106 protein-coding genes and 2 pseudogenes (1 of these 108 running past the window's edge) are annotated in these 111,575 nt (G+C 71.0%); 38 read left to right on the forward strand and 70 right to left on the reverse strand.

All coding sequences use genetic code 11. From position 1 onward, the window contains the following. Positions 1-689 precede the first annotated feature (689 nt). Entirely contained in the window at positions 690-1,709 is a 1,020-nt protein-coding gene (gene trpS, locus ACGFWI_RS29710; protein WP_393909130.1) for a tryptophan--tRNA ligase, read from the forward strand. Between the two features lie 146 nt (positions 1,710-1,855). On the opposite strand, the gene proC is transcribed toward trpS, so the two are convergent. The 3 genes from proC to ACGFWI_RS29725 all read right to left on the reverse strand — a co-directional run bounded on the left by proC (position 1,856) and on the right by ACGFWI_RS29725 (position 4,355). Continuing rightward, the gene (proC, locus tag ACGFWI_RS29715) at positions 1,856-2,665 is read right to left on the reverse strand and encodes a pyrroline-5-carboxylate reductase (protein WP_393909131.1); all 810 of its coding nucleotides are present in this window, start codon (positions 2,663-2,665) and stop codon (positions 1,856-1,858) included. A 101-nt stretch (positions 2,666-2,766) separates the two neighbouring features. Then, positions 2,767-3,555, reverse strand: coding sequence for an ABC transporter permease (locus ACGFWI_RS29720; protein ID WP_393909132.1), 789 nt, complete (start codon positions 3,553-3,555; stop codon positions 2,767-2,769). Further along, entirely contained in the window at positions 3,552-4,355 is an 804-nt protein-coding gene (locus ACGFWI_RS29725) for an ABC transporter ATP-binding protein (protein ID WP_393909133.1), read from the reverse strand. Before ACGFWI_RS29725 ends, ACGFWI_RS29720 begins: the two co-directional genes overlap by 4 nt. A gap of 342 nt (positions 4,356-4,697) precedes the next feature. Between ACGFWI_RS29725 and ACGFWI_RS29730 the strand changes: the two genes are divergently transcribed. The 3 genes from ACGFWI_RS29730 to ACGFWI_RS29740 all read left to right on the forward strand — a co-directional run bounded on the left by ACGFWI_RS29730 (position 4,698) and on the right by ACGFWI_RS29740 (position 8,430). Further along, complete coding sequence (locus ACGFWI_RS29730) at positions 4,698-5,099, forward strand: hypothetical protein (protein ID WP_393909134.1); 402 nt, start codon at positions 4,698-4,700, stop codon at positions 5,097-5,099. 232 nt (positions 5,100-5,331) lie between these two features. Next, complete coding sequence (locus ACGFWI_RS29735; RefSeq protein ID WP_393909135.1) at positions 5,332-6,939, forward strand: SulP family inorganic anion transporter; 1,608 nt, start codon at positions 5,332-5,334, stop codon at positions 6,937-6,939. A gap of 54 nt (positions 6,940-6,993) precedes the next feature. Continuing rightward, entirely contained in the window at positions 6,994-8,430 is a 1,437-nt protein-coding gene (locus ACGFWI_RS29740) for a M1 family metallopeptidase (RefSeq protein ID WP_393909136.1), read from the forward strand. A gap of 59 nt (positions 8,431-8,489) precedes the next feature. On the opposite strand, the gene ACGFWI_RS29745 is transcribed toward ACGFWI_RS29740, so the two are convergent. From ACGFWI_RS29745 to ACGFWI_RS29765, 5 genes are all read right to left on the reverse strand, one after another. Next, positions 8,490-9,626: an NAD(P)/FAD-dependent oxidoreductase gene (locus ACGFWI_RS29745; protein ID WP_393909137.1), complete on the reverse strand. Its 1,137-nt coding sequence runs from the start codon at positions 9,624-9,626 to the stop codon at positions 8,490-8,492. 126 nt (positions 9,627-9,752) lie between these two features. Continuing rightward, positions 9,753-10,754: an RNA polymerase sigma factor SigJ gene (gene sigJ, locus ACGFWI_RS29750; protein ID WP_393909138.1), complete on the reverse strand. Its 1,002-nt coding sequence runs from the start codon at positions 10,752-10,754 to the stop codon at positions 9,753-9,755. A 176-nt stretch (positions 10,755-10,930) separates the two neighbouring features. Continuing rightward, entirely contained in the window at positions 10,931-11,770 is an 840-nt protein-coding gene (locus ACGFWI_RS29755; protein ID WP_393909139.1) for a class I SAM-dependent methyltransferase, read from the reverse strand. Between the two features lie 252 nt (positions 11,771-12,022). Further along, positions 12,023-12,592: a hypothetical protein gene (locus ACGFWI_RS29760; RefSeq protein WP_393909140.1), complete on the reverse strand. Its 570-nt coding sequence runs from the start codon at positions 12,590-12,592 to the stop codon at positions 12,023-12,025. Between the two features lie 197 nt (positions 12,593-12,789). Next, positions 12,790-13,110: a peptidase gene (locus tag ACGFWI_RS29765; protein ID WP_393909141.1), complete on the reverse strand. Its 321-nt coding sequence runs from the start codon at positions 13,108-13,110 to the stop codon at positions 12,790-12,792. A gap of 217 nt (positions 13,111-13,327) precedes the next feature. On the opposite strand from ACGFWI_RS29765, the gene ACGFWI_RS29770 reads away from it, so the two are divergent. Then, on the forward strand, positions 13,328-15,661 hold the full coding sequence (locus tag ACGFWI_RS29770) for a PQQ-binding-like beta-propeller repeat protein (RefSeq protein WP_393909142.1): 2,334 nt from the start codon (positions 13,328-13,330) through the stop codon (positions 15,659-15,661). 154 nt (positions 15,662-15,815) lie between these two features. Here ACGFWI_RS29770 and ACGFWI_RS29775 read toward each other — a convergent pair whose 3' ends face one another. Beyond that, positions 15,816-16,040 carry a hypothetical protein gene (locus ACGFWI_RS29775; protein ID WP_393909143.1) on the reverse strand — a complete coding sequence of 75 codons (225 nt, stop codon included), beginning with the start codon at positions 16,038-16,040 and terminating at the stop codon, positions 15,816-15,818. A 169-nt stretch (positions 16,041-16,209) separates the two neighbouring features. On the opposite strand from ACGFWI_RS29775, the gene ACGFWI_RS29780 reads away from it, so the two are divergent. The 3 genes from ACGFWI_RS29780 (at position 16,210) to ACGFWI_RS29790 (ending at position 18,202) form a co-directional block, all read left to right on the forward strand. Beyond that, on the forward strand, positions 16,210-17,052 hold the full coding sequence (locus ACGFWI_RS29780) for a helix-turn-helix domain-containing protein (RefSeq protein ID WP_393909144.1): 843 nt from the start codon (positions 16,210-16,212) through the stop codon (positions 17,050-17,052). Beyond that, positions 17,034-17,324 carry a DUF397 domain-containing protein gene (locus tag ACGFWI_RS29785; protein WP_393909145.1) on the forward strand — a complete coding sequence of 97 codons (291 nt, stop codon included), beginning with the start codon at positions 17,034-17,036 and terminating at the stop codon, positions 17,322-17,324. The genes ACGFWI_RS29780 and ACGFWI_RS29785 overlap by 19 nt, the downstream gene beginning before the upstream one ends. A 173-nt stretch (positions 17,325-17,497) precedes the next feature. Then, positions 17,498-18,202 carry a helix-turn-helix transcriptional regulator gene (locus ACGFWI_RS29790; protein WP_393909146.1) on the forward strand — a complete coding sequence of 235 codons (705 nt, stop codon included), beginning with the start codon at positions 17,498-17,500 and terminating at the stop codon, positions 18,200-18,202. 67 nt (positions 18,203-18,269) lie between these two features. Here the strand turns inward: ACGFWI_RS29790 and ACGFWI_RS29795 are convergent, their stop codons facing one another. The 5 genes from ACGFWI_RS29795 to ACGFWI_RS29815 all read right to left on the reverse strand — a co-directional run bounded on the left by ACGFWI_RS29795 (position 18,270) and on the right by ACGFWI_RS29815 (position 23,731). Then, positions 18,270-18,653, reverse strand: coding sequence for a VOC family protein (locus ACGFWI_RS29795; protein ID WP_393909147.1), 384 nt, complete (start codon positions 18,651-18,653; stop codon positions 18,270-18,272). Between the two features lie 285 nt (positions 18,654-18,938). Next, entirely contained in the window at positions 18,939-20,789 is a 1,851-nt protein-coding gene (gene ilvD / locus ACGFWI_RS29800; protein WP_393909148.1) for a dihydroxy-acid dehydratase, read from the reverse strand. 234 nt (positions 20,790-21,023) lie between these two features. Continuing rightward, the gene (locus ACGFWI_RS29805; protein WP_393909149.1) at positions 21,024-21,683 is read right to left on the reverse strand and encodes a TetR family transcriptional regulator; all 660 of its coding nucleotides are present in this window, start codon (positions 21,681-21,683) and stop codon (positions 21,024-21,026) included. Further along, positions 21,680-22,504 (reverse strand): sugar phosphate isomerase/epimerase family protein, encoded by an 825-nt coding sequence (locus tag ACGFWI_RS29810; protein WP_393909150.1) that lies wholly within the window; start codon positions 22,502-22,504, stop codon positions 21,680-21,682. Before ACGFWI_RS29810 ends, ACGFWI_RS29805 begins: the two co-directional genes overlap by 4 nt. 300 nt (positions 22,505-22,804) lie before the next feature. Next, positions 22,805-23,731, reverse strand: coding sequence for a Ppx/GppA family phosphatase (locus ACGFWI_RS29815; protein WP_393909151.1), 927 nt, complete (start codon positions 23,729-23,731; stop codon positions 22,805-22,807). Between the two features lie 75 nt (positions 23,732-23,806). On the opposite strand from ACGFWI_RS29815, the gene ACGFWI_RS29820 reads away from it, so the two are divergent. Then, positions 23,807-24,688: a hypothetical protein gene (locus ACGFWI_RS29820; protein WP_393909152.1), complete on the forward strand. Its 882-nt coding sequence runs from the start codon at positions 23,807-23,809 to the stop codon at positions 24,686-24,688. A gap of 42 nt (positions 24,689-24,730) precedes the next feature. On the opposite strand, the gene ACGFWI_RS29825 is transcribed toward ACGFWI_RS29820, so the two are convergent. Then, positions 24,731-26,509, reverse strand: coding sequence for a sigma-70 family RNA polymerase sigma factor (locus ACGFWI_RS29825; RefSeq protein WP_393909153.1), 1,779 nt, complete (start codon positions 26,507-26,509; stop codon positions 24,731-24,733). 258 nt (positions 26,510-26,767) lie between these two features. On the opposite strand from ACGFWI_RS29825, the gene radA reads away from it, so the two are divergent. Then, positions 26,768-28,180, forward strand: coding sequence for a DNA repair protein RadA (radA, locus tag ACGFWI_RS29830; RefSeq protein ID WP_393909154.1), 1,413 nt, complete (start codon positions 26,768-26,770; stop codon positions 28,178-28,180). Between the two features lie 124 nt (positions 28,181-28,304). Beyond that, on the forward strand, positions 28,305-29,429 hold the full coding sequence (gene disA / locus ACGFWI_RS29835; RefSeq protein ID WP_393909155.1) for a DNA integrity scanning diadenylate cyclase DisA: 1,125 nt from the start codon (positions 28,305-28,307) through the stop codon (positions 29,427-29,429). Between the two features lie 243 nt (positions 29,430-29,672). Here disA and ACGFWI_RS29840 read toward each other — a convergent pair. From ACGFWI_RS29840 to ACGFWI_RS29850, 3 genes and pseudogenes are all read right to left on the reverse strand, one after another. Further along, positions 29,673-29,837, reverse strand: a pseudogene (locus ACGFWI_RS29840) (reductase); the annotation flags it as partial. A 15-nt stretch (positions 29,838-29,852) separates the two neighbouring features. Beyond that, complete coding sequence (locus tag ACGFWI_RS29845; RefSeq protein WP_393909156.1) at positions 29,853-30,674, reverse strand: hypothetical protein; 822 nt, start codon at positions 30,672-30,674, stop codon at positions 29,853-29,855. Between the two features lie 240 nt (positions 30,675-30,914). Beyond that, positions 30,915-31,667: a hypothetical protein gene (locus ACGFWI_RS29850; protein WP_393909157.1), complete on the reverse strand. Its 753-nt coding sequence runs from the start codon at positions 31,665-31,667 to the stop codon at positions 30,915-30,917. 485 nt (positions 31,668-32,152) lie between these two features. Between ACGFWI_RS29850 and ACGFWI_RS29855 the strand changes: the two genes are divergently transcribed. From ACGFWI_RS29855 to cseC, 5 genes are all read left to right on the forward strand, one after another. Further along, on the forward strand, positions 32,153-33,112 hold the full coding sequence (locus tag ACGFWI_RS29855; RefSeq protein ID WP_393909158.1) for an A/G-specific adenine glycosylase: 960 nt from the start codon (positions 32,153-32,155) through the stop codon (positions 33,110-33,112). A gap of 397 nt (positions 33,113-33,509) precedes the next feature. Further along, positions 33,510-34,115 (forward strand): SigE family RNA polymerase sigma factor, encoded by a 606-nt coding sequence (locus ACGFWI_RS29860; RefSeq protein WP_392378565.1) that lies wholly within the window; start codon positions 33,510-33,512, stop codon positions 34,113-34,115. 309 nt (positions 34,116-34,424) lie between these two features. Then, positions 34,425-34,985, forward strand: a complete 561-nt coding sequence (locus ACGFWI_RS29865) for a hypothetical protein (RefSeq protein ID WP_393909159.1) — start codon at positions 34,425-34,427, stop codon at positions 34,983-34,985. 9 nt (positions 34,986-34,994) lie between these two features. Next, the gene (gene cseB, locus ACGFWI_RS29870; RefSeq protein WP_393909160.1) at positions 34,995-35,705 is read left to right on the forward strand and encodes a two-component system response regulator CseB; all 711 of its coding nucleotides are present in this window, start codon (positions 34,995-34,997) and stop codon (positions 35,703-35,705) included. A gap of 8 nt (positions 35,706-35,713) precedes the next feature. After that, positions 35,714-37,018: a two-component system sensor histidine kinase CseC gene (gene cseC, locus ACGFWI_RS29875; protein WP_393909161.1), complete on the forward strand. Its 1,305-nt coding sequence runs from the start codon at positions 35,714-35,716 to the stop codon at positions 37,016-37,018. A 543-nt stretch (positions 37,019-37,561) separates the two neighbouring features. On the opposite strand, the gene ACGFWI_RS29880 is transcribed toward cseC, so the two are convergent. After that, a complete protein-coding gene (locus ACGFWI_RS29880; RefSeq protein WP_393909162.1) occupies positions 37,562-39,199 on the reverse strand; it encodes an MDR family MFS transporter in 1,638 nt (545 codons plus the stop codon). A gap of 140 nt (positions 39,200-39,339) precedes the next feature. Between ACGFWI_RS29880 and ACGFWI_RS29885 the strand changes: the two genes are divergently transcribed. After that, positions 39,340-39,951 (forward strand): TetR/AcrR family transcriptional regulator, encoded by a 612-nt coding sequence (locus tag ACGFWI_RS29885; RefSeq protein ID WP_393909163.1) that lies wholly within the window; start codon positions 39,340-39,342, stop codon positions 39,949-39,951. Here the strand turns inward: ACGFWI_RS29885 and ACGFWI_RS29890 are convergent. Then, on the reverse strand, positions 39,933-40,604 hold the full coding sequence (locus ACGFWI_RS29890; RefSeq protein ID WP_393909164.1) for a M23 family metallopeptidase: 672 nt from the start codon (positions 40,602-40,604) through the stop codon (positions 39,933-39,935). The genes ACGFWI_RS29885 and ACGFWI_RS29890 overlap by 19 nt on opposite strands. A gap of 728 nt (positions 40,605-41,332) precedes the next feature. Here ACGFWI_RS29890 and ACGFWI_RS29895 point away from each other — a divergent pair. Then, positions 41,333-41,605, forward strand: coding sequence for a hypothetical protein (locus tag ACGFWI_RS29895; RefSeq protein WP_393909165.1), 273 nt, complete (start codon positions 41,333-41,335; stop codon positions 41,603-41,605). A 140-nt stretch (positions 41,606-41,745) separates the two neighbouring features. Next, positions 41,746-44,364, forward strand: a complete 2,619-nt coding sequence (locus tag ACGFWI_RS29900) for an NACHT domain-containing protein (protein ID WP_393909166.1) — start codon at positions 41,746-41,748, stop codon at positions 44,362-44,364. Between the two features lie 147 nt (positions 44,365-44,511). On the opposite strand, the gene ACGFWI_RS29905 is transcribed toward ACGFWI_RS29900, so the two are convergent. Further along, positions 44,512-47,037, reverse strand: a complete 2,526-nt coding sequence (locus ACGFWI_RS29905; RefSeq protein ID WP_393909167.1) for an ATP-dependent Clp protease ATP-binding subunit — start codon at positions 47,035-47,037, stop codon at positions 44,512-44,514. Between the two features lie 499 nt (positions 47,038-47,536). Between ACGFWI_RS29905 and ACGFWI_RS29910 the strand changes: the two genes are divergently transcribed. After that, positions 47,537-48,217, forward strand: a complete 681-nt coding sequence (locus ACGFWI_RS29910) for an SCO3374 family protein (RefSeq protein WP_393909168.1) — start codon at positions 47,537-47,539, stop codon at positions 48,215-48,217. Here ACGFWI_RS29910 and ACGFWI_RS29915 read toward each other — a convergent pair. The 10 genes from ACGFWI_RS29915 to ACGFWI_RS29960 form a co-directional block, all read right to left on the reverse strand. After that, positions 48,148-48,486: an Lsr2 family protein gene (locus ACGFWI_RS29915; RefSeq protein ID WP_393909246.1), complete on the reverse strand. Its 339-nt coding sequence runs from the start codon at positions 48,484-48,486 to the stop codon at positions 48,148-48,150. The two genes, ACGFWI_RS29910 and ACGFWI_RS29915, sit on opposite strands and share 70 nt — an antisense overlap. Before the next feature lie 156 nt (positions 48,487-48,642). Further along, entirely contained in the window at positions 48,643-49,161 is a 519-nt protein-coding gene (locus ACGFWI_RS29920) for an amino-acid N-acetyltransferase (protein ID WP_393909169.1), read from the reverse strand. Positions 49,162-49,170: 9 nt separating this feature from the next. Next, positions 49,171-49,650, reverse strand: coding sequence for a BlaI/MecI/CopY family transcriptional regulator (locus ACGFWI_RS29925; RefSeq protein ID WP_393909247.1), 480 nt, complete (start codon positions 49,648-49,650; stop codon positions 49,171-49,173). 172 nt (positions 49,651-49,822) lie between these two features. Continuing rightward, entirely contained in the window at positions 49,823-50,002 is a 180-nt protein-coding gene (locus ACGFWI_RS29930) for a hypothetical protein (protein ID WP_393909170.1), read from the reverse strand. A gap of 46 nt (positions 50,003-50,048) precedes the next feature. Next, positions 50,049-50,669, reverse strand: a complete 621-nt coding sequence (locus ACGFWI_RS29935) for a hypothetical protein (RefSeq protein ID WP_393909248.1) — start codon at positions 50,667-50,669, stop codon at positions 50,049-50,051. 187 nt (positions 50,670-50,856) lie between these two features. Next, entirely contained in the window at positions 50,857-51,657 is an 801-nt protein-coding gene (locus ACGFWI_RS29940; protein ID WP_393909171.1) for a type III pantothenate kinase, read from the reverse strand. Positions 51,658-51,662: 5 nt separating this feature from the next. After that, complete coding sequence (nadC, locus tag ACGFWI_RS29945) at positions 51,663-52,685, reverse strand: carboxylating nicotinate-nucleotide diphosphorylase (RefSeq protein ID WP_393909172.1); 1,023 nt, start codon at positions 52,683-52,685, stop codon at positions 51,663-51,665. A 139-nt stretch (positions 52,686-52,824) separates the two neighbouring features. After that, positions 52,825-54,696, reverse strand: coding sequence for an L-aspartate oxidase (locus ACGFWI_RS29950; RefSeq protein ID WP_393909173.1), 1,872 nt, complete (start codon positions 54,694-54,696; stop codon positions 52,825-52,827). Continuing rightward, complete coding sequence (gene panC / locus ACGFWI_RS29955) at positions 54,693-55,985, reverse strand: pantoate--beta-alanine ligase (RefSeq protein ID WP_393909174.1); 1,293 nt, start codon at positions 55,983-55,985, stop codon at positions 54,693-54,695. Before panC ends, ACGFWI_RS29950 begins: the two co-directional genes overlap by 4 nt. Beyond that, on the reverse strand, positions 55,982-57,031 hold the full coding sequence (locus ACGFWI_RS29960) for a Rossmann-like and DUF2520 domain-containing protein (RefSeq protein WP_393909175.1): 1,050 nt from the start codon (positions 57,029-57,031) through the stop codon (positions 55,982-55,984). Before ACGFWI_RS29960 ends, panC begins: the two co-directional genes overlap by 4 nt. Before the next feature lie 409 nt (positions 57,032-57,440). Here ACGFWI_RS29960 and ACGFWI_RS29965 point away from each other — a divergent pair, with 409 nt between their 5' ends. Further along, positions 57,441-58,568 (forward strand): threonine aldolase family protein, encoded by a 1,128-nt coding sequence (locus ACGFWI_RS29965; RefSeq protein WP_393909249.1) that lies wholly within the window; start codon positions 57,441-57,443, stop codon positions 58,566-58,568. Positions 58,569-59,226: 658 nt separating this feature from the next. After that, entirely contained in the window at positions 59,227-60,336 is a 1,110-nt protein-coding gene (locus tag ACGFWI_RS29970; protein ID WP_393909176.1) for a DUF5937 family protein, read from the forward strand. A gap of 118 nt (positions 60,337-60,454) precedes the next feature. Here ACGFWI_RS29970 and ACGFWI_RS29975 read toward each other — a convergent pair whose 3' ends face one another. Both ACGFWI_RS29975 and ACGFWI_RS29980 read right to left on the reverse strand, forming a co-directional pair. Next, positions 60,455-61,138, reverse strand: coding sequence for a response regulator (locus ACGFWI_RS29975; protein ID WP_393909177.1), 684 nt, complete (start codon positions 61,136-61,138; stop codon positions 60,455-60,457). 121 nt (positions 61,139-61,259) lie between these two features. Then, a complete protein-coding gene (locus ACGFWI_RS29980) occupies positions 61,260-62,465 on the reverse strand; it encodes a sensor histidine kinase (protein WP_393909178.1) in 1,206 nt (401 codons plus the stop codon). Positions 62,466-62,638: 173 nt separating this feature from the next. On the opposite strand from ACGFWI_RS29980, the gene ACGFWI_RS29985 reads away from it, so the two are divergent. Together ACGFWI_RS29985 and ACGFWI_RS29990 are read left to right on the forward strand one after the other, a co-directional pair. Beyond that, entirely contained in the window at positions 62,639-63,703 is a 1,065-nt protein-coding gene (locus tag ACGFWI_RS29985) for an SAM-dependent methyltransferase (protein WP_393909179.1), read from the forward strand. 44 nt (positions 63,704-63,747) lie between these two features. After that, entirely contained in the window at positions 63,748-64,890 is a 1,143-nt protein-coding gene (locus ACGFWI_RS29990; protein ID WP_393909180.1) for an NADH-quinone oxidoreductase subunit D, read from the forward strand. Positions 64,891-64,906: 16 nt separating this feature from the next. On the opposite strand, the gene ACGFWI_RS29995 is transcribed toward ACGFWI_RS29990, so the two are convergent. Further along, positions 64,907-65,527, reverse strand: a complete 621-nt coding sequence (locus ACGFWI_RS29995; protein WP_393909181.1) for a TetR/AcrR family transcriptional regulator — start codon at positions 65,525-65,527, stop codon at positions 64,907-64,909. Positions 65,528-65,675: 148 nt separating this feature from the next. On the opposite strand from ACGFWI_RS29995, the gene ACGFWI_RS30000 reads away from it, so the two are divergent. After that, entirely contained in the window at positions 65,676-66,281 is a 606-nt protein-coding gene (locus tag ACGFWI_RS30000; protein WP_393909182.1) for a DUF1453 domain-containing protein, read from the forward strand. 101 nt (positions 66,282-66,382) lie between these two features. On the opposite strand, the gene ACGFWI_RS30005 is transcribed toward ACGFWI_RS30000, so the two are convergent. The 4 genes from ACGFWI_RS30005 to ACGFWI_RS30020 form a co-directional block, all read right to left on the reverse strand. Next, positions 66,383-67,612, reverse strand: a complete 1,230-nt coding sequence (locus tag ACGFWI_RS30005; RefSeq protein WP_393909183.1) for a hypothetical protein — start codon at positions 67,610-67,612, stop codon at positions 66,383-66,385. A 64-nt stretch (positions 67,613-67,676) separates the two neighbouring features. Next, on the reverse strand, positions 67,677-68,645 hold the full coding sequence (locus tag ACGFWI_RS30010) for an ABC transporter substrate-binding protein (RefSeq protein ID WP_393909184.1): 969 nt from the start codon (positions 68,643-68,645) through the stop codon (positions 67,677-67,679). Between the two features lie 195 nt (positions 68,646-68,840). Beyond that, on the reverse strand, positions 68,841-69,605 hold the full coding sequence (locus tag ACGFWI_RS30015) for an ABC transporter permease (RefSeq protein ID WP_393909185.1): 765 nt from the start codon (positions 69,603-69,605) through the stop codon (positions 68,841-68,843). 2 nt (positions 69,606-69,607) lie between these two features. After that, positions 69,608-70,342, reverse strand: a complete 735-nt coding sequence (locus tag ACGFWI_RS30020) for an ABC transporter permease (protein ID WP_393909186.1) — start codon at positions 70,340-70,342, stop codon at positions 69,608-69,610. Between the two features lie 177 nt (positions 70,343-70,519). On the opposite strand from ACGFWI_RS30020, the gene ACGFWI_RS30025 reads away from it, so the two are divergent. After that, on the forward strand, positions 70,520-71,797 hold the full coding sequence (locus ACGFWI_RS30025; protein ID WP_393909187.1) for an ABC transporter ATP-binding protein: 1,278 nt from the start codon (positions 70,520-70,522) through the stop codon (positions 71,795-71,797). A gap of 76 nt (positions 71,798-71,873) precedes the next feature. Here ACGFWI_RS30025 and ACGFWI_RS30030 read toward each other — a convergent pair whose 3' ends face one another. The 6 genes from ACGFWI_RS30030 to ACGFWI_RS30055 all read right to left on the reverse strand — a co-directional run bounded on the left by ACGFWI_RS30030 (position 71,874) and on the right by ACGFWI_RS30055 (position 77,301). Continuing rightward, on the reverse strand, positions 71,874-72,365 hold the full coding sequence (locus ACGFWI_RS30030; RefSeq protein ID WP_393909188.1) for a DUF3180 domain-containing protein: 492 nt from the start codon (positions 72,363-72,365) through the stop codon (positions 71,874-71,876). Positions 72,366-72,488: 123 nt separating this feature from the next. Continuing rightward, positions 72,489-73,136 (reverse strand): 2-amino-4-hydroxy-6-hydroxymethyldihydropteridine diphosphokinase, encoded by a 648-nt coding sequence (gene folK / locus ACGFWI_RS30035; protein ID WP_393909189.1) that lies wholly within the window; start codon positions 73,134-73,136, stop codon positions 72,489-72,491. Continuing rightward, positions 73,133-73,492 (reverse strand): dihydroneopterin aldolase, encoded by a 360-nt coding sequence (gene folB, locus ACGFWI_RS30040; protein WP_030077148.1) that lies wholly within the window; start codon positions 73,490-73,492, stop codon positions 73,133-73,135. Before folB ends, folK begins: the two co-directional genes overlap by 4 nt. Positions 73,493-73,915: 423 nt before the next feature. After that, positions 73,916-74,395, reverse strand: coding sequence for a nuclear transport factor 2 family protein (locus ACGFWI_RS30045; RefSeq protein ID WP_393909190.1), 480 nt, complete (start codon positions 74,393-74,395; stop codon positions 73,916-73,918). 5 nt (positions 74,396-74,400) lie between these two features. Next, positions 74,401-75,327, reverse strand: coding sequence for a dihydropteroate synthase (gene folP / locus ACGFWI_RS30050; RefSeq protein ID WP_393909191.1), 927 nt, complete (start codon positions 75,325-75,327; stop codon positions 74,401-74,403). A 126-nt stretch (positions 75,328-75,453) separates the two neighbouring features. Next, the gene (locus ACGFWI_RS30055) at positions 75,454-77,301 is read right to left on the reverse strand and encodes a phosphatidylglycerol lysyltransferase domain-containing protein (protein ID WP_393909192.1); all 1,848 of its coding nucleotides are present in this window, start codon (positions 77,299-77,301) and stop codon (positions 75,454-75,456) included. Between the two features lie 141 nt (positions 77,302-77,442). On the opposite strand from ACGFWI_RS30055, the gene ACGFWI_RS30060 reads away from it, so the two are divergent. After that, entirely contained in the window at positions 77,443-78,558 is a 1,116-nt protein-coding gene (locus ACGFWI_RS30060) for an alpha/beta hydrolase (protein WP_393909193.1), read from the forward strand. Positions 78,559-78,651: 93 nt separating this feature from the next. Here ACGFWI_RS30060 and folE read toward each other — a convergent pair whose 3' ends face one another. The 6 genes from folE to dacB all read right to left on the reverse strand — a co-directional run bounded on the left by folE (position 78,652) and on the right by dacB (position 86,414). After that, positions 78,652-79,257 (reverse strand): GTP cyclohydrolase I FolE, encoded by a 606-nt coding sequence (gene folE, locus ACGFWI_RS30065; RefSeq protein ID WP_393909194.1) that lies wholly within the window; start codon positions 79,255-79,257, stop codon positions 78,652-78,654. A 117-nt stretch (positions 79,258-79,374) separates the two neighbouring features. After that, complete coding sequence (gene ftsH / locus ACGFWI_RS30070; RefSeq protein WP_393909195.1) at positions 79,375-81,387, reverse strand: ATP-dependent zinc metalloprotease FtsH; 2,013 nt, start codon at positions 81,385-81,387, stop codon at positions 79,375-79,377. 283 nt (positions 81,388-81,670) lie between these two features. Continuing rightward, positions 81,671-82,210, reverse strand: a complete 540-nt coding sequence (hpt, locus tag ACGFWI_RS30075; protein ID WP_393909250.1) for a hypoxanthine phosphoribosyltransferase — start codon at positions 82,208-82,210, stop codon at positions 81,671-81,673. An 86-nt stretch (positions 82,211-82,296) separates the two neighbouring features. Next, positions 82,297-83,355: a tRNA lysidine(34) synthetase TilS gene (gene tilS, locus ACGFWI_RS30080; RefSeq protein ID WP_393909196.1), complete on the reverse strand. Its 1,059-nt coding sequence runs from the start codon at positions 83,353-83,355 to the stop codon at positions 82,297-82,299. Positions 83,356-83,547: 192 nt separating this feature from the next. After that, positions 83,548-84,696 (reverse strand): zinc-dependent metalloprotease, encoded by a 1,149-nt coding sequence (locus tag ACGFWI_RS30085; protein ID WP_393909197.1) that lies wholly within the window; start codon positions 84,694-84,696, stop codon positions 83,548-83,550. 143 nt (positions 84,697-84,839) lie between these two features. Next, positions 84,840-86,414, reverse strand: a complete 1,575-nt coding sequence (dacB, locus tag ACGFWI_RS30090; protein WP_393909198.1) for a D-alanyl-D-alanine carboxypeptidase/D-alanyl-D-alanine-endopeptidase — start codon at positions 86,412-86,414, stop codon at positions 84,840-84,842. An 86-nt stretch (positions 86,415-86,500) separates the two neighbouring features. On the opposite strand from dacB, the gene ACGFWI_RS30095 reads away from it, so the two are divergent. Beyond that, positions 86,501-86,995, forward strand: coding sequence for an inorganic diphosphatase (locus ACGFWI_RS30095; RefSeq protein WP_030077125.1), 495 nt, complete (start codon positions 86,501-86,503; stop codon positions 86,993-86,995). Between the two features lie 172 nt (positions 86,996-87,167). Here ACGFWI_RS30095 and ACGFWI_RS30100 read toward each other — a convergent pair whose 3' ends face one another. Together ACGFWI_RS30100 and ACGFWI_RS30105 are read right to left on the reverse strand one after the other, a co-directional pair. Next, a complete protein-coding gene (locus tag ACGFWI_RS30100) occupies positions 87,168-88,910 on the reverse strand; it encodes a threonine/serine exporter ThrE family protein (RefSeq protein ID WP_393909199.1) in 1,743 nt (580 codons plus the stop codon). 218 nt (positions 88,911-89,128) lie between these two features. After that, positions 89,129-89,833, reverse strand: a complete 705-nt coding sequence (locus ACGFWI_RS30105; RefSeq protein WP_393909200.1) for a DedA family protein — start codon at positions 89,831-89,833, stop codon at positions 89,129-89,131. 207 nt (positions 89,834-90,040) lie between these two features. On the opposite strand from ACGFWI_RS30105, the gene ACGFWI_RS30110 reads away from it, so the two are divergent. Beyond that, positions 90,041-90,409, forward strand: a complete 369-nt coding sequence (locus tag ACGFWI_RS30110) for a YbjQ family protein (RefSeq protein WP_088799183.1) — start codon at positions 90,041-90,043, stop codon at positions 90,407-90,409. Between the two features lie 89 nt (positions 90,410-90,498). Here the strand turns inward: ACGFWI_RS30110 and ACGFWI_RS30115 are convergent, their stop codons facing one another. Beyond that, positions 90,499-91,257: a MerR family transcriptional regulator gene (locus ACGFWI_RS30115; RefSeq protein WP_393909201.1), complete on the reverse strand. Its 759-nt coding sequence runs from the start codon at positions 91,255-91,257 to the stop codon at positions 90,499-90,501. A 115-nt stretch (positions 91,258-91,372) separates the two neighbouring features. Between ACGFWI_RS30115 and leuE the strand changes: the two genes are divergently transcribed. The 3 genes from leuE to ACGFWI_RS30130 all read left to right on the forward strand — a co-directional run bounded on the left by leuE (position 91,373) and on the right by ACGFWI_RS30130 (position 94,253). Next, the gene (leuE, locus tag ACGFWI_RS30120) at positions 91,373-92,038 is read left to right on the forward strand and encodes a leucine efflux protein LeuE (RefSeq protein WP_393909202.1); all 666 of its coding nucleotides are present in this window, start codon (positions 91,373-91,375) and stop codon (positions 92,036-92,038) included. 159 nt (positions 92,039-92,197) lie between these two features. After that, positions 92,198-92,821, forward strand: coding sequence for an NAD(P)H:quinone oxidoreductase (wrbA, locus tag ACGFWI_RS30125; protein ID WP_393909203.1), 624 nt, complete (start codon positions 92,198-92,200; stop codon positions 92,819-92,821). 16 nt (positions 92,822-92,837) lie between these two features. Then, complete coding sequence (locus ACGFWI_RS30130; protein ID WP_393909204.1) at positions 92,838-94,253, forward strand: glutamate decarboxylase; 1,416 nt, start codon at positions 92,838-92,840, stop codon at positions 94,251-94,253. A gap of 206 nt (positions 94,254-94,459) precedes the next feature. Here ACGFWI_RS30130 and ACGFWI_RS30135 read toward each other — a convergent pair. From ACGFWI_RS30135 to ACGFWI_RS30150, 4 genes and pseudogenes are all read right to left on the reverse strand, one after another. Next, positions 94,460-95,071, reverse strand: a pseudogene (locus ACGFWI_RS30135) (PadR family transcriptional regulator); the annotation flags it as partial. Positions 95,072-95,133: 62 nt separating this feature from the next. Beyond that, positions 95,134-95,682 (reverse strand): DinB family protein, encoded by a 549-nt coding sequence (locus ACGFWI_RS30140; protein ID WP_393909205.1) that lies wholly within the window; start codon positions 95,680-95,682, stop codon positions 95,134-95,136. A gap of 134 nt (positions 95,683-95,816) precedes the next feature. Next, positions 95,817-97,274, reverse strand: coding sequence for an aldehyde dehydrogenase family protein (locus ACGFWI_RS30145; protein WP_393909206.1), 1,458 nt, complete (start codon positions 97,272-97,274; stop codon positions 95,817-95,819). 84 nt (positions 97,275-97,358) lie between these two features. Next, positions 97,359-98,222, reverse strand: a complete 864-nt coding sequence (locus tag ACGFWI_RS30150) for a helix-turn-helix domain-containing protein (protein ID WP_393909207.1) — start codon at positions 98,220-98,222, stop codon at positions 97,359-97,361. A 313-nt stretch (positions 98,223-98,535) separates the two neighbouring features. On the opposite strand from ACGFWI_RS30150, the gene ACGFWI_RS30155 reads away from it, so the two are divergent. Then, positions 98,536-99,018, forward strand: coding sequence for an ATP-binding protein (locus ACGFWI_RS30155; protein WP_393909208.1), 483 nt, complete (start codon positions 98,536-98,538; stop codon positions 99,016-99,018). 114 nt (positions 99,019-99,132) lie between these two features. Here the strand turns inward: ACGFWI_RS30155 and ACGFWI_RS30160 are convergent, their stop codons facing one another. The 4 genes from ACGFWI_RS30160 to rpmG form a co-directional block, all read right to left on the reverse strand. Beyond that, positions 99,133-99,372: a DUF397 domain-containing protein gene (locus ACGFWI_RS30160; RefSeq protein WP_393909209.1), complete on the reverse strand. Its 240-nt coding sequence runs from the start codon at positions 99,370-99,372 to the stop codon at positions 99,133-99,135. Positions 99,373-99,933: 561 nt separating this feature from the next. Continuing rightward, positions 99,934-101,082, reverse strand: a complete 1,149-nt coding sequence (locus tag ACGFWI_RS30165) for a CobW family GTP-binding protein (protein ID WP_393909210.1) — start codon at positions 101,080-101,082, stop codon at positions 99,934-99,936. Continuing rightward, entirely contained in the window at positions 101,082-101,336 is a 255-nt protein-coding gene (locus tag ACGFWI_RS30170) for a type B 50S ribosomal protein L31 (RefSeq protein WP_393909211.1), read from the reverse strand. The genes ACGFWI_RS30165 and ACGFWI_RS30170 overlap by 1 nt, the downstream gene beginning before the upstream one ends. 5 nt (positions 101,337-101,341) lie before the next feature. Continuing rightward, positions 101,342-101,506 carry a 50S ribosomal protein L33 gene (rpmG, locus tag ACGFWI_RS30175; RefSeq protein ID WP_393909212.1) on the reverse strand — a complete coding sequence of 55 codons (165 nt, stop codon included), beginning with the start codon at positions 101,504-101,506 and terminating at the stop codon, positions 101,342-101,344. A 73-nt stretch (positions 101,507-101,579) separates the two neighbouring features. Between rpmG and rpmB the strand changes: the two genes are divergently transcribed. From rpmB to tatA, 3 genes are read left to right on the forward strand one after another with little or no spacing between them, the layout of a single operon-like run. Further along, positions 101,580-101,816, forward strand: coding sequence for a 50S ribosomal protein L28 (rpmB, locus tag ACGFWI_RS30180; protein ID WP_393909213.1), 237 nt, complete (start codon positions 101,580-101,582; stop codon positions 101,814-101,816). Further along, on the forward strand, positions 101,816-102,121 hold the full coding sequence (rpsN, locus tag ACGFWI_RS30185) for a 30S ribosomal protein S14 (RefSeq protein WP_393909214.1): 306 nt from the start codon (positions 101,816-101,818) through the stop codon (positions 102,119-102,121). The genes rpmB and rpsN overlap by 1 nt, the downstream gene beginning before the upstream one ends. Positions 102,122-102,167: 46 nt before the next feature. After that, a complete protein-coding gene (gene tatA / locus ACGFWI_RS30190) occupies positions 102,168-102,365 on the forward strand; it encodes a Sec-independent protein translocase subunit TatA (RefSeq protein WP_393909215.1) in 198 nt (65 codons plus the stop codon). 18 nt (positions 102,366-102,383) lie between these two features. Here the strand turns inward: tatA and ACGFWI_RS30195 are convergent, their stop codons facing one another. The 8 genes from ACGFWI_RS30195 to ACGFWI_RS30230 all read right to left on the reverse strand — a co-directional run bounded on the left by ACGFWI_RS30195 (position 102,384) and on the right by ACGFWI_RS30230 (position 108,007). Next, positions 102,384-103,229, reverse strand: a complete 846-nt coding sequence (locus ACGFWI_RS30195; RefSeq protein WP_393909216.1) for a nitrilase-related carbon-nitrogen hydrolase — start codon at positions 103,227-103,229, stop codon at positions 102,384-102,386. A 393-nt stretch (positions 103,230-103,622) separates the two neighbouring features. Then, entirely contained in the window at positions 103,623-104,228 is a 606-nt protein-coding gene (locus ACGFWI_RS30200) for a chaplin (protein ID WP_393909217.1), read from the reverse strand. Positions 104,229-104,371: 143 nt separating this feature from the next. Next, complete coding sequence (locus ACGFWI_RS30205) at positions 104,372-104,767, reverse strand: rodlin (protein ID WP_393909251.1); 396 nt, start codon at positions 104,765-104,767, stop codon at positions 104,372-104,374. A 461-nt stretch (positions 104,768-105,228) separates the two neighbouring features. Continuing rightward, positions 105,229-105,627: a rodlin gene (locus ACGFWI_RS30210; RefSeq protein WP_393909218.1), complete on the reverse strand. Its 399-nt coding sequence runs from the start codon at positions 105,625-105,627 to the stop codon at positions 105,229-105,231. A 329-nt stretch (positions 105,628-105,956) separates the two neighbouring features. Further along, entirely contained in the window at positions 105,957-106,244 is a 288-nt protein-coding gene (locus ACGFWI_RS30215) for a hypothetical protein (protein ID WP_393909219.1), read from the reverse strand. 271 nt (positions 106,245-106,515) lie between these two features. After that, positions 106,516-106,749 (reverse strand): chaplin, encoded by a 234-nt coding sequence (locus tag ACGFWI_RS30220; protein ID WP_393909252.1) that lies wholly within the window; start codon positions 106,747-106,749, stop codon positions 106,516-106,518. Positions 106,750-107,113: 364 nt separating this feature from the next. Continuing rightward, on the reverse strand, positions 107,114-107,515 hold the full coding sequence (locus ACGFWI_RS30225; protein WP_393909220.1) for a rodlin: 402 nt from the start codon (positions 107,513-107,515) through the stop codon (positions 107,114-107,116). 246 nt (positions 107,516-107,761) lie between these two features. Further along, entirely contained in the window at positions 107,762-108,007 is a 246-nt protein-coding gene (locus ACGFWI_RS30230) for a chaplin (RefSeq protein WP_393909221.1), read from the reverse strand. Positions 108,008-108,583: 576 nt separating this feature from the next. Between ACGFWI_RS30230 and ACGFWI_RS30235 the strand changes: the two genes are divergently transcribed. Beyond that, positions 108,584-110,266 carry a bifunctional 3'-5' exonuclease/DNA polymerase gene (locus tag ACGFWI_RS30235; RefSeq protein WP_393909222.1) on the forward strand — a complete coding sequence of 561 codons (1,683 nt, stop codon included), beginning with the start codon at positions 108,584-108,586 and terminating at the stop codon, positions 110,264-110,266. Between the two features lie 96 nt (positions 110,267-110,362). Then, positions 110,363-111,397, forward strand: coding sequence for an alpha/beta hydrolase (locus tag ACGFWI_RS30240; protein WP_393909223.1), 1,035 nt, complete (start codon positions 110,363-110,365; stop codon positions 111,395-111,397). 6 nt (positions 111,398-111,403) lie between these two features. On the opposite strand, the gene ACGFWI_RS30245 is transcribed toward ACGFWI_RS30240, so the two are convergent. Continuing rightward, positions 111,404-111,575, reverse strand: partial view of a TetR/AcrR family transcriptional regulator gene (locus tag ACGFWI_RS30245; RefSeq protein WP_393909224.1) — the 3' end only. Its footprint extends 500 nt past the window's final position; only the last 172 of its 672 coding nucleotides appear in the window; its start codon lies beyond the right edge, outside the window; the stop codon is at positions 111,404-111,406.

Consider the following 111,575-nt stretch of genomic DNA (forward strand, 5'->3'; position numbering starts at 1 on the left):
TGCGTTTCCGACTCTATCAGATCCTTGCGGGCCCGATTTTCGCCGGTGCGTTTCCGCCTTTCGGCTTCTTCGCGTTTCCGACTCTACCAGATCCGTTTCCGTGTCTGGCCCCTGTCGGAGCGGGGTCGGCCGTTCGGCTTTCGCTTTCCGGCCTTTCCGACTCTATCAGATCCTATTTCGTTCCGTTGCCGGTCCGAATTCGTTTCCGATTCCCCGTCGGAGGGGGTCCGCCGTGGTGCGGCTATTTGATCTGCCGCGCCTTTCGGCGTGATCACTACTTTAGCGGAATTCCTCGTTGACGCATAATCACGTCACGGTCCGAATTCCGGCATACCGAAATCAGTCCCGGTGAGGGGCCGTGCAGTAGTGGTGTGCCGCGAAGCGGCGGATGGCTGCCCGGTTCCTGTCGGCTCCGTGGCAACCCGGAGGACACTACACGAGGGGTTGGGGTTGTTCAAACCCGTGCCCGGCATGGGCCGACGGGGTACTTTGAGCGCATGACTACGCATGCGCTCGTACAGCAGTGGTGGCTCGCCTGACGGCGGCCGACCAGCAGCGCATGCATGACCACGGCCGCCGCTTCGGCGGCCGTTCGCGTATCTCCCTCTCGCAGCCGGCCGGCGAGGCCGGCGGTCTCGGCACGCACTCAGCGGAGTGCAGGAGCTCGGGAGAGAAGAAGAATGAACGAGATGGCGACGGCGGTCGGGGCGCGTACGCGGATCTTCAGTGGGGTGCAGCCGACGGGGCATCTGACGCTGGGGAACTACCTCGGGGCGATGCGGCGGTGGGTCGTGACGGATCAGCATCGTGCGGATGCGCTGTTCTGTGTGGTGGATCTGCATGCGCTGACCGTGGAGCACGATCCGGCGCGGGTGCGGCGGCTCAGTCGGCAGGCCGCGACGTTGCTGCTGGCCGCGGGGCTGGATCCGGAGCTCTGCACGGTTTTCGTGCAGAGCCAGGTCGATGAGCATCTGCGGCTGTCGTATCTGATGGAGTGCACCGCCTCCGACGGGGAGATGCGGCGCATGGTCCAGTACAAGGAGAAGGCCGCGGCCGTGCAGGCGCGCGGCGGGAGTGTGCGGCTGTCGTTGCTGACGTATCCGGCGCTGATGGCGGCGGACATCCTGGCGTACGGCACGCATGAGGTGCCGGTCGGGGGCGATCAGGCGCAGCATCTGGAGCTGGCGCGGGATCTGGCGGTGCGGTTCAACCAGCGGTACGGGGCGACGTTCGTGGTGCCCCGGGCCACGCTTCCGGCGGTGGCGGCGCGGGTGATGGATCTGCAGGAGCCGACGTCGAAGATGGGGAAGTCGCATGCCCGGACCGCGGGGACCGTCTATGTGCTGGACGAGCCCGACGCCGTGCGGAAGAAGGTGTTGCGGGCGGTGACGGATTCGGGGCGGGATGTCGCGTACGAGCCGGAGCAGCGTCCGGGGGTGGCGAATTTGCTGGAGGTGCTGGCCGCGTGTGCGGGCGGTGATCCGCAGCGGCTGGCCGGGGAGTACGACTCGTGCGGCGCGTTGAAGAAGGATGTGGCGGAGGCCGTGGTGGAGATGTTCCGGCCGGTGCGGGCACGGCATGCGGAGCTGGCGGCGGACCCCGGGTATGTCGATGCCGTCCTGCTGGCGGGGGCCGAGCGGGCCCGGGGGCTGGCCAAGCCGCGGGTGGACGCGGCGTTCGAGGCGGTGGGGTTGCGGCCCATGAAGTGAGGGGCGGTGGGGCCCCTCTTCCGGTCCCCCGGTCTTGAGGGGAAGGGGCCCGCCGCGAGGGCGGGCCCCTTCTCGCGTCGGCGGTGTCGGCTTCTCGCGTCGGCGTCCTCGGCGTCTCGCGCCGGCCGTGCCTCGCGTCGGGGGTGTCAGCCCTTGCCCGAGGCCAGTTCGCGGCTGCGGTCGCGGGCGGCCTCCAGGGCGGCGATCAGGGCGGCGCGTACGCCGTGGTTTTCGAGTTCGCGGATGGCGTTGATGGTGGTGCCGGCCGGGGAGGTGACGTTCTCGCGGAGCTTGACGGGGTGTTCGCCGCTGTCGCGGAGCATCACCGCGGCGCCGATGGCGGCCTGGACGATGAGGTCGTGGGCCTTGTCGCGGGGCAGGCCGAGGAGGATGCCGGCGTCGGTCATGGCCTCGACGAGGAAGTAGAAGTACGCCGGGCCCGAGCCGGAGAGCGCGGTGCAGGCGTCCTGCTGGGACTCCGGGACGCGGAGGGTCTTGCCGACGCCGGAGAAGATCTCCTCGGCGCGGGTGAGGTGGGCGCCGGTGGCGTGGGTGCCGGCGGAGATGACGGACATCGCCTCGTCGACGAGGGCGGGGGTGTTCGTCATGACCCGTACGACCGGGGTGCCGGCGGCCAGGCGCTCCTCGAAGTAGGAGGTGGGGATGCCGGCGGCGCCGCTGATGACCAGGCGGTCGGTGGGGACGTGCGGGGCCAGCTCGACCAGGAGGGTGCCCATGTCCTGGGGCTTGACGGTGAGGATGAGGGTGTCGGCGGACTTGGCGGCCTCGGCGTTGCTGACCACTTCGACGCCGTAGCGGGCGTGCAGCTGCTCGGCACGTTCCCGGCGGCGGGCGGTGACCAGGAGGTCGGAGGGCGCCCAGCCGCCTCGGATCATTCCGCTGAGCAGGGCTTCGCCGATTTTGCCGGTGCCGAGTACGGCGACCTTCTGGGTCATGCTGCGGTTCACCTCGCCGTGGTGCGTGCCTGGTCGGTTGTCCCGTCATCCTCGCACCTGGGGGCGCGAGGTGCCGGGGCGTATCGAGGGCCGGGACGGTGTCAGGTCGTACGGCGGCGGAGGGTGGCGGCGCCGACGGCGAGGACGAGGAGGGCGCAGCCGCTGACGATGACCGCGTCGCGGATGAAGTCGCCGGTGATGTCGGGGTGTTTGAGGACCTCGTTCATACCGTCGACGGCGTAGGACATCGGGAGGACGTCGGAGATCGCCTCAAGGGCCGGCTGCATGGTGTCGCGTGGGGTGAACAGGCCGCAGAGCAGCAGCTGGGGCATCAGGACGGCGGGCATGAACTGGACGGCCTGGAATTCGGAGGCGGCGAAGGCCGAGACGAACAGGCCGAGCGCGGTGCCGAGGAGGGCGTCCAGGACGGCGACGAGCAGCAGCAGCCAGGGGGAGCCGATGATGTCGAGGCCGAGGACCCAGACGGACAGGGCCGTGGCGAGGGCCGACTGGACGATCGCCAGCAGGCCGAAGGCCAGGGCGTAGCCGCTGATCAGGTCGGCCTTGCCGAGGGGCATGGCGAGCAGGCGTTCCAGAGTTCCCGAGGTGCGTTCGCGCAGGGTGGCGATGGAGGTCACCAGGAACATCGTGATCATCGGGAAGATGCCGAGGAGCGAGGCGCCGATGCTGTTGAAGGTCTCCGGGCGGGCGTCGAAGACGTAGCGCAGCAGGGCGATCATCACGCACGGGACGACGAGCATCATCGCGATGGTGCGCGGGTCGTGGCGCAGCTGGCGCAGGACCCGGGCGGCGGTGGCCAGGGTGCGGGACGGGGAGAACGGGGCGGTGGCGGAGTGCGGCGCGCCGGCGGGGAGGGGTGCGGTGGTCATCGCGCTGACTCCTTGGGGGTGGCGGTGCCGGGGGCCGGCGGCCGGCCCGCGGACCTGGCCTCGTCGACCAGATGGAGGAAGGCGGCCTCGACGGTGGCGGAGCCGGTGCGGTCACGGAGCGCGTCGGGTGCGCCGTCGGCGAGGATGCGGCCCTCGCGCATCAGGAGCAGCCGGTGGCAGCGCTCGGCCTCGTCCATGACGTGCGAGGAGACGAGGAGGGTGGCACCGCGGTCGGTGGCGAGGGTGTGGAAGAGGTGCCACAGGTCGCGGCGGAGGACGGGGTCCAGGCCGACGGTGGGTTCGTCGAGGACGAGGAGTTCCGGGGCGCCGAGCAGGGCCACCGCGAGGGAGACCCGGCTGCGCTGGCCGCCGGAGAGGTTGCCGGCGAGGGCGTCGGCGCGGCCGGTGAGGTCGACGTCCTCGATGACGCGGGTGACGCTCTCGCGGCGCCGGGCGCGGGCGGCCCGGCCGGGGTGCAGGACGGCGGCGAAGTAGTCGAGGTTCTGGCGGACGGTGAGGTCGTCGTATACGGACGGGTCCTGGGTGACATAGCCGATGCGGGGGCGCAGCCGGGGGTCGCCCGCGGGGTGGCCGAGGACGTCGAGGGTGCCGGTGACCTTGGCCTGGGTGCCGACGACGGCGCGCATCAGGGTGGATTTGCCGCAGCCGGAGGGGCCGAGGAGGCCGGTGATCCGGCCGCGGGGCACGTCGAAGGTGAGGGCGTCGAGGACGGTGCGGCCGCCTCGGACGACGGTGAGGTCGTGGGCGTGGACGGCGGGGTCACGGCCATAATTCATCATGCGATGAATACTGCTCCGGGCGGGGTGGCCCGTCAACCCGTACGGACGCGGTGGGCGGGGCGGGATGGAGGGCGAGGTGACGAGCGGGACGGAGGGGGCGGAGTCGGGGAAGTCGGCCCGTGGGGGCCGATGGGCCGTTGGGAGGGCGAGGCGGCGGAGTGGGGTGCGAGGGCGGCGCATGAGGAGGCGGCGCGGACACCGGCGGGCGCCGGAGTGAAGGGAACCGGCCGTCCCTGGTCGATAACTCCGCGTTTACAGGGTGGTTACATACCGAGTTGCGGTCCTGCGTGTCCGCTTGGACACAATGGGGTGACCTGTCCAGCCGCGCCGGAAGGGGCGACGATGGCGAAGACCCGGGTTGGCGGCCTCGGCCGGCTCCTGTTGATCGTCATGGCCGTCGTACTTGCCCTGCCGACCCTCGCCGAGGGCGCGTACGGAGAGAGCGCGTCGGCCGCCCCGGCCGCGAACGGCGCCGTCCGGCCCGGTCCCGCGGGCACCGCGCCGTTGGCGTCGGACACCTCGGAACACCCGGAACCCGGCGGCGACCGCTGCCAGCCGCGCCGTGGCGGCCGTTCCACGGCCATGGTCTCCGCTCCGAGGCCACCGGTCACGACCGTGTCGACCACCGGCCCGGTACACACCGAGTGCGGGCTGCGGGTGACCGTCCCGCTGACCGGCCGGCAGGCGGTCCCCCTGTCGAGATCCGGCGAACTGCCGGTCCATCACCTCGTCTTCCGCTGCTGAGAGCTGAGAGCTGCCCCCAAGGGCCTCCCCCGGCCCGCGCATCCGACGGATCCAGCCGTCATCCCCCTTCATGGCGCGCGCCTCGTGGCGCTGCGCGGCAGCAGACGAGCGCCGGCCGCAGGCCGCCCGTCTCCGGCTTGCTGCCCGCGCCGCTCCGCGTCCGCTCGTGCGTTCCGTGCGTCCCGTGCGTATCCGTGCGCCACCGCATCTCGCACTCGCTGGAGGCATCCTCATGCGTAGGTTCCGTGTTGCCCGACTCCGCTCGTTCCGGCCGTCCATACCGTCACGGCAAGCGCTGTCGCTCTGGCGTGCCGATGTCACCGCCTCGCTCGTGGTCTTTCTCGTCGCCGTCCCGTTGTGCGTCGGGGTGGCCGTGGCGTCCGGGGTGCCGGCCGAACTGGGGCTGGTCACCGGGATCGTGGGCGGGCTGTTCACCGGGTTACTGCCCGGCAGCAGTCTCCAGGTCAGCGGCCCGGCGGCCGGGCTGACCGTGCTGGTCTACGAGGCCGTGCAGGAGTACGGGCTCGGCACGCTGGGCGCGCTGGTGCTGATCGCCGGGGTGCTCCAGCTGGCCATGGGGGCGCTGCGGCTGGGGCGCTGGTTCCGGGCCATCTCCGTGGCGGTCGTCCAGGGGATGCTCGCCGGTATCGGGCTGGTGCTGATCGCCGGGCAGCTGTACGCCCTGGCGGACGCCAAGGCGCCGGGCAGCGGGCCGGCGAATCTGGGCGGGCTGCCGAAACTCGCGGCGGACACCGCCGGGTCCGGCGCCGCGCTCGCGGCGCTGGCGGTGGGCGCGGGGACCATCGTGCTGCTGGTGGTGTGGCCGAAGTGGCGGCGGGCGGCGCGCGTGGTGCCGGCGCCGCTGGTGGCGGTGGCGCTGTCAACGGCCGTGGTGTGCGTGCTGGATCTGCCGGTGGCCCGGGTCGAGGTGGCGGGCCTGCTGGAAGTCGTCCAGCCGCCGGGCGGCGCGGACTTCCTGCGGCTGACGGAGGCGGGGGCGGTGGCCGGTGCGCTGGGCACCGTCCTGGCGTTCACCCTGATCGCGTCGGCGGAGTCGCTGTTCAGCGCGGCCGCGGTGGACCGGCTGCACGACGGGCCGCGGACCGATTACGACAAGGAGCTGATGGCCCAGGGCGCGGGCAACACGGTGTGCGGGCTGCTGGGGGCGCTGCCGATGACCGCGGTGATCGTCCGCAGCGCCGCGAATGTGCAGGCCGGGGCGCGGACGAAGGCCTCGCGGGTGCTGCACGGTGTGTGGCTGCTCGTCTTCGCGGTGGCCTTCCCGGCGGCTCTGGGCGTGGTGCCGGTCGCGGCGCTGGCCGGCGTATTGGTGCATGCGGGCGGCAAGTTGCTCCCGGTGAAGCAGTGGCGTCCGCTGTGGCGGGAGCATCGCGGTGAGGCCGTGGTGCTCGCCGCGACGGCGGTGGCGATCGTGGCCACCAACATGTTCGAGGGGGTGCTGCTGGGGCTGCTGATGGCCGTCGCCAAGTCGGCGTGGGAGACCTCGCACGTGCACCTGGAGATCGTCGGGCTGGACGAGCCGGCGGCACCCGCCACCGGAGACACCACGGCCGGCGACGCCACGGCCAACTGCGGAACGGGCGCCCCGGGACCCCGGCGCCCCATCCGCGTACGGGCCCTCGGCCATGCCACCTTCCTGCGACTGCCGAAACTGCTCGACCAGTTGGAGGCGCTGCCCGAGGACCGGGAGATCGAGCTGGACCTGTCCGGGCTGCGGCATCTCGACCATGCGTGCGCGGCCGCGCTGGGCAGCTGGGAGGAACAGCGGCGCGGACCGGACGGGACCAACCGGCAGAAAACCCCTTCCATCGCCCCGTAAGGCGATCTAAGCGGAAGGGACCGGTGTTACGGCGGAAATGACCGTAGGGTCGGGATGCCTGTGACCGCCGACCCTTGGAGTGCTGTGAATCGCCGGCCCTTCCGCTCCTGCGGCGCGACCGCCGCCCTGTCCGTCGCCCTGCTGCTCTCCTCGTGCGCGAGCGGCGCCGTGGGCGTCCAGGGGGCGGCGGGCAGCGGCGGGGTGGGCGATCCGCTCTTCCCGGCACTCGGCAACGGCGGCTATCAGGTGCGCCACTACGGGCTCGATCTCGACTACGACGTGAAGAAGAGGCGGCTGGACGCGACCGCCGACATCACCTCCGAGGCCACCAAGGACCTGCGCTCCTTCCAACTCGATCTGCAGGGGCTGCGGGTGTCGGACGTACGGGTCGACGGCAGGGACGCCGCGTTCTCCCGTAAGGGGCACAAGCTGATCGTCCGGCCCGTCGAGGGCCTCAGGAAGGGCGCCGAGTTCCGTACGACCGTCGACTACGCGGGAACGCCGCAGGAGTTGAAGGATCCGGACGGTACGACGGAGGGGTGGGTCAAGACCCCCGACGGGGCGTTCGTCTCGGGCGAGCCCGCCGGGTCCATGACGTGGTACCCCGGCAACAACCACCCGGGGGACAAGGCGACCTACGGCTTCAAGATCACTGTGCCGAAGGGCTATACGGCTGTCGCCAACGGGGACTACCGGTCGGAGAAGGTGGCCAAGGGCCGGGCCACCTTCGAGTGGCACAACGGGCAGCCCATGGCCAGTTACCTCGCCACCGCCTCCATCGGCAGATTCGATGTCCACAGGTCCCGTACGCGCGACGGGCTGCCGCTGTATGTCGCGGTGGACCCGGCGGAGGCCAAGGCGAGCAAGAAGCCGCTGGAGCGGCTGCCGGAGATCGTGAAGTGGGAGAGCGGGCTGTTCGGCCCCTACCCCTTCTCCTCCGCGGGCGCGATCGTCGATCACACACCGGCCCGGATCACCTGGGTGGCGCTGGAGTCCCAGACCAAGCCGGTCTACGCCGGGGCGCCGGACACCACGACCGTGGTGCACGAGATGGCCCACCAGTGGTTCGGCGACTCGGTGACGCCGAAGACCTGGAAGGACACCTGGCTCAACGAGGGCTTCGCGACCTACGCCGAGTGGCTGTGGGCGGAGCACAAGGGCGGCAAGACCCCGCAGCAGCAGTTCGATGCGCTCTACCGCTCCAAGAACAAGGAAGTCTGGGCCTTCCCGCCGGGCAATCCCGGCAAGCCGAAGAATGTGACCGGCACGGCCGTCTACACGCGGGGCGCGATGGTGCTCCAGCAGCTGCGGAACGCCGTCGGCGACAAGACCTTCTTCAAGATCCTCAGGGAGTGGGCCGCCAAGTACCGCTACTCCAATGCCGACTCGCGGGAATTCATCGCCTTCTGCCAGGCGCGCACGGACGTGGATCTGACCGGGCTGTTCAACGTGTGGCTGTACGGCAAGGGGAAGCCGGAGCGGGTGTACTGAGCCTGGGTCTCCTCGTAGCGGGAGGGGTGAGCGGGCGCCTCGATGGCAGGTGCCGCCCCTCAGCCGATGCCCGGGATCAGCGGGATGACGTCCGGCCGGCGGGCCGCCAGCCGCAGGACGCGGACGGCGTTGCGGACCACCTGCTCCTTGACCCGGGCGGCCGGACGGCCCGTCAGCACCCGCTCGCGCGGGGTGTCGTCGCCCCGTACCGACTGGATCAGACCGTCGTGCCGCCCCAGACTCACGCACTGCACGAAGAACCCGTACGACAGCGGGCGGGGTTCGGTGCCGCGGGACTCGGCGATGATCGCGCCGGCCACCTGCGAACCGGTGGGCAGCGCGGTGGCGCAGGACATCCGCAGGGCCCCGGCGCGGGGCGTGCGGGCCGCGGCCGCGTCGCCCGCGGCATAGATGTCGGGGTGGCTGGCCGAGCGCAGCGCCGCATCGACCAGGATCCGGCCGGTGGCCGGGTCGGTGTCCAGGCCCGCGTCCCGCGCGAGACCGCCGGCGGCGGCCATGGCGCCGGTCCACAGCACGGCGTCGGCGTCCACGGCATCCCCGCCGGCGATCCGGCGGCCCTCCTCGACGCGGACCTGCAGCCGGCCGAGGACGGTACGGACATGGGCCCGGCCACGGGCCGACAGACCGCCGCCGATCTCGCCTCCGGTCAGCAGCCGGACCTGCCACCCGGGGTGGGCCTCGGCGATCTCGGCGGCCATCTCGATGCCGGTCAGCCCGCCGCCGACCACGGCCAGCGCCCCCGGGCCGTCCCGCAGCCGCTTGTGGAGGGCGGCGGCGCTCTCGGCGGTGAAGGCCCGCTCCCACGGCGCACGGTCGCCGGCTCCTGCGGGCCCGGTGCCGCCCAGGTCGGTGTGGCTGCCGAGGGCGTAGACCAGCCGGTCGTAGAGGAGGGTGCGGCCGCAGTCCGTGTGCACGGCGCGGGCTCCCGGGTCGAGGGCGGTGGCACGGGCGGCGAGATGCTCGATGCCGGTGCCGCGCAGCATCGCGGCCCGGGAGTGGTCCACTTCGGGGCGGCCGGCGGCCAGTTCGTGCAGCCGCACCCGTTCGGTGAACCGGTCGCCGGGGTCGACCAGGGTCACCCGCGCATACGGGGCGAGCCGCAGCGCGGCCATGGTGCCCGCGTAGCCGCCACCGAGGACCACGACCCGCAGCCGCTGCCTCGCCACGCTCTTCATGCTGCCTCCTGGGTTCGGGGCGCCGCACCGGGTGGTGCGCGGCGTCGGAAGGGGGACGACGCGGGGCGGCGAAGTGTGACAGCGGGCCGGGCGACCGGTTCGCGCCCCGGCCCGCCGGCCGCCGCCCTACAGCCGGTCGAGGTCGAGGTGGCCGAGCTTGTCGGGGTTGATGACGGCGTCCACCTCCGTGATCCGCCCGGCGTGGACGGTGAAGGCGAACACCCCGGACTGCTCGCCCGCCGGGTCGACGAAGACCAGCCCGGTGGCTCCGTTGACCTCCGTCAACGCGACCCGCAGACCCTCCCGTTGGGTGCCGCGGGTGACCAGGCCCCGCACATAGCGGGCGACCTTCTCGCGGCCCAGCACCGGCCGGCGGGCGGCACTCACCTTGCCGCCGCCGTCCGAACGCCAGACGATCTCCGGGTCGAGGACGGACAGCAGCGCGTCGAGATCACCGCCCATGACGGCGGACAGGAACGCCTCGACGGTGCGGCGGTGCTCCGCGCGGTCGACGGTACGGCGCGGCGCCTCGGCCCGTACCCGCTTGCGGGCGCGGGAGGCCAACTGCCGTACGGATTCCGGGGTGCGGCCGACCGCCTCGGCGATCTCCGGGAAGGGGACCGCGAAGACGTCGTGGAGGATGAAGGCGGTGCGCTCGGCCGGGGTGAGCCGCTCCAGGACGGTGAGCAGCGCCATCCCGACGGATTCGTCGAGGGTGATCCGGTCCTCGGGGCCGCCGGGGGCCTCCTGGCCCCCCGTGCCGACGGGCACCGGGCCCCTGGCGCCGTCGAGCAGCGGCTCCGGCAGCCAGGGCCCGACGTAGGTCTCGCGGCGGGCGCGGGCCGAGCCCAGCAGGTCATAACAGATACGGCTCACCACGGTGGTGAGAAAGCCGCGCGGGCTGACCACCGGCGGCTCGTCGGGCAGCGCCTGCCAGCGCAGCCAGGCCTCCTGTACGGCGTCATCGGCGTCGGTGACCGTGCCCATGATCCGGTAGGCGATGGCCCACAGCCGCCCGCGCTGCTCCTCGAACTGCGCGAGCCGGTTGGTGTCCGGCGCGCCTTTCCGTCCGCCCGTACCCGCCTCCGTCGCCGTCCCTGTCTCCGTCTCCGTCTCCGGCTGCGCCATCGCCCGCTCCTCCGCTTCCGTTCCCGGTCGTCCGGTCGTCCGGCCGTCCGGCCCTTCGCCCTGACGGCATGCGGCGTCCGCCCTGACGACATGCGGCGTCCGCCGGGAGACGACGAGCCGTCCGCCGATCAGACGAGGCACCGGCCTTCGCGCCGGGGCTTCCGCCCTTACGACCCTTACGACGAGGCAGGCGGCCGGAGTGTGACAGTCAGGTCGAGCGCATAGGCCTCCTCGACGATGCCGCCGGGGAAGATCTCCAGCAGGGCCGTCCGCTCGGCCTCCAGGACGGGGGCCGCGGCCGCCGGGCCGATGGCGGAGAAGTACGAGCGGCTGCCCAGCATCGCGAGATGGGTGTCGAGGGGGACCCGCCGCGTCCAGTGCAGGACCCGGAGGGCGGGATCCAAGTCGAGGCCGAGGCCGCGGATCAGGTCGGGGGCCTCCGGCGAGACCCCGTGGCCGTGGTACTCGGGCAGCCGGCGGGCGATCCGGGCCTCCTGTTCGGCGGCCCAGTCGACGTCCTGGTCAGGGATGTTCCACCACAGTGCGAGCGCACCGCCGGGCCGCAGCACCCGCATCGCCTCGGGGACGGAGCGGGCCGGGTCGGTCCAGTGCCAGGCCTGTGCGTAGCCGACGAGGTCGAAGCCCGCGTCGTCGGAGAACGGCAGCGCGTCGCCCAGGGCGCGGACGAGCGGGGTGCCGGGGTGGGCAGCGCGCAGTTCGGCGGCCATGCCGGGGCCCGGCTCCACGGCGGTGACCTGGGCCCCGCGCCCGGTGAGCAGCCCGGTCGCGATACCGGTCCCGGCTCCGACGTCCAGCACCCGCGCCCCGGCCAGCGGCTGCCCGGCAAGCTCCTCGATCGCGTCGAAGAGGGCCGGTGGATAGCCGGGGCGGGCGGCGGCGTACTGGGCGGCCACCGCGTCGAACGACCGGGCGAGGGTGGCGTGGTCCGGTACCGGGGAGGGCGGTAAGGGCTGGGACGCCGGGGGCAGTTGCTCCTGAGCAGTTCGGTGCGGCATACGGCTCATCCTGCCAACGGCACCGAGCGCGCGCGGGGACCGGCGAAAAAGTCGGAACAGGTTTTTGTGGACCTGGTCGGTCCGGAACACGGCGGGCGGGCCGCGCCACTGTGCCGGTCCGGATCCTCGACGAGACGCACCGGGAGCCGCGCGAGGGTTCCACCCGAGGGCCGCCCGCCACGCCGAGGACGCGAAGGGCCAAGCCGCCCGCCACGTCAGCGGTGCCCGTCGGTCAGCGGCACGAACCGTTGGTCAACGGCGCTTCTTGGGCCGGAACTTCTTGGCTGCCGGGTTGCCGGTACGGGCGCCACGACGGCGTTCGTACCGCTCGCGGGCCGCCGTGTGCTCGGCGCGGTGCAGCTTCTCCCCCGGGGCCTCGACGAGGCTGCGGCAGAAGTAGGCGAGCAGCGAGCCGATGAAGCCGATCAGCATCAGGCCCTGGGAGGACTTGTCGGCCGCGCTCCGGGCGGCCGGATCGGGGCGGCGCACGAAGCCGTCCCAGGTGCGGCGGAAGGCCAGCGCGCTGCAGATGGCGAAGCCCGCGACGACGAGGATGCCGACGAACGAGCCGACGGCGGCGATCTCCAGGCCCTGGAACGCAAAGCGCAGGACGACCGCGCCGGCCGCGGCGAGCGCGAGCGAGCCCACCGCGACGCCGGCCCGGCGCAGGCCGTAGCCGCCGTCGTGGTGGATCCATGTGGTGCCGAAGAACCGGATCTCCTCCGGTTCCGGGCCGCCGGGCCCGGCATCGGCGGGCGCCCGGCCGCCGGACTCCGGGCTGCCGGACTCCGGACCGCCGGAGGGCTTCTGCTCATCGCTCATGGCAGCGATTATCCCCGGCGGGCCCGGCGGCCCCGGCGACCCGGTGCCGGAGCGACCAGCGACGCCGCGATGCCCCGGAGCCGCAATACGACAGCCGCGCGGAGCCGCGGCTCCACAGCCGGACCCACAGCCGGACCCGCAACCGCGGTCCCACAGCCGTGCCGCACCGCGGCTCCGCGGCTGTGCGGCCCCGCGCCTCAGGTCATGCAGCGCGGCGCGACCATGCCGCTGCTGCCCGTCCGGACGTACGCATCGGCGACATATTGGCCGGGCGCGATGTTGTCCCAGATGTCCGAGGTGCCGTACGGGCCGCTGACCGACTGGCCGTACTGCTGGCAGCGGATCTGGATCCGGGCACCCTCGCCCAGCTGGCGCACGACCGGGTAGTTGGTGCCGGGGCCCTGGCGGACCTTGAGGCGGTAGCCGGGTGCGACGGGATAGGTGAGACCGCCGGCCGCGGCGGCGAGCACCTGGTCGCCGGCCTGTTCCACGGCGCCCTGTTGGTCCTGAGTCGTCATTTCGTTTTCCCCCGTTGATCAAGCTCATGAAAGAGCTCATGAAAGAGCCCGTGAAGAAGCTCCTGATGGAGCTCCTGACGATGCACGTCCGGAGACCCGCTTCGGTTTCGCAACGCGCACGCTAGCAAGCCTCGTTCATGTCGTACGCGCCATCGACTAGGCTCCGCGCGTCGCACCTGCGACCGAATTGGCAAGGGAACGACACGGGGGTGGAACCATGCCATCGCTGCGCGACCCCGGGGTCGGCCCGGAAGCGGAGCATCCGGAGTACGCCGGGCAATACCGCCTGGAGGCGCGGCTCGGCTCCGGCGGAATGGGTGTGGTCCATCTGGCGCGCTCGTCCTCCGGGCTGGTACTCGCGGTCAAGGTCATCCATGCCGAATTCGCCCAGGACCCTGAGTTCCGCGGGCGGTTCCGGCAGGAGGTGGCGGCCGCGCGGCGGGTCAGCGGGGCCTTCACGGCGCCCGTCGTGGATGCCGACCCGGACGCCGTACGCCCCTGGATGGCGACCCTCCACATTCCCGGCCCGACCCTTTCCGACCATGTGAAGCGGAAGGGGCCGCTGGCGCCCGCGGAAGTCCGCAGACTGGCTTCCGGACTCGCCGAGGCGTTGCGTGACATTCACCGGGCGGGGGTCGTGCACCGCGATCTCAAGCCGGGAAATGTGCTGCTGGCCGCCGATGGGCCGAAAGTCATTGATTTCGGTATCTCCCGGCCGTCCGACAGCGAAATGCGCACCGAAACCGGCAAATTGATCGGTACGCCGCCCTTCATGGCGCCCGAACAGTTCCAGCGGCCGCGTGAGGTCGGACCGGCTGCGGATGTCTTCGCGCTGGGTTCGGTGCTGGTGCACGCCGCCACCGGAAGCGGGCCCTTCGATTCGGAGAGCCCGTATCTCGTCGCCTATCAGGTAGTGCACGACGAGGCCGATCTGGCGGGCGTGCCGGAGGAGTTGGCGCCGCTGATCGAAAGCTGTCTGGCGAAGAATCCCGCGGACCGGCCGACGCCGGATGCGCTGATGGAGCTGCTGCGGACGGACGCCCCGGAGGGCGCGCCGCTGGGCGCGGCGTTCGGCGCACCGCTCGGTGGTGCGAGGACGGACCCCGCGTCGCCCGGCAGCGCGTTGCCGGACATACGGATACCGGAACAGCGGCAGCCCGTACGGGCCGCGGCCACACCCCCGCGCGCCGAGACGACGCATGTCCGTGTACCCGCGCCGGCCGAGAGCCCCGTCGGCCCCGGAGACACCGCCGACACCGGACACGCCTGCGATCCCGGACGCCCCGACGACCCCCAACGCCCCGCCCGCTCCGGCCGACCTCGCCGCTGGCCCCTGTGGGCCGCTCTCGCGCTGGTGGTGACCGGAGCCGGAACGTTCGCGGGCATCCAGGCGCTGACCCCGGCGGACCACGGGCAGGACCCCGCGCTGCAGATCCATCCGTCGCGCGCCGGCCAGGCCGACTTCCGCCCCTGGCACACCACGCTCACCAAGCGCCCCAAGGGATACGCCGCCGAGCTGCCGTTCTGCACCACCGGCTCCGGCGCCGTCTTCTGCGGCCAGCACGGCGTACTGGCCGCCCGGCTCGACCCGGGCACCGGGCGGGTCGCATGGCGGCACACGGACGACGGCTCCACCGGCAAGAACTCCCTCAAGTACGCCGCCTCACCGACTCCGCCGGCACTCTCCGGCGGCCTGCTGTACGTCTTCTCCGCCGACGCCCGCCGGCTGACGGCACTGGACCCGTCGGCCGACGGCAAGGGCGCCACCCGCTGGAGCAAGGACGTCTCCGGATACGAGGGCGGGGCCCGGATCGTCGGCGACCAGGTGCTGATGACGGCGGCGGACGGCACGGTCACCGCGCTGGACAGCGCGACCCACAAGCAGCGCTGGCACAAGCGCTTCCCCGGCCATGCGCTGCCCGCCTTCACGGCGTACGGCGATCCGCGCACCGCCTACGCCGCCGAGGCCACCCCCGACGGAACCGGCACCCAGGTCACCGCCATCGACCCGGCCGACGGCAGGGTCCGCTCGAACCGGCGGCTGCCCGGCACGCTCGCTCTGGCCGGAACCGGCGCCTCCGGAACGCTCTATCTGACCGTCACCGACCCGACGTTGTCGTACCGCACCACCGCCGTACTCCGCTACGACCCGGCCACCGGCCACACCCGGCGCCTCAAGCTGACCGCGCCACTGGACGGGGTATCCGCCGTGGTGCGCGGCGAATCGGTATACCTGCTGGCCGAGGGCGGCGCGCTGCAGGCCGTCGGCGAGCGGAAGTGGGACACCGAGACCTCGGTCAGCCGGGGCTCGGCACCCGTGGTGAACGGCAACCGGCTGTATTTCACCGCGGCGGACGGACGGCTGCTCGCCGTCGACACCCGCTCCGGCGAACTGCTGGGCCAGACACCGCCCCGGATGCACGGCCGCCACAACGGGTTCGTGGAATCGCTGCCGGCCCCGCTGGTGGACGGCCCGCGGGGCCGCGTCTACGCGGCGGCGCCGGACGGGAGCGTCTTCTCGGCAGCGGCAGCGGACCCGGCGGGCTGGTGACGGCCGGGCCCGGCCCCCGCATGGCAGGGACAGACACACGCCTCGCGCCGTACGCCCGGGACCGCGGCGACGGTCTCGGGCCCGGGGGTGCCCTTGGTGCACCTCGTGTGCGTACCGACGTGGCACGCCGGGGAGACGTACGGGGCACCCGCGCTCACCGGGCCGCCCGCTGGAGCACCGCGATGAGCTTGCGCGTCGTCTCCAGATTGCAGCGCCCCAACTCGACCAGGACGCGGGACTGTTCGTAGCCGTACGTCACCGGGTCGACGGCCAGCGACGGCAGCACGATGCCGGTCCGCTTCAGCGCGGCGGCCAGCTCCTCGCAGGCCGTCTCGGCCTCGCTCATCGTGTCGTCCGCCGCCCGTCGTTGCGTCGTCATATGTGCCGCTCCCGTCTGCCGTTTCCCTGCCTGAGACTCCGGAGCGCCACTACCGTGTGTGTTCCGGACCTCACGAGAATGGACCCGGAAAAGGGCACGAATGCCGCTTGCGGGCTGTATTTCGCGGCCACGCACCGTTAGTTCCACACCTTCCACGGAGGAGGTCGCCATGCCGCCGAGGCGAGCGGTCACCGGTCGGAGCCAGGAGCCGCGCCAACGGTTCGTCGAAGAACTCCGATTACTGCGCGCCCAGAAGGGCGACAGCCTGCGGCAGCTCGGCGACGTGCTGGGCTGGGACTGGTCGCTCTTCGGCAAGATGGAGGCCGGGCAGACCCTCGGGAGCCCGGAGGTCGCGCAGGCGCTGGACCAGCACTACGGGACGAAGGATCTCCTGCTGACGCTGTGGGAGTTGGCGGCGGGGGACCCCAAGCAGTTCAAGGAGCGGTACCGGCGATATATGACGCTGGAAGCGGAGGCGTTAAGCCTGTGGCACTTCGGCGTGAGCGTGCTTCCTGGCACGCTTCAGACGGATGGGTACGCACACGTAGTCCTAGCGGCGAGCGGCACCAAAGGCGAAGAACTGCAGCGACAGGTCGAAGCCCGCATGGGACGCCGCGAGGTGTTGATGGGTGATGATGCGCCGCCTTTCCGCACCATCCTGTCCGAGGCCGTGTTGCGCACGTCACTGGAAGATGCTGAGCAGTGGCGAACACAGCTTGAGAACCTGGCCGAGGCCGCCGAGCGTCCGAACCTCACGCTCCATGTACTGCCTCATGGCTCTGAGCCGCACGGCTTGGTAAGTACCGATGTGATGTTCCTGCGACTGCTGGACGGCCGTACCGTCGCCTACACGGAGAACGCCCACCGGGGCGAACTCATCGAGGAAACAAGTTCTGTTGAGCGTCTGCAACGCGCGTACGATGCGGTGCGTGACCTGGCGTTGAGCCCGGCCGAATCGCGGAAGTTCGTCATGCGGATGTTGGAGGAAGTGCCGTGCGAGCGATCGACCTGAGCACCGTGACCTGGCGCAAGAGCACGTACAGCAACCCGGACGGCGGTCAGTGCATCGAGGTCTCCGACGACCTCCTGACCGCCGCCACTTGGCGCAAGTCCAGCTACAGCAACCAAGACGGCGGTAACTGCGTCGAGGTAGCCGACAACCTCCCCGCCCTCGTCCCCGTCCGCGACAGCAAGGACCCCCACGGCCCCGCGCTCTTCTTCGAAGCCCCGGCCTGGTCGTCCTTCGTCGCCGCCGTGAAGAGCGGGCAGCTCCCCGGCGTCTGACGCGCCCCGGCCCTCATGGCCGGCCCGAAGACCGGCCCCCGTCGCTCGCCCGCGGCGGGGGCCGTTGCCGTAGGAGAGGCCTCCCGCGCGCCGACAGGGGGCGAACCCGGCCCCTGTCGCGCACCGCACCCGTCGGCCGTCTCTTGTCGTACCCGGCTTGTAGGTTGGCGCGCGTGAACCGTACCGATCGTCTCTATGCCCTGGTCGAGGAGCTGCGGGCGGTCGCGCCCCGCCCGCGCAGCGCCCGCTGGCTGGCCGGTCGTTTCGAGGTCAGCGTGCGCACGGTCGAACGGGACATCAACGCGCTGCAGCAGTCGGGGGTGCCGATCTATGCCGAGTCCGGCCGCACGGGCGGCTATTGCCTCGACAAGGCGCGCACGCTGCCGCCGGTCAACCTCACGCCGGGCGAGGCCGTCGCGATGGCGGTGGCGCTGCGGCGGCTGAAGGGCACTCCGTTCCAGGCCACCGCGGGCTCGGCGCTGCGCAAGCTGGTCGCGGCGATGCAGGGTGACGACGCCGCCGCGGCCCACGACCTGGCCGGCCGCATCCACCTGCTCGGGGGCGACGACGCGGGCACCCCGCCGTCGATGCCGCGCATGGTGGCCGACGCGCTGTCCACCGGCCGCGTCCTGCGTATCGGCTACGGCGACCGCGAGGGTGCCACCACGATGCGGGAGATCGAGCCGCTGGGCTACGTCGGCACGGCCACCCACTGGTATCTGGTGGCCTGGTGTCGGATGCGCGACGCCCTGCGCGCCTTCCGCACCGACCGGATCACCTCGGTCTCGGTCACCGCCGAGGTGCCCACGCCACGCTCGCTGCGCAGCGAGGACCTCGACATCCCGTACGGGATCGTCCATCAACTCACCCTGAGCTGACCGCCGAACTCTCGGCCGGCCAGGCCGGGCAGGCCCCGCCGACCGGCCGGCCCGTCGGCACGACCGCTCAGGGTCGGGCGAGCGGCGGCGTGAACACCGCGAAGTGGTTACCGGCCGGATCCAGCAGGTGCGCGAAAGTCACCCCGGCCGGGTTGGCCGCCGGCGCGCGCCGGACCTGGCCACCCGCCTCTTCGACCCGGCGGCACGTGGCCTCGACGTCCTCGACCAGCACGGTGAAGACCGCATAGTTGGGCGTCTTTCCCTGTGTCGCGAAGAGTCCACCGTGCAGTCCCTCCGTGTCGCCCGTGGTGAGGATCTGGTACGCCGGGTCCGTGCTCTTCGTGTCGTCGTGCGAGACCGTCCAGCCGAACACGTCCCCGTAGAACCGCTCCGCGGCCGCCGGGTCGTCGGTGCCGATCTCGAACCAGCCGATGCCGTTGAATCTAGGCATGTCGTCCCTCTCGTATCGCGCCGGGCGGGTCCCGGCTCGTCCCACCCTCGGGGGCGGCGGCGACAACCCCCTGTCGGTGTTTCCGCACGCACGGCCGGTGACCTCGGAGCGCGAACCAAGCAGCGGGGCGTGCGCACCGCCCCCGCCGCTCCCGGCAGACGCACAGCGAGAAGGCCCCCGTCACACGACAGGGGCCTTCTCGCTGCTGCTGACTGCTGACTGCTGACTGCTGACTGCTGACTGCTGACTGCTGACTGCTGACTGCTGACTGCTGACTGCTGAGCGTCAGCCCAGCTTGCTCACATCACGCACCGCGCCCTTGTCCGCGCTGGTCGCCATCGCCGCGTACGCGCGCAGCGCCTGGGAGACCTTGCGCTCGCGCTGCTTGGGCGCGTAGACGCCCTCCAGGGCCAGCCTGCGGGACTCCAACTCCACGTCGCCGACGAGGAGTTCGATCGTGCGGTTCGGGATGTCGATGCGGATGCGGTCGCCGTTCTCGACGAGGGCGATGGTGCCGCCGGCCGCCGCCTCGGGCGAGGCGTGGCCGATGGACAGGCCGGACGTGCCGCCGGAGAAGCGGCCGTCGGTGACCAGGGCGCAGGTCTTGCCCAGGCCGCGGCCCTTGAGGAAGGACGTCGGGTAGAGCATCTCCTGCATGCCGGGGCCGCCCTTGGGGCCCTCGTAGCGGATGACGACGACGTCGCCTTCCTTGACCTGCTTCTTGAGGATCTTGTCGACGGCCTCTTCCTGCGACTCGCAGACCACGGCCGGGCCCTCGAAGGTCCAGATGGACTCGTCGACGCCGGCGGTCTTCACGACGCAGCCGTCCTCGGCGAGGTTGCCCTTGAGGACCGCCAGGCCGCCGTCGACGGAGTAGGCGTGCGCCATGTCGCGGATGCAGCCGCCCTCGGCGTCGACGTCGAGGCTCGCCCAGCGCTCGGACTGGGAGAAGGCGGTCGCCGAACGCTTGCAGCCGGGGGCCGCGTGCCACAGCTCGACGGCCACGTCGGACGGTGAACCGCCGCGCACGTCCCAGGTCTTGAGCCACTCGTCCATCGAGGCGCTGTGCACGGTGTGCACGTCCTCGTGGAGCATGCCGGCGCGCCACAGCTCACCGAGGATGGCGGGGATACCGCCGGCCCGGTGCACGTCCTCCATGTAGTACGTGCCGCCCGGCGCGACGTTCGGCGCGACCTTCGCCAGGCACGGCACCCGGCGCGAGACCGCGTTGATGTCGTCCAGGTCGAAGCTGAGACCCGCTTCCTGCGCGGCGGCCAGCAGATGCAGGATCGTGTTCGTCGAGCCGCCCATGGCGATGTCCAGGGCCATGGCGTTCTCGAAGGAGGCGCGGGTGCCGATGTTGCGCGGCAGGACGGTGTGGTCGTCCTCGTCGTAGTGCCGCTTGGTGATCTCGACGACGGTGCGGCCGGCGTTCTCGTACAGCGCCTTGCGGGCGGTGTGGGTGGCCAGCACGGAGCCGTTGCCGGGCAGCGAGAGGCCGATCGCCTCGGTCAGGCAGTTCATGGAGTTGGCGGTGAACATGCCGGAACAGGAGCCGCAGGTCGGACAGGCGTTCTCCTCGATGCGGAGGATGTCCTCGTCCGAGATCTTGTCGTTGACGGCGTCCGAGATCGCGTCGACCAGGTCGAGGGTGCGGACCGTGCCGTCGACGAGGGTCGCCTTGCCGGACTCCATCGGGCCGCCGGAGACGAAGACCGTCGGGATGTTGAGCCGCATCGCGGCCATCAGCATGCCCGGGGTGATCTTGTCGCAGTTGGAGATGCAGATCAGCGCGTCGGCGCAGTGCGCCTCGACCATGTACTCGACGGAGTCGGCGATCAGGTCGCGGGAGGGCAGGCTGTAGAGCATGCCGCCGTGGCCCATGGCGATGCCGTCGTCGACCGCGATGGTGTTGAACTCGCGGGCGATGCCGCCGGCCTCGTGGATCGCCTCGGAGACGATCCGGCCGACCGGCTGGAGGTGGGTGTGGCCGGGCACGAACTCGGTGAAGCTGTTGGCGACGGCGATGATCGGCTTGCCGAAGTCCTCCCGCGCTACGCCGGAGGCCTGCATAAGGGCTCGGGCGCCGGCCATGTTGCGGCCATGGGTAACGGTGCGGGACCTCAGCTCGGGCACGATGGTCACTCCCTCGGGATTACGTCCGTACGACCGCCGGCGCCGGTACCTGGCCCTGCCACGTACCGGGTGGCGTCATATATCAGCTCCAGTCGAGATTACGCTCCTGATCCAAGATCTGGACAGCCTCTCCGGCATATGAGACAGCTGCCCGCACTGCGGACGCCCGCGCGACGGCCGTCCATGCAGGTCATGGCGGCGATCAGGCCCCTGAGACGGCACGGGAGGCGATTGTCAGGGCTGCGTCAGATACCGCTGGAGGGTCGGCGCCACCATGGCGATGATCTCCTCCGTGTCCGCCGAAGCGACCGGGTCCATCTTGATCACATAGCGCAGCATGGCAATCCCGATGAGGTGCCCGGCGGCCAGCTGCGCCCGGAACTGCGGGTCGGGTACGTGCAGTTCGCCCGCCACCCGCTGCAGCATCCGCCGCTCGATGAGCCCGCGCAGCACCGCCGCCGCGGTGTCGTTGGTCAGCGCCGAGCGCATGATCGCCAGCAGCGGCTGCCGGGTGACCGGGTTCTCCCAGACGCCGAACATGAAGCGGGCCATCCGCTCGCCCACCGCTTCACCGCCGCCCGCGATCGCCTCCGGCATGGTCAGCGCGGGCGCGAAGGTCAGCTCGATGGCGGCCTCGAAGACCTGCTCCTTGGTGCCGAAGTAGTGATGCACCAGCGCCGCGTCCACCCCGGCCGCCTTGGCGATACCGCGGACCGAGGTCTTGTCGTAGCCGCGCTCGGCGAACTCCGTACGGGCCGCGGCCAGAATCCGCTCACGGGCGCCGGGCCCGGCCTCGGCGGCGGCACGGGCCGGGCGGCCCCGGCGGCGGGCCGGTGCGGGCGGCGTACCGGGCCCGGGGGACGCGTCGTCCGGCCCGTTGCCGCTGCCGCTCACGAGCCCGGGACCCAGGTCGGCGAGGCGAGATGCAGCCGGGTGAAGGCCAGCGCCTCGGCCAGGTCGGCCTCGCGTTCGGCTGCGGACATCGCCCGCCGGGTGTTGACCTCGACCACCACATGGCCGTCGAAGCCGGTGGCCGCCAGCCGCTCCAGCATCGCCGCGCAGGGCTGGCTGCCGCGCCCCGGCACCAGGTGCTCGTCCTTGGCGGAGCCGTTGCCGTCGGCGAGATGGACATGCGCCAGCCGGTCGCCCATCCGCCCCATCATCTCCAGGGCGTCGCTGCGGGCGGTGGCGGTGTGCGACAGATCGACCGTGAAGTGCCGGTAGTCGTCGTTGGTGGGGTCCCAGTCCGGGGCGTACGCCAGCATCTCGCGGTCCCGGTAGCGCCACGGGTACATGTTCTCGACGGCGAACTTCACGTCCGTCTCGTGCTCCATCCGCCACACCCCGCGGACGAACTCCCGGGCGTAGCTGCGCTGCCAGCGGAACGGCGGGTGCACGACCACCGTCGAGGCACCGAGCTTCTCCGCGGCGGTGCGGGCGCGCTGGAGCTTGACCCACGGGTCGGTGGACCACACCCGCTGGGTGATCAGCAGACACGGGGCATGGATGGCCAGCACCGGCACGCCGTGGTAGTCCGAGAGCCGGCGCAGCGCCTCGATGTCCTGGCTGACCGGGTCGGTCCACACCATGACCTCGACACCGTCGTAGCCGAGGCGCGCGGCGATCTCGAAGGCCGTCGCCGTCGACTCCGGATACACCGAGGCCGTGGACAGCGCGACCTTCGCATCCGGGATGCGCACCACTGGCTCTGTCACGAAGGACAGCGTACGGGCCGGGGCCGGGCGCAGGGCAGGAGGTCCGACAGCCGCGGCCCCCTGTCGGTTCGGGCGGGGGACCGTGGGACGGGGGGCCACGGGTGTGCCGGGAGCGGCCGGGGCGTGACGAGTCTCACGAACGCCGGGCGGGCGGCGGACAGTCCGGGGCCCTCCTTACGGCGGGGCGGTCCAGGGCCTGTCCTACGGCAGGTGACCCGGAGCCTGTCCTTGCGGCGGGCGGTCCGGGACCTGCCCATACGGCGGGCGGTCCGGGCCCGCCTTACGGCATCCGCGCCCGCCCTACGGCAGGTGATCCAGCCGCCGCAGAATGACGCCCTCGCGCAGCGCCCACGGACAGATCTCCAGCGTCTCGACCCCGAACAGATCCATCGCCGCCTCGGCGACCAGCGCCCCGGCGAGCAGCTGCCGCGAGCGCCCCTCGGACACACCGGGCAGCGTGACCCGCTCCTCCGCGGACATCACCCCCAGCCGCGGCACCCACTCCTCCAGCTTCTTACGGGTCAGCTCCCGCTGGACGTAGAGCCCCTCCCCCGAACGCGCGGCGCCCGCGATCCGCGCCAGCTGCCGGAAGGTCTTGGACGTGCCGACGACCCGGTCGGGCGTCCCGTAACGGGTGAATTCGCTCACCACCCGGGCGATCTCGGCCCGCACCCGGCGGCGCAGCGTCCGTACGTCATCGGGCTCCGGCGGGTCACCGGGCAGATCGCCCGCGGTCAGCCGGCCGGCGCCCAGCGGCAGCGACACCGCCACGTCCGGGTCCTCGTCCAGGCCGTACGCGATCTCCAGGGAGCCGCCGCCGATGTCCAGCACCAGCAGCCGGCCCGCCGACCAGCCCAGCCACCGGCGGGCGGCGAGGAAGGTGAGCCGCGCCTCGTCCTCACCGGAGAGCACCTGCAGCTCGACCTCGGACTCCACGGCCACCCGGCGCAGGACCTCCTCGCCGTTGGTGGCCTCGCGGACCGCGGAGGTCGCGAACGGCAGCACGCTCTCGACGCCCTTGTCCTCGGCCACCTGCAGCGCCTCCTGCACGGTGGCCACCAGCCGCTCCACCCCGGCATCGCTTATCGCGCCGGACTCGTCGAGGAGTTCGGCAAGGCGCAGCTCCGCCTTGTGCGAATAGGCGGGCAGCGGGCGCGCGCCCGGGTGCGCGTCCACCACCAGCAGATGGACCGTATTCGAACCCACATCGAGGACACCGAGTCTCATACGGGGAAACCTACTGCGCGCGTCACTCACTCTTGTCGTCGCGGTGCGCACCGTGACGCGCCTTAGGCTGGAGTCGTGGCTAAGACGAAAAAGGCGAAGCACGAAAAAGCGCTCATCAAGGAAGAAAAGCGGCGCTCTCAGGCGACTGAGGGGGCGCGGTCCCCGAAGGAGGCCACGGCCGACGAGGTCGGACTCGACTTCGCCCGCGCCTGGGTCACCTTCCCCGACCCGGCCGACGACGAACAGCTCTTCCGCTGCGACCTGACCTGGCTGACCTCCCGCTGGACCTGCATCTTCGGCAGCGGCTGCCAGGGCATCCAGGCCGGCCGGGCGGACGACGGCTGCTGCACGCTCGGCGCGCACTTCTCGGACGACGACGACGAGAAACGGGTGGCCGAGCACGTGGCCCGGCTCACCCCCGACGTGTGGCAGCACCACGACGTGGGCACGGAGTCGGGCTGGGTCCAGGAGGACGAGGACGGCGAGCGGCAGACCCGGCGCTGGGAGGGCTCCTGCATCTTCCAGAACCGCCCAGGCTTCCCGGCCGGCGCGGGCTGCTCCCTGCACCTCCTCGCGCTGCGCGAGGGCCGCGAGCCGCTGGAGACCAAGCCGGACGTCTGCTGGCAGCTGCCCGTCCGCCGCACCTACGACTGGATCGACCGGCCGGACGACACCCAGATCCTGCAGGTGACGATCGGCGAGTACGACCGGCGCGGCTGGGGCCCCGGCGGCCACGACCTGCACTGGTGGTGCACCTCGGCGACCTCGGCGCACGGCGCGGGCGACCCGGTCTACGTCTCGTACAAGCCCGAGCTGACCGAGCTGATGGGCAAGAAGGGCTACGCCAAGCTCGCCGAGCTGTGCGAGGAGCGGCTGGCGGCGATGCTGCCGATGGCGCCGCATCCGGCGGACCCCACGCCCCCGAAGCCCCCGAACAAGCCGCAGAAGCAGAAGTAAGCGCGCTCCGGGGCCGCCGGTGCCGACACGGCCCCGGAGCGCTCAGCGGGCGGGATGCGTCGTGTTCGACGGTGTCGAGGACGGGGCGGGGCCGGTCGGCTTCGGGGTCGGCGCCGGAGGCGTGGGGGTGGGCGTCGGGGACGTCGGGGTCGGCGTGGGTGTCGGCGCCGGGTGCGAGGGGCGCGGCGTCGGCTTCGGCTTCGCGGGCGTCGGGCGCTGCGGGCCGGGGGCCGGCCCGGTCGTGCCGTAACCCTTCATCGTGACGGAGGTGCCGCCGGGATCGATGGCGATCCTGGCCCGCCAGTGACCCGAGGGCTCCCGGTCATGGTCGATATAGACGGTGATCGTCGTGGACTCGCCCGGCCGCAGCGTGCCCGCCGTATGACTCATCTGCAGCCAGGCCGCACCCGCCGATGCACGCCAGCGCACCGGGGCGCTGCCCGCCGCACTGAGCGTGATGACCGTGGTCCGGCCGCTGGGCTCCGCGGCGATCGTCAGCCGGCCGGGGCCCTTCTCCGCCCGGCTGCTCGGCTCACCCGGCCGCTGCCGGGTGCCGTCCGCGCTGATCACCTCGACGGACACGTCGGGCGTCCCGTCGCCGCCCCGGAAGCCGGGCTCCGGCGTCGTCCGGGCATTGCCGGCGTTCTCGTACGGGCGACCGCCCAGCTGCTCCCCGGCCTCCGTGTCACTGGCCGTCACCGAGGGCGAGGCGGCCGCCGCCTCGTCGGTGGCGGGGCCGCCGTGGTAGGCCGCCCACAGGGCCAGCACCGGCGCCGCGATCACCGTGGCGACCACGGTGGTGGTCAGCGCCCGGCCGCGCAGCCTGCGCCGGCGAGCCACCCGGTCCGTAGGGGGGCCGACGGGAAATCCGCTGCGGTCATAGCGAGGAGAACCGTTTGCCCCACCCGTCCGGCCACCGCGCCCCGCACCGGCCACGCCCTCCGCACGGCCCGACTTGGTGCCCCGCGCCGCCGCCAGCGCACCGAGCACGGCCTCACGGGGCGCGGCGACCAGCGGCAGCGAACCCCGGGCCACCGGCGCGGTGCCCGGCCAGGTCCCCGGCACGGTCGCCCGCTCGGCGGTCCGCCGGCACTCGGCACAGTCGTCGACATGGCGCACCAGCTCCCGGCTCAGCGCCGCGCCCAGCAGCATCTGGGTGTCCCCCGCCAGCTGAGCGACCTCGCGGCAGCGGCCGGACTCGACGACGGCCAGCGCCGCCCGGGTCCGCTCCACCTCGCAGGACGCGGTGGCCAGCAGCGCGCGGGTGGCGATCGGGTCGGCGCCGAGCACCGCGGCGACCTCGTCGGCCGAGAGGTGATGGCGCACCGACAGCTCCAGCGCCTCACGCTGCTCGGGGGTGGTGCCGGCGGCCTCCGGCCAGGCCAGCGCGGCGAGTTCACGCTGCCGGCGCTCGGCCTCGGCAACGGCCGGGCCGGTGGCGTCCGGGCCCTTGACGGCCGAGCCCTTGGCGGCCGGGCCGGTCCGCTCGGCGAGCCGGCGCAGACAGGCCCAGCGGGCCAGGGCGTAGAGCCAGGAGCGGTACTGCGCACGGTCGGTGGGGCGCCTGCCCTGGTGCCGCTCGGCGAGCGCGAGCATCTCGCCGAGCACCGCGGTCGCCGCGTCGTGCTCGCACAGCACCGACAGGCAATAGGTGAACAGCCCGTCCAGGTAAGGCTCGTAGCTATCGGGGCGCGTGTCCGGGGGACGCGCGGCGTCCGGGCCGGGCCGCTCGGGCGGCTGCGGCCGGCTCCGGCGCCGCGCGTCGCCGCGCGACCGGTGTGCGCCGGTGGAGTGCGTGGGGTGCTCGGGCCTGCTGCTCATCACCCCGGCGACGGTAGGCGGATGATGCAGCCGGTCTCGCTCGCGTTGGACACTTTTAACCCTTACGGGTGACCATCTCCCTCAAAAGAGGACACGAATGGCCCTTTACACGGCCGGTGCACTCCGTGTGCGGCACCCGGTCGGTGCAACGGACGATGCGGGCGGCCGTCCCCGCTCCCGAAGCGCTCGGACACCGGCTCCCCCCGCCCCTCACGAGGCCGGGGAAGCATTGTCAGACCCCGCCGCTACGGTGACCCCATGGCAACGCGTAAATCCTCGGGCAAGGAGCGCCCCTCCTACCGCTGTACGGAATGCGGCTGGACCACCGCGAAGTGGCTCGGCCGCTGCCCCGAATGCCAGGCGTGGGGCACGGTCGAGGAGTTCGGCGGCGCCCCCGCGGTGCGCACGACCGCACCCGGCCGGGTCACCACCGCGGCCCTGCCCATCGGCCAGATCGACGGCGGACAGGCCGCCGCCCGCTCGACGGGCGTGCCCGAACTGGACCGCGTCCTGGGCGGCGGACTGGTCCCCGGCGCCGTCGCGCTGCTGGCCGGCGAGCCCGGCGTCGGCAAGTCCACCCTGCTGCTGGACGTCGCCGCCAAGGCCGCCTCCGACGCACACCGCACGCTGTACGTCACCGGCGAGGAGTCCGCCAGCCAGGTCCGGCTGCGCGCCGACCGCATCGGCGCCCTCGACGACCATCTGTATCTGGCGGCCGAAACCGACCTCTCCGCCGTCCTCGGCCACCTGGACACGGTCAAGCCCTCCCTCCTGGTCCTCGACTCGGTACAGACCATCGCCTCACCCGAGATCGAAGGCGCCCCCGGCGGCATGGCCCAGGTCCGCGAAGTGGCCGGCGCACTGATCCGGGCATCCAAGGAACGCGGCATGTCCACCCTCCTGGTCGGCCATGTCACCAAGGACGGCGCCATCGCCGGACCGCGCCTCCTGGAACACCTCGTCGACGTCGTCCTCCACTTCGAAGGCGACCGGCACGCCCGGCTGCGCCTGGTCCGCGGCGTCAAGAACCGCTACGGCACCACCGACGAGGTCGGCTGCTTCGAACTCCACGACGAAGGCATCACCGGCCTCACCGACCCCTCCGGCCTCTTCCTGACCCGCCGCGCCGAGCCCGTGCCCGGTACGTGCCTGACGGTGACCCTGGAGGGCCGCCGCCCGCTGGTCGCCGAGGTCCAGGCACTGACCGTCGACTCCCAGATCCCCTCCCCCCGGCGCACCACCTCCGGCCTGGAGACCTCCCGGGTCTCGATGATGCTCGCCGTCCTGGAACAGCGCGGCCGCATCAGCGCCCTCGGCAAACGCGACATCTACAGCGCAACGGTCGGCGGTGTGAAGCTCACCGAACCCGCCGCAGACCTCGCGGTGGCCCTCGCCCTCGCCAGCGCCGCCAGCGACACCCCCCTCCCCAAAAACCTCGTCGCCATCGGCGAGGTGGGCCTCGCGGGCGAGGTCAGAAGGGTCACCGGAGTCCAGCGCCGGCTGTCCGAAGCGGCCCGGCTCGGCTTCACCCACGCCCTCGTCCCCTCCGACCCCGGCAAGATCCCCGACGGAATGCGGGTAATGGAGGTCGCCGACATCGGACAGGCCCTCAGCGTCCTGCCCAAGCGGGTACACCGGGAGGCCCCACAGGAAGAGGGCGCACGCCGGTAGACTTTGCCCTGGTCTCGCCCGTCACCGCAGAATTGCCTGTCGGCCACGTACGCTCCGCTGGTACGTCAACACAGCAAGGGCCGGGCGGCCTGCGGACCGACAGACCTTGCAACGGAGGAGTGCAGTGGCAGCCAACGACCGGGCATCGACTCCCGGCAGGTCCGGTGGCAGTTCCGGTACCGAGAGCCTGATGCGCGCCACACTGAGCGCCGTCGCGCCCGGTACGGCCCTGCGCGACGGACTGGAGCGCATCCTCCGCGGCAACACCGGCGGACTGATCGTGCTGGGCTTCGACAAAACCGTCGAATCCATGTGTACCGGCGGCTTCGTCCTCGACGTGGAGTTCACCGCGACGCGACTGCGCGAACTGTGCAAGCTCGACGGTGCGCTGGTCCTCGACAAGGACATCACCAAGATCCTGCGGGCCGGAGTCCAGCTCGTCCCGGACGCCTCCATCCCCACGGAGGAGACCGGCACCCGCCACCGCACCGCCCAGCGCGTCTCCATCCAGGCCGGCTTCCCGGTCGTCTCCGTCAGCCAGTCGATGCGCCTGATCGCCCTCTACGTGGACGGCGAACGCCGCGTCCTGGAGGAGTCGGCCGCGATCCTCTCCCGCGCCAACCAGGCGCTGGCGACCCTGGAGCGCTACAAGCTCCGCCTGGACGAGGTCGCCGGCACCCTCTCCGCCCTGGAGATCGAGGACCTGGTGACGGTCCGCGATGTCACCGCCGTCGCCCAGCGCCTGGAGATGGTCCGCCGGATCGCCACGGAGATCGCCGAGTACGTCGTCGAGCTCGGCACCGACGGCCGGCTGCTCACCCTCCAACTGGAGGAACTGATCGCCGGCGTCGAACCGGAGCGGGAACTGGTCGTCCGCGACTACGTCCCCGAGCCGACCGCCAAGCGCTCCCGCACCGTCGTCGAAGCACTCGCCGAACTGGACGCGCTCAGCCACACCGAACTCCTCGAACTCCCCACCGTGGCCCGCGCGTTGGGCTACAGCGGAGCACCCGAGACACTGGACTCCGCGGTCTCCCCGCGCGGCTTCCGCCTGCTGGCGAAGGTCCCCCGGCTGCCCGGCACGGTCATCGACCGCCTCGTCGACCACTTCGGCGGCCTGCAGAAACTACTCGCGGCCAGCGTCGACGACCTCCAGGCGGTCGACGGCGTCGGCGAGGCCCGCGCCCGCTCGGTCCGCGAGGGACTGTCGCGACTGGCCGAATCGTCAATCTTGGAACGGTACGTGTAGCCGGTGGGGGCCAGTGGAGCTCCGGTTTCGTCCTGCAGTAGGGAGCTCCGGCTTCGTCCTGCAGTAGGGGCGGGCTTCGTCCCGTAGCAGGGGGCGGGCTTTCGTCCGAAGTGGAGCGCGGGCTTCGTGCTGCGCTCGCATCATGGGCGGGCCGGGTTGGGGTCGGGGCTGGGGCTGGGGCGCAGGTTCTCGCTGGTGCCCTGGTGCCCTGGTGCCCTGGTGCCCTGGGCCGTCGGCGCTCGGTCAGCCGGCCCGGCGCAGCGCCTTCGCCTCCTTCTCCGGGGCCAGGCCGAGTACGGGGCGGTCGGGGCGTTGCGGGGCCACCCCGCCGACGGTCTGCAGCCAGGCCCACGTGTCGGCGACGGTTTCGCCGACGGGACGACAACGCAGCCCGGATGCCAGGGCCTTGTCAGCCCTTCGCTCTCAGTCCTCGGCCAGAACGAACGACGTATGGACCGCTTCCAGCCCCGGCACCTTGGCCTCGATCAGATACTTACCGGCCGGCACCGTGGCCGAGCTCGGAGTGGCGCACTGCGGGCCGCTGGCCCGGCGGTCCCACACGATGGTGCGCTTCACGGAACCCTTGGCCGGAACCTGCAGCAGCGCGGGCCGGGTGCCCGACGGGCAGTCGTTCGAGGCCCACACCCGGTCGTCGCCCGCGGTGTCGGTGATGGTGAGTACCGCGGCCTTCTGCCCAAGATCCACCTTGCACGCGGCACCGGCCGCATTCTTGACCGTCAACTCGAACTTCGGCTTGGCACCCGGCGCATAGGAGTTCTTGACGCTGTGCAGCACCAACTCCACCTTGCCGGATACGCAGTTGGGGAGCGAGGAGGCGGCCTCGACGGCGTTCTTGCCCGAGCCCTGGCCGATCGGCCCACCGGGAACGGAACCGGAACCCCCGGAGCCCGCGCCGGAGTCACCACCGGACTCATCGCTGCCGCCACCAGCGGAGCCCGAGCCGCTGCCGGAACCGGAGCCCCCGCCACCGCCCGACTCATCGCGCCCGCCCGGCTTTTGATCGTTTACCGGTCCACTGGAGGAGGGCCCCGGCGTGATGGACGTCGCGGGTCCCTTTCCGTGGGGCCCCTTGCCCTCGTCGTCACTCTTGCCGCCGCTTGCACCCAAGTTGAGGGCCCACACGACCAGAAGGGCGAGCAGTGCGACGATGCCCAGCGCAACGGCCCTCCGCCGCCAGTAGATGGAGGAGGGAAGCGGCCCGATCGGATTGCGCAGTGATCCCACGCGGAAACTCTACGAGAGATCGGCAGCCGCACCGGCCAGTACCCGCCGCATCCGGCTGCAACTTTTCCCATCATCGGCCCGGAGACGGCTTCCGATCGGCCCACAGACGGCTTACCGACCGCGTTTACGGCCCTAACGGGCCTGATGCCCCGTTAGGGCTGGGTCTGCTCCGCTCCGGCCTTGCTTTCGCCAGATGCACCCTTGATGACCCGCGAAGGGGCACGGGCGGGCGCCCCGGCCTCACGGGCTCGACCACTCCTCCTTGTGACCGAAGCCCTGCCCGTTGTCGATCAACCGCAGCCAGTCGGGGCACAGCTCCCACAGCGTGGTCCGCTCCAGGGCGTCACGCAGCCGGTCGCTCGCCGCGACGAAGGGGAAGCGCTCCAGATAAACCCGCCAGCCGGCCGCCCGCTCGGCACCGGTCAGGGCGCGGCAGCGGCCCCGCCCCTGAAGTCCGGTCAGGCCGCTCCACTCCTGACCGTCCCGCTGCGCCGTGAACGCAACCCGCGCGCCGGGCTCCGCAAGGGCCCGGCCGTGCCGCGTCGTGGCCGCGGTGACGAAGTACAGCGCGGGCCCGGCGCCGACTGCCGCACCGCCCTGCGCGTCGGCCACGTCGGCCACGTCGGCCGCACCGGTCGCGTCGGCCGCACCGGTCGCCCGTGTCACGCCGGTCGCGCCGGCCGCATGGCCCGTGTCGACCGCACCTGCCGCATCGCTCACGTGGGCCGCACCGACCGTGTCCGCCGCGTACAGCACCGCGCACGCCTGCGGCCCCTCCTCGTCCACGTACGCCAGCGTCATCGTCGTATGCGCGGCCAGCGCCCGCCGGATCCCCTCCGGGCAGGGTTTGCCGCCTACTCCCGCCGCACCGCCCGATTCCGCCGCACCGCCCGATTCCGCCGCGTCGCCCGACCTCGCCGCGTCCCGCACCCCCGCCGCAGCATCCAGCCCCGCCGAGCCGCCCGCATCTTCCGTATCGCTCATCTCCGCCATGACCGCATCCTCGCTCCCCGCGCTCGCCGCCCCGCTTGCCGCCTCCATATATTCCAGCAACGATTACAGAGAGTAATCAGTTCCCTCGGATTGTAATCACCGCACCCAGCACCCAGCGCGGCGTACCGCTCGCCCGGGCAGCCTCCCGGCCACCACATGCAGCCTGCCCAACCGCCCCGGCCACCGCGCACCGCTCACCCGGCCTCGCCCCCAACCACCGCGCACCACTCACCCGACCCCACCTCCCCGCCACCACCGCGCACCACTCACACCCCCCACCCACCACCAGCCGCCAGGTACCGCTCACCGCACCCAACCCCCAGCCGCCAAGTCCCGCTCCCCCGCACCCCCTCCCCCGGCCGCCCCGTACCGCCGGTAGCCGCCACCCGTGCGCACCCGGCCGTCCTGCGTGCGGGTGGGCGCGCGGCGGGGCGGGCCCGGTGCGTTTCCCGGGCGACCTTGGACGTGCCAGGATCGGCAGTGCCATGACTTCGACGCCTGTCACCACCACTGCCACGACCGCCGCCACCGAGACCGCTTCCGCCGCCGACGCGGCCGCGGAAGCCGCCGACGGGACCGCGCTGCACGGCCCGGTCACCGACTGGTTCGACGAGCACGCCCGCGATCTGCCCTGGCGCCGCCCCGAGGCGGGCGCCTGGGGTGTGATGGTGAGCGAGTTCATGCTGCAGCAGACCCCGGTCAGCAGAGTGCTGCCGGTCTACGAGCAGTGGCTGGCCCGCTGGCCGCGCCCCGCCGACCTGGCCGCCGAGGCGCCGGGCGAGGCGGTACGCGCCTGGGGCCGGCTCGGCTATCCGCGCCGCGCCCTGCGGCTGCATGCCGCCGCCTCCGCGATACAGGAGCGGCACGGCGGCGACGTACCGCGTGAGCACGGCCAGTTGCTGGCGCTGCCCGGCGTCGGTGAGTACACCGCCGCCGCGGTCGCGTCCTTCGCGTACGGGCAGCGGCACGCGGTGCTGGACACCAATGTGCGCCGGGTGTTCGCCCGCGCGGTGGCCGGCCGCCAGTTCCCGCCGAACGCCACCACCGCCGCGGAGCGCAAACTCGCCCGCCAGCTGCTCCCCCAGGACGAAGAGCTGGCGGCTCGCTGGGCGGCGGCCACGATGGAGCTGGGTGCGCTGCTGTGCACGGCGCGTGCACCGGAGTGCGGGCGCTGCCCGATCGCCGCGCAGTGCGCCTGGCAGCGGGCCGGGTCTCCGGTGCACGACGGTCCGCCGCGTCGCACCCAGGCGTACGCCGGTACCGACCGGCAGGTGCGCGGCAAGCTGCTCGCCGTACTGCGCGAGGCGGTCTCGCCGGTGCCGCAGCAGGCGCTGGACGCGGTGTGGGACGAGCCGGTGCAACGGGCCCGGGCGCTGGACGGGCTGGTCTCGGACGGGTTGGTGGAGCCGCTCGGCGGTGGCCGCTATCGGTTGCCGCTCACGTAGCGCGGCGGTCACCCGTACGGGAGTACCTGTTAGAGAAGAAGAGGGCGCGGTCACTTCGGCGGCCGCGCCCTTCCGTGTCCGGTGGCCTCCCCTGGCCCTCGCCCGCCCTCCAGCCCCCTGACCCGCTGTCACCTTTCGCGTCGCATGACCGGAAAGTGCCCCTGATGCGACCGGAAGAAGACCTTCCGTCTTCCCGGCTGTCGCCGCGTCGCGGCCGGTAGGCCTTCTGGTGGGGGTGCTTCTCCCCCCGGAGTATGACGCTCACCGGGCCTTCGTCCGTCCGAGGTATGACCCCTGGCGGGCTGTTACACAACCGAGGGTTTTCCGTGCACTCCCTGTGGGGCCGACGCACATTACGCCGCAACACCCCCTCCGTAGCGTCTTACTCGTGCTGGAGATGACCGCCAGCACGGTCAACGTGGGGAATCGTAAGCGGATCGGAGGCGTCGGAATGGCGACCAGCGGCGGCAAGGTACTGGACTTCGAAGAGTACGTTCGTACGCGGCAGGAGGCCCTGCTGCGGAGTGCCCGGCGCCTGGTGCCCGACCCGGTCGACGCCCAGGACCTGCTGCAGACGGCACTGGTCCGCACGTACGGACGCTGGGACGGCATCGCGGACAAGTCGCTGGCCGACGCCTATCTCCGCCGCGTCATGATCAACACGCGGACGGAGTGGTGGCGGGCACGCAAGCTGGAAGAGGTGCCCACCGAGCAGCTGCCGGACGCGAGCGTGGACGACGGCACCGAGCAGCGCGCCGACCGCGCCCTGCTGATGGACATCCTCGGGGTGCTGGCTCCCAAGCAGCGCAGCGTCGTCGTGCTGCGGCACTGGGAGCAGATGAGCACGGAGGAGACCGCGGCGGCGCTCGGCATGTCCACGGGAACCGTCAAGAGCACGCTGCACCGGGCGCTGGCCCGGCTGCGTCAGGAGCTGCAGATGCGCGACATCGACGCGCGGATGCTGGAGCGCGGCGAGCGGGGGCGGGAGCGGTGCGCGGCCTGACCGGCGGCGCACGCCACGCGGCGGTACATCAAGCGGAACACCCGCCATTCCGGTACGCACGAGATGAAATGCGTCTTTATCGATGAAAACGGACACAACGCCAGGCGCCTTACGACTCACAGCTCGACGCGCGACAATCACATCAGGAACAGCAGCGGGATCGGCGGCTGTGCGAGCAGCACGGTGAGCAGGAGCGGATTGTCCAGGAACAGGTTGACCAGGATCGGGTTGACCAGAGGCGGCGCGGCCACGGCAGGAGTGGCCGCCGTCGGCCTTTTGCTGGCCGGATGCAATCCGGGGGGCGAGGGCGTGCGCAGCGAGGGATCCGCCGGCACCACCCCCGCGCCCAAGGGCGCGGTGCACACCACCCCCAGCCCCACCTCGACCGCCGGCTACCAGAAGGTCGACGCCGTCAAGCTGGTCAAGGACGCCCCGAAGATCGGCCCGGACGTGAAGAAGTCGCTGGCCGAGCCGTGCGCCGCGGACGAGTACCCGGTCGAGGTGACCTATGCGCCGTTGACCGGCCGTAAGACCCCCGATGTCATCGTCAACGTCATGACCTGCGCGGATTCCGTCGGCATCGGTGCGTATGTCTTCCGCAGGCGCGAGGGCGCCCCGGACGGGTATGACACCGTGTACAGCAATGAACAGCCGTCGGTCTACGCCGGGGTCAACAAGGGCCGGCTGGAGGTTTCCGAGCAGACCTACGCCGCGGGCGACAAGGTGTGCTGCCCCTCCGGTGAGGACGTGACGACCTACCAGTGGGCGGACGGCCGCTTCAGCCGGCGCGGCCGCCCGTATCACACCGACTACAGCACGACCACCGACGACGGCGCCACGCCGGACGACGGTAAGGGAACGGAGGGTTGAGACAACCGCATGGCCGAGACCCATGTGCTTTTCGTCGAGGACGACGACGTCATCCGCGAGGCCACCCAGCTCGCACTGGAACGGGACGGATTCGTGGTCACCGCGATGCCCGACGGGCTCGCGGGCCTGGAGGCGTTCCGTGCCAACCGCCCCGACATCGCGCTGCTCGATGTGATGGTGCCGGGACTCGACGGTGTGAGCCTGTGCCGGCGGATCCGCGATGAGTCGACGGTTCCCGTGATCATGCTGTCGGCGCGCGCCGACTCGATCGATGTGGTGCTCGGCCTGGAGGCCGGCGCGGACGACTACGTCACCAAGCCGTTCGACGGCGCGGTGCTCGTCGCCCGTATCCGCGCCGTGCTGCGCCGCTTCGGCCACGCCAGCGGCCCGGACCGGGGCAAGGGCGCGGCGGCGGAGCTGGACGACGCCACCGAGGCGGTGCTGCGCTTCGGCGATCTGGAGGTCGACACAGAGGGCATGGAGGTGCGCAAGGGCGGCGAGAACGTCGCACTGACGCCGACCGAGATGCGGCTGCTGCTGGAGTTCTCCAACGCACCGGGTACGGTCCTCTCGCGCGACCGGCTGCTGGAACGGGTCTGGGACTACGGCTGGGGTGGTGACACCCGGGTGGTGGACGTCCATGTCCAGCGGTTGCGCGGCAAGATCGGCCAGGACCGGATCGAGACGGTCCGCGGCTTCGGATACAAGCTGAGAGGCTGACACCTCCGGTGGTCAGGCTGGCCCTGCGGACGGGGCTGAGATGGAAGCTCAGCGCCGCGATCGCGCTCGTCGGAGCGCTGGTCGCGATCGCGCTGAGCCTTGTCGTGCACAACGCCGCCCGCCACTCCATGCTCGACAACAGCCGGGACGTGCAGATCGAGCGGCTCAACTTCACGCAGAAGATCTTCGTCTCCACCAACCGGCTGCAGTTCGGCGCGAAGATCGACGACCCTGAGCTGCCGGAAGCGCTGCGCGACGAGGTCGACAAGAACAAGCGCGCCACCTACCTCCAGGACACCGGGCAGACCGCGCCCGAGGTGTGGGCCGCCTCACCGCTCAGCAACGGCCGGGTGCTGTCCGTCCACGACCGTTTCCCCGACCGCTTCGCCGTTCTGGACGATCTCGACCAGGCGCTGGTCATCGGCTCGACCGCGGTGGTGGTGGGCGGCTGTGCACTGGGGGTGCTGGTCGGCGGGCGGCTCTCCAAGCGGCTGCGCAAGGCGGCCGCGGCCGCCGGCAAGCTCGCCGACGGCGACACCGCGGTCCGGATCCGCGACGAGGTCGGCAGCGGGCGGGTACGCGACGAGACCGACGATCTGGCCTACGCCGTGGACGCCATGTCGGACGCCCTGCAGGAGCGCATCGAGGCCGAGCGGCGGGTCACCGCCGATATCGCACACGAACTGCGCACCCCGGTCACCGGTCTGCTGACCGCCGCCGAACTGCTGCCGCCCGGCCGTCCCTCCGAACTCGTACGCGACCGTGCGCAGGCGCTGCGCACCCTCGTCGAGGACGTCCTGGAAGTGGCCCGGCTCGACGGCCATGCGGAGCGCGCCGAACTGCAGGACGTCGCGCTCGGCGAGTTCGTCGCCCGGCGGGTGCGCGCCCTCGATCCGGGCATCACCATCGATGTCGTGCGGGACGCCGAGGTCACCACCGACCCGCGCCGTCTGGAGCGGATCCTCGGCAATCTGATCGCCAACGCCGCCCGGCACGGCAAGCCGCCGATCGAGGTCACCGTCGAGGGGCGGGTCCTGCGGGTCCGCGACCACGGAACGGGCTTCCCCGAGGCGCTGCTGCGCGAGGGCCCCAGCCGCTTCCGCACCGGCAGCAGCGACCGGGCCGGGCGCGGCCACGGCCTGGGCCTGACCATCGCGGCCGGCCAGGCCCGCGTACTGGGCGCCCGTCTCACCTTCCGCAACGCCGATGAACTCACCGACGGCTCGACCGGCGCCGTCTCCGTCCTCTGGCTGCCGGAGAACGCCCCCACGAGTACGGGCAGCTTTCCGGTCATTCACCTTCCGGATCGGTGACAGTTCCGCTGCGCTTGGCTGTCGTCCCACGTGTGCGGGTTGACCGCCGTGCGGGGCCGCTGCGCTTGGCTGCACTCCCACGTGTACGGCTTGACCGCCGTGCGGGCGGTCCGCTGCCCCTTGGCCGCACTCCCCCGTGTCCGGCTTGACCGCCGTGCGGGCGGTCCGCTGCCCCTTGGCCGCACTCCCCCGTGTCCGGCTTGACCGCCGTGCGGGTGTCTCGCTGCCTGACGGCTGGTGAGTCCGCTGCGCGGGGCCGTCGGGGTGCGGTGACGGGCCTGCGCGGGTGGGTGTCCGGACTGCTGCGCTTTACGTCCGGACACCCACCCGCTCCGGCCCGTCACCTCCCGTTGGGGGTGGGGGAAGGACGGTGGGGGTGTGCGTCTCTGGTCGAGCGCCCCGTTGGTCGGCATGGGAACGCCTCCGCCCGTCGACCTTGTCCCCAACCGTGATGGGTGGGGAGACAAGGCCGGCGGGCGGAGGCCGTGGGGCTGTCGGCGAGAAACCGCCACGGCGGGGTCGGCCGACTGCGTAGGAGGAGGATCAGACGGTCTCGGCCACCCGGTCCACCGGGGCGGTGCCGTTCTCCGGGCTTTCGGCGGGCTTGGCCGGGCCGCCGCGCAGTGGCACCTCCTTGAGGAACCAGGCCGCGGCGAAGCCGACGATGCTGATCGCCGCGCCCCACAGGAAGACGTGGTGGGTGCCGGTGGCGACCGCGTGCGCGTAGGCGTCCTTGATCATCGGCGGGAGCTTGGCCAGCCCCTTCGGGTCCATCTGGGCCCCGCCGCTGGTCATCTTCCCGCCGGCCTTGCCGATCCGTTCGAGCATCGTGGACTGCACCTGGTGGGTGAAGATCGCGCCGAAGATCGCGACGCCGAAGGAGCCGCCGATCGTACGGAAGAGGGTGGCCGAGGACGAGCCGACGCCCATGTCCTTCATCTCGACGCTGTTCTGCGCGATCAGCATCGTGGTCTGCATCAGGAAGCCCATGCCGGCGCCGAGCACCGCCATGAAGACGCCCGAGGTGAAGCGTGTGGTGTCGGTGTCCATCAGGGACAGCAGGCCCAGGCCGACGGTGATCAGTGCGCCGCCGACCACCACGAAGACCTTGTACTTGCCGGTCTGGGTGGTGACCCGGCCGGCGAACAGCGACACGGCCATCATGGCGAGCAGCATCGGCAGCAGCAGCAGGCCGGAGTTGGTGGCCGAGGCGCCCTGCACGGTCTGCTGGAAGAGCGGCAGGAAGGTCATCGACCCGAACATCACGAAGCCGACGAGGAAGCCGATCAGGGTGACGAGGGAGAAGTTGCCGTTGCGGAAGATGTGCAGGGGCAGCACCGGCTCGCTGACCTTGCGCTCCACCAGCAGGAAGAGGGCGAGCGCGACCACACCGAGGATGCCGAGGCCGACGATCTGGCCGGACAGCCAGTCGTACTCGGTGCCGCCCCAGGTGGTGATCAGCACCAGCGAGGTGATGCCGACGGTGAGCAGCGCGGCACCGACGTAGTCGATCCGGGTCTGCGACCGCTTCTTCGGCAGATGCAGCACCGCGGTCACCATGACCAGCGCTATCGCGCCGAGCGGCAGGTTGATGTAGAAGCTCCAGCGCCAGCCGAGGTGATCGGTGATGCTGCCGCCGACCAGCGGTCCGCCGATCATGGCGACGGCCATGACACCGGCCATCATGCCCTGGTACTTGCCGCGCTCCCGCGGCGGAATCAGATCGCCGATGATCGCCATGACGCCGACCATCAGACCGCCCGCGCCCAGGCCCTGGACGGCGCGGAAGCCGATCAGCTGCCCCATGTCCTGTGCCATGCCGGACAGTGCGGAGCCGATCAGGAAGAGCACGATGGACGACAGGAAGACGCCCTTGCGCCCGTACATGTCGCCGAGCTTGCCCCAGATCGGCGTGGAGGCGGCGGTGGCGAGGGTGTACGCGGTGACGACCCAGGACAGGTGGTCCATCCCGCCCAGGTCACCGACGATCGTCGGCATCGCGGTGCCGACGATCATGTTGTCCAGCATCGCGAGCAGCATCGCGATCATCAGCGCGAAGAGCACCACCCGTACGCCGGGCGGCTGCTTGGCCGGCCCCGGATCCTGCACTGCTTCCGGTTTCGCCTTCACTGCCGTTTTCCGTCCGTCCCCCGTCGGGGTCGCATGCTGCGACTTCCCCATCACTCACTCCTACTTACTTGCCGCCCGGCTAGTTCAGTACAGTGATGAAGATAAGCGGCAACTAGCCGGGCGTCAAGTAAGTTTCTCTGGTGCCCGGCTGGGCAGCCCTCTGACCAGTACCGACAACGCAGGAGAACACCATGAGCACACAGGCGCGCAGGGGAAACACCCGCCAGCGCATCCAGGACGTCGCTCTGGAGCTGTTCTCCGAACACGGCTACGACAAGACGTCACTGCGCGAGATCGCCGAAAAGCTGGAGGTCACGAAGGCGGCGCTCTACTACCACTTCAAGACCAAGGAAGACATCGTCATCAGCCTGTTCCAGGACCTGGGCAGGCCCATCGACGAGCTGATCGCCTGGGCCGAGGAGCAGCCGCGCACACTGGAGACCAAGCAGGAGCTGATCCGCCGCTACAGCGAGTCGCTGCGCTCGGGCGAGCCGCTCTTCCGCTTCATGCAGGAGAACCAGGCGGCGGTGCGCGATCTGAGCATCGGCGAGACCTTCAAATCGCGCATGCTGACGCTCTTCGGCCTGCTCAAGGAGCCCGAATCGGAGCTGACGGATCAGGTGCGCTGCATCACGGCACTGTCCTCCATGCATGCGGGCATGTTCGCGATGCAGCACGTGGAGGGCGACCCCGAGGAGAAGCGCAAGGCCATCCTCGAGGTCGCCACAGAACTGGTCACGGCGGCAAACCCGCCGCACCGCCGGCCAGCCCGGCCGGACTCAGCTCAGACGGCGTCGCCGTGAGCCCGCAGGAATCCGGTCGGCTCGATGCCCGACCCGTAGTTGGGGCCGGTGCGGACCTCGAAGTGCAGGTGGGGACCGGTGGAGTTACCTGTGCTGCCGGACAGGCCGATCTGCTGGCCGGTGCCGATCTGCTGGCCGACCTGGACCTGTATCTGTGACAGGTGCGCGTACTGGGTGTACGTGCCGTTGTCGTGCTGGATCACAATGGCGTTGCCGTACGCCGGGCCGTCGCCGCCACCGTTGGGGCCGGCCTTGACGACGGTGCCGTGGTGGACGGCCTTGACCGCGGTGCCGGTCGGCACGACGAAGTCCTGACCACTGTGCTTGTGCGACCAGTGGCTGCCGGCGATGCCGAAGGGCTCGCCCAGGGAGTACTTGTTCACGGGCTTGACCCAGGCGTCGGCCTTCTTGGCCGCGTCCTGCTTGGCCTTGGCGGCGGCGGCCTTCGTGTCGGCCACGGACTTCACCTGCGCGTCGGCCTGCGCGGTCACGGCCGAACCGACACCCGAGGTGAGGTTCTGCAGGCCCGCGTCAGCGGCGGTGGCAATACCGGCGCCCAGTGCGGCGGTAACGCCGACACCGGCGGCGACAACGGCGACGCGATTGCGCAGAGCGGACTTCTTCGAATTGCGGAGAGCGGCGAACTTCGACATGCGGGTTTCCTCCAGTGAATTGATTGGTTACCCGGCTGCGGACCGGGATCGCCATTCCTTGGTAACCCGCCTTCGCCGCCCCGCCAAGGGGCCTTTCTACTAACCCGGCCCGTACCGGAAGCCGAGTGAACGAGGTCCTTGCGCGCCCCTCGGAGTTCTACGCGAAACCCCCAAATACGGACATCTTGCACGCCCCCGCGAGCCCGCCACACCCCCTTGAACAGGCCCTTCTCCCATATGGCACACGGGTGCCACATCCCCCCGCGCCGCCACCGCCCACACCCCCCGCCGCAGAACCCGAAAACCCCGGAAGCTCCGCGCCCCGCTTCCCCTAAATTCTTTAGTAGGCCCTGAATCGGCTGTGCGCCATGTCACCGATAATCAAGATCCAACCCCTTTTCGCGGGTCGTTTGCACACCCGATTCGGGGCCGGGGGCCTTTGCGGCCCGGGTTGCTCGGACCTTTGTGACGCGGGTTACCCAGCCTTTGTGACCCGGATTACCCGCCCTTTGTGACGTGAGTTACCCGGCCTTTGTGACCTGAGTTACCCGGGCTCGCCAAATGTCCATATTGGGCGGGAATGGGGGCGCGTTTTCCGTGACCGCCGCCACACCCTTCCGTGCCTGCCACCCCCGCGTGAACCTGGCCGATCCCCACCCCGCCGCCCCGACGGCCGCCCTAGCCTGGCCCGACGGCAGCACCGGCCACGGGGGAGGGCGGACCGCACGATGGACCCGTCAGCACTGGGCATCCGACTCGCCTCCGGCGTGGTCGCCCCGCTCGTCAGGAAGCTCTTCGTCAAGGAGGGGCCCGGAGCCGGACTGGTGGACGGGCCGGTACGGATATCCGGGCTGGTCACGTTCAAGGGCGAGAAGCGGACCCTCACCGACAAGGACCTGCACCAGCTCGCGAAGGAGCTGGTGCACCAGGCCGTACGGTCCGCGGGCCCCGGCGAGCGCCCGCTGCCCGCGGACGAGGAGCCGGCACCAGGGACAGCCTGATCGCCGCCATGGACACCTTCCTCACACGGCATCCCTCCCCGCACCAAACTCACCCTCTCCCCCGTCCCCGCCCCCGCACATAAGCTGGCCCGAAAACACACCCCAACACCGTTGTCCCGCACCGCCGTTACGGGGAGCCCATGGATCCCACGAACATCGTCGCCCGCCTCACCCCGCATGTCGTCGCTCCGCTGATCCGCAGGCTCTTCGTCGCCGACGAGCCCGGCGCCGGGCCGGCCGACCGGCCCGTCCGGATCTCCCGGCTGCTCTCGTTCACCGGCGAGAAACCGGTCCTGTCCGACGGGCAGCTGCACGGCCTTGCCGCGGCGCTCGTCGAGCGGGCGGCGGGGGCCACGAAGGGCGTCGGGGAGCCGGCCGTCGCCGCCGCGCTGGCCCGCACCCTCCGCGCCCTCGCCGACCTCGACATGGACGATGTGGACGCCGCCCGCCTCCTGCCGGCCGAGTTCGCCCGTCGCCTCTGCGCGGCCGTGCCCGGTGTCACCCGGCACCTGACCAGTGACGAGGCCCGGCTGCACGGGCTGCTGCTGGACGTCGCCGCGCGGCACATCCTGTACCTCTTCACCCAGCGGTCGGCCTGTGTCGCCGCAACGCTCGTCGAGGAGACCCGTTTCCTCGCCGAGCTGATCCACGGACCGGGCGCTGCCGGCCCCCTGCCGTCGTCCGGCACGGCCGAGGAACCCGCCGCCCAGGAGCCCGCCGCCGGCGACGCCGGCTCCCCGGACACCGCTTTCGAGGCGCGCTACGCCCACAGCACCGCCACCCTCCACAACCACCTCACGATCTTCGGCATCGATCTCGCACACTCCCCCGACAGCTGGCCGCTCGACGCCGCCTATCTGGGGCTGGAGTGCGAGCCCGGCCCGCAGGACGCCGACGCCGCTGACCAGGACGACCCCCCGCTCCCCGCCGAACAGGCGCTGTCCGGCCGCGGGCAGGTCCTGGTCCGCGGGGTGGCCGGGGCGGGCAAGACGACCCTGCTGCAGTGGCTGGCGGTCGCCACCTCCCGCGATGAGCTGCCCGAGGCGCTGGCGGGGCTGCGCGGCCGGGTGCCGTTCCTGCTGCCCGTACGCCGCTTCGCCCGCGAAGGGCTGCCCGCTCCCGGCACCTTTCTGAGCGCTGTCGGCTACGGGGACGCCGCGGCGGCGCCGGACGGCTGGACGGAGCGGGTGCTCGAAGCGGGCCGTGCGCTGCTGCTGATCGACGGGATCGACGAGGCCCCCGAGAGCGACCGCGAGCAGGTGCGCCGCAAGCTCCGCGAGTGGACCCTGCGCTATCCCGACAACGTCTGGATCGTCACCTCCCGGCCGTCCGCGGTCCCCGGCAACTGGCTCGCCGACGAGGGGTTCAGCGAGCTGTCGCTGGCCCCGATGAACCGCGAGGACGTCGCCGCGTTCATCCAGCGCTGGCACCGCGCCGCGGCCCAGCAGAGCCCGGCCGACCTCGACCGGCTCGGCCACTACGAGCGGACCCTCCTCAATGCCGTACGGATCACCCGCGATCTGGGACGGCTGGCGACCAATCCGCTGATGTGCGGGCTGCTGTGCGCGCTGCACCGCGACCGCCGGGGCTATCTGCCCAACGGCCGCAAGGAGCTCTACGACGCGGCGCTGTCGATGCTGCTGGAGCGCCGGGACCGGGAGCGGGCCATGGCGGCCACCGACGGGGTCGAGCTGACCCGGCAGCCCAAGATCCAGCTGCTGCAGAAGCTCGCCCAGTGGATGCTGGTCAACGGGCGCTCGGAAATGGACCGGGCGACCGCGGTCGACACCCTCGCCCGGCATCTGCCCGCGATCCCGGACGCGGCCCGCCAGGGCGGTCCGGAGGACGTCTACCGGCATCTGCTCAACCGCACGGGACTGCTGCGCGAGCCCACCCCCGGCACCCTCGACTTCGTGCACCGCACCTTCCAGGACTATCTGGCCGCCCGTGCGACGGTGCAGCGGCACGATTTCCGGCTGCTGCTCGACCATGCCCACCACGACGACTGGGAGGACGTCATCCGGATGGCCGTGGCCCTGGCCCGGCCCGATGAGTGCGCGGCCCTCCTGGACGGGCTGCTCGCCCCGCACCCCGGCGTACGCGCCGCCGAGGCCCGGCACCGCAAGCTGCTCGCGGCGGCCTGTCTGGAGCACGCCACCGAGCTGGATCCGGCGGTCCGGGCGCGGGTGCAGCGCTTCACCCGCGACATGGTGCGGCCCAGCACCCCGTCCGCGGCTCGCGCCCTGGGCTGGATAGGGCCGATCGTGCTGGAGATGCTGCCCGACCCCGCCCATGTCTCCGACCGCGAGGCCCATCTCCTCGCGATCACCGCCACCTCGATCGCCGACGACATGGCGATCGACTATCTGACGGGCCTGCGCGACCGGGCGCATCACGAGGTGCGGGCGCAGCTCGCCGGGGCCTGGCGGCACCATGACACCGCCCGCTACGCCCGCGAGATCATCGCCCACCTCGAACCGGCCGAGCTGTACTTTCCGGTCTCCGACCTGGAGGAGCTGCATGCGCTGCGCCGGCTGGGCGGGCGCCCGCATCTGCGGATCGCCGGGCCTTTCACCCCGGACCAGCTCATCGAGGGCATTGCGCCGGCCGAGGGCCTGAGCCGGTTGTGGCTCGCCTACGACCTGGGCGTTTCGATGGAGTGGCTGTCCGCCTTTCCGAATCTGGACACGCTGCGCATCGGCCGTCGTATTCCGCCGGTGCGTGGTGTTCCCGAAGGAATCAGCGTCGTTCAGATGTAGCGGGAGGCCTTCGGCGGCGTTGTCCAGAAACGGCCGAAAATGACCTGGCAATTACGCAGCTGTATTTCTTCGCCACATACAGAACTGCCCCGGAACCGTGAGAAACGATTCCGGGGCAGTGCCGTTTGCGCTGATACGCGGTGCCGCTCAGGCGTCCTTGCTCAGGTTCGGACCCGAACCGCCGGCCGCGGACTCGATCGGCGGGGCGTCCGGCAGCGCCGACTTCTCCTCGCCGCGGAAGGTGAACTTTGCGGTGTCACCCTCGCCCTCGACATCGACGACCACGATGTGGCCCGGACGCAGCTCGCTGAAGAGGATCTTCTCCGAGAGGGCGTCCTCGATCTCGCGCTGGATCGTGCGGCGCAGCGGACGGGCGCCGAGCACCGGGTCGTACCCGCGCTTGGCCAGCAGCGACTTGGCCTCGCTGCTGAGCTCGATGCCCATGTCGCGGTCCTTGAGCCGCTCGTCCACCTTGGCGATCATGAGGTCGACGATCTGGATGATGTCGTCCTCGGTCAGCTGGTGGAAGACGACGGTGTCGTCGACACGGTTGAGGAACTCGGGGCGGAAGTGCTGCTTGAGCTCTTCGTTGACCTTGTTCTTCATCCGCTCGTAGCTGGACTTGCTGTCGCCCTGGGCCGCGAAGCCCAGGTTGAAGCCCTTGGAGATGTCCCGCGTGCCGAGGTTGGTCGTCATGATGATGACCGTGTTCTTGAAGTCCACGACCCGGCCCTGGGAGTCGGTCAGCCGACCGTCCTCCAGGATCTGCAGCAGCGAGTTGAAGATGTCCGGGTGAGCCTTCTCGACCTCGTCGAAGAGCACGACGGAGAACGGCTTGCGGCGCACCTTCTCGGTGAGCTGGCCGCCCTCTTCGTAGCCGACGTAGCCGGGAGGCGAACCGAACAGCCGCGAGACGGTGTGCTTCTCGCTGAACTCCGACATGTCGAGGGAGATCAGCGCGTCCTCGTCGCCGAACAGGAACTCCGCCAGCGTCTTGGACAGCTCCGTCTTACCGACACCGGACGGGCCGGCGAAGATGAACGAGCCTCCGGGACGCTTGGGGTCCTTCAGGCCGGCCCGCGTACGGCGGATGGCCTGGGAGAGCGCCTTGATGGCGTCCTTCTGGCCGATGACGCGCTTGTGCAGCTCGTCTTCCATCCGCAGCAGCCGCGAGGACTCCTCCTCGGTGAGCTTGAAGACCGGGATGCCGGTGGCTGTCGCCAGCACCTCGGCGATCAGCTCCTCGTCCACCTCGGCGACGACGTCCATGTCGCCGGCCTTCCACTCCTTCTCCCGCTTCGCCTTCGCGGCCAGGAGCTGCTTCTCCTTGTCGCGCAGGCCCGCGGCCATCTCGAAGTCCTGCGAGTCGATCGCGGACTCCTTCTCCCGGCGCACATCGGCGATCTTCTCGTCGAATTCGCGCAGGTCCGGCGGCGCGGTCATCCGGCGGATCCGCATCCGGGAGCCGGCCTCGTCGATCAGGTCGATCGCCTTGTCCGGCAGGAAACGGTCGGAGATGTACCGGTCGGCGAGGGTGGCCGCAGCGACCAGCGCGGAGTCCGTGATGGAGACGCGGTGGTGCGCTTCGTAGCGGTCCCGCAGACCCTTGAGGATCTCGATGGTGTGCGGGAGCGACGGCTCCGCGACCTGGATCGGCTGGAAGCGGCGCTCCAGGGCCGCGTCCTTCTCCAGGTGCTTGCGGTACTCGTCGAGCGTGGTGGCACCGATGGTCTGCAGCTCGCCTCGCGCCAGCATGGGCTTGAGGATGCTCGCGGCGTCGATCGCGCCCTCGGCGGCGCCCGCACCCACCAGGGTGTGGAGCTCGTCGATGAACAGGATGATGTCGCCGCGGGTGCGGATCTCCTTGAGCACCTTCTTCAGGCGCTCTTCGAAGTCACCCCTGTAGCGGGAGCCGGCGACCAGGGCACCGAGGTCGAGGGTGTAGAGGTGCTTGTCCTTGAGGGTCTCGGGCACCTCGCCCTTGACGATGGCCTGCGCCAGGCCCTCGACGACCGCCGTCTTGCCGACGCCGGGCTCGCCGATGAGGACCGGGTTGTTCTTGGTACGGCGGGACAGGACCTGCATGACCCGCTCGATTTCCTTCTCGCGCCCGATGACCGGGTCGAGCTTGGTCTCGCGAGCGGCCTGCGTCAGGTTGCGGCCGAACTGGTCCAGGACGAGGGAGGTCGAGGGCGTGCCCTCGGCGGGGCCGCCGGCCGTGGCGGCTTCCTTGCCCTGGTAGCCGGAGAGCAGCTGGATGACCTGCTGCCGCACCCGGTTGAGATCGGCGCCCAGCTTCACCAGGACCTGGGCGGCGACGCCCTCGCCCTCGCGGATCAGGCCGAGCAGGATGTGCTCCGTACCGATGTAGTTGTGGCCGAGCTGGAGGGCCTCGCGGAGCGAAAGCTCCAGGACCTTCTTGGCACGAGGGGTGAAGGGAATGTGCCCGGACGGGGCCTGCTGGCCCTGGCCGATGATCTCCTCCACCTGCTGGCGGACCGCCTCGAGCGAAATCCCGAGGCTCTCCAGGGCCTTAGCGGCGACACCCTCACCCTCATGGATCAGGCCCAGGAGGATGTGCTCGGTGCCGATGTAGTTGTGGTTGAGCATCCGGGCTTCTTCCTGAGCCAGGACGACAACCCGCCGCGCACGGTCGGTGAACCTCTCGAACATCGTTAATCGCTCCTCAGAGCGGTCAGGCAGTTAGGGGTCGGTCCCCTCCCTGTCCTTCCGCATGCTAGTCCCGCGGGGCGGGACAGCTCATTCCAACTGCCGACACCCGTCCGGATCACCCCCGCTCCGGCGGGGAAATTTACTGCCGAACAGCTGACATCTGCTCCAACTCGATGGTGCGAGACGATGTTCCCGCAGGCCAGGCATATACGCCCTCTGCTACTACGCCCGTGGCGAACGCGCGCCGTACCGACACGCCGTCCGCCGCCGGCCCTCAGCCGGGCAGAAGCGCCTCGGGCGCCGGTCACACCGTCTCTTCCCACTGAGACTGTCTTACCCGCTGGCACTGACACTCCATGCGGCGCAGGGCCCTTCCATCCGCTACGGGCGAACATCCGCACGCCACGGAATACGCCCCCGCGCCCTTTTGTGTGGGTACGGTGCGTATCCATGTCTCCACCCAGCGTAACTTCCCGGCATTTCGGCAGTTGCACCGGGCATGCCCCGCGTGCTTCCGCGCCCCCGCAGCCCCCTCGCCACGGTTCGCCGCTGGTACGAGGACGAGCTGGGCTGGCCGACCACCGGAACGGGGCCGGTGGAGCTGCTGACCGGGCTGCGTTTCGATGTCCTGGAGATGCCGGCCGATGCGGGAAGCGCCGTATTGCGGCGACTGCCGCGCACCGGCCCCGTGGCACTCCTTCGGGCCGGATGCGACGGGAAACACCCGGGTGATCGGCCGAAATTGCTCATGCTCATCGCGGCGGGCGGCGCGGAAGAACTTCCGGGAATCCTGGAATGGCTGGAGTGGGGCGCACTCGCAGCGGATCTCACGACGCGTGGGACCGGAGACCGGATGCCGGCGCCGGCGTTCCCCGGCGGCACAGCACTGTCATACGGATTCGGCTCGCGGGAGGCCGCGGGATGGGTGCGGCCTCCCCGGCCCGGGTACGAGGCGGAGAATTCCCTGCCCACCACGGGGTTCGGGACAGGAATCGGGGACGTTGGGGGCGCCCCCGACCTCGTACGGCTCGTGAGCGCAGCAGCGACCGAGTGCCACCGTGCCCGGTTGTGGCGTGCTCGTAATGCCCAATCGGACCGCGCGTACGGCGATCAGCCGTTGGCCTTCTCGAATGCCTCACGAATGTCGGCGGGGACGCGGCCACGGTCATTGACGTTGTAGCCGTTCTCCTTCGCCCAGGCGCGGATCTTCGCAGTGTCCTGGCTGCTGCCGGAAGCCGCGGCACGCGACTTGCCACGGCCCGAAGAAGCGCGGCCACCGGTACGGCGACCGGCCTTCACGAAGTCGGCAAGCGAGTCACGCAGCTTCGCCGCGTTGCCGTCGGAGAGGTCGATCTCGTAGGACTTGCCGTCGAGAGCGAACGTCACCGTCTCGTCCGCCTCGCCACCGTTGAGGTCATCGACAAGAAGAACCTGAACCTTCTGTGCCACCGGTTTCCCTTTCATCGAATGCGGATTACGACGGAAAGCAAACCGCTTTTCCGGGAAAAACACAAACCCTTGGGTAGGGTTCACTTGCCCGCAGACCGGGGAACGCATGCTTCCGTAGCCATGAGATAGGGGAGCGATTCGGACATAGAACACTCATCACAGGTGCAGAAGCATCCGGCTGTTACCCAGGGTGTTGGGCTTCACTCGTTCGAGGCCCAGGAACTCCGCAACGCCCTCGTCATAGGAACGCAGCAGCTCACTGTAGACATCACCGTCTACCGGGGCTTCGCCGATCTCTACGAAGCCGTGCTTGGTGAAGAAGTCGACTTCGAAGGTGAGACAGAAAATGCGCCGCACTCCGAGCCAGCTCGCAGTGCGCAGCAGCTTGTCCAGGACTTGGTGGCCGACACCTGATCCCTTCAGTCGCGGATCCACGGCCAGGGTGCGGACCTCCGCGAGGTCTTCCCACATGACGTGGAGTGCTCCGCAGCCGACGACCTCGGCGTCTTCGTCGCGCTCCGCCACCCAGAACTCCTGGATGTCCTCGTAAAGCGTGACGGTGGCTTTGTCGAGCAGGATCCCGTCACGTGAGTAGGCGTCGATGAGGTGGCGTACGGCCGGCACATCACCGGTCCTGGCGCGCCGGACGGTGAGGCCTTTTGAATGCGGGGGCATGCCGGGACGCTATCGCCCGTTGCCGGTGGCACTCGCCCCGGGTTCATCCCCTTCGGCCGATCCGGCTTCCCCGGCGCCTTCCGGTGCCGCTTCTGCTTCGCCTTCTTCCGCGGGCGCGGCCTCTTCGGGCTGTTGTGCCGGTTGTTCTGCGGCTTCCGCCGGTTCGTCGACCTGCACCATCCGTACGGCATCACGCAGGGCATGTCGCTGTTCCGGCGACATCATGCCGAAGAAGGCCACAAGAGCGGCCGCGGGGTTGTCACTGGCGGACCAGGCTTCGTTCATCAGTGCGGCGGCGTAGGCGGCGCGAGTGGAGACCGCCTCATATCGATAGGCGCGGCCTTCTGCTTCGCGGCGCACCCAGCCCTTCTGATGGAGGTTGTCCAATACGGTCATGACCGTGGTGTAGGCGATCGACCGTTCCTTCTGCAGATCTTCCAGGACTTCTCGAACGGTGACCGGGCGGTTCCACTCCCAGACCCGCGTCATGACCGCGTCTTCCAGATCACCCAAGCGTCTCGGCACACAAGAACAATAGTGGGAGATGTCGCGAATGCCCGTTGATCTCGTTGCGTTTGGGCCGGAAAAACGATGTACGACCCGGGACGATCAATCCCGGGCCGTACCGTGCGCGCGGGCCGCCGAAAGGGCGGCGGGCGGATCAGGCGTGGTGCGCCGTGGGCTCCTGGCCGGCGGATTCGGCGCGGGACAGCGCGGCGTCCACGGCGGCGTCCTCCTTGGCCTTGTTCGCCCCGCCCTGGCTCTTGATGATCGTCACGATCAGAGCGGTGAAGGCGCCGGCCATCACTACGGGCGGGAGCAGCGCTGCGACGTAATCCATGGCGTACGGCCTCCTTTGGGGCGTGAGATTCCAGAGTACGCAGCGCTCAGGCGGTGCGGCTCTCGGGGGGCGGGGCGGGCCTGCGGCGGGGCGGGAAGACCTCGCCCGGTGTGGGGATGGGCCGGTCCGGCCGCGGAGTCTTCGGCTGTGGCGCCGGCGCGGGCTCCGGTTTGCGCTCCGGTTTCTTCGGCTCCCGCTCGGGCTCCGGCTCCCGCCCGCTGCGGGCGGCTGAGCGGCCGCCTGGCAGTGCGCGGAGCCGGGTCCGTACGGATTGTTCGGCCAGCTGCTCGCAGTGGCGCAGCAGGGCGCTGCGGCGTTCGCGCTCGGCCGGGCCGACGGGCCGCACGGCCAGTGAGCGCAGGGCGGCGAGGTCGTCGGGCCCCGGGACATGGCCGGCTGCCAGCGCCTCGGTCAGCTGTGCGAGGTAGCCGGCGGCCGAGCCGGGCAGGGCTTCGCGGTATCGGGTGAGGTCGGCGAGCAGGAAGGCGCACAGTCGGCCGCCTTCGCGGACCGCCTCGTCGACCGCCTCGGCCAGCCGGAGATATTCCTGGATGTCCTGTGACCACTCGGGGCCGAGAGCGCCGAGCGGGGCGGGGTGGGACGTCGTCTGCAGGGCATGGGCGAGGGCGCGACGGAGCACACGCAACTCATCGGCGCTGAACGCCATGCCGCCGCGGGTTCCGTTTGGCGTTGGCATGTGGCGACTTTACGACCGTTTCCGACAAAAGCCGCTTAATTCGTGAACGATGGCGCGGCAGCGAGCCGCGCCACCGGGTGTCCGGTGCCGGAAACGGCTCTGCCGGGCGAGGTGCCGCTACGGCCCGCGCCGCTGCCGTGCGGGCCGGCGAGGGCCGCTACGACCTGGCGATGTTCCGCTCGTAGACCAGCCGCAGCCCGATGAGGGTGAGCCACGGCTCGTGCGCGTCGATCACCGATGACTCGCCGAGCACCATCGGTGCCAGCCCGCCGGTGGCGATCACGGTCACCTCGTCCGGGTCGTCGGCGGCCAGCTCGCGTGCCATCCGCTGCACCACGCCGTCGACCTGGCCGGTGAAGCCGTAGAGGATGCCGGACTGCATGGCCTCCACGGTGTTCTTGCCGATGACGCTGCGCGGCCGGGCCAGTTCGATCTTGCGGAGCTGGGCGCCCTTGACGCCCAGCGCCTCCACGGAGATCTCGATGCCCGGAGCGATCACGCCGCCGACGTACTCGCCGCGCGCACTGACCGCGTCGAAGGTGGTGGCCGTGCCGAAGTCGACGACCACCGCGGGGCCGCCGTAGAGCTCGACGGCCGCCAGGGCGTTGATGATCCGGTCGGCGCCGACCTCCTTGGGGTTGTCCATGAGGATCGGCACGCCCGTCTTGACGCCCGGCTCCACCAGGACGGCAGGGACGTCGCCGTAGTAGCGGCGGGTGACCTCGCGCAGCTCGTGCAGGACGGAGGGCACCGTGGAGCAGATGGAGATGCCCTCGATGCCGTCGCCCAGGTCGTCGCCGAGCAGCGGGTGCATGCCCATCAGGCCCTGGAGGAGGACGGCGAGCTCGTCGGCGGTGCGCCGGGCGTCGGTGGAGATCCGCCAGTGTTCGACGATCTCCTCGCCGTCGAAGAGGCCGAGCACGGTGTGGGTGTTTCCCACGTCAATGGTCAGCAGCATGGCGGTCAGCTGTCCTCGCGCAGGTCGAGGCCGATGTCGAGGATCGGGGAGGAGTGCGTGAGCGCTCCCACCGCGAGGTAGTCGACGCCGGTCTCGGCGTAGGTGCGGGCGTTGTCGAGCGTCAGCCGGCCCGACGACTCCAGCATGGCGCGCCCGGCGACCAGCTCCACGGCCTCGCGGGTCTGCTCCGGGGTGAAGTTGTCCAGCAGGATCAGATCGGCGCCCTCGGCGAGGATCGGCGGGATCTGGTCGATCCGGTCGACCTCCACCTCGATCGGCACACCGGGGAACTCGGCCCGTACGGCCGTGAACGCCGCGGCGATGCCGCCCGCCGCGACCACGTGGTTGTCCTTGATCAGCGCCGCGTCCGACAGCGACATCCGGTGGTTGACGCCGCCGCCGCAGCGCACCGCGAACTTCTCCAGGGCGCGCAGCCCCGGCGTCGTCTTGCGGGTGTCACGGACCTCGGCCTTCGTCCCGTCGAGCACATCGGACCAGGCCCGGGTCGTGGTCGCGATGCCCGACAGGCGGCACATGATGTTCAGCGCGCTGCGTTCGGCGGTGAGCAGATCGCGGGTGCGGGTGGTGACGCTCAGCAGCGGGGTGCCGGCCGCGACCCGGTCGCCGTCCTCGACATGCCGCTCGACCGCGAACTCGTCGGTGCACACGATGGACAGCACCGCCTCGGCGATCCGCAGCCCGGCGACCGTTCCGGCCTCACGGGCCGTGAAGTCGCCGGTGGCGACCGCGTCCTCGGGAACGGTGGCCACGGTCGTGATGTCCACGCCCTGGTCGAGGTCCTCCTCGATGGCGAGGTGCGCGATGTCCTCGACCTGTACGGGGTCGAGCCCGGCGGCCACCAGGAGCGCGGCCAGGTCGGGGTCGAGGCCGCAGGTCAGCGGGTCGAGCTCGTACGCGCCCTCCTCGCCGCCGCTGCAGCCGCAGCCGTCGCCGCAGCCTTCGGCGGAGGCGCCGCCGGTGGGCCCGCCGATCTGGAGGAGGGGGAGGTCGTCGCGGGTGCTGCTCACGGGCTGGGCTCCGTATTCGGGAAGGGGTGGGGCGGGGGGTTGCGGGGGTCCGTCTTGGCGGGCGGGGGGATCGACGGTCCGGTGGTCGTCGGTGGACCGGCGGTCATCGGGGGACAGGCAGTCATCGGCGGATCGGTGGTCAGGGGGCCGTGGTCGGCGGGAAGTCGTGGGTCGCCGTCGTCCGGAGGGTCAGCGCGCGGTCCGCATCCAGGGTGATGCGGAAGTGCCGGCGCCAGGAAGCATCGTCCCGGTCCGGGTGGTCCTCGCGCCAATGGCAGCCGCGGGTCTCCGCACGGCGCTGTGCCGCGGCGACCAGCACCCGGGCGACGCACAGGAGGTTGGTGGCCTCCCAGGCTTCCACGCCGGGCTCGGGGGACTTGCGTTCAGCACGTTCGGCGGGGGTTTCGCTGCTCCCGGTGCTCCCTGCGACGACCCCGGCCGCCTCTCGGTGGAGGCGGTCCAGTTCGGCGGCGGCACGGGCGAGGCTCTCGGCGCTGCGCAGCACGCCGGCTCCGGCGGTCATGATCCGCTGCACGGCGGTACGGGTCTCGGGGGCGAGAAGCGGAAGGGTGGTGCGGGGGGCGGACGGAGCGGATGGGGCCGACGCCGGGGCGGGGCTTGCGGAGCCGTCCGCGGCATTGCCGTCCTGGTTCACGGGCGCGGCGGTCGCCGGGCCGTCCGGGGCGCCGCTCGCGGCGACGTCCCGAGCAATGTCCGAGGTGATGCCCGAAGCGATGTCCGAAGCGATCCGCTCCGCGAAGACCAGGCCCTCCAGGAGGGAGTTGGAGGCGAGCCGGTTGGCGCCGTGGACGCCGGTGCAGGCGACCTCGCCGCATGCGTAGAGGCCCGGGACCGTGGTGCGCCCGCGCAGATCGGTGCGTACGCCGCCGGAGGCGTAGTGCGCGGCCGGGGCGACCGGTATCGGCTCGGTGACCGGGTCGATGCCATGGCTGCGGCAGGCGGCGAGAATGGTCGGAAAGCGGTTCTCCCACATCTGCGCGCCGAAGTGCCGGCCGTCCAAATACATGTGCTCGACGCCCTGTTCGTGCGCCCGGCTCATGATCGCCTTGGCGACGATGTCGCGCGGCGCGAGCTCGGCGAGTTCATGCCGGCCGGCCATGAAGCGGGTGCCGTCGGCGTCGACGAGGTGTGCGCCCTCGCCCCGTACGGCCTCGGAGATCAGCGGCTGCTGGCCCTCCGCTTCCGGGCCCAAATACAGGACGGTGGGGTGGAATTGGACGAATTCCAGGTCGGAGACCTCCGCGCCGGCGCGCAACGCCAGGGCCACCCCGTCGCCGGTGGAGACCGCCGGGTTGGTCGTCGCGGAGAAGACCTGCCCCATGCCCCCGGTGGCGAGCACCACCGCCGGGGCGTGTACGGCCCCGACACCGTCGTGCTGGCCCTCCCCCATGACGTGCAGGGTGACGCCGGACGTATGGCCGTTGTCGTCCGTGAGCAGGTCGAGGACGAGTGCGTTCTCGACGGTGCGCAGCCCGGCGGCGCGGACCGCCTCGACGAGCGCGCGGGAGATCTCGGCCCCGGTGGCGTCACCGCCGGCGTGCGCGATACGGCGGCGGTGGTGGCCGCCTTCGCGGGTGAGCGCTATCTCTTCGCTGCCGGGGTCGGTGTCGAAGCGGGCACCGGTGCGGATCAGGCGGTGCACGGCGTCCGGGCCCTCGGTGACCAGGGTCCGTACGGCCGTCTCGTCGCACAGTCCGGCGCCTGCCACGAGGGTGTCGGCCAGATGCTGCTCCGGGGTGTCGCCGTCGCCGAGCGCCGCCGCGATACCGCCCTGCGCCCAGCGCGTGGAGCCGTCGTCCAGGCGGGCCTTGGTGACGACGACGGTGCGGCGGCCGGCCGCGGCGCAGCGCAGCGCGGCGGTCAGCCCGGCCACCCCGGAGCCCACGACCACGACATCCGCTTCGATGGACCAGCCGGGGGCGGGGGCGTTCAGGCGTATGCCGGTGCCCGATGCGGGGGCGGGGCCGGTGCCTGTTCCGGTGGCGGTCATCGGGTCGCTCCGAGGGGGCCTTGGGGGGTGGTTGGGGGTGTGGCGGGTGTGGCGAGTGCTGCGTGTGTCGTGGAGGTGACGGAGGGAGCGGAAGCGGCGGAAGTGGCTGCGGCCGCGGCGTCCGTGGTGGTGCCGTCCTGCGTGGTGGTGCCGTCCTGGTGGGCGGCCGTCGCCTCCGGTCGTCCGGCTCTGAAGACGAGACGGATGTTGTCGATGAGTCGCGTGCCGCCGACCTTGGCGGCGACCGCGAGGATGGCCTCGCCCTCGTACCCGTCCGGGATCTCGGTGAAATCGGACGGGTCGACCAGCGCCAGGTAGTCCAGGGTGAGCGGCGGGTACAGGCGGGCCGCGTCCTCCAGCACCGCGCGGGCCGCGGCCCGGGCCACGGACGGACCGAGCAGGGGTCCTGCGGCGGCGTAGGCGACGGCGTGTGCGTCGGCGGCGGCCCGGTCCTCGCCGAGGGCGGCCAGGGCCGCGGAACGGTGCTGTGCCGCGTGGCCCACGGAGGCGGCGCGGGCGCGCAGCGCCTCCTCGGCGGCGAGCCGGTCGCGGGCCGCGAACAGCGCCGCCGACAGCGCGAGCGCGGTGCTCCGCTCCGGGGCCGAGAGGTAGCGGTTGCGGCTGGAGAGGGCGAGGCCGTCCTCCTCGCGCACCGTGGGGACCCCGATGATCTCGACAGGGAAGTTGAGGTCAGCGGCCATTCGCGTGATGACCGCGAGCTGCTGGGCGTCCTTCTGCCCGAAGAAGGCGAGGTCCGGCGCCGTCAGATGCAGCAGCTTGGCGACGACGGTCAGTACGCCGTCGAAGTGGCCGGGGCGGCTGGCGCCTTCCAGGAGCGTGCCCATGGGGCCCGCGGCGATCCGGATCTGCGGTTCGCCGCCCGGGTAGACCTCGTCGACGGACGGGGCGAAGACCGCATCCGCGCCCGCCGCGGTCGCCAGCTCGGCATCCGCGTCCAGGGTGCGCGGATAGCGGTCCAGGTCCTCCCCGGCGCCGAACTGCAGCGGATTGACGAAGACCGTGACGACGACCTGGCCCTGCGGGCCGACCCGGCTACGGGCGGCGCGGATCAAGGTGGCGTGGCCCTCGTGCAGTGCGCCCATGGTCATGACGACGGCGCGGGAGCCGGCGCGGCGGGGCAGGTCGCGGAGGGCGGCGGCGGTGTGGACGAGGTGGGCGGGGCGGCTCGCGCCGACGGACCGGGCGTGGTGGCTCGGGTCCACGGGCCGGGCCTGGTCGCTCGGGTCCACGGGCTGGTCCGGGTCCGGGCTCAGCGGCGAGGAGGTCATCGGTCGCCTCCCTCGGGACCGTGGTCGGGGGCGTCAGGGTCGTCGGGGGCCTGGCCGGGGCTGTCGGGGTCCGGGCCGGGGGCGTCGCGGTTCGGGCCTGGGCCGTCGTGGGCGGAGGTGCCCGGTGCGGGCCCGGGGCCGTCGCCGGAGTCGGCGAGCACATCGAGCAGGTCCTCGGCCAGTTCCGGCTTCAGCAGACCGTGGTCCATGGCCCGGTCCGCGGTCGTACGGGCCATGGCGACATACCCGGCGACACTCTGCGGCGCATGCCGGCGGAGCTCCGCGATATGGGCGGCGACCGTGCCGGCGTCGCCCCGTGCGACCGGGCCGGTCAGCGCCGCGTCACCGGACCGCAGGGCGTTGTCCAGGGCGGCGCCGAGCAGTGGCCCCAGCATCCGGTCCGGTGCCTGCACACCCGCGTCCCGCAGCAGCTCCATCGACTGGGCCACGAGCGTGACCAGGTGGTTTGCGCCGATGGCGAGCGCCGCGTGGTAGAGCGGACGCGCTGATTCCGCGATCCACTCGGGCTCCCCGCCCATCTCGATGACCAGCGCTTCGGCGGCCATCCGCAGCTCGTCCGGCGAGGTCACACCGAACGAGCAGCCGGCCAGCCGCTGGACGTCCACGGAGGTGCCGGTGAACGTCATGGCCGGATGCAGGGCGAGTGGCAGGGCGCCGGCGCGGGTGGCCGGGTCCAGCACAGCGGTTCCGTACCGGCCCGAGGTGTGCACCAGCAGCTGGCCGGGCCGTACGGCGCCGGTCTCGGCGAGGCCGCTCACCAGGTCCGCCAGGGCGTCGTCGGGGACGGTCAGCAGAACGAGGTCGGCGCGGGCGAGCACCTCGGCCGGGGTGACCAGCGGGACGTCGGGCAGCAGCTCGGCGGCGCGTCGTACGGAGGCGTCGGAGACGCCCGACACGGCGACCGGGCGATGCCCTGCGAGCTGCAAGGAAGCGGCGAGGGCGGGCCCGACACGACCCGCGCCGACGACTCCGACGGTGAGCCGGGCGGGGCGGTCCTGGGCCTCGATGGGTGGCATTGCATTCACGCGGCGATGGCCTTCCGTTCCAGTCCGCGGGGGGTACCGGACGATTCCTGGCCATGCTACGCGAGTGTTTCCGGCGGCCTTCAGAGCTGTACGGAAGGTGAGACGGGGGTCTCACACGAGTTATCCACAGGGGTCGCGGTTCAGCGCGGGCCTGAGCCATGCTCGGTGCAGCGACGCACCCAAGTCGTGCGAGAAACAGCAGCCAGGGGGCCACGTGAAGCGCATCAGGGAAGCGGACGAAGGCGTCACGGACGCGGGTTCGCGAGAAGCGTCGGGTGGCGATGCGGGTCGTCGTTCCGATGACGCTTCGAGCGGGGCGGCGCCGGACGGTGCGAGCGGGGCCTCCGGAGGCGCCTCGGGTGTCGCTCCTGCGGAGGCGAGTGCCGCGGCGGCCGAGCGGGCGCGGAGACTGGCTGCCTTGCGCGGCGCGGAGCGCAGGCTGCCGGGAGACGCATTCCTGGAGACGATCCGCGAGCGGCTGGACCGCTTGGTGGCCGACGCTCCGGCCGTCTACGACCTGGACAACCGGCCTGACTTCTACGGCAACGACGACGGCATGATCGGCGAGCTGGAACGCCGGACCGCCGACACCCTGGGCACCGAGGCCGCCGCCTTCTTCCCGACCGGCACGATGGCCCAGCAGGTGGCGCTGCGCTGCTGGGCGGGGCGTACGGGCAACGCGACGGTCGCCGGCCATCGGCTGTCGCATCTTGAGGTGCACGAGCGCGACGCCTATGCGGTGGTCAGCGGGCTGCGCATGGTGCATCCGACGAACGCTCCGCGGCTGCCGACCGCCGGGGAGGTCTACGACCTGGCGGAGCCGTTCGGCGCCCTCGCACTCGAACTCCCGCTCCGGAACGCCGGATTCGTACTGCCGTCGTGGGACGAGTTGACGGCGGTGGTGGCGGCGGCGCGGGATCGTGATGCGGTGGTGCACTTCGACGGCGCGCGACTGTGGGAGTGCGGCCCGCACTTCGGTCGTACGCTCCCGGAGATCGCGGCCCTCGCGGACAGCGTGTACGTCTCCTTCTACAAGTCGCTGGACGGCATATCGGGCGCCGCGCTCGCGGGCAGCGAGGACTTCATCGAGGAAGCGCGGACCTGGCGGCACCGCTACGGCGGCCAGCTGTTCCAGCAGTGGCCGGCCGCGCTGGCCGCCCTGATCGGCCTGGACCGTGAGCTGCCACGACTGCCGGAGTACGTGGCCCAGGCGAAGGTGGTGGCCCGCGCGCTGGGCGAGGGCCTGGCCGAGGCCGGTGTCCCGTGGTTCAGGGTGCACCCGGAGGAGCCGCACACCCATCAGTTCCAGGTGTGGCTGCCGCACCCGCCCGCGCTGCTCGACGAGGCCGCCGTGCGCCAGGCGGGGGAAACCGGGACGGCGCTGTTCCAGAGATGGTTCGAGCCCACCCCGGCCGGACCGCCCGGGGTGGCACTGACAGAGGTGACGGTTGCCGCGTCCGCCATGGACTGGAAAGAGGGCGAAGTGCGGGCTGCCGTCAGGGAGTTCGTGGAGTTCGTGGGCCGCGTTGAGGGGTGAGGGGTGAGGGCCAGGACAACGGACCGGAGATTCCGGAGAGCGGGGCTCGGGCTCGGGGCGGGCTCGGCACGGGCTCCTCAGGCTCGGCGCGGGCTACGGCCTTACAGCGAGGCTCAGGCTGGGCGCTGGCCCGGCACCGGCTCGGCACCGGCTAGGGCCTTACAGCGGGGCACAGGCTCGGCGTCGGCCCGGCGCGGGCTACGGCCTTGCGTCGGAGTGAAGCCTCGGCGCGGGCCGAGGGGTGACGCCGGGGCGGTCGGCGGGGGTGGGCGCCGGGGCTTGGGCTGAGGTGGGCGCGGAGGGTTGGGGCGGGGTGGGGCGGGGCGGGGGGAGGGGACGGCGGGGAAGGCCGAACAAAGCCGCAGCAGCCGACCGCGCCCCCCGCCGCACACGCCCCCCAAGCCGCTCCGCGGGCCCCGTGACGACAGCTTGGAAGCGGCGCCATTGCTGGATCTCCCGCGCGGTGCGGACGGTGTGGGTGCCCGGGGCGGGTGGGGCGGCTTCGCCTCGCTGGGCGGCCCGGTAGGCGTCGAGGAGGTGCTGCTGAGCTGCGTTCATGTCCCTCACTGTGGGGCGGTGCCGTGGCCCGTGGCCCGTCGATTGACGGGAGCCGTCAATCGACGTCCGTGCAGGTGGCGGCCTCGCGCATGATGGGCGTATGGCCAACGTCATCGACATCACCGGGCTGCCGCAGGAGCGCCTCGTCTTCTCCCCGTCCCCGTTGGCGGAGCTGGGGGCCGCGCTGCATGCGCTCTCCGAGCCGGGCCACCACCCCGGGCTGCACGGCTGGGTCACCGCCACCAACGCGGCGCTGAAGACCGACCTCGCCGACCGGCTGTGCGAGGCGGACTTCCTGTGGCGGTCCGCCCGTTCCGACATCCTGCTGCCCGCCCGCCCCGGGGCGAGCCTGGCCGAGGACTTGGACGAGCTGGACCGGATCGACGATGAGCGGTTCGTGGCCGCCGCATTCGAGATCAGCTGCTCGGCGAGCTACACCCGCCCCACCCCCTCGCCCCTGGTCGACGCGGACGAGCGGGCGCGGGTACGGGAGATGGCCGCCGCGCGCGGCCCGCGGCAGGCGGCCTTCACCGACCGGATGCTCACCGACCCCGACGGCCTGCGGGTATGGCTGCGCCGCCTGTTCGAGGACTGCGAGGAGGCGTTCTTCGGGGACATCTGGCGCCGGGTGGGCATCCAGCTGGCGGCCGATGCCCGGCACAAGACCGAGTTGCTGCGCCACAAGGGCCTGGCCGAGACGCTGTCCGCGACGTCGAAGGCGTTGTCCCTGGAGGATGCGCAGGACGGCAGCGGCAGTAGCCGCATTCTGGTCGACAAACTTGCCCGGGGACGTACGACGGCCTTCGCGAGCGCAGCGGATCCGGGCGTCACCTTCCTGCCGACGTCGTTCGGCTGGCCGCATCTGGTGTTCAGCCATGCCCCGGGCTGGCGCCCCGTGCTCCAGTACCCGGTCGCCGGGCCGGAGTTGCCGGCGCCTGCCGCGCTGGAACTCGTCCAGCAGCGGCTGGAGGCGCTGAGCCACCCGATGCGGATGCAGCTGTGCCGGACGCTGTCACGAGGGCCGCATACGACGGGGGAGCTGGCGAACGCGTTCGGCATCACCTCGCCGGAGGTGTCGCGGCATGTCGCCACGCTGAAGAAGGCCGGGCTGATCCAGACGCGGCGGCGCGGGCGCTATGTGCTGCACCAGCTGGACCTCCAGGTGGTGGCCCGGCTGGGCAGCGACTTCCTTGAGGGCGTACTGCGTTGAGGGCGTAGTGGGTTGCAGGCGTACTGCGTTGCGGGCGCGCCGTTCGGAAGGCGCAGTAGAAGGCAGTTCGCGCTGAGGGCGTACGACGTGGAGGAGGGTCCCCCGTCGCGCCCGCTCCCTACGCCCCCGCTCCCCCGGCCCGCACCAGCCCCGTCTCATACGCGAGTACCACCGCCTGGACCCGGTCCCGCAGGCTCAACTTGGTCAGGATGCGGCCCACATGGGTCTTGACGGTCGCCTCCGACAGCACCAGCCGCGCCGCGATCTCACCGTTCGACAGCCCCTGGGCGACCAGCAGCAGCACCTCCCGCTCGCGCTCCGTCAGCCGTTCCAGCTCGGGCCGGGACGGCTCGGCGGAGGTGGCGGGCAGCATCGGGGTGAAGCGGTCGAGGAGCCGGCGGGTGGTGGACGGGGCGACAACCGCGTCGCCGCTCTCCACCGCCCGGATCGCGGCGAGGAGTTCGCTGGGCGGCACGTCCTTGAGCATGAAGCCGCTGGCCCCGGCCTTCAGCGCGGAGAAGGCATATTCGTCCAGGTCGAAGGTGGTCAGGATGAGGACCTTCGGGGCGCCTTCCTTCTGCCCGCCCTCACAGATCCGGCGGGTGGCCTCCACACCGTCCAGATGCGGCATACGGACGTCCATGAGGATCACGTCGACCTGGGTGGCGCGCAGCACCTCCAGGGCTTCCACGCCGTTACCGGCCTCCGCGACGACCTCCATATCGGGCTGCGCGGCCAGCACCATCCGGAAACCGGTGCGCAGCAGCACCTGGTCGTCGACGAGCATCACACGGATGGTCATGGCAGGGGATCCCTTTCGTGCAGGAGTGGGGGCTGAGCGTACGGGGTGCAGCGCGGCGGGCCGGATTCCTGGGTGCGCGCCGCCGGGCCGGCCGGCCTCGGCGCCGGCCCGACCGCCCTGCTCACCGCACCGGTTTGAGCGGCAGGACAGCACTGACCCGGAAGCCGCCCCCCGGCCGCGGCCCGGCGGCCAGGGTGCCGCCGACCATGCCGACCCGCTCGCGCATCCCGATCAGGCCGTGGCCGAGGCCGTCCGCGCCGCCCTCCTCGTAGAGCTCGCGCTGCGCGCCTCGTCCGTCGTCCTCGATGAGCAGATCGAGATCGTCGTCCTTGTAGGAGAGGCGGACGGTCGCGGCGACGTCGGGGCCGCCGTGTTTGCGGGTGTTGGTGAGCGCCTCCTGGACGATGCGGTACGCGGTGAGTTCGACGCTGCTGGGCAGCTCCCGCGGCTCGCCCTCGACATGGAAGTCGACCGGCAGTCCTGCGCCGCGCACCTGCTCCATGAGGTCGCTGAGCTGGTCCACGCCCGGCTGGGGGACGTATTCACCGCCCTCGGGCTGTTCGCCGGTGCGCAGGACGCCCAGCAGCCGGCGCATCTCGGCCAGCGCCTGGCGTCCCGTGCCGGAGATCGTCTCCAGGGCCTGCCGGGTCTGTTCGGGCGCGGCATCGAGGACGTATGCGGCGCCGTCGGCCTGGACGACCATCACCGAAACGTTGTGGGCGACGACATCGTGCAGCTCGCGGGCGATACGGGCGCGCTCGGCCGCGACCGCGATCCGGGCCTGTGCCTCGCGCTCCTTCTCCAGCCGGGCGGCCCGCTCCTCCAGCTGGGCCCAGTAGGCGCGGCGGGTGCGCATGGAGTCGCCGAGCACCCAGGCCAGGACGAAGGGCACGGTGAGCAGCACGGTGACGAACAGGCTGCCGCCTATCGTCCGCTCGCTGAATGCGTCCTTGAAGCGCACGGCGGAGAGGGCGGGGCCGAAGACGGCGCCGGCGAGGGCGCAGCGCGAGGCCCAGCGGGGGATGGTGGGTCCGGACGCGACGGTGTAGGTGATCACGAACATCGCGAAGTCGGCGGGCATGGTCTGGATGCCGCAGAGCAGCTGGCCGGCGCCGATGGCCGCCGTCAGCAGCAGCATTTTCACGGGGGCCTTGCGGCGGAGCGCCATGACGAGGCACAGGCCGACCGCGAAGATCGCGGCGATGATCTGCGAGCCGCCTCCGACGTCGCTCGCCACCCACAGCCCGCTGAGCCCGAGCAGGGGGACGGCCCAGAAGGTGTCCACTCCCGTCGGATGCCTGCGGAGGAAGTCATAGAGGCGCTGCACGTAACCCAGCGTAGGCACCGCGGATACGTGTACGAGTCAACCGGAGGAGCGATCCTGTACGCCGGGCCTACTCCCCAAGGTGGAGACTCCATGCGCCAAATGTGTCGGAACGGGGGACGGCCCATACCACCACCCCGTCCGCCGGGGCGGCGCCCGCCCGTACCGTGGGGCAGGTGACGAACGAGTGGTGCGGGTGGCGCGAGGCCACGGAGCGGGCGCTGTACGGTCCGGACGACGGCTTCTACATGCGCCCCGGGGGCCCCGGTCCGGCCGGTCACTTCCGTACCTCCGTGCATGTCTCCCCCCTCTACGCCGGCGCCGTCGCCACGCTCCTGTGCCGCGTCGACACCGCTCTCGGTCATCCGGACGAGCTGGCGCTGGTCGATGTGGGCGCGGGGCGCGGTGAGCTGCTGACCGGTGTGCTGGCCGCGCTGCCCGACGAGGTGACCGCGCGGCTGCGCCCGTACGCGGTCGAGCGCGCCGCGCGTCCCCAGGGCCTCGATCCGCGGATCGGCTGGCGGGGCGAGCTGCCAGCCCCGGGCTCGGTCACCGGCCTGCTGTTCGCGAACGAATGGCTCGACAATGTGCCGGTGGATGTCGTCGAGACGGATGCGGACGGGGTGCCGCACCGGGTTCTCGTACGTGCCGACGGCACGGAGCGGCTGGGCGGGCCGGTGGACGGCGCGGACGCGGAGTGGCTCCGCCGGTGGTGGGCACCCCTGTCGGCCCCGGACGCCGCCTCCCGGTCCGATGCCGCCTCCCGGTCCGATGTCCCCTCCCCCGGCCTGCGCGCCGAGATCGGCCGGCCCCGGGACGAGGCCTGGGCGCGGGCCGTCCGCACACTGCGCGCGGGGCTCGCCGTCGCCGCCGACTATGCGCACGAGCAGGGTGATCGCCCGCCGTTCGGCACCCTCACCGGCTTCCGTGACGGCCGCGAGGTCGCTCCCGTTCCGGACGGCAACTGCGACATCACGGCGCATGTGGCGCTGGACGCCTGCGCCGGGCCGTCGGCACAGCGGCTGACCCAGCGCGCGGCGCTGCACGCCCTGGGGGTGGACGGCCGGCGTCCGCCGCTCGCCCTGGCCGTCACCGACCCTGCCGGGTACGTGCGGGCCCTGAGCGCGGCCGGGTCGGCGACGGAGCTGACCGATCCGGCGGGCCTCGGCGGCTTCGGATGGCTCCTGGAGCCGGTGGGCGAGGCGTGTGCGGGCCTGCTCGGGGCAGGGGGCGCCGCCTGAGGGCCAGGGCGGCTCCCGCCACGGCATGCTGCAAGACTGTTCCCATGACGGAGACGACGGTCGGCATCGGCGGCGCGGCGGAGAGCACCGACATGGTGCTGAACATCGGCCCGCAGCATCCCTCGACGCACGGCGTGCTGCGGCTGCGCCTCGTCCTGGACGGCGAGCGCATCCAGCACGCCGAGCCGGTGATCGGCTATATGCACCGCGGCGCCGAGAAGCTCTTCGAGGCGCGCGACTACCGCCAGATCATCATGCTCGCCAACCGGCACGACTGGCTGTCGGCGTTCTCCAACGAGCTGGGCGTGGTGCTGGCCGTCGAGCGGATGCTGGGCATGGAGGTGCCGGAGCGCGCCGTGTGGATGCGGACGCTGCTCGCCGAGCTGAACCGGGTGCTGAACCATCTGATGTTCCTCGGCTCGTACCCCCTGGAGCTCGGCGGCATCACCCCCGTCTTCCACGCCTTCCGTGAGCGGGAGGAGCTCCAGTCCGTCATGGAGGAGATCTCCGGCGGCCGGATGCACTACATGTTCAACCGCGTCGGCGGCCTCAAGGAGGACCTGCCGGCGGGCTGGCTCGGCCGGGCCCGGCACGCCGTCGCCGACGTGCGCTCCCGGATGGATGTCTTCGACAATCTGGTCCTGGGCAACGAGATCTTCCGTGGCCGCACCCGCGGGGTGGGTGTGCTCGCGCCGGAGACGGTGCACGGGTTCGGCGTCTCCGGGCCCATCGCCCGGGCCTCCGGTGTGGACTTCGATCTGCGGCGCGACGAGCCGTATCTCGCCTACGGGGAGCTGCAGTCCACGCTCAAGGTCGTCACCCGCGAGGAGGGCGACTGTCTGGCGCGCTTCGAATGCCTGCTGGAGCAGAGCCACAATGCGCTCGATCTCGCCGATGCCTGCCTGGACCGGATCGCGGAGCTGCCCCCGGGGCCGATCAATCAGCGGCTGCCGAAGGTGTTGAAGGCTCCCGAGGGCGCGACGTACGCCTGGACCGAGAACCCCCTGGGCATCAACGGCTACTACCTCGTCTCCAAGGGCGACAAGACCCCCTACCGCCTCAAGCTGCGCTCGGCGTCGTTCAACAACATCCAGGCGCTGGTGGAGCTGCTGCCGGGCACGCTGGTCGCCGATATGGTCGCCATTCTCGGCTCGTTCTTCTTCGTCGTCGGGGACATCGACAAGTAGGCGGGGCGCGCGGCTCTTACGGTCCGTCCTGGCGGAGGGTCTGCAGATGGCGGCGCAGGACGTTCCGGAGTATGTCCGGTGTGAGGCGTTCCGGTTCCAGCGTCGCCTGGAGGGTGAGGCCGTCGAGCAGGGCCGACAGCCGTAGCGTCTCCAGCTCCAGGTCGAGATCGTCCGGCAGGCTGCCGGCCTCCTGACCGCCGCGCAGCATCCGCATCAGCAAGGCCCGCATACCGGCCTCCAGCTCGACCGCGTGCGGCCGGAGTTCGGGGCGCGTACGGGCCGCGTTCGTGAACGCCTGCCAGAGCATGCCCTCTTCCCGCCGCTCGTCGTCCAGCGGCAGGAACTCGGCGAGCAGCTCCTCCGCACGGGCGGCGCGCTCGCCTGCCGCCTCGGGGTCGAGCAGCCGCTCGGCATGGCTCCCCACGCGGTACTCGATGCGGGCGCTCAGCTCCGACATCGCGAAGATCATCACTTCGTCGTGGTCGCTGAAGTAGTGGCGGACCGATCCGATGGCCAGCCCCGCCTCGTCGGCGACGTTACGGAGCGACGCGCCCTCCACTCCCTCTCGGCACACCACGCGGAGTACGGCCTCGGCGACGGTGCGGCGGCGGGCCTGGGGATCGACGATCTTCGGCATATTGCGATTATGGCACGCCCGAGCTAAATTGGTATTTGGCACGGTTGAGCTAAAACATCGCGGCTTCGGCCGCCGTCCTGCCGTGTCCGCACACCGCGCACGCGCACCGCAGACCGCACCGACAACTCACCGCATACCTGGGGGAACCATGAACGGCTGGCTGCTCGCGGCGATCATCCTCGTCGCCCTCATCGCCGTGGTCATCAAACGGCTGCGGGGTGAACCACTCAACGCCCGCGATCTGTTCGCGCCACCGGTCGTTCTCGTCACCCTCGGCGTCTTCGCCCTGGCCAAGGCCGAGAAACTGACCGGCACCGATATCGCCTGGGCCGCCGCCGGCGCCCTTCTCGGCTGTGCGCTCGGCGCGCTGCGCGGTACCACCATCGGGCTGTTCGAGCGGGACGGCGTCCTCTGGCAGCGCTATACGGGCCGTACGTTCGTCGTCGCCCTCATATCCCTGCTCGTGATGGGGGGCTTCGGCCTGCTGGCGGTGAAAATGGGGATGCATGAGGACGCCCGCCCCATCCAACTGGGCATCGGCGTCAGCTTCCTGGGCGAGGCGCTCGTCGTCGGCTACCGCGGCCTGGCGAGCGGCACCCCCTTCGCCCCGGAACGCCGCCGGATCCAGGACGCGGTGTCCGGGCTCCGCGCAGGTCATCCACACCCTGTGGACGACAAGCCGCTCCCGACCTTGGCCGGGAGGGAACGGGAGGCGGGGACGGCCGGGGCCGGTCAGCACTTCCGGCGCCCATGACCGTGCGGTCCCCCCCGATCGGCCGGAGAGCCGATCGCCGGAAAGCCGCCTGGCCCCGGAGCCGATGAACGCTCCGGGTCCAGGCGGCTGTCAGATCAGGGTCAGGAGATGGCGCTGCGCAGCGCGCCGAGCTCGAACTGCTCGGTCTCGTCGTGCGCGGTCAGGTCGATGACCTCGCCGGTGCCTGCGGTCGTTTCGCCGGCGGCCTGCTCACCGTCCGACGGCTCACCGTCCGACGGCTCGCCGTCCGCCGGCTCGCCGCGGGTGTGCTCGCCGTCGTCCGCGACGCCTTCCGTGGACGGCTGCGGACGGGCGTCCGTACGGGCCGCGCGGGCCGTACGCGCCCGCGCACGGGCCGACTGTTCGGCCAGGGCCTCGTCGCCGACGACATCCGCCAGGTCGTCCTCCAGGGGCGCGGTCAGCTCCCGGGGGCCGGAAGCGGTCGCACTGCCGAAGAAGTCGAAGCCGCCCTGCGCGCGGGATGCGGCGGGGCGGGACGGTGCGAGGGCGGCGGCGGTGGCCGGAACCGGGCGGAGCGCGGGTCCGTCGGCGGCGGCCGTACGGGCATGTGCTTCGCCCGTGCGCTGTACGGCGGCCGCCGACGGGTTCCCCCGGCCGTTCTCACCGTCCTGGCCACCCCGGGCATCGCGGCCCGCGGCCGGTCCGGACCGGGTGGCCCCTTCGGTGCGGGCGCCGTCCCGCGGCATCCGTGCGGCCTTCTGGGCGGTGCGCTGCCGGGCGGCGTTGCGCGCCAGTTGACGCAGCGCCCGGTCGGCCTGGGCGTAGGTCGCTGCGGCCGGGGCCGGGCCGTCCCCGTTCGCGGAGGGCTCGCGCCGGGCCGGGAGGCGGACGGCCGGCAGCGCCTTGGGCGGGGCCGCGGCCTCGATGGCGAGCAGCCGGCGGCCCTCCAGGGCGCTGGCCCGCTCGGTCTCGGCGGTGGCGTAACGGCGCAGCAGCGCGGCATGTTCGCTGCGCAGCCGGGCCAATTCAGCGCGCTTGGCGCGGAGTTTGGTGTCCAGGGCGGCGCGGTGCTCGCGGGATTCCTCCACATCCGTTTCGAGCTCGGCTATCCGCTCCTCGGTGCGCCACTCGTCGCGCACCCGGGCACGGTCGAGTTCGGCGACCCGCCGGCCGGCCTTACGGTCCCAGGACCGCAGAAGGACGGCGCCGGTGAGGGCAGCGGCGGCCGCGCCCGCGGCGAGCACCCGTTGCACCAGATCGTCGCCGACGAACCACGCGCCCGCGGCGCAGGCTATTGACGCACCGGCGACCGTCACAGGAGGAAGCAGCCGGTGGAGGGGTGGTGAATGGCGGTGGCGTCCTCGTGGCATGGCCAGAAACTTACCGTGCGTGCGGGACCTATGGGGCCCCGCACACGAATCCGTTTCCCGCTGGTTACTTCTTGACCAAGCCCTTGGACTCCACATAAGCCTGCGCGACATCCGCGGGCTTGAGTCGCTCGGCATCGACCTTGCGGTTCAAGTTGATCAGGTCTTCGGTCGTCAGCGCCCGCGTGAGCTTCCCGAGGGCGGTCTCGATCTCCTTGTCACCGGCGCTCTCGGCATTCACCACCGGCAGCACATTGTCGGCGTTCTGGAGCTTCTTGTCGTCCTTGAGAAGCACCAGCCCGAAGTTGTCGAGCGTGGCGTCCGTGGTCGTGGTGAGCACCAGTTGGTCGGTGCCGTCCTTGACCGCCTGCTTGGCCTGCGGGGTCCCGACGCCCTTGGGGTCCAGCGCCGTGATGTCGATGCCGTATGTCCTCTCCAGGCCCGGCTTGCAGAACACCCGGGTCTCGCACTCCTCACCCGAGGCAAGTTTGATCCTCTGCTTCGACGCGCCGAGGTCGGAGAGGGTCTTCAGGGAGTGCCCGGCGGCGAATTCCTTGGTGACCGCGAACGCGTTCTGGTCCGTCGCCCCGCCCGCCGCCAGCACCTTGAGTCCGCGCGGACCGGCGAGTTTCTTCAGGGCCGTCACCGTCTTGTCGATGTCGCTGGAGGCGACGGGCTTCGCCTTCGTGCCGTTCTTCTTCGTGTTGAGGAATTCGGCGAGGGTGGAGGCGTATTCCGGAACGACATCGATCTGGCCCTTCTCCAGGGCCGGTTCATACAGCTCGCGATTGGCCAGGGTCTGCACCCGCGTGTGGTAACCGGCATCGGCCAGCACCTTGGAATAGATCTCGGCGAGCACCTTCGACTCGGTGAAACCGGCCGAGCCGATGACGATCTCGTCCTTGCCTCCGCCCTTGCCGTTGCCGCCGCCCTTCTCCTCCAGGCTCTTGCCACCGCACGCGGCCAGCCCGGCCGCCAGTGTGATCACTGTGCCCGCGACCACCGCGGTACGCGCCACACGCGACTTGCTGCTCATGGATGCCACCATTCAGTCCGTTCGGATCAGTTCTGGTCGGGTCGAGCCGGTCAGCCGGGCCGGGTGGGACCGGTCAGGTCGATTCGGGTCGGGTCACGTCGGGTCGGGTCAGGTCGGGTCGGGTCAAGTCGTGCCGGGCCGGGCTGCGTGGGTTCGGTGCGGAACGAGTGGGGTCGGATCAGGCCGGGGCGAGGCCTACGGGACCGTTGCCGAGGTCGGTGCCGCCCGGCTCGCCCCCGGCCCGGCGCCCGGGGACGTACCCGACGCCGTGCGCGAGCCCGTCCGCGCCGCGCGCCGCCGCCCCCGCATCGGGTCGAGGAACCGCTCCGCCAGGACGAGAACGCCCTCCACGGTCAGGGCGAGCACGGCCACCAGCAGGGCGCCCGCGACCACCTGCGCGGTGTCGTAGTTGCCGAAGCCCGCGGTGATGATCCGGCCCAGGCCCCCGCCGCCGGCCAGCGCGGCCAGCGTCGCGGTCGCCACCACCTGCACCGTGGCCGAGCGCAGGCCCGTCATGATCAGCGGATAGGCGAGCGGTATCTCGACCCGCAGCAGGAGTTGCGGCCCCGACATGCCCATCCCGCGCGCGGCCTCGATCACGTCGCGGTCCGCCTCCCGCATCCCCAGATAGGCGTTGGTCAGCAGCGGCGGCACCGCGAACAGCACCAGCGCGATGATCGTCGGCCAGTCGCCCTGGGTCCCCAGCGGGCTGAGCGTCAGCAGCACCAGGACCGCGAAGGTCGGTACCGCGCGCCCCACGTTGGAGAGATTGACCGCCAGCGCCCCGCCCTTGCCCAGGTGCCCCAGCCAGAGCGCCACCGGCAGGGCTATCAGGGAGGAAAGGACCAGACACAGCGCGCTGAGCCAGACATGCTCGGCCAGGCGGTGCCACACCCCCTTCTCCCCGGCCCAGTTCGCGGCCGTCGTCAGCCACTGCCAGGCACCGGTGATCGCCCCCATCCTCAGCTCACCGCCTTCGCCACACGGGCCCCGCGCCGCGCACGGGCCTTCGCCCGTGCCTGCGCCCTCGTCCAGGGCGTCAGCAGCCGCTGCAGGCCCATGAGCAGCAGATCGGCGAGCAGGGCCAGCAGCACGCACAGCACCGAGGCCGTCAGCACCTCCGCCTTGAAGAAGCCCTCCATGCCGGCGGCTATGAGATTCCCCAGGCCGCCGTAGCCGACGACGGAGCCGATGGTCGTCATCGCCACCGTCGAGACCGTGGCGATGCGCAGCCCGGCCACCAACGCGGGCAGGGCGAGCGGGAGTTCCACCTCGTACAACAGCCGCGCCGGGCCGTACCCCATCCCCCGGGCGGCCTCCCGCACCTCGGCGGGCACCGCCTGCAGACCGGCGAGGATGTTGCGCACCAGGATCGTCAGCGAATACAGCACCAGGCCCGTCACGACCACGGCCGCCGAGACTCCGAAGACCGGTGTCAGCAGCGCGAACATCGCCAGCGAGGGGACGGTGTAGAGCACCGTCGTCAGCCCCAGGACCGGTCCGGCGGCGCCCCGCCAGCGCCGGGCCACCAGCGCCAGCGGAAAGGCGATCAGCAGGCCGATCGCCACCGATACGGCCGTGATGCCGATGTGCTGGACCGTCGCGTCCACCAATTCCTGGCTGCGGGTGCGCAGATACTCACCGCAGATCCAGTCGTTGCTCTGCAGACAGCCCGGCCCGACGGCACCGCCGCTCATGGCTCGTCACCTCCCCCGCCCCGTTCGCTCACCTATCCGGTAACCGTCTGCGACCCTAAACCCCGCCACTGACAATCGGACCGGTCCCGCAGCTCACCGGACACATCGCCATCCACGCGCAACACCGCGTTCACGACCGCCCGTCCACAATGGGCCCGTCCACAACTGGGGGAGAGCATGATCCGCTTCGAGCACGTCACCAAGAGCTACCCCGACGGCACCACGGCCGTGGACGACCTCACCTTCGAGGTCGCCGAGGGTGAACTCGTCACGCTCGTCGGGCCGTCGGGCTGCGGCAAGACCACGACGATGAAGATGGTCAACCGCCTCATCGAGCCCACCGGCGGCCGCATCCTCCTCGACGGCGCGGACATATCCGCCCTCGACCCCGTCCAGCTGCGGCGCCGTATCGGCTATGTCATCCAGCAGGTCGGGCTGTTCCCCCACAAGACCGTCCTGGACAACACCGCCACCGTCCCGCACCTCCTCGGCCGGCCCCGCAGGCAGGCCAGGGCGCGCGCCGCCGAGCTCCTCGACCTGGTCGGCCTGGACCCGTCGACGTACGGCGACCGCTACCCCGACCAGCTCTCCGGCGGCCAGCGCCAGCGCGTCGGGGTGGCCCGCGCGCTCGCCGCCGACCCGCCCGTACTGCTGATGGACGAGCCGTTCGGCGCGGTGGACCCGGTGGTGCGCGAGCGCCTCCAGAACGAGTTCCTGCGGCTGCAGTCCACGCTGCGCAAGACGGTCCTCTTCGTCACCCACGACATCGAGGAGGCGGTCCGGCTCGGCGACCGCATCGCCGTCTACGGGGCGGGGCGCATCGAGCAGTTCGACACCCCCGCGACGGTGCTGGGCGCCCCCGCGACCCCGTATGCCGCCGAATTCGTCGGCGCGGACCGGGGCCTGAAGCGGCTCTCCGTCACGCCCATCGAGCCCGGCGACCTCGAACGGCCCCCGGTCGTCCGCCTCGACGACCCGGCGGCCCGCGCCGCCGGCCGGCTCGCCGCCGACGGCGCGACCTGGGCGGTCGTCCTGGACGCCGACGGCGCGCTGCACGGCTGGGTCCCGGCCGCGGCCCTCACGGGCGCCGCGGAGGCAGCAGAGGCAGAATCGGGCGGCGGGAAGCTCTCCGAGCGCGCACCGCGGGGCTCCACGGTCCGCGCCCACGCCCGGCGGATGGACGCCCGGCTGCCGCTCGGCGCCCCGCTCAAGCAGGCGCTCAGCACGATGCTGCAGCACGACGCCGGCTGGATCGCGGTCCAGGACGGCGACCGCTACCTGGGCGTCCTCACCCCCGCCCGGCTGCACACCGCGCTGCGCCGCTCCACCACGGCGGACGCCGCGAACGTCCCGCGCGGCGAGGTCTCGCTCGATACCGTCCCGGATCACGGCGGCTGGGCCGCAGGCGTCACGGCCTCGGGCGCCGGTGTCACGGCCCCGGACAGCGGCGTCTGACCGGTAGCGGCCCGGTGCGGCGCAGCGCCGCACAGCGGCTCCAGGGGCCGCGGTCACGGACCGGACCGGACCGGCCTCACACCGTCGCGTCGGCCCCGCCGTTCCCGTTGCCGTCGTCCTCGGGCAGCTTGCACACCCGCTCAAGGAAGATCGCCGCGGCGACCACCGCGGCCCCGGCGACCACCGACAGACCGGCGTAGATCGCCTGGTCCCGGCGCGGTGCGACATCGAGGCCGGTGGTCAGCAAGAAGACGCCGACCCCGCCGTACAGCCCCGCGACCAGCGACGCCACCAGCGCGCTCGCCTGGCCGAAGACCACCGCGCGGGCGGCCACCAGCGGATCGACGCCCTTGGCGCCCGGCCGGCGCTCGCGCTGCGCGCGCAGCCGCCCCCGGAGCGCGAGCGCGGTGGCCCCGAGCACCGCGGCGATCAGTGCCAGCACGATCGGCGCGGCCACCGGCACGCTGGGGAGGGTGCCGAGGGAGTCCCACAGCCGGGCGCCTCCCCAGGCCACCACCCCGGCCGCCAGAAACAGCCCGACCAGCACCTTGATGTGTAGCTGCTTCACCGAGCGATCGCCCCTCGCACCGTCATGACCATCCCTGCCATGGCGACCATTCTTTCCTTTATGGCCGCCTTGTCCGTCCCGTACGGATGCATCCCGCAGGGAATCGACCCGCAACCCTAACGGCTACTCCGGCAGCCGCAGTTCCAGGTCCGAGCGTGGCGCCACACCGTCGCGGCCGACCACCGACAGCAGTGCGGCCACCGCACCGTGCCCCGGAACCTCCGCCTCCGGGTCGATGTCGTGCCACGGCACCAGCACGAACGCCCGCTCATGGGCCCTCGGGTGCGGCAGCGTCAGCCCCGGGTCGTCGGAGAGCACGTCCTGATACGCGACGATGTCGACGTCGATCGTGCGCGGGCCCCACTGCTCGTCGCGGACCCGCTCGAAGGCCTCCTCGATCGCATGCCCGCGCTCCAGGAGGGAGGACGGCGGCAGCGTCGTCTTGATCAGCACCACGGCGTTGAAGTACGCCGGCTGGGAACCGGGGGCCACGCCCCACGGCTCGGTCTCGTAGACCGGGGAGACCGCCTTGACCCGCAGACCAGGGGTGTCCTCCAGCGCGTCGACGGCGCCCTGCAGTGTCTCCAGGCGGTTGCCGAGGTTGCTGCCGAGCGAGATCACGGCGCGTTTGGGGTTGGAGAGCGTCACATCCGCGGCGTCCACCTGCTCCACGACGGAGGCGGGCACCGGCTGTACGGTCGGGTCACCGGGCTGGGGGCGCCGCACGGCGGCTCCATCAGTGCTGGTGGTCGGCTGACGGGCGGAATTCATACTCGGCTCCGAGTGATGGTGATGGTCACGTCATCGAAGGGGACGGTGATGGGCGCGTCCGGCTTGTGCACCACCACCTCCACCTCCTGCACACCCTCGTGCTTGAGGCACTGGCCGGCGATGCGCTCCGCCAGGGTCTCGATGAGGTCGACGGGCTCGCCCTGGACGACGGCCACCACCTCCTCGGCCACAACGCCGTAGTGCACGGTCTTCGCGAGATCGTCGGAGGCCGCTGCGGGGCGGGTGTCCAGACCGAGCACCAGGTCGACGATGAAGGTCTGGCCTTCCTCGCGCTCCCGGGGAAACACCCCGTGGTGGCCTCGGGCCTTCAGCCCACGCAGCGCGACACGATCCACGCGAATCACTCCCACTGGTCCACGGCACCTCTGGCGCCACTGTTCGTCGGATACCGGGCAGCCGCCGGAGCGATCCGGCAACACTGCCCCGCCGTCGAATCTACCTTCGAGGAACGACAGTCCTCGCCTACGGGGGCTATGGACAAGACCCAGTCCTACTGCTAGATGGCGCCCTTCGGGACAACATCTGGCAAACCGGGAGGATCGTCCGCGCGGCCTTTTACCCCCCTCCCCATGCCCCACCCCTACCCGTGCCGCACTTGGCTCGAACGGGTGCGCCCTCGCCCGGATGGCTGACCCCCACCGCTGACGACGGCACAGGCATCCCCCCGACGCAAGGGCGGGCGGCATGGCAAGGCTCACACCCCGCCCGAGCGCCCGGGGATCGTCTCCCCCCGGGCGCGCCGTCCCCTGAGGGAAGGCTCAGAGCGCGTCCTCGTCGCCGTCGCCGGCTCCCCCTGCCTCGTCGTCCTCGTCCTCGTCGTCGCGGTCCGCCAGCACCGGCGACCCGTGGTGCGACCACACCCGCCAGCCGTCCTCCGTGCGCCGGAAGACATTGGTCGCCACCACCAGCTGGCCGATCAGCGGCCCCACCGAGCCGTCGTCCTCGGCGGGCCCGCCGCTGAGGATGTTCTCGGTGCAGGTCACCAGCGCGGTGTCACCGACGACATCGATCTCCACATCCGTGAGGAAGAACTGGATGTACTCGGTGTTCGCCATGATCAGGGCGTACGAGCGGAGCACCTCGCCGCGCCCGCGCAGCACCGGCCACCCGGGGTGGACCACACTCACCTGACCGTCCAGCCACAGCTCGGACAGCGCCTCGTGATCGCCGCGCTCGATGGTCTCGTACAGGGTGGTGTTCGCCTGCTCGACCAGCTCGATGTCCGTCCGTGGGCCCAAGCCGCTCACACTGTTCCCGTCGTGTTCGCCGTCGTGTCGCTCATCTCATCCGCACCGGCCGTGTCGCCGCTGCCGGCCGCCGCGTCCTCCACGGCACGGGCCACCCGTACCGCATCCGCGCTCGCCCTGACCTCGTGCACCCGCACCGCCCAGGCCCCCTCTCGCGCCACGATCGCCGACACCGCCGCCGTCGCGGCATCGCGCTCCCGGGCAGGCGGTGGGGCGGCTGCCTCGTCGCCCGCCAGCACCCTGCCCAGGAACCGTTTCCTCGATGCGGCCACCAGCAACGGACGGCCCAGCGCCCGCAGCCGGGCCAGCCGGGCGACCAGCGCGAGATCGTGGTCCGCGTTCTTGGCGAAGCCCAGGCCGGGGTCGATGACGATCCGCTCCGGATCGATCCCGCCCGCCATCGCGCGCTCGACGCTCCGTCCGAGTTCGTCGACGACCTCCGCGACCACGTCCCCGTAGACGGCGCGGTTGTTCATGTCGATGGACTGGCCACGCCAGTGCATCACCACGAACGGGACGTGGTGCGCGGCCACCACGGGCACCATGGCCGGATCGGCGGCGCCCCCGCTGACATCGTTGACCAGGCGCGCCCCGGCCTCCACCGCCCGCTCGGCGACCGAGGCCCGCATGGTGTCGACGGAGACCACGACACCGGCCGCGGCAAGCTCCCGTACGACGGGGACGACCCGGCGCAGCTCCTCGGCCTCGTCCACCCGCGCCGCGCCCGGCCGGGTCGACTCGCCGCCCACGTCCACCATGTCGGCGCCCTGCGCCACCAGGTCGAGACCGTGTTTGACGGCAAGTTCGGTGTCGAACCAGTCGCCGCCGTCGGAGAACGAATCGGGCGTCACATTGACGACGCCCATCACCGCGCAGCGTTCCCAGTCCGGCAGTCCGGCCACCCGGCCACGCAAGGTACTCATGTCACCAGCGTAGGCCGTGTGCCGACCGGCCGGATTGCGGCCGTCGGCTGCGGGGACCGAGCGGGCGCCGGCGCGTTCCCGGACGATGCGGAACGACTCCCTCCGGCGGCCCGGCCCGGCGGCCGGTCAGGCCGCCCGCTCGACCGTGCCCGCCGCCCTGACCGGCTCCGGCGTATGCACGCACGGCCGCGGCTCGGCGGACTTCCGCCGCCGCAGTGCGCGCGGCAGGCTCAGCTCCAGATAGCCCTCGGCCTGCAGCGCCGCCAGGCCGATACGGGGGATGTCACGGCTGTTGCGGAAGACCACGAACCGGGGCTCCCAACGCGGCCGGAACTTGTCGTTGAACTTGTACAGCGACTCGATCTGGTACCAGCGGGACAGGAAGATCAGCAGCCCGCGCCAGATCCGGATGACCGGCCCCGCGCCGAGCTTCTCGCCGCGCTCCAGAGAGGAGCGGAAGACCGCGAAGTTCAGCGACACCTGCTTGATCTTGAGGTCCGGGGCGGCCTGCAGTGCGGCGACGATCAGCAGCTCGTTCATGCCGGGGTCGGCGCTGCGGTCACGGCGCATCAGCTCCAGGGAGATACCGCTGTCGCCCCACGGCACGAAGTGCTGCATCGCCTTGAGATCCCCGTACGGACCGGACTCCTCGCCCTCGCCCACCGGCAGATGAGCCGTGGCGATCACCGCGTCGCCGTCGGCCACCGCATCGATCCGGCCCAGCGCCATGGAGAAACCGCGCTCGGTGTCGGTGTCCCGCCAGGCGTTCGCGGCCTTCTGGATCTGCGTCAGTTCGGCCGGCTCCAGGTCGCGCACCCGCCGCACCCGGGTCTCGTAGCCGTTGCGCTCGATGCGCTTGACCATCTGCCGTACGTTGCGCATGGCGCGGCCGGTGAGGGTGAAGTCGGCCACGTCCACGATCGCCTCGTCGCCGAGCTCCAGCGCGTCCATACCGGTCTCCCGGGTCCACACCTGGCCGCCGGTCTCGCTGCAGCCGGTGACCGCCGGGGTCCAGGAGTGCGCCTTGGCCTCCTCCATGAAGCGCTCGATGGCGCCCGGCCAGGCCTCGACATCGCCTATCGGGTCGCCGCTGGCGAGCATGACACCGGAGATCACCCGGTAGCAGACCGCGGCCTTGCCGGTCGGCGAGAAGACCGCGCCCTTGTCGCGGCGCAGCGCGAAGTAGCCGAGCGAGTCGCGGGCGCCGTGCCGGGCGAGCAGCTCACGCAGCTGCTGCTCGTCGTCGTCGGTCAGCCGGGCCGCCGGGTGCTCGGGGCGGAAGGCGAGATACGCGGTGGTGGCGACCGTCAGCAGACCGAGCGCGCCGAGCGAGTAGCCGACGGTGTAGTCCACCTGCTGGGTGTAGGCGATCGGGCCCTCGAAGCCGAACAGGCCCCACAGGACGTGCCGGACGCGGTCCCAGACGGAGGGCGAGCCGACGATCTTGTTGGGGTGGGAGCTGACGATGACCATGCCGATGGCGAAGGAGGCACCGCCGAGGACGATGAGGTTGGCCACCGCCTTCCAGCGGCTGCGCGGGTCGGGCAGCGCCGCGAACTCCCTGCGGTGCCACACCAGGAACGCCAGGAGGGCCAGCGAGAGCACCGCGCCGAACACGGAGTGGCGGTACACCAGCTGAGCGGCGATCCCCACCGGGAGCAGCGCCACGGCCGCTCCCCAGGCCCGCCGCTTACGCCGCTTGAGCCCGTGGGCCAAAAGGAGCAGCAGGATGCCCACGACGATGGACGCGGCGGCCGCCAACGGGCTCACCGCGCCCGGCAGCACCTCGGCGAGGGCATGCATCCGGCTGTGCCGGAACCGCGGGAACACCCCGGCGGCCAGGTTCAGCAGGCCGACGACCACGCCGGCCGTGCCGACGCACGTCGGCACCGCTTCGGGCCGCGGGCCACGGAGCCAGCGTGGCGTTCGCCACGCAACCTTCTCCGACTTTTCGCCATCTAGCCTGTCAGACATCACTTTCCCGTCGCCCCGGTCGAGAGAACGTGCGAGCCTTGTCGCAGCATCTGGACTTTTTGCGCCCTGTATGACGGCGTTTCAGGGCTCGGGGTTCCATTAGCGGTACGGATGGCCCGGCCGCCCGGAAGAAAGCACCACATGGGTCTCACCAGTAAGAAAGTGCTGCTTCTTGCCGTCCTCGTCGCGGTGGCACTGTTCATCCTCACCGTTTGGCTCTGGCCCCGCCTCTCCAAGGCGAACTGGCGTGCCGTCCTCGGCCGTGTCGGACTCCTGGTGGCGACCCAGCTCTGCCTCTTCGCCGTGATCGGCCTGTACGCCAACAACTCCTTCGGCTTCTACGCGTCCTGGGCCGACCTCTTCGGCCAGGAGCAGGAGCCGGGCGTGGTCACCAACTATCAGACGGGGCCGAACGGCACCAAGCTGCAGATGCTGGGTACCGAGCGGGTCAGCGTCCAGCACGGCTCGCGCCCGGCGGCCGGCGGCCGGATCGACAAGGTGGTGATCCGCGGCGAACACTCCCAGATCGCCAGCCCCGCCTTTGTCTATCTGCCGCCGCAGTACTTCCAGAAGAAATACGCGGACAAGAAATTCCCGGTGGCTCTGGTGCTCACCGGGTACCCGGGCACCGCCCAGGCGCTCTACAAGAAGCTGCATTTCCCGCAGACCGAGCACGAGCTGCTCAAGCGGCACAAGATGCAGCCGACCGTCCTGGTGATGATGCGTCCGACGGTCGCGCCGCCCCGCGACACCGAGTGCGTGGACATACCGAACGGCCCGCAGACCGAGACCTTCTTCACCAAGGACCTGCGCGCGGATATCTCCGAGCACTACCGAATAGGGCGCGAGGCCAGGAACTGGGGTGTCATCGGAGACTCCACCGGCGGCTACTGCGCGCTGAAGATGGCTATGCGCCACCCCGACGCGTACTCCAGCGCCGTCGCCCTCTCCGGCGCCTACAAGACCCCCCTCGACGCCACCACCGGTGACCTCTTCGGCGGCAACTCACAGCTGCAGCGCGAGAACAATCTGCTGTGGCGTCAGCGGCACCTGCCCGCCCCCGAGGTGAACCTGCTGGTCACCAGCAGCAAGCAGGGCGAGGGGAATTACCACCAGACGCTGCGGTTCATCCAGCAGACGAAGTCGCCGAGCCGGATCTCGTCGATCATCCTCGACAGCGGCGGCCACAACTTCAACACCTGGCGCCGGGAGATCCCGGCCGCCCTGGAGTGGCTGGGCAACCACCTCAAGGCCTGACGGGCCGGCAGCCGTCCCGTTGCGGCCCCGCCCGCGGCCGGGCCCCTCAGCAGCGTCTGGGGGCCCGGCCGTCGGTGTTCCGGGCCGTGCGCCTCAGCGGGCCAGTATCAGGCTCATCGCCTCGGCACGGGTGGCGGCGTCGCGCAGCTGGCCGCGCACGGCCGACGTCGTCGTCTTGGCACCCGGCTTGCGCACCCCGCGCATCGTCATGCACATGTGTTCGCACTCGATGACGACGATCACGCCGCGCGGCTCCAGGATCTCCATCAGCGAGTCCGCGATCTGCGTGGTCAGCCGCTCCTGGACCTGCGGACGCCGGGCGTAGACATCGACCAGCCGGGCCAGCTTGGACAGGCCGGTGATCTTGCCGTCGGCGGACGGGATGTAGCCGACGTGCGCCACACCGACGAAGGGCACGAGGTGGTGCTCGCAGCTGGAGACCAGCTCGATGTCCTTGACCAGCACCATTTCGTCATGACCGAGGTCGAAGGTGGTCGTCAGCACGTCCTCGGGCTTCTGGTACAGCCCGGCGAAGATCTCCTTGTACGCGCGGGCCACCCGTGCCGGCGTCTCCAGCAGCCCCTCGCGGTCCGGGTCCTCGCCCACCGCGATGAGCAGCTCGCGTACGGCGTTCTCGGCGCGCTTCTCGTCGAATATGCCGATCTTGCCGTCGACGTTGAGCGTCACAGGGTCGGTCATGTGGTGCCTCGTTCCTTCTGCGCCCGCTCGAATTCGCGGAGGAATCGCGAAATGCCGCGCCCCCCAGGCTAAACCTGGGGGGCGCGGCGTTTATTCCGGGGCCCGGGGGCCGCGGGATCAGCTCTCGGGACGCTGCTCCTCGGGGGCTTCCGCCTTTTCCGTGGAGACGGTGGCGGTCGTGGTCACCGAGCCGTTGGCCGGGGTCAGCTCCCGCGGCGAGAGCACCGGCGGGCGGCTGGAAGGCGTACGACGCGAGGAGCCGGTCCACGCCGGGCGGGCCGGGCGCTTGACCACGTGCTTGAAGAGCTCGGCGATCTCCTCCTTGTTGAGGGTCTCCTTCTCCAGCAGCGTCAGCACCAGGTTGTCCAGCACATCGCGGTTCTCGACCAGGATCTCCCACGCCTCGTTGTGCGCGGTCTCGATGAGCCTCTTGACTTCCTCATCGACCAGCGCGGCGACCTCTTCCGAGTAGTCGCGCTGGTGACCCATCTCACGGCCCAGGAAGGGCTCGGCGTTGTCGGTGCCGAACTTGATCGCGCCGAGCCGCTCGGTCATGCCGTATTGCGTGACCATCGCGCGGGCCGTGGCCGTGGCCTTCTCGATGTCGTTCGCGGCGCCCGTGGTCGGGTCGTGGAAGACCAGTTCCTCCGCCGCGCGGCCGCCCAGCATGTACGCCAGCTGGTCGAGCATCTCGTTGCGGGTGGTGGAGTACCTGTCCTCGTCGGGCAGGACCATGGTGTAGCCCAGCGCCCGTCCGCGGGACAGGATCGTGATCTTGTGTACCGGGTCGGAGTTCGGTGAGGCCGCCGCGACCAGGGCGTGTCCGCCCTCGTGGTACGCGGTGATCTTCTTCTCCTTCTCGGACATGATCCGGGTCCGCTTCTGCGGGCCGGCCACGACGCGGTCGATCGCCTCGTCCAGGAAGTGGTTGCTGATCAGCTTCTCGTCGCTCCGGGCCGTCAGCAGCGCGGCCTCGTTGAGCACGTTGGACAGATCGGCACCGGTGAAGCCGGGGGTGCGCTTGGCGACGGCCGAGAGGTCGACGTCCGGCGTGACCGGCTTGCCCTTCTGGTGGACCTTGAGGATTTCGAGACGGCCCTGCAGGTCCGGACGGTCGACGGCGATCTGCCGGTCGAAACGGCCGGGGCGCAGCAGCGCCGGGTCGAGGATGTCCGGACGGTTCGTGGCGGCGATCAGGATCACGCCGCCCTTCACGTCGAAGCCGTCCATCTCGACCAGGAGCTGGTTCAGGGTCTGCTCGCGCTCGTCGTGGCCACCGCCCAGGCCCGCACCGCGGTGCCGGCCGACGGCGTCGATCTCGTCGACGAAGACGATCGCCGGGGCGTTCGCCTTGGCCTGCTCGAAGAGGTCACGGACACGGGAGGCACCGACACCGACGAACATCTCGACGAAGTCGGAGCCGGAGATCGAGTAGAACGGGACGCCCGCCTCGCCGGCGACGGCGCGTGCGAGCAGCGTCTTGCCCGTTCCGGGCGGGCCGTACAGCAGCACGCCCTTCGGGATCTTGGCGCCGACGGCCTGGAACTTCGCCGGCTCCTGGAGGAACTCCTTGATCTCGTGGAGCTCCTCGACGGCCTCGTCCGACCCCGCGACGTCCGAGAACGTCGTCTTGGGGGTGTCCTTGGTGATGAGCTTCGCCTTCGACTTCCCGAAGTTCATCACCCGGGAGCCGCCGCCCTGCATCTGATTCATCAGGAACAGGAAGACGACCACGATGAGGACGAAGGGGAGCAGCGAAAGCAGCACACCGACGAACGGGTTCTGCTTCGACGGGGAGACGGTGTACCCGTCCTTGATCTCGCCGGTCTGGTATTTGGCCTGCAGGTTCTTGGCCACGTCGACGCCTTGGTCGCCGATGTAGCTCGCCTGGAGCTTGTTCGAGCCCTCAATCTTGTTGGAGCCCGACAGCTCGATCTTGATCTTGTTCTCGTCACCGGTCGTCAGCTCGGCGGATTTCACCTTGTTGTCAGCGATCGCCTTGACGACCTGACCGGTGTCCACCGTCTTGTAGCCGCCGGACGAGCCGACGACCTGCATCAACACGACCACGGCGAGGACGGCCAGCACGATCCACATGACCGGCCCACGGAAGTATCGCTTCACGTCCATCCATACGGAGCCGCTAAGGCCCCGTCCCTCCTGCCACAGTGAGGCACAACGCCCTTGGGAGGGCTGGTCGTGCGTACGGTGTATTACTGGCCCGAAAAAGAACTGCCTTCGGACGGTACCCCAGCATTGTCACCCGGCGCCTGCGCCGAGGGTGAACATGCAGCCGAGGATTCCGTTCTCCCTGCTCCAACGGCGGGAAGCCCCGAAGGGTTCCCGCCGGCCCGCAGGGAGCCGGTCCGAGCCCCGTCCGGCCACGTCGGCCGGACGGGCGCGGGGAGCGCCCTCAGCCGCCGTAGACGTGCGGCGCGAGAGTACCGACGAACGGCAGATTGCGGTACTTCTCCGCGAAGTCGAGGCCGTATCCCACCACGAATTCGTTGGGGATGTCGAAGCCGATCCACTTCACATCGATGGCGACCTTGGCCGCGTCCGGCTTGCGCAGCAGCGTGCAGACCTCCAGCGAGGCCGGCTCCCGCGAGCCGAGGTTCGACAGCAGCCACGACAGCGTCAGGCCGGAGTCGATGATGTCCTCGACGATCAGAACGTGCTTGCCCTTGATGTCGGTGTCGAGATCCTTGAGGATCCGGACCACGCCGGAGGACTGGGTGCCCGCGCCGTACGACGACACGGCCATCCAGTCCATCGTGACGGGGGTGGACAGCGCGCGCGCCAGGTCCGCCATGACCATCACGGCGCCCTTGAGGACACCGACGATGAGCAGGTCCTTGCCCGCGTACTCCGCGTCGATCTTCGCGGCCAGATCAGCCAGCTTCGTGTCGATCTCTTGCTTGCTGATGAGTACCGACTGAAGGTCGGAACCCATGTCCTTGTCGTCCACCCGTGCCACTCTCGCTCTGTTCGGTGTTCGCGTCAGTCGTGAGACTTCGGATGCGGGGCAGCGTCTGCGGCTCAGCCCTGCCGAATCACCAGTCTGCCACCCTGCCGTCGCACACCTACGCGCCCGGGGAGGTTGATGGCCCCCTGCCCCCTCCAGGCCGTGATCAGGCGGTCCACTTCCTCGATGTGGCGGGCGAAGAGCGAACCGGCCGGTGAGCCGGCGCCGATGACGGCCCGGCGCAGCACCCGGCGGCGTACCGCGGGAGGCAGGGCGAAGAGGGCCGCGATGTCGAGGGTGCCGGTGTCGTCGAGGACCGTGTCCTCCGCGTCGGCGGCCCAGGCGTCCAGGGCGTCGGCGTCGTCGCGGGAGAGCTGGGCGGTACGGGCCAGCGCCTCGACGACGCCCTTGCCGAGCGCCTTCTCCAATGCGGGCAGGCCCTCGTGGCGGAGCCGTGAGCGGGTGTAGGCGGGGTCGGCGTTGTGCGGGTCGTCCCAGACGGGCAGCGACTGGATCAGGCAGGCCTTGCGGGCGGTCTGGCGGTCCACGTCGAGGAAGGGCCGGCGGTAGCGGCCGTCCCTGCCGCTGGTCGCGGCCATACCGGAGAGCGAGCGGGTCCCGGATCCGCGGGCGAGACCGAGCAGCACCGTTTCCGCCTGGTCGTCGCGGGTGTGGCCGAGGAGGACCGCGGTGGCGCCGTGGCGCTCCGCGATGGTGTCCAGGGCGGCGTAACGGGCGTCGCGGGCGGCGGCTTCCGGCCCACCCACCCGTCGCCCCCCACCACCCCGGTACGAGGCGCCGTGCGCCACCCGATGGGATTCGCCCACGTGGACGGCGACGACCTCGACCGGGTCCAGCCGCAGGCCCCGCAGCCGCAGGGCGACCTCGGCGGCGCGGAGGTCCGAGCCCTCCTGGAGGCCGTGGTCGATGGTGACGCCCCCGGCGCGGACGCCGAGCTTGGGGGCCTCGAAGGCGAGAGCGGAGGCGAGCGCCATCGAGTCGGCGCCGCCGGAGCAGGCGACGAGCACGAGCGGGGGCTCGTGCCGGTCCTGCGCGCAGTGGTGGGTGAGGACGTCGTGGAGTACGCGGCGGACCGCCAGGCGTATCGCGGCGACCGCTGGATGGGGACCCATGTCCGTTTCCAATCGTTCAGCTGGGGAGCCTCGGGCCGGTGAGGGCAACTTCGTCACACAGAGTGCCTAGATGGTGACAGAGGCGAGCGGTTCCCCGAGCATTGCACGCCTATCCATCCGTAACGGTCCCTCAGACGGGTGATTGAAGGGGCGCGCTACTGCCACCCGGCGTGCCCAGCTCACGCCGTTCGCTTACGGTGCCCCGTCCGCCTTGCGGTGCACCCGCGCGATCCAGTCCGCCGGTTTGGCGATCTCTTGTTTGGTCGGGAGGGTGTTCGGCGACGTCCAGACGCGGTTGAAGCCGTCCATGCCGGCCTCCTCGACGACCGCGCTGACGAACCGCTCACCGTCGCGGTACTGCCGCAGCTTGGCGTCCAGGCCGAGCAGCTTGCGCAGCGCCTGGTCCAGCCGCCCGGCGCCGCTGGCCCGGCGCTTCTGGAACTTCTCCCGGATCTCGGCGACCGACGGCACGACATCGGGCCCCACGCCGTCCATCACGTAGTCGGCGTGGCCCTCCAGCAGGGACATCACCGCGGTCAGCCGGCCGAGGATCTCGCGCTGCGCGGGCGTCTGGACGAGGTCGACGAGGGAGCGGCTGCCCTCGTCCTCACCCTCCTCGCCCTCGGGCTTGGCGCCGGCCAGCGACTGGGCGGCCTCGCGCAGCCGCTCCAGAAGGGTGCCCGGATCGATGTCCGTCTCGCCGAGGAACGCCTGGATCTCACCCTCGATGTGGTCCCGCAGCCACGGAACGGCGGTGAACTGGGTGCGGTGGGTCTCCTCGTGGAGGCACACCCACAGCCGGAAGTCGTGCGGTTCCACCTCCAGTTCGCGCTCCACGTGCACGATGTTCGGCGCGACGAGCAGCAGCCGGCCGCCCTGTGCCGCGGCCGGCAGATCCCGGGAGGCCGGTGCGAAGGTCTCGTACTGGCCGAGGACCCGCGAGGCCAGGAACGACAGCAGCATGCCCAGCTCGACGCCGGTCACCTTGCCGCCCACCGCGCCGAGCACCGCGCCGCCGGGCACCGCCGAGCGGCGGTCCTCCATCTTGGCCAGCAGCGGCTTGAGCACGGCCCGGAACCCGGCGACGTTCGCCTTGATCCAGCCGGGCCGGTCCACGACGAGGACCGGCGTGTCATGCGGCGCGTCGCCCGTCGCGTCGGGCTGTGCCATCCGCGTGAAGGCACGGACGTGCGCCTCGGAGGACTTGGCGTGCTTGCGCAGCTCGGCGACGATCGCGCGCGCCTCGTCCCGGCTCACCTCCGGCCCCGGCCGCACGAAACGGGTCGCGGTCGCGACCGCGAGATTCCAGTCGACCATCTCGGTTCCACCGATGCTCGTCATGAGTTCACCGTACGTGGGCGCTCCGCTGTGGGGTAGCGGACCACGTTTTTGGCTTTCCCGCCGTGGTGCCGGCGCACCGTGGCGCCCGCGGCGGACCGGTCCGCCGCGGGGGGCCGTGGGTGCGGTGTCGGGCCTTGCCGGGTCTAGCGGCAGCCGCAGTTGGCCACCGCTGAGGCGAGTTTGTCGAGGGCGTTCTGGGCGCCCTGGGGGTCGGAGGTGCCGGTGGTCATGAAGGAGAAGACGAGGAGCCGGCCGTCGGCGTCGACGACGCTGCCGGCCAGGGTGTTCACGCCGGTGAGGGTGCCCGTTTTGGCCCGTACGGCGCCGGCGCCGGCGCTCTCCCCCCGGTAGCGGTTGCTGAGGGTGCCGGTGAAGGCGGCCACCGGCAGGCCGGTGACGACGGGGCGCAGCGCGGGCCGGTCGGGCGACGAGGCCTGCAGCAGGAGGTGGGAGAGCAGGGCGGCGCTGACCTTGTCGTCGCGGTCGAGGCCGCTGCCGTCCTCGAAGACGGCGCCGGACAAGGGCAGGTGCTGCCGTTCGAGGGCGGTGTGTACGGCCTTTCCGGCGCCGGCGAAGCTGGCCGGCTGCCGCGCGGCCAGGGCGGTCTGGCGGGCCAGGGCCTCGGCGATGTCGTTGTCGCTGTAGGTGAGCATCCGCTCGACGAGCGCGGACAGCGGCAGGGAGCGGACGGTGGCGATCCGGTCGGGCTTCTTGGGGGCCTTGGCGCCGGCGGGGTCGCCGTCGACGGTGATGCCGCGCTCGTGGAGCAGCCCGGCGAAGGTGCGGGCCGCGGCGTGGGCCGGGTCGGTGTCGCGGGGGGCGGTGCCGTGCTCGGAGTCGTCGAGGCGCGCCTCGTCGGTCATCAGGGCGGTGACGGGGGCGATGTTCTCGTTCGGGCCGATGGGGTGCTCGACGGGGCCCGCGTACGCGCCGGTGTCGTAGCCGAGGCTGACCTTGGTGGTGTGGCGCTGCTTGAGGGTGCGGGCGGTGGCGTCGGCGAGGGCGCGCAGATTCGCGGGCTGTTCCTCGGCGCCCGGCCGCGGGGCGCGGGCGGTGAGGGTGGGGTCGCCGCCGCCGACCAGGATGATGCGGTTCTTGCCGCCCATGACGACGGTCGTGTCGATGCGGTGGTCGGGTCCGAGCGCGGAGAGCGCGGCGACGGCGGTGGCGAGCTTGACGGTGGAGGCGGGGGTGGCGGCCGTGCCCTGGCGCTCGCCGAAGACCTCGCGGCCCGCGGCGACGTCCAGGACGGAGGCCGTGCGCAACGGGCCGAGCGCCGGGTCCTTCAACAGCGGTGCGAGCGCGTCGGCCAGCCCGGCGTCGGTGGGCACGGGGGCCGCGCCACGGCCCGCGGCGCCGTGCACCACACCGCCGAGCGCGGGCAGCACGGGCGGGGCGCTGGGTGCCGGACCGGGGTCGGCGGCGTGATGCTCACCACTGGCACCGTCCATCGAGCCCGCCTCCGCGCGCTCGGCCGTACGCTGACCCGAGTCCCACGGTCCGGCCGCCGCCACCGCGGCGAGCGCGACCGCCAGGCCGGTGGCTGCCGATACCGCCGTCAGCCGCCAGGTCTGCTGGGTATGGCGCGGTGTGGCCTGCCAGGCCTGCCGCGCGGCATCGACCGCTGTCTGCGCAGACCGGACCGCCACGTGCGTCGCCGCCCGCGCGGACCGCTCCGCCGACTGCCATCTGACCTGCCACTTTCCGGTCTCCGGCACCTCGGACCAGCCCCTTTCGCCACCACACACCTGCGTGGGGGACACTTAATCACCAGACGTATGTGTTGATCATGGAGGAGCCACCCGTGGAGTTCGACGTCACCATCGAGATCCCGAAGGGTTCGCGGAACAAGTACGAGGTGGACCACGAGACCGGTCGGATCCGCCTGGACCGTCGACTCTTCACCTCGACCAGCTACCCGGCCGACTACGGCTTTGTCGAGAACACCCTGGGCGAGGACGGCGACCCGCTCGACGCCCTGGTCATCCTGGACGAGCCGACCTTCCCCGGCTGCCTCATCAAGTGCCGCGCCATCGGCATGTTCCGGATGACGGACGAGGCCGGCGGCGACGACAAGCTGCTGTGCGTACCGGCGTCCGACCCGCGTGTGGAGCACCTGCGGGACATCCACCACGTATCGGAGTTCGACCGCCTGGAGATCCAGCACTTCTTCGAGGTCTACAAGGACCTGGAGCCCGGCAAGTCCGTCGAGGGCGCCAACTGGGTCGGCCGCACCGAGGCCGAGGCCGAGATCGAGGCCTCGTACAAGCGCCTTGAGGCACAGGGCGGCAAGCACTGACGCAGTCGTGCCGTTCCGGCGTGCGGCGGGGGATTTCTGACCGCGACGCGCCGGGGTCTGCGCGCTGATTTTCTTACGCGAACGGGCGGCACCCGGTTGGGTTGCCGCCCGTTGTGCGTGTCGGGGGCGGGCCGCCAGGTGTCGCGGTCCCGCGCTGATCCGAAAGCCGCGGCTAGAAGCCGCGGGTGCGCTTGGCGGCGCGACGGCCGGTGCCGGCCTCCTGGAGGCCGGGCGCCCGCAGGAACAGCCGCGCGACCTCGGCGCCGAGGTTGACCCCCACCGCGATGGCCAGCGCCAGCGAGACGGCCTGGACCAGGGACGTGAGGCCCTGCGGCAGATGCCCCTGGGCGAAGTTGAGCAGGCCGAAGTACGTGGCACTACCGGGCAGCAGCGGGCCGATGGCCGCGGTGACGTACGGCAACGCGGACGCATAGCGGTAACGCGAGAGCAACTGGCCGAAGAGGCCGACCAGTCCGGCCGCGATCGCGGTGGCGGGCACGGGGTTCATTCCGACGACGTAGGCGAGCGCGCCGTACACGACCCAGGCGACGCCACCGTTCAAGGTCGCAAAGGCCACGGTGTTGCGTTCCTGCTGGAGCAGCACGCAGAACGCCAGCGCCAGCAGCATGGACGCGACGATCTGCACCAGCGGCTCGTTGTACACCCCCAGCGTCTCCTCGGGGTTGAGCCGACGGAGGCCGGGGTTCAGCTGAAGACCGATGTAGAGCACGCTGAGCACGCCGACGACGATGCCGACGATGAGGTAGCCGACCTCCAGCAGACGGGCGGCGGCGGTGATGTAGTAGCCGGTCAGCCCGTCGTGGACGCCGGCGACCAGTGCCCGCCCCGGGATCAGCGCGAACAGGCCACCGGTGATCACCGCGGACGCCTGCACATTGGCGTGCGCCAGACCGAAGGCGACGCCCACCGCGGCGGGCGGCATCGCGGCGACCACGAACTGGTAGAACTCCGGCAGCCCGCGCGCGGACGCGAGCCAGGCCAGCCGGTCGCCGAGCATCGAGCCCACCGCGGCCGCGACGAACACCAGCAGCCCGCCGCCGACCAGCATGGAGGCGGCACCGGACAGCAGCCCGGAGGCCACCGTCAGCGCCCAGCTCGGGTAGGGGTGGCGGTTACGGCGGATCTCGGCGAGGCCGCGGTAGGCCTCTTCGAGGGTGATGCCCTCGGACGCGATCTCGTCGACGAGCCGGAAGACCGCGGAGAGCCGGTTGTAGTCGACGCCGCGGCGCCGCACCGTCCGGCTGGCCGTGACCGGGTCGTCGACCAGCGACGGCTGGTAGGAGATCGACAGCAGCGTGAAGGTGACGGTCGGCTCGACGCGCTGCAGCCCGTAGGCGTGCGCGACGCCGAACATCGCGGCCTCGACGTCCTCCGCGCCCTCACCACCGGCGAGCAGGATCTCCCCGATACGCAGCGTCAGGTCGAGCACGCGGGGTACGGCCGGTCCGGTCTCGTCGTCGGCCCGCTCGGAGCGCTCGGGGACCGGCCGCTCCCCCACCGGCATCCGGAGCATCGTCCGCATCCGGTCCTGCCAGGGAGCCTCCTTGGTGAGGCGGACGGCAGGGATGCCGTGCGGCGGGGTGAAGGCGTAGCTCAGGGCGGTGGAGCCGGCGGGCATCGGGGTCTGGCCGGTGGTGCTGCTGGGGCGCGCGAACGCCGAGCCCTCCTGTTCGGCCGCGGTTTCCGGGCGCAGGCCGGAAGGCAGCGCGAACTCCGAGGTGGGGTGCTCGTCCTCGGGGAGCGGCGGATAGGGCACGCCCAGCGGCGGGGTGAAGGCGCTGTGCGCCTCGTCCGGATGTGGCTTGCGCTCCTCGGAACCGGTCTGGTCCGAGGATCCGCTGCTGCTGCCACTGCCGCTCGTGCCGCGCTGGCCGCGTTGTGGGTCCGACGCCACGGGTCTTCGCTCTCCTCGTAAGCCTCCTGACGGATGACAAGGACACGATGCCTGATGAGGGTGGACCGCGCGTGCTCGGGGGCGACGTTTTCGGCTACCGGTTCGTAGGCACTGTGCCGGTGGAGCACGCTGTCGGCGGCCCCGCCGTGGCGCCTGCGGCGGGCGGTCGGCCGCCGGGGTGTGGGGGCGGCGACGGGCCGGGGGCTCTCGCCCGGTCGTCAGCGCTTGGCGTGGCGGCCGCGGCGGGTGTCGGGGGCGGCGCCGTGGGGACGGTCGGCAGGACGGACCGGGGCGGGCTCGTTCTTGGCCTTGCCGCGGGCGCGGAGGTACTCGATGGCGATCGGTACGACGGAGATCAGCACGATCGCGATCAGGATCAGCTCGATGTGCTTGTGGACGAACGCGATGTTCCCCAGCGAGGCGCCGAGCAGCGTGACACCGGCGCCCCACAGTGCGCCGCCGATGAGGTTGAAGGTGAGGAAGGAGCGGTAGTTCATCCGGCTCACACCGGCGATGATCGGCGTGAAGGTCCGCACGATCGGCACGAAGCGGGCCAGGATCAGCGACTTGGGGCCGTGCTTCTCGAAGAAGGCATGCGCCTTCTCGACGTTCTCCTGCTTGAAGAGGCGCGAGTCGGGGCGCTTGAAGAGCGAGGGGCCGACCTTGCGGCCGAAGAGATACCCCGCCTGGTCACCGAGGACGGCAGCCAGGACGACCAGGGAGCACACCATCCACAGCGGCGAGTCCAGCTTGTTCGTCGTCACCAGCAGACCGGTGGTGAACAGCAGCGAGTCGCCCGGCAGGAAGAAGCCGATCAGCAGGCCGGACTCCGCGAAGACGATGAACAGGACGCCGGCCAGGCCGAAGGTCGCGATCAGAAAGTCCGGGTCCAGCCACTGGGGGCCGAGCGCGAGAGTATTCACAGGGTGAAGGCTCCTGGGTCGAGGGCGCCGGATCGTGCGGTGCGACGAGGGAAGCGACGAGGGTGCAGGCGCAGGTGCGGCCCAAAACTATCAACGCCGGGTGACTCCCCTTGGTTCCAGGCGGGCCCTGGGGCCCCACCCGAGCGCCCCCGACCGCTGGCCGCGCCCGGAGGGCCGGGTGATGCTGGCCGCAAGGAGGTGCGCGCGATGGGCATCGAGGAGTACGGCGGCGGACAGCATGCGCAGTCCGACGTCCTGGTGGTGACGACCAACGACGTCCCGGGGTTTCACGTGGAACGGGTCATCGGCGAGGTCTTCGGCCTGACCGTGCGCTCGCGCCACCTCGGCAGCCAGATCGGCGCGGGCCTGAAGTCGATGATCGGCGGCGAGCTGCGCGGCCTGACCAAGACCCTGGTCGAGACCCGTAACCAGGCGATGGAACGGCTGGTGGAGCAGGCCCGCTCGCGCGGTGCGAATGCGGTGCTGATGTTCCGCTTCGATGTCACGGAGGCCGCGGACGTGGGCACCGAGGTGTGCGCCTACGGGACGGCCGTGGTGCTCTCTCCGCAGGGCTGAGCGCCTGGCCGGGCGTGCGGAGGGCGGCGCTCCGGCCGGTGCCGAGCAGGCCGTACGGGCCGGGGGCGCGCTTCCCCGGCCCGTACGGATCACAGGTGGCGGACGGCGTTGGCCAGCATCGCGTCGCGCAGGTAGACGGCCAGGCCGGGCCTGATGGCCTCGTAGGTGGCGGTGAACCGCTCGTCCGCGACGTACATCTCGCCGAGTCCGCTGTGGATCTCGTAGGTGCAGTCGTAGTACGCCCCGCTGATGAACCGCCGGTGCTGCTCCGCGACATCCATGGCCGCCTCGGAGTCCGCCGGCACCTCCCGCGCGAGCAGGTCCGCCATCGCGCGGTGGAGGGCGTCGAACTCCGCCGTCAGCCGCTTCCAGTCGTCCTTGGTGTACGCGGCCGCCCTGCGCTGCGACTCCTTGTAGGCGTCCGTGCCGCCCCAGCGCTCCTCGGCCTCCGCGGCGTGGTCTTCGGGGTCGAAGTCCCCGAAGACCTCGAACTTCTCTTCCGGTGTGAGCCGTACCTTCATCCTGCGTGCCTCCATCGCGTGTTCGACGGCGGCGGCCATCTCCTCAAGTCTGCCGATCCGCCCGGTCAGCAGGTCGTGCTGGCGCCGCAGATGTTCCTGCGGATCCGCGTGCGGGTCGTCCAGGAGGACCGCGACCTCGTCGAGCGGAAACCCGAGCTCCCGGTAGAACAGGATCTGCTGCAGCCGGTCCAGGTCGTCCTCGCCGTAGCGCCGGTGACCTGCGTGGTTGCGCTCGCCGGGCAGCAGCAGCCCGATCTCGTCGTAGTGGTGCAAGGTGCGCACCGTGACCCCGGCGAAGGCGGCGACCTGCCCTACCGCGTAGCTCATATCCGCTCCCTTCTCGGTGCGCCCTCCACGATGTGTCCTCACGTCACGTGAGGTGCAAGTCCGCATCATGAAAAGCCGGTGAGGCGGCGGACGCGGGGATGAGATCCTGCCGCACATGCTGGGGATAACGGATCTGTCCACGTATCTGGTGGGGCTCGCACTGATCATTCTGCTGCCGGGCCCGAATTCGCTGTACGTCGTCTCGGTGGCGGCCCGGCGCGGCCCGCGGGTCGCCTACCGGGCGGCGGCCGGTGTGCTGTGCGGTGACACGGTGCTGATGACGCTGTCGGCCGGCGGGGTGGCCTCGCTGCTGCAGACCAGCCCGGTGCTGTTCGCCGTCGTGAAGTTCGCCGGCGCGGGCTATCTGACGTGGCTGGCGGTCGGGATGCTGCGCGGCGCCTGGGCGCTGTGGCGCGGCCGGGAGGCACGGAGGGCCGAGCGGCGGGGCGAGGCCCCCGAGGCGCCGAAGGAGACGGTGGAGCGGCCGTACCGCAGGGCGCTGGTGGTCAGCCTGCTCAACCCCAAGGCGATTCTGTTCTTCATCTCCTTCTTCGTGCAGTTCGTCGACCCGTCCTATGCCCATCCGGTGCTGTCGTTCCTGACGCTGGGTGCCTGGGCGCAGCTGTTCAGCTTCACGTATCTGTCGGTCCTGATCTTCAGCGGGACGTTTCTGGCGGCGACCTTCCGGCGCCGCAAGCGGCTGACGGCCGGGCTGTCCGCGGGCGCGGGCGCGGCCTTCCTCGGCTTCGCCGCGAAGCTGTCGCTGGCCACCACGAGCTGAGCCGGCGCCGGGCGGGCAGGCCCGGCTCCACTGCGCAGACGCGGATACGGGCGGGTGGCGGTCCTCCGGGACGGCCGCCCGCCCCTTGCGCTTCCACTGGGTGAACCCTGGAGGCCACGCACCCCTTATGCCCTTATTGTCGGGTTCCAGGAGGTGCCCATGCCCGTGCATGACGTGAAGGTCGCCGTCATCTACTACTCCTCGACCGGCACCATCGCCGAGCTCGCCCGGCGGATCGCGGACGCCGCCGAGCACGCCGGAGCCGATGTGCGACTGCGCCGGACCGCGGAACTCGCCCCGCAGACCGCGATCGACGCCAACCCGGCATGGGCGGCGAACGCCGCGGCCACCGCCGACATCATGGAGGCCACCCACGAGGACATGCTCTGGGCGGACGCGGTGATCTTCGGGACCCCCACCCGCTTCGGGAATGTGACCTCGCAGCTCAAGCAGTACATCGACACCCTGGGCGGCCTCTGGCGGCAGGGCAAACTGGCCGACAAGGTCTACAGCGGCTTCACCGCGAGTGCCACCAAGCACGGCGGCCAGGAGTCCACCCTGCTCGCGCTCTACCACACCGTCCACCATTTCGGCGGCATCCTCGTGACACCGGGCTACACCGAGCCGGCGAAGTTCACCGACGGCAATCCCTACGGCACCTCCCACGTCGGCGGCCCGGACACCCCGCTCGACGACGAGGCACGCACCGCGGCCCGCATCCAGGCCGAGCGCGTAGTGAAATTCACGAAGGCCATCAAACACGGCCTTTCACCGGCCAGTTGACGGGTAGTGGCGACAGATGACTCTGCACAAAGGCGCATCGGCATCCGACCGTAAGCACATCGGGCACCCGGTCAACCCTTTCTACGGCGAGGCCGACCCGGTCGCCGGCATGGAGACCTCGCCACCGCGGCACACCCTGCCCGACGGTCCCATCTCCCCGCACACCGCCTATCAGTTCGTGCACGACGAGCTGATGCTGGACGGCAACTCCCGGCTGAACCTGGCGACGTTCGTCACGACCTGGATGGAGCCGCAGGCCGGCGTGCTGATGGCGGAGTGCCGGGACAAGAACATGATCGACAAGGACGAGTACCCGCGCACCGCCGAACTGGAGAGGCGGTGTGTGGCGATGCTCGCCCACTTGTGGCACGCCCCCGATCCGTCGGCCGCCATCGGCTGCTCCACCACCGGGTCGAGCGAGGCCTGCATGCTCGCCGGCATGGCCCTCAAGCGGCGCTGGATGCGGCGGAACAAGGACCGGTATCCGGACCGGGCCCGGCCCAACCTCGTCATGGGGGCCAACGTCCAGGTCTGCTGGGAGAAGTTCTGCAACTTCTGGGAGGTCGAGGCACGCATGGTCCCGATGGAGGGCGACCGCTTCCATCTGGATGCGGACTCCGCCGCCGGGCTGTGCGACGAGAACACCATCGGCGTGGTGGCGATCCTCGGCTCGACGTTCGACGGGTCGTACGAGCCGGTGTCCGAGATCTGCGCGGCGCTCGACGAGATCCAGAAGCAGCAGGGCTGGGACATCCCGGTCCATGTGGACGGCGCGTCCGGCGCCATGATCGCCCCGTTCCTCGACCCGGAGCTGGTCTGGGACTTCCGGCTGCCGCGGGTCGCCTCCATCAACACCTCGGGGCACAAATACGGCCTGGTCTACCCGGGCGTCGGCTGGGCTCTGTGGCGCGATGGGGAGGCGCTGCCCGAGGAGCTGGTCTTCCGCGTCAACTACCTGGGCGGCGATATGCCGACCTTCGCGCTCAACTTCTCCCGGCCCGGCGCCCAGGTCGTCGCGCAGTACTACACGTTTCTGAGGCTCGGCCGGGCCGGCTTCCGCGCCGTACAGCAGGCGACCCGCGACGTGGCCCGTTCGATGGCCGAACGGATCAGCGCGCTGGGCGACTTCAGCATGCTGACCCACGGCGACCAGCTGCCGGTCTTCGCCTTCACGACCGCGGACGACGTCACCGCCTTCGACGTCTTCGACGTCTCCCGGCGGATGAAGGAGCGCGGCTGGCTGATCCCCGCCTACACCTTCCCCCCGAAACGCGAGGACCTGTCCGTCCTGCGGGTGGTCTGCCGCAACGGCTTCTCCATGGACCTCGCCGACCTGTTCCTCACCGACCTGGAAAAGCTGCTGCCCGAACTCCGCGAACAGGCGGAGCCGTTGCAGCGCCCGGCGAACGTCGCGACGGCGTTCCACCACTAGCCGCGGCGGAAACCGCTCCGCCGCGAAGGCGCGAGGACCCCCCGTTCAGTCAAACGTGATCAAGAGGTCTTTTTCGCGACGCCGCCACCACCCGTGCGCCCGGAATCCCCGTCGCCCTCAGGGCCCTCTTCCCCCTCAGGGTCCGCTCCCCCCTCAGGGTCTCCTTCCCCCCCAGCCCCCACGCCCTCCTCGGAGCCCACACCCTTCGTCGCGTACGGGTTCTCCTGCCCCTCGGTGAGTACGCCGACGAACGGCTCCCCCTCGCCGGCGAAGACATACGCCCCGCCCTCGATCCGCTCGATCAGCCCCCGTGTCCATGCGGCGCCGCTGTCCGCGGAGTGCACCCACATATTCATGATCTCGCCGATATGGCCGAGCTGTTCGGGTCCTTCCTCGGGCGTGTAGTACTCGGTGACCGTGCTCCGCCACTCCTCCAGCGCCCGCACCCGCTCCTTGAGCAGCGCCACCGCCTCGGCCCGCGGCAGATCGACGACCAGGCCGAGGGCCGCGCTGAGCATGTCGACCTTCTGGTCGTACTGGGCGAGCGCCGCGCGCAGCAGCGCAAAGTACTCCGCCTCGCCCGCCGCGGTCAGCTCGTACTCGGTACGCGGCGGACCGCCGGCGGTGCTGGGCGCGATGTCATGGGCGTGCAGCAGCCCTTGCTTGGCCATCTGCTTGAGCGCGTGGTAGATCGAGCCGGGCTTGGCGTTGGACCACTCATGGGCGCCCCAGTACTCCAGGTCGTTGCGCACCTGATAGCCGTGCGCCCGGCCGTGCTGCCGCACGGCGCCCAGTACCAACAGCCGGATCGCCGACATCGTCTCCTCATCCCTCACCCGCCCTTGCCGTCAGCCTAGAGCGCGGCGGCCGGGCCCCGCGCTCACCCCTGCTGCACCTTTTGCTCCTCGTCGACCAGCGCAAAGGCCGTCCGGCCGTCCAGGGACTCACGGAGGATGTCGGCGTGGCCGGCGTGCCGGGCCGTCTCCTCGATCAGGTGCAGCACCAGCCAGCGCATCGACTGGCGGGCCTCCGGCGGGTACCACGGCGCCACGGGCAGCGGGAAGGTGTCGTTCAGGCTCGGCACGGAGCGGATGAACTCCTCCGTACGCCGCGCGACCCCGTCCCAGAACACCAGCACCTCCGCCAGGCTCTCGCCGTCCGCGAGCCGGAAGCTCAGGTGCCAGTTCTCGGCGGTCCGCTCGATGGAGTGCCGCCGTTGCTGCGCGGTCTCGACCCAGGTCTGCTCGGTCTCCGCGACATGCTTGACCAGCCCGGCCAGCGACAGCTCGCCGGCGCTGGGGCGCCGGGCCGCCTGCTCGTCGGTCAGCCCCAGGACCGCCCGCCGGAGCCCGCCGCGCTGGGCCTCCAGGAAGGCCAGCAGCGCGCCGGCCTCGTCACCGTGGGCCTCGGCAAGAACGTGAGTGGGCATGAGAGCCGCCTTTCGTGAACATCCTCGGCGGCCGGCCGTTCGCCGTCCGCCTTTCGACATCACTCAAGGTAGGAGCCCTTGCGGTCAGCTTCTGTCCGCAACCCGCGGGCGGTCGCTCTCGACCCCCTCGTTCCTCAGAACGGGAACTGCGAGCGCCCGTGCTGGATGGAGATCCACTTGGTCGTGGTGAAGGCCTCCACCATCGCGTCGCCGTTGAGCCGCCCCACCCCGGAGCTCTTCGCGCCGCCGAAGGGCACGATCGGCTCATCGTGCACCGTGGCGTCGTTGACGTGGAACATCCCGGTCTCGATGCACTTGGCGAAGCGCACACCGCGCTCGATGTCGGCGGTGTGCACGGCACCGCTGAGCCCGTACGGCGTCGAGTTGGTGAGCCGCACCGCCTCGTCGTCACCGTCGAACGGCACCAGCACCACGACGGGCCCGAAGATCTCCTGCTGCAGCAGCGGGGAGTCTTCCGGCAGCCCGCTCAGCACGCTCGGTGCCACCAGCGTGCCCCGGGTCTCGCCGTGGAGGAGCGCCGAGGCACCGTCGGCGACCGCGCGGTCCACCAGCGAGGTGATCGCTTCGGCCTGCCCCTCGTTGATCAGCGGGCCGATATGGGTCTGCGGGTCGGTGGGGTCGCCCACCTTCAGGGCCGCGACCCTGGCGACGAACTTCTCGGTGAACTCCCGCTCCACCGCGCGGTCCACGAGCACCCGGTTGGCGGCCATACAGACCTGGCCCTGGTGGACGAAGCGGCTGAAGACGGCGGCGTCCACCGCATAGTCGATATCGGCGTCGTCGAGGACGACCAGTGCGCTGTTGCCGCCCAGTTCCAGCACGGAGTGCTTGAAGTGGGCGGCGGCGACCGTCGCGACATGCCGGCCGACCTTCTCGGAGCCGGTGAAGGAGATGGTCTTGGGCACCGGGTGCTCGATGAGCGCATCACCGATCTCGGCGATATCGGTGACCACGACGTTGAGCAGCCCCGCCGGCAGCCCCGCCTCCTCGAAGATCTTGGCGACCAGGCCGCCGCCGCACACCGGAGTGTTCTGGTGCGGCTTGAGGACGACGGCATTGCCGAGCGCCAGGGCCGGCGCGACGGACTTGAGCGACAGCAGGAAGGGGAAGTTGAAAGGACTGATGACACCGACGACACCGACCGGCAGCCGGTAGAGACGGTTCTCCTTGCCATCGATGGGCGAGGGCAGAATGCGGCCCTCGGCGCGCAGCGCGAGCTGTATCGCCTCGCGCAGGAATTCCCTGGCCAGATGCAGCTCGAAGCCCACCTTGACGACCGTGCCGCCGACCTCGGCGGCGATCGTCTCGGCCAGCTCCGCCTCACGGTCGTCGATGATCCGCAGCACGCGCTCGAAGACGAGCCGCCGGGTGTACGGATTGGTGGCGCCCCACGCCCGCTGTGCGCGCTCGGCGGCACGGTAGGCCTGGTCGATCTCCTCGACCGTGGCGACGGGTATGGAGGTCAGCTTCTCCCCGTTATAAGGATTGAAGTCGACGATGTCCCATGAGCCGCTGCCGGACCGCCACTCGCCGTCGATGAACTGATACGCCAACTCGTCGAAGTAGGACATGCCATCCCGATCTGGAGAACAGGGCGCTCAGGGCGCCGCATTGGGGGGTGCTGACTCCTGATGGTGCGCCATCCTACCGATGCGTCACATCAGTTGGAGCAGACCGCGCAACAGGTCCCTGGTCTCGGCCGGATTCGGCCCTTCTTCCTGGAGGCGGTCCATCACCCGCGCGTACTGCGCCACCTCTTCGGGCTTGTCCACATAGAGGGCGCTCGTCAGCTGCTCCAGATAGACGACGTCCGGCAGACCCGACTCCTGGAAGCCGAGCATGGTGAAGGCTCCGCTCTCGCCGGCATGCCCGCCCAGGCTGAACGGCATCACCTGCAGCCGCACATTCGGTCTTTCGGACACCTCGATCAGATGCTTCATCTGCTCGCGCATGACCGACCGTTCGCCGTACGGGCGACGCAGGGCGGCCTCGTCCAGCACACAGTGGAATTGCGCCGACCGCTCGGTCACCAGCAGCTTCTGGCGCTCCATACGCAGCGCGACACGGCGCTCGATCTCGGCGGGCCCGGCATCCGGCATGCCACGTCTGACGACGGCCTGTGCATAGCTCTCGGTCTGCAACAGCCCGTGCACGAACTGGACTTCGTAGACCCGGAGCAGCGAAGTGGCTCCTTCCAGACCGACATACGTCTGGAACCAGCCGGGCAGCACATCGGTGTAGCTGTGCCACCAGCCGGCGACATTCGCCTCGCGCGCCAGGGACAGCAGTGCCTCGCGCTCCTGCACGTCACCGACCCCGTACAGCGTGAGCAGGTCCTCCACATCCCGTGCCTTGAAGCTCACGCGGCCCAACTCCATGCGGCTGATCTTCGATTCGGACGCACGGATCGAGTAGCCGGCCGCCTCACGGGTTATCCCGCGCGATTCACGCAGCCGACGGAGCTGCGACCCGAGCAGGATCCGCCGCACCACCGACCCGCTCGACTCACTTGCGGACACCTCTCAGACCCTCCTGTGACCCCACCCTGTCCAACAGTGGGCCGCAGTCTGCCACGTTCGGGCTTCGTTGAGTGCTCATCCGGTTACTGATATGTGAGGCTCCGGCCGGCCGTCCCCATGAAGCCGCAGGAAGAATTCCGAAGGAATCGGTCTACTCCGGTGCAACCCCGGCACGTGCACGTGCATCTGCCCTTGCATCTGTCCCGCGCATTGGGAACCATAGGCGTCGCACGCATGCACGCTCGTGAAAGATCCGCCAGATCCGGCTGACCGGCCAGGATCATGACGTCCGCGAACGCCAGGAGTGCCTCGCATGGGGACCAAGGTTTTGACCATGCTCGAGCCGTTATGGCAGGGCTTTCCTCCCGTCGACCCCTTGGCTGTCTCCGGCTCCGCTTCCCGCACGCTCCCGGCGCGCTATGAATCGGTGCGCTGTGCACGTGCGTTCACCCGCGAGACCCTGCAGGGCTGGGAGCTGGACGATCTCTTCGACTCGGTCGCCCTGGTGGTCTCCGAGCTCGTCACCAATGCCCTGCGGCACGCGATCCTGGCCGCTCCGGAGCACCCCGACGCCGCCCCGCCCGCCCGGCTGCATCTGATGCGCTGGTCCTCCCGGCTGATCTGCGCCGTACGGGACCCGAGCGATGATTCACCGGTCGCCGGCGAGGCGGACTCCGCCGCGGAGTCGGGCCGGGGGCTGCATCTCGTGGATTCCTTCAGCGACAGCTGGGGCTGGCATCCGCTGGCCGGTGCCGCACACGGCAAGATCGTGTGGGCCCTCTTCCGGCTGCCGTAGCCGCTTCCTCACGCCGGGCGCACCGTCACCTACGGGCGCCCGGTTGCCGTGTGCGGACGCCGCGCCGCCCCCGCGGCCGGCACCCCCTACGGCCGCCCGGACACCCCCGGGCACTCAGTCCCGTACGAGATGGTCGAACTCCCCGTCCTTGATGCCGAGCAGCATCGCCCGGACCTCGGCCGGTGTGTAGACGAGCGCGGGACCGTCCGGGAAGCGGGAGTTGCGTACCGCGATGTCACCCCCGGGCAGCTTGGCGAACTCCACGCAGGAGCCCTGGGAGTTGCTGTGCCTGCTCTTCTGCCATGCCACATCGTGGAGATCCGTGGCGGCCATGCCGTTGTATGCGTGGAGCACAGGGGTCTCCCGGTGATAAATGGTGTCAACTGCCCGGGAGCATAGCTGCGTTCTCATGCGGATGCATGCGCAGATGCACGTGCACGACAGCGGGTGCAGAGGCAGTCACAGCTCGTCGAGCACCCTGGCCGAGCCCTCCCTCACCGTCGGCCGCCGCCCGTCACCCCTGGTGAGGTGCGCCCTGTACCCGGTACGGATCACCAGGGCCGAAACCCTCACAGCCGAGGAAGAGACGTACGCCAGGCCCTGCGGGTTCCAGGATCCGGGCGGGCGTCCGACGGCGCGCCTGCCGGACGGCGTTCGTCACCCGTGGAGATGCCGGAGGTCCCCTGCGTCTCACACGCAAGGGACCTCCGCCCGCCACCGGACGGCACCCGTCACCAGGAGGCGACCGTCACCGTGACGCGTACGGGAGCAGCGCCATCTCCCATGCGTTCTTGATCGCCCGGGAGAGCTGCCGCTGCTGCTGTACGTGCTGAAGGGGGCGCACTGAAGGGGACGTGCTGACGTATACGCGTCGATCGACCGGCTCCGTACGGACGGACGGGCGGACGCGGTCCCTCACGACACGGGGTCGAGGAGGGCGTCGAAGGCGGGCGACAGGCTCTTCCAGGCCGACCGGCCGCCCGCGTACTCGGCGTCGGTGAGCACACAGGACTCCAGCAGGGACGCGAGGTCTTCGCGGTCCAGGTCCGGCGAGGTGAAGACCAGATGCTGGGCGCGGTCCCCGTGCTCGGGGTGCCAGTCCAGCGCGGCGGCGGCCCGGCGCATCGGCGGCACCATCTCCCAGGCGGCGTCCGGCAGCGAGGCCAGCCACGGCCCGGCGTTCTCCACGCACAGCGCCCCGCCGGCCGCGTCCCACGACAGCAGGGTGTCCGGGCGGTCGGCCAGCCAGAACCGGCCCCGGCTGCGCACGGCCGCACAGGTCAGGTCCTCCAGTGCGCGGTAGAGCCGCTCGGGGTGGAAGGGCCGGGTGTGCTGCCACACGAGCGTGCCGACGCCCTCCGCATCGGCCTCCTGCGGCAGCAGCGCACAGGCCGGGTGCTGGCGTGCCGCGGCCGCCGCCACATCGAAACCGGCCGTCGCCGAGGCCGCCAACTCCCCTGATTCCACGGGGACCTGGTGTGCCATCGGATGCAGCTGGGCGAGCAGCGCGAGGTCGGCCGGCTCCGCCTCCTCCTCCCCCGTGGCGAGCGCCAGCACCGGCGCGTACTCCAGCTGCCGCGCCCAGGTGTCGGCGACCGTGCGCTGGTCGGAGGCCGCGGCCGCGAGACCGGCCTCCGCGAGGTCGTCGCCGCAGCCGAGGTAGGGCAGCAGCAGCGCCGGGTCGACGGCGGTGATCACCCCGGTCAGCGCGAAATTCTCACTCCCGCATGCGGTGACCACCTCGGCCATCGCCTTGGGCTCGACCGAGTCCCACAGCTCGACGACGGCCAGCCGGCAGGTGCGTCCGGCGGCCAGCCGCTCCAGCTCGGGCACCAGGTCCTCGCGCAGCGCACAGCAGGCGCAGTCGTTGACCAGCGGCGCCGAACCGGTGTCGAGGGTGCCGCCCGCGTCGCGGACCGTGCGCCGCACGGTGCCCTCGGCGGCGGAGGCGAGGTCGTGGTGGAGGGCGACGCTGCCGGGGACGGTCCGCAGCAGCCGCTCGACGGCGGCCCGCCGCGCCTCCGCGTGCAGGCCGCCCACCAGGACGACAGGGAGCCGCTCCATCAGCGGGCCCCGCGCGTGCCGTAGCGGCGCTCGAACCGCTCGACGCGGCCCGCGGTGTCCAACACCCGGGCGGTGCCCGTGTAGAAGGGGTGGCTCGCCGCGGAGATCTCGACGTCGATGACGGGATAGGTGTTGCCGTCCTCCCACGCGACCGTCTTCTCGCTGGTGGCGGTCGAACGGGTCAGGAAGGCGAAGTCAGCGGCCCGGTCGCGGAAGACGACCGGCCCGTAGACGGGGTGGATTCCAGGCTTCACGGTGCTCAGCGCTCCTCTCGGAAGGTGGCGTGCCGGCCGGCCACCGGGTCGAACTTGCGCAGTTCCAGGCGGTCGGGGTCGTTACGGCGGTTCTTGCGGGTCACGTAGGTGTAGCCGGTGCCGGCGGTGGACCGGAGCTTGACGACCGGGCGTAGTTCGTTGCGGGCCATGTGGTTAGTATACGGAAATGGTTTCCATTTTCAATAGGCTCTCACCAGGGGCTCCGACCGAAAGGACCGCACCATGTCCGCCCACTGCCAGCTGACCGGCCGCACGCCGGGCTTCGGCAACGCCGTCTCCCACTCGCACCGCCGCACCCCGCGCCGCTTCGACCCCAACGTCCAGCGCAAGCGCTACTGGCTGCAGGGCGAGGGCCGGCACATCCGGCTCACGCTGAGCGCGAAGGGAATCAAGACCGTGGACACGATCGGCGTCGAGGCGGCCGTCGCCCGTATCCGCGCCCGGGGGGAGAAGGTCTGATGGCCAAGCAGAGCAAGATCGCCAAGAACGAGAAGCGCCGCGCGACCGTCGCCCGCTACGCGGCCCGGCGCACCCTCCTCAAGGCCGTCCTCCGCAGCTCGCACACACCGCAGGAGGAGCGCACCGCCGCCCGGCGTGAGCTCTCCCGCCAGCCGCGGGACGCCAGCGCCACCCGGGTGCGCAACCGCGACAGCATCGACGGGCGCCCGCGCGGCCACTTCCGCGCCTTCGGCCTGTCCCGCGTACGGCTGCGCGAGCAGGCGCACGCGGGCCATCTGCCGGGCGTCCGCAAGTCGAGCTGGTAACCACGCCGCCGGCCGTCCGGCCCTCCCGACGAAAGCGAGCGCGCGCATGCTCCGCAACGCCTTCGAGCCCTGGCATCTGATCCTGATCATCGCGGTGCTCGTGCTGCTCTTCGGCTCGAAGAAGCTGCCCGACATGGCGCGCGGCCTGGGCCGCTCGATGCGCATCCTCAAGTCCGAGGCCAAGGCCCTCAAGGGCGACGAACCGCCCCGGGCACCCCGTCCGGAGTCCGCCGCCCGTCACTGAGGCCGGGCTGCCGGCCCCTCAGTGGTCGCCGCCCTCGTCGATCAGCCGCCGCACCTCGCGGTCGATCAGCCCCAGCCGGGCCTCGGCGACCAGCGGCACCACACGGCGCTGCCGCCGCGCCTCGGCGAGATCGATCTCGACGGTGACCAGCGCGGGCTCCCACTTGGGCGCCTGCGCCACGACCGTGCCGCGCGGGTCCACCACCCGCGAGCCGCCCCAGAACGTCGCGCCGTGCTCATTGCCCACGCGGTTGACGAAGACCACCCAGCACTGCAGCATCCGCGCCGTATAGGACAGCAGCGTGTCCCAGTACAGGCCGGTGTCCATCGCCTCCGGATCCAGGCTCGCCGCGCTGTTCGTCGGGACGAACAGCACCTCGGCGCCGTCCTGCACCGCCAGCCACGGCACCGTCGGCTGCCAGGCGTCGTTGCACACCAGCGTCGCGCCCCGGCCGCCGCTCTTGGCCCGCTTCAGCTCGTACGCGCGCAGCGACTGCCCCGGACTGACGTGCTTGCGCTCCTCCCAGGCCAGGTAGTTGGGGAGGTACAGCTTGCGGTGGGCGTGCACCAGCGCGCCGGCCGAGTAGTGCGCCGCGGTGTTGTACGCCCGCAGGCTGGTGTGCTCATGGAAGCCGACCAGCACATCGGGGCCGAGGGTGCTGAGCTCCAGCAGCCGGGGATCGCTCGCCGCGATGGACTCATCGCGTTTGAGCGCGCCCAAGTGGTAGCCGTGCAGGCTCAGTTCGGGAAAGACGACAAGATCCGCATCCTGCGCCGCCGCCTGCTCGATCTGCTCGCGTGCGGTATCGAGGTTCTCCGCCACCTCGCCCAGCACACAGTCCGTCTGCGCCAGCGCAATGAGCATGGCCCCACCTCATCGACCCATCACCTTTGCGGCTTTCACCCCAATTTTGCCAGAGGCTGCAGCGAGCGGCACGGCCCCGCGGCGCTTCCGGTTCCGTCCCACTTCAAACACCCGGAAGACGGGTCCCCACCAACGAGCGAAAGAACGATCCTTCCCGTGCCGGACACGGTCTTCACGCGTTGATCCGCACGATCCGTCGTACGACCCGCCGGGCGGCTTCCAGCCGCAGCGCCGCCCGGCGGCACGGGTACGACGGCCCGCGGTCGAGTCGTCCGGCGATGCCGGCAGCAGGCTCGACCGGGCGGCCCAGGCCGAGCGGCCCGCCGGACCCGCTCGGCCGGCCGCCGATCCCGCTGCCCGGGCCGCGCCCGGCCCTCCGTAAGCGGCCCGCGCTCATCTACGGCGCGTCCGGGTACGCCGCAGCAGCAGCGCCCCGCCCACCAGCAGCCCACCGCCCACACCGGCCACCACACCCAGCTCGCCGGGCCCGGTGGACGCCAGCAGCGCGGAGCCCGCCGACGCCCCGGCCCGCGCCACCGCTCCCACCCGCGCCTCGCGCGCGGGCTGCGGCGCAGGAGCCGCCCCGGGATCGTCGGTGGACTTCCGGGCGTGCTTCGGCGGCGTCTTGGCACGGTGCGCCACCGGCGGCTCCACCCGGTGCGGGGCCGCGTGCTGCGGGGCCGCCTCCGGAGCCGGCCGGCGCGCCACCGGGGGCGGCGGGGCGGCGCCCAGCGGCTGCCGGGCGGCCGCTGCAGGTGCCGCACCGTTCCCGCAGGCATTGCCCATGGCCGGGTTGAGCGCCGCGCCCCCGCCGACCGAGTTGCCACACGCGTTGACCGGGGTGTCCACGGTCACCTGGATGTTGTTCCCGGACAGCACCCCGGGAGAGTTCGTCGCACCGCCCCCGGCGCCGGCATCCGCGTACGCCACGCCGCCGCCCGCACCGAGCACGCCCGACGCCGCCGCGACGAACACACACGTCTTCAGGCTCTGTCGCATCTCTCGTCCCTCCTCTTCAGTCGTTGCGTACGGGCCGCCGCCCGCACCCCCCGTTCTGCTCGTACGACCGGGCGGTCGGCAGCGCATACGCGGCGCCGACCGCCCGGAAACACAAGCGGTGGAACGGCCGAGGCCGTTGGCCGTCAGCTGTTGCCGACACCGTTCCCGGAGAGGACCGGAATGCCGTCGATGATGTGCGACAGCGCCTCGTCACCCTTGGCCTGCGTCGAGTTCTCGGCGCACTGCTGGTTCTGCGGCGACGACAGCACGTTGATGTCCTGCGCCAGGACCGGGGCAAAGGCCTGAAGGTCCAGCTTGCCCAGACCGACGCACAGCTGGTTGAGCGAGCCCTGGACGAGCCCGAGCTGGGTGCTCAGATCGCCGCGCGTGGTGGAGTTGCCGTAGACCGACGCCGCCCCGTTTCCGTTGACCGTGCTGGTGCCCCTCTGGTCACCGATCGCCATGGCCTGCGGAGCGGCCGCAGCAGAAATACCGACCAGCGACGCCGCCACAGCCGCGCCCGCCATCATCTTCTTCATCACGCAAACCCTTCAGGAGAAGAAACTCCCGACACGGGAGCCCTGTTTGAACAACCCGCCATACGGGATCGAGTTCTGCACCATCACCCGAATAGCTGCCATCCGGCCTTCTGCAAAGACATCATCTGCCGTTGCTGTCGCCGCCATCGCTCCAATTCGCGCACCGAAAATGCGACTTGTCGTGCCCGGAGCGTCAATTCCCTTGGTACGGAGCAGGGCCCGCTCCACCGATGAACGGATTCGCAGGCCCTGCTCTCGTTTCGGACGGCATGCCAATACCCTGGCAGCCCCATCAATCTCGCAAGGGCATTGGCATGCTTCCCTCCACACATTATTCCTAACGATCCGGCGTGCCGGAGTTCCGTCACAAGCGAATAACATTTCCGCACCCGGCCCGGACAGCAGAAACCCGGGCCGCCCGGAAGAAGGAGGACCGGGCGGCCCGGGTGCTCTTCAGCCGATCAGCGGTTGCCGGCGCCGTTGCCGGAGAGGACCGGGATGTTGTCGAGGATGTGCGACAGCGGCTCGTCGCCCTTGGCCTGGGTGGAGTTTTCGGTGCACTGCTGGTTCTGCGGCGACGACAGGACGTTGATGTCCTGCAGCAGGAACCCGCCTGCGCCCTGGAGGTTGAGCTTGCCCAGCGCGAGGCAGGGCTTGTTCAGCGAGCCCTGGATCAGGCCGATCTGCGGGCTCATGTAGCCGTACGTGGTGGAGTTTCCGAAATACTGCTTCGCGCCGTTGCCATTGACGGAAGACGTTCCGTGCTGGTTACCGATCGCCATCGCCGCGGGGGCGGCAGCGGCAGCCACGCCGACAATGGACGCAGCCGCGGCGGCGGTCGCCAGAACCTTCTTGATCATTTTGGTCCTTCGTGTTTCGGGATGCCCTTGGGCCGGGCAACCTGCCCAACTCACAAGGATGATTTTGGTTGTTCTTATTCACTCAGATGGGCAGGGGCATTGATCCGTTTTGCCGATCGTCCTCGCGGCCGGAATCCGGCATTCGGAGCAAGGAATAGCCGGGGTGCGGTGGAGCTTCGGAAACCTCGGATCCGCAGCCGGGTACCGCGAAATACCGATACCGCGTCGAATTCACCGGGCACGACCGAGGGACAGTGAAGTCCACACCCCGTCGCCGCTCCTGGCCTCCGATATCCGGCCGCCGACGGCCAACGCCGCCCGCCCAGGGATTACTTGAGCGGAAGTCCACCGAGCAGCGGAGTCTTCTTGGCCACCCCGGTGACGCCACGGAGCAGCTTCTTCGCGTTGGTCGACCTGACCTTGCCCCCCGCGGTCTTGACCGTTTTGACCAGCGGCGCGAGCTGGTGACCGTCCAGCTGCTCACTGTTCAGCGCGTCGGTCAGCCCGCCGTTGAGGCTCATGGTCGGAGCGCCGGGCTGGGCGGCGAAAGCGGGCGCGGCGGCCCCCAGCGCCAGGACGGAACCGACCACAACCGCAGCAGACTTTGCGTACTTCACTTCAACTGTCCCTTCTCGGGCGGTGCTTGACGGTCTCGCGACATCAGCGCCACGTGAGCAATCACTTCGCTGCTCGGATCACCGCTTTCAGCGTGACTAACGAGTGCATTCGTCCGGAGAAACCCTGAAGTTCCGCTCTTCTCGGCCAAGCCGCCCAGAAAATTTGGTCGTTATGCGTCTGCCCGCCGGAAACGAATCGCGACCGGCCCCGATGCGCAGGGGACCGCGCACCGGGGCCAGGTCACGTGGACACCGCTCGAATTCCTTCGAGTCAGTGGTTCAGGCAGTTGTTGCCGAACGCCGGGTTCAGCAGAGCAACGATGTTGACGGTGTTGCCGCAGAGGTTGATCGGAATGTGAACCGGCACCTGGATGGCGTTTCCGGAGAGCACGCCGGGGGAGTTCTTGGCGCCACCCGCGGCACCCGCGTCGGCGAACGCCGGCGCAGCCGCGCCCACCGCCATGAGCGTTCCGGCAGTGACTGCTGCGACCTTTGCGTACTTCACTTTCAGCCCTTCCCGCAGCGGGTCCGTAGCGAACACGACCGTCGTGTCGCTCGGGCGCTGATCTGCTCGCCCGTAACACCGCTGCCGATATTGGTAACGATTTCTCCTCGTGGACGAAACCCTTGCCCGGAAGTTTTCGGAGGAATCGCCCGAAGGGTGCAAGACCGTTTCGAGAGATTGCCACCGCGCATACGACGCGGAAAAAATACCGGAGTTCGAACAGAGGAGGTACCCGCCGAATACGAATTCCTACCGAAAGGGGGATCGAGATTTTCCGTCCCTACGGTTCGTAACGGGGTGCCGCAGGTCCCGGACCGCTCTGGAAGTGAGAGCCGGCGGTCCGGGCCTGCGGCCGATGGCCGGCTCAGTGGTTGCCGACGCCGTTCCCGGAAAGGATCGGGATGTCGCTGATGATGTGCGACAGCGCCTCGTCGCCCTTGGCCTGCGTCGAGTTCTCCGTGCACTGCTGGTTCTGCGGCGAGGACAGCAGATTGATGTCCTGCACCGCGGCCGGGAGGCCCAGGACCTGGAGGTCCAGCTTGCCCAGGGCGAGGCACGGCTTGTTCAGCGAGCCCTGGACGAGCTCCAGCTGCGGGCTCATCTTGCCCACGGTGGTGGAGTTGCCGAACGCGCTCTTGGCACCGTTGCCGTTGACCGTGGAGGTGCCGTTGTGATTTCCGATCGCCATCGCCTGGGGGGCGACCGCCGCCGAAATGCCGACGACGGACGCGGCTACAGCCGTCGTGGCCAGGACCTTCTTGATCACGATTTACCCTTCTCGAAGCGGAGTCCCCGTATCCGGAGCGCACTGGTCAACTCGCTTCTGGGGGTGCGGTTTCGCCGATTCACCCGGATGCCACGAAACCATAGATACATATCACTGCGCCCGGGTCATGTTCGCCTTCCGGAGGGTGTTTTGGCATTTCAAAGGCCGGTACGAAGAACTCGTACCGGCCTTTGCCGTCGAGAGGCCCGCCCGAATGCGGGCCGGGCCTCAAGTGCTATACGGGGATCAGGCGTTGACGCAGGTGTTGCCGAACGCCGGGTTCAGCAGGGCGACGATGTTGATGGTGTTGCCGCACACGTTGACCGGCACGTCGACCGGGACCTGGATGAGGTTCCCGGAGACAACACCGGGGGAGTTCTGGGCGACACCCGCTGCGCCGGCACCACCATGGGCACTGGCCACACCGGCCCCGCCCACAACAGCGATTCCCGCGGCGGCGGACAGAACGGCGGCCTTCGAGACAAACTTCACGGTGAACCTCTTCACTGAGCAGCATTCAGGTATCTGTACGTGCCGCCTAGAGCGACAAGCTGCTCAACTCACCAACTGGGACAAAGGTAGCGGTTCAATCGAGTGAATACCTGGCTCACGTGTCCGAAAGGACGCAGTGACGCGTTGTCGCCGTCCGCCTCATGGTTGCACGGGGCGCCAATCCCCCTCCGTACACGGCTGATTGTCGGTGGCGTCGCGTTCCTTGGCGTCTTGGAGGTGGCCCAAGCGCCGGTGCCGGCACAGCGGTTGGGGCAGCAGAGTCTGGTGCCCCGGACGGCTGATCCGGGCGCGCACCTCGTCGTCGGCCGGCCGGAGTACGGCTCACGTCGCCTCCGCCGCCGCGGAGCTCGCTCTTGCCGTACGGCAGAAATTGCCGGCCGCCGAGGCCGTGCGGCGGGCGCTCGCCGCGTGGCCCCTGGAAAGGCCCTGGGCGATGCGGGCACGCCGCCGAGGGGCAGAGGACAGACCGCCGCGGTCTCGCTGCCGTGAAGGCCGGGGTCGTGTCGTCTTCGCTGGTCAAGGCGAATGTCAGACCCTGGTGAAAGACTCGGGAACATGAGATGGGCGGTGGTGGAGACGGGCGACGGGGGTGCTCGTCTCTGCCCGCTCGCCCAGGACGGCCGGCCTGCCGGACCGGTGCTGCGGGAGGCGTCGCTCGCCGAGGCCGTGCGCTCGCGGCCCGAGGTCGAGCGGTGGGTGTGGCGGTCCACCGCGGAGATCTACCGGCGGCTGCTGGCGGCGGGCGTGCGGGTCGAGCGGTGCTATGACGTGGAGGCCGCGGAGACGCTGCTGATCGGCCACGAGGAGGGCCAGTCGGGCCAGCCGCATTCGCTGGCCGCCGCCTGGGCGCGGCTGCACGGCCTGCCCGTCCCGCAGGACGCGCCGGTCCGTACGGCACAGACCCAGCCGTCCCTGTTCGAGCCGGGCCCGGTGCCGCTGCCGCCCGGCACGGACGAGCTGACGGCGCTGCTGGAGGTCTACGCCGGTCATCTGGCGCGTACGGAGAAAGCGGAACATCCCGACCGGATGCGGCTGCTGCTCGCCGCCGAGTCCGCCGGCATGCTGGTCGCCACGGAAATGGGGCGGGCCGGGGTGCCCTGGCGTGCCGATGTGCACCGCAAGCTGCTCGACGGACTGCTGGGCGAGCGCTATCCGGGCGGCGGGGAGCCCCGCCGGATGGCGGAGCTGGCCGATGAGGTGTCCCGGGCCTTCGGGACGGGCGCGCGGGTCCGCCCGGATCTGCCCAACGACATCATCAAGGCCTTTGCCCGCGCCGGGATTTCGCTCACCTCGACCCGTAAGTGGGAGCTGCAGCGGATCGATCACCCCGCGGTGGCGCCGCTGCTGGAGTACAAGACGCTCTATCGCCTGTACACCGCCCATGGGTGGACCTGGCTCCAGCAGTGGGTGCACGAAGGCCGCTTCCGCCCCGAGTATCTGCCCGGGGGCACGGTCTCCGGCCGCTGGACCGCCAACGGCGGCGGTGCGCTGCAGATCCCCAAGGTGATCCGGCAGGCCGTGCTCGCCGACCCGGGGTGGCGCCTGGTGGTCGCCGACGCCGACCAGATGGAACCGCGGGTGCTGGCGGCCATCTCCCGCGACCGGGGCCTGATGGAGGTGGCCGGCAGCGGTGAGGATCTGTACGCGGATCTGGCGGCCCGCGCGTTCGGCGGCGACCGCGCCCGGGCCAAGCTCGGTCTGCTGGGCGCCATTTACGGTCAGACGTCCGGCGACGCCCTCAAGCACATGGCGGATCTGCGCCGCCGCTATCCGGCCGCGGTGGCGTATGTGGACGACGCGGCGCGCGCGGGCGAGGAGGGCCGGCTGGTGCGCACCTGGATGGGCCGCACCTGCCCGCCCGCGTCCGTGGCGCCACCCGACGAGGCGGGCCTGCCCCAGGAGGAGGAGCAGTCTCCGGCCTACGGCACCAGCTCGGCGGCCGCCCGCGCCCGCGGCCGGTTCACCCGCAACTTCGTCGTCCAGGGCAGCGCCGCCGACTGGGCCCTGCTGCTGCTGGCCGCGCTGCGCCGCTCGCTGTCGGAGGGCGGTCTCCGCGCCGAGCTGGTCTTCTTCCAGCATGACGAGGTGATCGTGCACTGCCCCGCGGAGGAGGCGGCGACGGTCTCCGAAGCGATCGCGGCGGCCGCCGTGACGGCGGGCCGGATCGCCTTCGGCCAGACCCCGGTCCGCTTCCCGTTCACCACGGCGGTGGTGGAGTGCTATGCGCAGGCCAAGTGAGCGGGGCGGCCGGCACGGCGGGGCCGGTGCGGGCGTGCAGGCGGGGATCGTGAGCAGGAGCTGTGGTACGTCCGTCCTGAACGAGGAGCACCCCGTATGAGCGTCCAGCCCGAGACGAATGACCGGACCGCGATGCCGGTGCATCCCGAACTCGTACCCGCTTTTGAGGCGTTGCCAAAGTTCTCCGATCCGTATGAGGACATCGAGGCCACGCGCGACGGGTTCCACGCGATGCTGGCCGCCTTCCCGGCCGACCGTACGGGCGTGTGCAGCGAGCGGTTCGGCATCCCGCGGACGGACGGCAGCGCGCTGACGGTCGAGGTCTACCGTCCGGAGGGGGCGGTGGACGCCGCCCCGGGAGAGGGCGCGCACGGGGACGCCCCCGGGAGCGCGCTGCCCGCCGTACTGCACTTCCACGGGGGCGGGTTCGCCCTCGGCCGGTCGCTGCCGGGACAGGACCGCGTGGCCATCGAACTCTGCCGCGCGCTGCCCGCCGTCATCATCACCGTCGAATACCGCCTCGCCCCGGAGCACCGCTATCCGGCCGGGGTGGAGGACTGCTATCGCGCCCTGGAATGGGTGGCGGGGCGGGCCGCCGGGCTGGGCATCGATCCGGGGCGGATCGCGGTGGCGGGAAAGTCCGCGGGCGGTGGTCTCAGCGCGGCGGTCGCCCTGATGGCCCGTGACCGCGGCGGGCCGGCGCTCGCCCATCAGTCGCTGTGCGTCCCGGATCTGGATGACCGGGTCGGGGCGGACGAGGCGCCGGCGGAGGGTGCCCTGGATACGCGGGTGCTCGATGGGCGCGGTGTCCAGAAGTCGTGGAAGCACTACCTTCCGGAGGGGACGGCAAAGGCGGAGGCGTATGCCGCACCCTCCCGCGCCACCGAGCTGTCGGGGCTGCCACCGGCCTATGTCCTGGTCTGCGATCTCGATCCGATGCGCGATGCGGGACTGGCCTACGCCCGGCGCCTGATGGATGCGGGGGTGGCGGTCACGGTCCGCAATGTGCCCGGTGCCTGGCACGGCTTCGAGCTGTTCGCGCCGGACACCCGGGTGGCGAGGGAGATGACGGCGCACTGGACGGGGCAGTTGAGGGCGGCGCTCCATCCGGTGTGTCCGGCGGTGGTGTGAGGCCGCTCAGTCCGTCCCGCCCGGCGTACCGGAGGTGCCCTCCCTCGTCGATGCCCCGATGCCCCGGTGCTCGTCGCCAAGGGCATCGACCGTGGAGATCAGGCCACGGGTGATCCGCACCATCGTCGCGACCAGCAGCTCGCGTGGGCGGTCGGGCCGCTCCAGCCACCACAGCGCG

This window comes from Streptomyces sp. NPDC048434 (assembly GCF_043200375.1).
Lineage (GTDB): Bacteria > Actinomycetota > Actinomycetes > Streptomycetales > Streptomycetaceae > Streptomyces.

Excerpts from the sequence above, each read along its gene's own strand:
- trpS (WP_393909130.1), top strand. The coding sequence starts at position 690 with ATGGCGACGGCGGTCGGGGCGCGTACGCGGATCTTCAGTGGGGTGCAG.
- proC (WP_393909131.1), bottom strand. The coding sequence starts at position 2,665 with ATGACCCAGAAGGTCGCCGTACTCGGCACCGGCAAAATCGGCGAAGCC.
- ACGFWI_RS29720 (WP_393909132.1), bottom strand. The coding sequence starts at position 3,555 with ATGACCACCGCACCCCTCCCCGCCGGCGCGCCGCACTCCGCCACCGCC.
- ACGFWI_RS29725 (WP_393909133.1), bottom strand. The coding sequence starts at position 4,355 with ATGATGAATTATGGCCGTGACCCCGCCGTCCACGCCCACGACCTCACC.
- ACGFWI_RS29730 (WP_393909134.1), top strand. The coding sequence starts at position 4,698 with ATGGCGAAGACCCGGGTTGGCGGCCTCGGCCGGCTCCTGTTGATCGTC.
- ACGFWI_RS29735 (WP_393909135.1), top strand. The coding sequence starts at position 5,332 with ATGCGTAGGTTCCGTGTTGCCCGACTCCGCTCGTTCCGGCCGTCCATA.
- ACGFWI_RS29740 (WP_393909136.1), top strand. The coding sequence starts at position 6,994 with ATGCCTGTGACCGCCGACCCTTGGAGTGCTGTGAATCGCCGGCCCTTC.
- ACGFWI_RS29745 (WP_393909137.1), bottom strand. The coding sequence starts at position 9,626 with ATGAAGAGCGTGGCGAGGCAGCGGCTGCGGGTCGTGGTCCTCGGTGGC.
- sigJ (WP_393909138.1), bottom strand. The coding sequence starts at position 10,754 with ATGGCGCAGCCGGAGACGGAGACGGAGACAGGGACGGCGACGGAGGCG.
- ACGFWI_RS29755 (WP_393909139.1), bottom strand. The coding sequence starts at position 11,770 with ATGCCGCACCGAACTGCTCAGGAGCAACTGCCCCCGGCGTCCCAGCCC.
- ACGFWI_RS29760 (WP_393909140.1), bottom strand. The coding sequence starts at position 12,592 with ATGAGCGATGAGCAGAAGCCCTCCGGCGGTCCGGAGTCCGGCAGCCCG.
- ACGFWI_RS29765 (WP_393909141.1), bottom strand. The coding sequence starts at position 13,110 with ATGACGACTCAGGACCAACAGGGCGCCGTGGAACAGGCCGGCGACCAG.
- ACGFWI_RS29770 (WP_393909142.1), top strand. The coding sequence starts at position 13,328 with ATGCCATCGCTGCGCGACCCCGGGGTCGGCCCGGAAGCGGAGCATCCG.
- ACGFWI_RS29775 (WP_393909143.1), bottom strand. The coding sequence starts at position 16,040 with ATGACGACGCAACGACGGGCGGCGGACGACACGATGAGCGAGGCCGAG.
- ACGFWI_RS29780 (WP_393909144.1), top strand. The coding sequence starts at position 16,210 with ATGCCGCCGAGGCGAGCGGTCACCGGTCGGAGCCAGGAGCCGCGCCAA.
- ACGFWI_RS29795 (WP_393909147.1), bottom strand. The coding sequence starts at position 18,653 with ATGCCTAGATTCAACGGCATCGGCTGGTTCGAGATCGGCACCGACGAC.
- ACGFWI_RS29815 (WP_393909151.1), bottom strand. The coding sequence starts at position 23,731 with ATGAGACTCGGTGTCCTCGATGTGGGTTCGAATACGGTCCATCTGCTG.
- ACGFWI_RS29825 (WP_393909153.1), bottom strand. The coding sequence starts at position 26,509 with ATGAGCAGCAGGCCCGAGCACCCCACGCACTCCACCGGCGCACACCGG.
- radA (WP_393909154.1), top strand. The coding sequence starts at position 26,768 with ATGGCAACGCGTAAATCCTCGGGCAAGGAGCGCCCCTCCTACCGCTGT.
- ACGFWI_RS29850 (WP_393909157.1), bottom strand. The coding sequence starts at position 31,667 with ATGGCGGAGATGAGCGATACGGAAGATGCGGGCGGCTCGGCGGGGCTG.
- ACGFWI_RS29855 (WP_393909158.1), top strand. The coding sequence starts at position 32,153 with ATGACTTCGACGCCTGTCACCACCACTGCCACGACCGCCGCCACCGAG.
- ACGFWI_RS29860 (WP_392378565.1), top strand. The coding sequence starts at position 33,510 with ATGACCGCCAGCACGGTCAACGTGGGGAATCGTAAGCGGATCGGAGGC.
- cseB (WP_393909160.1), top strand. The coding sequence starts at position 34,995 with ATGGCCGAGACCCATGTGCTTTTCGTCGAGGACGACGACGTCATCCGC.
- ACGFWI_RS29880 (WP_393909162.1), bottom strand. The coding sequence starts at position 39,199 with ATGGGGAAGTCGCAGCATGCGACCCCGACGGGGGACGGACGGAAAACG.
- ACGFWI_RS29885 (WP_393909163.1), top strand. The coding sequence starts at position 39,340 with ATGAGCACACAGGCGCGCAGGGGAAACACCCGCCAGCGCATCCAGGAC.
- ACGFWI_RS29890 (WP_393909164.1), bottom strand. The coding sequence starts at position 40,604 with ATGTCGAAGTTCGCCGCTCTCCGCAATTCGAAGAAGTCCGCTCTGCGC.
- ACGFWI_RS29895 (WP_393909165.1), top strand. The coding sequence starts at position 41,333 with ATGGACCCGTCAGCACTGGGCATCCGACTCGCCTCCGGCGTGGTCGCC.
- ACGFWI_RS29900 (WP_393909166.1), top strand. The coding sequence starts at position 41,746 with ATGGATCCCACGAACATCGTCGCCCGCCTCACCCCGCATGTCGTCGCT.
- ACGFWI_RS29905 (WP_393909167.1), bottom strand. The coding sequence starts at position 47,037 with ATGTTCGAGAGGTTCACCGACCGTGCGCGGCGGGTTGTCGTCCTGGCT.
- ACGFWI_RS29910 (WP_393909168.1), top strand. The coding sequence starts at position 47,537 with ATGCCCCGCGTGCTTCCGCGCCCCCGCAGCCCCCTCGCCACGGTTCGC.
- ACGFWI_RS29920 (WP_393909169.1), bottom strand. The coding sequence starts at position 49,161 with ATGCCCCCGCATTCAAAAGGCCTCACCGTCCGGCGCGCCAGGACCGGT.
- ACGFWI_RS29925 (WP_393909247.1), bottom strand. The coding sequence starts at position 49,650 with ATGACGCGGGTCTGGGAGTGGAACCGCCCGGTCACCGTTCGAGAAGTC.
- ACGFWI_RS29930 (WP_393909170.1), bottom strand. The coding sequence starts at position 50,002 with ATGGATTACGTCGCAGCGCTGCTCCCGCCCGTAGTGATGGCCGGCGCC.
- ACGFWI_RS29935 (WP_393909248.1), bottom strand. The coding sequence starts at position 50,669 with ATGGCGTTCAGCGCCGATGAGTTGCGTGTGCTCCGTCGCGCCCTCGCC.
- ACGFWI_RS29940 (WP_393909171.1), bottom strand. The coding sequence starts at position 51,657 with ATGCTGCTGACCATTGACGTGGGAAACACCCACACCGTGCTCGGCCTC.
- ACGFWI_RS29950 (WP_393909173.1), bottom strand. The coding sequence starts at position 54,696 with ATGACCGCCACCGGAACAGGCACCGGCCCCGCCCCCGCATCGGGCACC.
- panC (WP_393909174.1), bottom strand. The coding sequence starts at position 55,985 with ATGACCTCCTCGCCGCTGAGCCCGGACCCGGACCAGCCCGTGGACCCG.
- ACGFWI_RS29970 (WP_393909176.1), top strand. The coding sequence starts at position 59,227 with ATGGCCAACGTCATCGACATCACCGGGCTGCCGCAGGAGCGCCTCGTC.
- ACGFWI_RS29975 (WP_393909177.1), bottom strand. The coding sequence starts at position 61,138 with ATGACCATCCGTGTGATGCTCGTCGACGACCAGGTGCTGCTGCGCACC.
- ACGFWI_RS29990 (WP_393909180.1), top strand. The coding sequence starts at position 63,748 with ATGACGGAGACGACGGTCGGCATCGGCGGCGCGGCGGAGAGCACCGAC.
- ACGFWI_RS29995 (WP_393909181.1), bottom strand. The coding sequence starts at position 65,527 with ATGCCGAAGATCGTCGATCCCCAGGCCCGCCGCCGCACCGTCGCCGAG.
- ACGFWI_RS30000 (WP_393909182.1), top strand. The coding sequence starts at position 65,676 with ATGAACGGCTGGCTGCTCGCGGCGATCATCCTCGTCGCCCTCATCGCC.
- ACGFWI_RS30005 (WP_393909183.1), bottom strand. The coding sequence starts at position 67,612 with ATGCCACGAGGACGCCACCGCCATTCACCACCCCTCCACCGGCTGCTT.
- ACGFWI_RS30010 (WP_393909184.1), bottom strand. The coding sequence starts at position 68,645 with ATGAGCAGCAAGTCGCGTGTGGCGCGTACCGCGGTGGTCGCGGGCACA.
- ACGFWI_RS30015 (WP_393909185.1), bottom strand. The coding sequence starts at position 69,605 with ATGGGGGCGATCACCGGTGCCTGGCAGTGGCTGACGACGGCCGCGAAC.
- ACGFWI_RS30020 (WP_393909186.1), bottom strand. The coding sequence starts at position 70,342 with ATGAGCGGCGGTGCCGTCGGGCCGGGCTGTCTGCAGAGCAACGACTGG.
- ACGFWI_RS30025 (WP_393909187.1), top strand. The coding sequence starts at position 70,520 with ATGATCCGCTTCGAGCACGTCACCAAGAGCTACCCCGACGGCACCACG.
- folK (WP_393909189.1), bottom strand. The coding sequence starts at position 73,136 with ATGAATTCCGCCCGTCAGCCGACCACCAGCACTGATGGAGCCGCCGTG.
- folP (WP_393909191.1), bottom strand. The coding sequence starts at position 75,327 with ATGAGTACCTTGCGTGGCCGGGTGGCCGGACTGCCGGACTGGGAACGC.
- ACGFWI_RS30055 (WP_393909192.1), bottom strand. The coding sequence starts at position 77,301 with ATGTCTGACAGGCTAGATGGCGAAAAGTCGGAGAAGGTTGCGTGGCGA.
- ACGFWI_RS30060 (WP_393909193.1), top strand. The coding sequence starts at position 77,443 with ATGGGTCTCACCAGTAAGAAAGTGCTGCTTCTTGCCGTCCTCGTCGCG.
- folE (WP_393909194.1), bottom strand. The coding sequence starts at position 79,257 with ATGACCGACCCTGTGACGCTCAACGTCGACGGCAAGATCGGCATATTC.
- ftsH (WP_393909195.1), bottom strand. The coding sequence starts at position 81,387 with ATGGACGTGAAGCGATACTTCCGTGGGCCGGTCATGTGGATCGTGCTG.
- hpt (WP_393909250.1), bottom strand. The coding sequence starts at position 82,210 with ATGGGTTCCGACCTTCAGTCGGTACTCATCAGCAAGCAAGAGATCGAC.
- tilS (WP_393909196.1), bottom strand. The coding sequence starts at position 83,355 with ATGGGTCCCCATCCAGCGGTCGCCGCGATACGCCTGGCGGTCCGCCGC.
- ACGFWI_RS30085 (WP_393909197.1), bottom strand. The coding sequence starts at position 84,696 with ATGACGAGCATCGGTGGAACCGAGATGGTCGACTGGAATCTCGCGGTC.
- ACGFWI_RS30110 (WP_088799183.1), top strand. The coding sequence starts at position 90,041 with ATGGGCATCGAGGAGTACGGCGGCGGACAGCATGCGCAGTCCGACGTC.
- ACGFWI_RS30115 (WP_393909201.1), bottom strand. The coding sequence starts at position 91,257 with ATGAGCTACGCGGTAGGGCAGGTCGCCGCCTTCGCCGGGGTCACGGTG.
- leuE (WP_393909202.1), top strand. The coding sequence starts at position 91,373 with ATGCTGGGGATAACGGATCTGTCCACGTATCTGGTGGGGCTCGCACTG.
- wrbA (WP_393909203.1), top strand. The coding sequence starts at position 92,198 with ATGCCCGTGCATGACGTGAAGGTCGCCGTCATCTACTACTCCTCGACC.
- ACGFWI_RS30130 (WP_393909204.1), top strand. The coding sequence starts at position 92,838 with ATGACTCTGCACAAAGGCGCATCGGCATCCGACCGTAAGCACATCGGG.
- ACGFWI_RS30140 (WP_393909205.1), bottom strand. The coding sequence starts at position 95,682 with ATGCCCACTCACGTTCTTGCCGAGGCCCACGGTGACGAGGCCGGCGCG.
- ACGFWI_RS30145 (WP_393909206.1), bottom strand. The coding sequence starts at position 97,274 with ATGTCCTACTTCGACGAGTTGGCGTATCAGTTCATCGACGGCGAGTGG.
- ACGFWI_RS30155 (WP_393909208.1), top strand. The coding sequence starts at position 98,536 with ATGGGGACCAAGGTTTTGACCATGCTCGAGCCGTTATGGCAGGGCTTT.
- ACGFWI_RS30165 (WP_393909210.1), bottom strand. The coding sequence starts at position 101,082 with ATGGAGCGGCTCCCTGTCGTCCTGGTGGGCGGCCTGCACGCGGAGGCG.
- rpmG (WP_393909212.1), bottom strand. The coding sequence starts at position 101,506 with ATGGCCCGCAACGAACTACGCCCGGTCGTCAAGCTCCGGTCCACCGCC.
- rpmB (WP_393909213.1), top strand. The coding sequence starts at position 101,580 with ATGTCCGCCCACTGCCAGCTGACCGGCCGCACGCCGGGCTTCGGCAAC.
- rpsN (WP_393909214.1), top strand. The coding sequence starts at position 101,816 with ATGGCCAAGCAGAGCAAGATCGCCAAGAACGAGAAGCGCCGCGCGACC.
- tatA (WP_393909215.1), top strand. The coding sequence starts at position 102,168 with ATGCTCCGCAACGCCTTCGAGCCCTGGCATCTGATCCTGATCATCGCG.
- ACGFWI_RS30195 (WP_393909216.1), bottom strand. The coding sequence starts at position 103,229 with ATGCTCATTGCGCTGGCGCAGACGGACTGTGTGCTGGGCGAGGTGGCG.
- ACGFWI_RS30200 (WP_393909217.1), bottom strand. The coding sequence starts at position 104,228 with ATGCGACAGAGCCTGAAGACGTGTGTGTTCGTCGCGGCGGCGTCGGGC.
- ACGFWI_RS30205 (WP_393909251.1), bottom strand. The coding sequence starts at position 104,767 with ATGAAGAAGATGATGGCGGGCGCGGCTGTGGCGGCGTCGCTGGTCGGT.
- ACGFWI_RS30210 (WP_393909218.1), bottom strand. The coding sequence starts at position 105,627 with ATGATCAAGAAGGTTCTGGCGACCGCCGCCGCGGCTGCGTCCATTGTC.
- ACGFWI_RS30235 (WP_393909222.1), top strand. The coding sequence starts at position 108,584 with ATGAGATGGGCGGTGGTGGAGACGGGCGACGGGGGTGCTCGTCTCTGC.
- ACGFWI_RS30240 (WP_393909223.1), top strand. The coding sequence starts at position 110,363 with ATGAGCGTCCAGCCCGAGACGAATGACCGGACCGCGATGCCGGTGCAT.